General features: G+C 62.6%; 104 protein-coding genes, 1 tRNA gene and 1 pseudogene. 57 read left to right on the top strand and 49 right to left on the bottom strand.

Annotated features, from left to right (window positions below; all coding sequences use genetic code 11):
* Positions 1-9: 9 nt before the first annotated feature.
* Positions 10-375 (top strand): hypothetical protein, encoded by a 366-nt coding sequence (locus tag V1283_RS43005; RefSeq protein WP_334392630.1) that lies wholly within the window; start codon positions 10-12, stop codon positions 373-375.
* Positions 376-467: 92 nt separating this feature from the next.
* On the opposite strand, the gene V1283_RS43000 is transcribed toward V1283_RS43005, so the two are convergent.
* From V1283_RS43000 to V1283_RS42990, 3 genes are all read right to left on the bottom strand, one after another.
* Complete coding sequence (locus V1283_RS43000; RefSeq protein WP_334392629.1) at positions 468-2,111, bottom strand: serine hydrolase; 1,644 nt, start codon at positions 2,109-2,111, stop codon at positions 468-470.
* 47 nt (positions 2,112-2,158) lie between these two features.
* Positions 2,159-3,307 carry a serine hydrolase domain-containing protein gene (locus tag V1283_RS42995; RefSeq protein ID WP_334392628.1) on the bottom strand — a complete coding sequence of 383 codons (1,149 nt, stop codon included), beginning with the start codon at positions 3,305-3,307 and terminating at the stop codon, positions 2,159-2,161.
* A 101-nt stretch (positions 3,308-3,408) separates the two neighbouring features.
* Positions 3,409-3,843: an acyl-CoA thioesterase gene (locus V1283_RS42990; protein WP_334392626.1), complete on the bottom strand. Its 435-nt coding sequence runs from the start codon at positions 3,841-3,843 to the stop codon at positions 3,409-3,411.
* A 304-nt stretch (positions 3,844-4,147) separates the two neighbouring features.
* On the opposite strand from V1283_RS42990, the gene V1283_RS42985 reads away from it, so the two are divergent.
* The gene (locus tag V1283_RS42985) at positions 4,148-4,636 is read left to right on the top strand and encodes a hypothetical protein (protein WP_334392625.1); all 489 of its coding nucleotides are present in this window, start codon (positions 4,148-4,150) and stop codon (positions 4,634-4,636) included.
* Positions 4,637-4,704: 68 nt separating this feature from the next.
* On the opposite strand, the gene V1283_RS42980 is transcribed toward V1283_RS42985, so the two are convergent.
* The 3 genes from V1283_RS42980 to V1283_RS42970 are packed head-to-tail and all read right to left on the bottom strand — an operon-like array spanning position 4,705 to position 8,520.
* On the bottom strand, positions 4,705-5,793 hold the full coding sequence (locus tag V1283_RS42980; RefSeq protein ID WP_334392624.1) for a nickel/cobalt transporter: 1,089 nt from the start codon (positions 5,791-5,793) through the stop codon (positions 4,705-4,707).
* Complete coding sequence (locus tag V1283_RS42975; protein ID WP_334392623.1) at positions 5,784-6,416, bottom strand: DUF1007 family protein; 633 nt, start codon at positions 6,414-6,416, stop codon at positions 5,784-5,786. Before V1283_RS42975 ends, V1283_RS42980 begins: the two co-directional genes overlap by 10 nt.
* A gap of 13 nt (positions 6,417-6,429) precedes the next feature.
* Positions 6,430-8,520 carry a M3 family metallopeptidase gene (locus tag V1283_RS42970; protein ID WP_334392622.1) on the bottom strand — a complete coding sequence of 697 codons (2,091 nt, stop codon included), beginning with the start codon at positions 8,518-8,520 and terminating at the stop codon, positions 6,430-6,432.
* 129 nt (positions 8,521-8,649) lie between these two features.
* Between V1283_RS42970 and V1283_RS42965 the strand changes: the two genes are divergently transcribed.
* The 7 genes from V1283_RS42965 (at position 8,650) to V1283_RS42935 (ending at position 14,017) form a co-directional block, all read left to right on the top strand.
* Entirely contained in the window at positions 8,650-8,907 is a 258-nt protein-coding gene (locus V1283_RS42965; RefSeq protein WP_334392621.1) for a hypothetical protein, read from the top strand.
* Positions 8,908-9,579: 672 nt separating this feature from the next.
* Entirely contained in the window at positions 9,580-10,722 is a 1,143-nt protein-coding gene (locus V1283_RS42960; RefSeq protein ID WP_334392620.1) for a type III PLP-dependent enzyme, read from the top strand.
* Between the two features lie 120 nt (positions 10,723-10,842).
* Positions 10,843-11,442: a GNAT family N-acetyltransferase gene (locus V1283_RS42955; RefSeq protein WP_334392619.1), complete on the top strand. Its 600-nt coding sequence runs from the start codon at positions 10,843-10,845 to the stop codon at positions 11,440-11,442.
* 5 nt (positions 11,443-11,447) lie between these two features.
* A complete protein-coding gene (locus V1283_RS42950; protein ID WP_334392618.1) occupies positions 11,448-11,615 on the top strand; it encodes a hypothetical protein in 168 nt (55 codons plus the stop codon).
* An 82-nt stretch (positions 11,616-11,697) separates the two neighbouring features.
* Complete coding sequence (locus V1283_RS42945; protein ID WP_334392617.1) at positions 11,698-12,087, top strand: RidA family protein; 390 nt, start codon at positions 11,698-11,700, stop codon at positions 12,085-12,087.
* 44 nt (positions 12,088-12,131) lie between these two features.
* Entirely contained in the window at positions 12,132-13,574 is a 1,443-nt protein-coding gene (locus V1283_RS42940; RefSeq protein WP_334392616.1) for a homospermidine synthase, read from the top strand.
* Positions 13,575-13,795: 221 nt separating this feature from the next.
* Positions 13,796-14,017: a hypothetical protein gene (locus tag V1283_RS42935; protein WP_334392615.1), complete on the top strand. Its 222-nt coding sequence runs from the start codon at positions 13,796-13,798 to the stop codon at positions 14,015-14,017.
* A 22-nt stretch (positions 14,018-14,039) separates the two neighbouring features.
* On the opposite strand, the gene V1283_RS42930 is transcribed toward V1283_RS42935, so the two are convergent.
* The 19 genes from V1283_RS42930 to V1283_RS42840 all read right to left on the bottom strand — a co-directional run bounded on the left by V1283_RS42930 (position 14,040) and on the right by V1283_RS42840 (position 30,307).
* Entirely contained in the window at positions 14,040-14,780 is a 741-nt protein-coding gene (locus V1283_RS42930) for an acetoacetate decarboxylase (protein ID WP_334392614.1), read from the bottom strand.
* A gap of 121 nt (positions 14,781-14,901) precedes the next feature.
* Positions 14,902-15,639: an ABC transporter ATP-binding protein gene (locus V1283_RS42925; protein ID WP_334392613.1), complete on the bottom strand. Its 738-nt coding sequence runs from the start codon at positions 15,637-15,639 to the stop codon at positions 14,902-14,904.
* Positions 15,629-16,366 carry an ABC transporter ATP-binding protein gene (locus tag V1283_RS42920; RefSeq protein WP_334392612.1) on the bottom strand — a complete coding sequence of 246 codons (738 nt, stop codon included), beginning with the start codon at positions 16,364-16,366 and terminating at the stop codon, positions 15,629-15,631. Before V1283_RS42920 ends, V1283_RS42925 begins: the two co-directional genes overlap by 11 nt.
* Positions 16,363-17,325, bottom strand: coding sequence for a branched-chain amino acid ABC transporter permease (locus V1283_RS42915; RefSeq protein ID WP_334392611.1), 963 nt, complete (start codon positions 17,323-17,325; stop codon positions 16,363-16,365). Before V1283_RS42915 ends, V1283_RS42920 begins: the two co-directional genes overlap by 4 nt.
* The gene (locus V1283_RS42910; RefSeq protein WP_334393390.1) at positions 17,325-18,191 is read right to left on the bottom strand and encodes a branched-chain amino acid ABC transporter permease; all 867 of its coding nucleotides are present in this window, start codon (positions 18,189-18,191) and stop codon (positions 17,325-17,327) included. Before V1283_RS42910 ends, V1283_RS42915 begins: the two co-directional genes overlap by 1 nt.
* 56 nt (positions 18,192-18,247) lie before the next feature.
* A complete protein-coding gene (locus V1283_RS42905; protein WP_334392610.1) occupies positions 18,248-19,492 on the bottom strand; it encodes an amino acid ABC transporter substrate-binding protein in 1,245 nt (414 codons plus the stop codon).
* A gap of 90 nt (positions 19,493-19,582) precedes the next feature.
* Complete coding sequence (locus tag V1283_RS42900) at positions 19,583-20,524, bottom strand: dioxygenase family protein (RefSeq protein ID WP_334392609.1); 942 nt, start codon at positions 20,522-20,524, stop codon at positions 19,583-19,585.
* 232 nt (positions 20,525-20,756) lie between these two features.
* A complete protein-coding gene (locus V1283_RS42895; protein WP_334392608.1) occupies positions 20,757-21,092 on the bottom strand; it encodes a hypothetical protein in 336 nt (111 codons plus the stop codon).
* A 103-nt stretch (positions 21,093-21,195) separates the two neighbouring features.
* On the bottom strand, positions 21,196-21,912 hold the full coding sequence (locus V1283_RS42890; RefSeq protein ID WP_334392607.1) for an MgtC/SapB family protein: 717 nt from the start codon (positions 21,910-21,912) through the stop codon (positions 21,196-21,198).
* A gap of 33 nt (positions 21,913-21,945) precedes the next feature.
* Entirely contained in the window at positions 21,946-22,962 is a 1,017-nt protein-coding gene (locus tag V1283_RS42885) for a WD40 repeat domain-containing protein (RefSeq protein ID WP_334392606.1), read from the bottom strand.
* Positions 22,962-24,014 carry a CobW family GTP-binding protein gene (locus V1283_RS42880; protein ID WP_334392605.1) on the bottom strand — a complete coding sequence of 351 codons (1,053 nt, stop codon included), beginning with the start codon at positions 24,012-24,014 and terminating at the stop codon, positions 22,962-22,964. The genes V1283_RS42885 and V1283_RS42880 overlap by 1 nt, the downstream gene beginning before the upstream one ends.
* Positions 24,015-24,067: 53 nt before the next feature.
* The gene (locus V1283_RS42875; protein WP_334392604.1) at positions 24,068-24,940 is read right to left on the bottom strand and encodes a metal ABC transporter substrate-binding protein; all 873 of its coding nucleotides are present in this window, start codon (positions 24,938-24,940) and stop codon (positions 24,068-24,070) included.
* Positions 24,941-24,942: 2 nt separating this feature from the next.
* The gene (locus V1283_RS42870; protein WP_334392603.1) at positions 24,943-25,812 is read right to left on the bottom strand and encodes a metal ABC transporter permease; all 870 of its coding nucleotides are present in this window, start codon (positions 25,810-25,812) and stop codon (positions 24,943-24,945) included.
* Entirely contained in the window at positions 25,812-26,567 is a 756-nt protein-coding gene (locus V1283_RS42865) for a metal ABC transporter ATP-binding protein (RefSeq protein WP_334392602.1), read from the bottom strand. The genes V1283_RS42870 and V1283_RS42865 overlap by 1 nt, the downstream gene beginning before the upstream one ends.
* Positions 26,568-26,569: 2 nt before the next feature.
* The gene (locus V1283_RS42860; RefSeq protein WP_334392601.1) at positions 26,570-26,758 is read right to left on the bottom strand and encodes a hypothetical protein; all 189 of its coding nucleotides are present in this window, start codon (positions 26,756-26,758) and stop codon (positions 26,570-26,572) included.
* A 1,108-nt stretch (positions 26,759-27,866) separates the two neighbouring features.
* Complete coding sequence (locus tag V1283_RS42855; protein ID WP_334393389.1) at positions 27,867-28,307, bottom strand: hypothetical protein; 441 nt, start codon at positions 28,305-28,307, stop codon at positions 27,867-27,869.
* Between the two features lie 59 nt (positions 28,308-28,366).
* Entirely contained in the window at positions 28,367-28,960 is a 594-nt protein-coding gene (locus tag V1283_RS42850; protein ID WP_334392600.1) for a permease, read from the bottom strand.
* Positions 28,961-29,103: 143 nt separating this feature from the next.
* Positions 29,104-29,478 (bottom strand): fluoride efflux transporter CrcB, encoded by a 375-nt coding sequence (gene crcB, locus V1283_RS42845; RefSeq protein ID WP_334392599.1) that lies wholly within the window; start codon positions 29,476-29,478, stop codon positions 29,104-29,106.
* A gap of 229 nt (positions 29,479-29,707) precedes the next feature.
* Positions 29,708-30,307 carry a superoxide dismutase gene (locus tag V1283_RS42840; protein WP_334392598.1) on the bottom strand — a complete coding sequence of 200 codons (600 nt, stop codon included), beginning with the start codon at positions 30,305-30,307 and terminating at the stop codon, positions 29,708-29,710.
* Between the two features lie 170 nt (positions 30,308-30,477).
* Between V1283_RS42840 and V1283_RS42835 the strand changes: the two genes are divergently transcribed.
* From V1283_RS42835 to V1283_RS42825, 3 genes are all read left to right on the top strand, one after another.
* Positions 30,478-31,017, top strand: coding sequence for a GNAT family N-acetyltransferase (locus V1283_RS42835; RefSeq protein ID WP_334392596.1), 540 nt, complete (start codon positions 30,478-30,480; stop codon positions 31,015-31,017).
* An 88-nt stretch (positions 31,018-31,105) separates the two neighbouring features.
* Positions 31,106-32,488 carry an MATE family efflux transporter gene (locus tag V1283_RS42830; protein WP_334392595.1) on the top strand — a complete coding sequence of 461 codons (1,383 nt, stop codon included), beginning with the start codon at positions 31,106-31,108 and terminating at the stop codon, positions 32,486-32,488.
* 74 nt (positions 32,489-32,562) lie between these two features.
* Positions 32,563-33,006 carry a DUF2147 domain-containing protein gene (locus V1283_RS42825; RefSeq protein ID WP_334392594.1) on the top strand — a complete coding sequence of 148 codons (444 nt, stop codon included), beginning with the start codon at positions 32,563-32,565 and terminating at the stop codon, positions 33,004-33,006.
* A 142-nt stretch (positions 33,007-33,148) separates the two neighbouring features.
* On the opposite strand, the gene V1283_RS42820 is transcribed toward V1283_RS42825, so the two are convergent.
* The 4 genes from V1283_RS42820 to V1283_RS42805 all read right to left on the bottom strand — a co-directional run bounded on the left by V1283_RS42820 (position 33,149) and on the right by V1283_RS42805 (position 40,156).
* Positions 33,149-34,303 carry a DUF3095 domain-containing protein gene (locus tag V1283_RS42820; RefSeq protein ID WP_334392593.1) on the bottom strand — a complete coding sequence of 385 codons (1,155 nt, stop codon included), beginning with the start codon at positions 34,301-34,303 and terminating at the stop codon, positions 33,149-33,151.
* A gap of 177 nt (positions 34,304-34,480) precedes the next feature.
* Complete coding sequence (htpG, locus tag V1283_RS42815) at positions 34,481-36,349, bottom strand: molecular chaperone HtpG (RefSeq protein WP_334392592.1); 1,869 nt, start codon at positions 36,347-36,349, stop codon at positions 34,481-34,483.
* Between the two features lie 109 nt (positions 36,350-36,458).
* Positions 36,459-38,456 carry an HlyD family type I secretion periplasmic adaptor subunit gene (locus V1283_RS42810; protein ID WP_334392591.1) on the bottom strand — a complete coding sequence of 666 codons (1,998 nt, stop codon included), beginning with the start codon at positions 38,454-38,456 and terminating at the stop codon, positions 36,459-36,461.
* Entirely contained in the window at positions 38,453-40,156 is a 1,704-nt protein-coding gene (locus V1283_RS42805; RefSeq protein ID WP_334393388.1) for a type I secretion system permease/ATPase, read from the bottom strand. Before V1283_RS42805 ends, V1283_RS42810 begins: the two co-directional genes overlap by 4 nt.
* A 584-nt stretch (positions 40,157-40,740) precedes the next feature.
* On the opposite strand from V1283_RS42805, the gene V1283_RS42800 reads away from it, so the two are divergent.
* The 3 genes from V1283_RS42800 (at position 40,741) to V1283_RS42790 (ending at position 45,514) form a co-directional block, all read left to right on the top strand.
* Positions 40,741-42,276, top strand: a complete 1,536-nt coding sequence (locus V1283_RS42800; RefSeq protein WP_334392590.1) for a hypothetical protein — start codon at positions 40,741-40,743, stop codon at positions 42,274-42,276.
* A 262-nt stretch (positions 42,277-42,538) separates the two neighbouring features.
* A complete protein-coding gene (locus tag V1283_RS42795; protein WP_334392589.1) occupies positions 42,539-44,419 on the top strand; it encodes an ethylbenzene dehydrogenase-related protein in 1,881 nt (626 codons plus the stop codon).
* Positions 44,420-45,514, top strand: a complete 1,095-nt coding sequence (locus V1283_RS42790; RefSeq protein ID WP_334392588.1) for a 2Fe-2S iron-sulfur cluster-binding protein — start codon at positions 44,420-44,422, stop codon at positions 45,512-45,514.
* A 9-nt stretch (positions 45,515-45,523) separates the two neighbouring features.
* Here the strand turns inward: V1283_RS42790 and V1283_RS42785 are convergent, their stop codons facing one another.
* Complete coding sequence (locus tag V1283_RS42785) at positions 45,524-46,330, bottom strand: MBL fold metallo-hydrolase (protein WP_334392587.1); 807 nt, start codon at positions 46,328-46,330, stop codon at positions 45,524-45,526.
* Between the two features lie 199 nt (positions 46,331-46,529).
* Between V1283_RS42785 and V1283_RS42780 the strand changes: the two are divergent.
* A pseudogene (locus V1283_RS42780) lies at positions 46,530-47,034 on the top strand (adenylate/guanylate cyclase domain-containing protein); the annotation flags it as partial.
* Between the two features lie 522 nt (positions 47,035-47,556).
* On the opposite strand, the gene ggt reads toward V1283_RS42780, so the two are convergent.
* Genes ggt through V1283_RS42765 form a run of 3 tightly spaced genes read right to left on the bottom strand, consistent with a single transcriptional unit; the run spans position 47,557 to position 52,278 of the window.
* Positions 47,557-49,179, bottom strand: a complete 1,623-nt coding sequence (ggt, locus tag V1283_RS42775) for a gamma-glutamyltransferase (RefSeq protein WP_334392586.1) — start codon at positions 49,177-49,179, stop codon at positions 47,557-47,559.
* Between the two features lie 18 nt (positions 49,180-49,197).
* On the bottom strand, positions 49,198-50,283 hold the full coding sequence (locus tag V1283_RS42770) for a TRAP transporter substrate-binding protein (RefSeq protein WP_334392585.1): 1,086 nt from the start codon (positions 50,281-50,283) through the stop codon (positions 49,198-49,200).
* A 45-nt stretch (positions 50,284-50,328) separates the two neighbouring features.
* Positions 50,329-52,278, bottom strand: coding sequence for a primary-amine oxidase (locus V1283_RS42765; RefSeq protein WP_334393387.1), 1,950 nt, complete (start codon positions 52,276-52,278; stop codon positions 50,329-50,331).
* Between the two features lie 180 nt (positions 52,279-52,458).
* On the opposite strand from V1283_RS42765, the gene V1283_RS42760 reads away from it, so the two are divergent.
* Positions 52,459-53,421, top strand: coding sequence for a helix-turn-helix domain-containing protein (locus V1283_RS42760; protein ID WP_334392584.1), 963 nt, complete (start codon positions 52,459-52,461; stop codon positions 53,419-53,421).
* Here the strand turns inward: V1283_RS42760 and V1283_RS42755 are convergent.
* The 4 genes from V1283_RS42755 to V1283_RS42740 all read right to left on the bottom strand — a co-directional run bounded on the left by V1283_RS42755 (position 53,406) and on the right by V1283_RS42740 (position 57,550).
* Positions 53,406-54,422, bottom strand: coding sequence for an NAD-dependent epimerase (locus V1283_RS42755; RefSeq protein ID WP_334392583.1), 1,017 nt, complete (start codon positions 54,420-54,422; stop codon positions 53,406-53,408). The two genes, V1283_RS42760 and V1283_RS42755, sit on opposite strands and share 16 nt — an antisense overlap.
* Positions 54,423-54,446: 24 nt before the next feature.
* Entirely contained in the window at positions 54,447-55,766 is a 1,320-nt protein-coding gene (locus V1283_RS42750; RefSeq protein ID WP_334392582.1) for a UDP-glucose dehydrogenase family protein, read from the bottom strand.
* A 69-nt stretch (positions 55,767-55,835) separates the two neighbouring features.
* Positions 55,836-56,624, bottom strand: coding sequence for an FkbM family methyltransferase (locus V1283_RS42745; RefSeq protein ID WP_334392581.1), 789 nt, complete (start codon positions 56,622-56,624; stop codon positions 55,836-55,838).
* A gap of 161 nt (positions 56,625-56,785) precedes the next feature.
* Entirely contained in the window at positions 56,786-57,550 is a 765-nt protein-coding gene (locus V1283_RS42740) for a sugar transferase (RefSeq protein WP_334392580.1), read from the bottom strand.
* A 581-nt stretch (positions 57,551-58,131) separates the two neighbouring features.
* Between V1283_RS42740 and V1283_RS42735 the strand changes: the two genes are divergently transcribed.
* From V1283_RS42735 to V1283_RS42690, 10 genes are all read left to right on the top strand, one after another.
* Positions 58,132-58,272, top strand: a complete 141-nt coding sequence (locus tag V1283_RS42735; RefSeq protein ID WP_334392579.1) for a hypothetical protein — start codon at positions 58,132-58,134, stop codon at positions 58,270-58,272.
* A gap of 69 nt (positions 58,273-58,341) precedes the next feature.
* Entirely contained in the window at positions 58,342-59,073 is a 732-nt protein-coding gene (locus tag V1283_RS42730) for a metallophosphoesterase family protein (RefSeq protein WP_334392578.1), read from the top strand.
* A gap of 125 nt (positions 59,074-59,198) precedes the next feature.
* Positions 59,199-59,783 (top strand): polysaccharide biosynthesis/export family protein, encoded by a 585-nt coding sequence (locus V1283_RS42725; RefSeq protein ID WP_334392577.1) that lies wholly within the window; start codon positions 59,199-59,201, stop codon positions 59,781-59,783.
* Between the two features lie 398 nt (positions 59,784-60,181).
* The gene (locus tag V1283_RS42720; protein WP_334392575.1) at positions 60,182-61,510 is read left to right on the top strand and encodes an outer membrane beta-barrel protein; all 1,329 of its coding nucleotides are present in this window, start codon (positions 60,182-60,184) and stop codon (positions 61,508-61,510) included.
* On the top strand, positions 61,491-63,809 hold the full coding sequence (locus V1283_RS42715; protein ID WP_334392574.1) for an AAA family ATPase: 2,319 nt from the start codon (positions 61,491-61,493) through the stop codon (positions 63,807-63,809). Before V1283_RS42720 ends, V1283_RS42715 begins: the two co-directional genes overlap by 20 nt.
* Before the next feature lie 104 nt (positions 63,810-63,913).
* On the top strand, positions 63,914-65,206 hold the full coding sequence (locus tag V1283_RS42710) for a VpsF family polysaccharide biosynthesis protein (protein WP_334392573.1): 1,293 nt from the start codon (positions 63,914-63,916) through the stop codon (positions 65,204-65,206).
* A gap of 18 nt (positions 65,207-65,224) precedes the next feature.
* The gene (locus V1283_RS42705) at positions 65,225-66,259 is read left to right on the top strand and encodes a glycosyltransferase (protein ID WP_334392572.1); all 1,035 of its coding nucleotides are present in this window, start codon (positions 65,225-65,227) and stop codon (positions 66,257-66,259) included.
* A gap of 41 nt (positions 66,260-66,300) precedes the next feature.
* A complete protein-coding gene (locus V1283_RS42700; protein WP_334392571.1) occupies positions 66,301-67,407 on the top strand; it encodes an acyltransferase family protein in 1,107 nt (368 codons plus the stop codon).
* Positions 67,404-68,456: an acyltransferase gene (locus V1283_RS42695; RefSeq protein WP_334392570.1), complete on the top strand. Its 1,053-nt coding sequence runs from the start codon at positions 67,404-67,406 to the stop codon at positions 68,454-68,456. The genes V1283_RS42700 and V1283_RS42695 overlap by 4 nt, the downstream gene beginning before the upstream one ends.
* Positions 68,457-68,459: 3 nt before the next feature.
* Complete coding sequence (locus V1283_RS42690) at positions 68,460-69,899, top strand: lipopolysaccharide biosynthesis protein (RefSeq protein ID WP_334392569.1); 1,440 nt, start codon at positions 68,460-68,462, stop codon at positions 69,897-69,899.
* Positions 69,900-69,917: 18 nt separating this feature from the next.
* Here the strand turns inward: V1283_RS42690 and V1283_RS42685 are convergent, their stop codons facing one another.
* Complete coding sequence (locus V1283_RS42685; RefSeq protein ID WP_334392568.1) at positions 69,918-71,018, bottom strand: endo-1,4-beta-xylanase; 1,101 nt, start codon at positions 71,016-71,018, stop codon at positions 69,918-69,920.
* A 205-nt stretch (positions 71,019-71,223) separates the two neighbouring features.
* Here V1283_RS42685 and V1283_RS42680 point away from each other — a divergent pair, with 205 nt between their 5' ends.
* Genes V1283_RS42680 through V1283_RS42665 form a run of 4 tightly spaced genes read left to right on the top strand, consistent with a single transcriptional unit; the run spans position 71,224 to position 74,894 of the window.
* The gene (locus tag V1283_RS42680) at positions 71,224-72,018 is read left to right on the top strand and encodes a WecB/TagA/CpsF family glycosyltransferase (RefSeq protein ID WP_334392567.1); all 795 of its coding nucleotides are present in this window, start codon (positions 71,224-71,226) and stop codon (positions 72,016-72,018) included.
* Complete coding sequence (locus tag V1283_RS42675) at positions 72,015-73,292, top strand: glycosyltransferase (protein WP_334392566.1); 1,278 nt, start codon at positions 72,015-72,017, stop codon at positions 73,290-73,292. The genes V1283_RS42680 and V1283_RS42675 overlap by 4 nt, the downstream gene beginning before the upstream one ends.
* The gene (locus V1283_RS42670; protein ID WP_334392565.1) at positions 73,255-74,484 is read left to right on the top strand and encodes a glycosyltransferase family 4 protein; all 1,230 of its coding nucleotides are present in this window, start codon (positions 73,255-73,257) and stop codon (positions 74,482-74,484) included. Before V1283_RS42675 ends, V1283_RS42670 begins: the two co-directional genes overlap by 38 nt.
* Positions 74,481-74,894, top strand: a complete 414-nt coding sequence (locus V1283_RS42665) for a hypothetical protein (protein ID WP_334392564.1) — start codon at positions 74,481-74,483, stop codon at positions 74,892-74,894. Before V1283_RS42670 ends, V1283_RS42665 begins: the two co-directional genes overlap by 4 nt.
* A 24-nt stretch (positions 74,895-74,918) precedes the next feature.
* Here V1283_RS42665 and V1283_RS42660 read toward each other — a convergent pair whose 3' ends face one another.
* On the bottom strand, positions 74,919-75,683 hold the full coding sequence (locus V1283_RS42660) for a class I SAM-dependent methyltransferase (protein WP_334392563.1): 765 nt from the start codon (positions 75,681-75,683) through the stop codon (positions 74,919-74,921).
* Positions 75,684-76,273: 590 nt separating this feature from the next.
* On the opposite strand from V1283_RS42660, the gene V1283_RS42655 reads away from it, so the two are divergent.
* Complete coding sequence (locus V1283_RS42655) at positions 76,274-76,645, top strand: hypothetical protein (RefSeq protein ID WP_334392562.1); 372 nt, start codon at positions 76,274-76,276, stop codon at positions 76,643-76,645.
* Between the two features lie 121 nt (positions 76,646-76,766).
* On the opposite strand, the gene V1283_RS42650 is transcribed toward V1283_RS42655, so the two are convergent.
* The 3 genes from V1283_RS42650 to V1283_RS42640 are packed head-to-tail and all read right to left on the bottom strand — an operon-like array spanning position 76,767 to position 80,330.
* Entirely contained in the window at positions 76,767-78,308 is a 1,542-nt protein-coding gene (locus tag V1283_RS42650) for an AMP-binding protein (protein ID WP_334392561.1), read from the bottom strand.
* 56 nt (positions 78,309-78,364) lie between these two features.
* On the bottom strand, positions 78,365-79,486 hold the full coding sequence (locus V1283_RS42645) for a DUF5938 domain-containing protein (protein WP_334392560.1): 1,122 nt from the start codon (positions 79,484-79,486) through the stop codon (positions 78,365-78,367).
* Between the two features lie 40 nt (positions 79,487-79,526).
* The gene (locus V1283_RS42640; protein WP_334392559.1) at positions 79,527-80,330 is read right to left on the bottom strand and encodes an SDR family NAD(P)-dependent oxidoreductase; all 804 of its coding nucleotides are present in this window, start codon (positions 80,328-80,330) and stop codon (positions 79,527-79,529) included.
* A 346-nt stretch (positions 80,331-80,676) separates the two neighbouring features.
* On the opposite strand from V1283_RS42640, the gene V1283_RS42635 reads away from it, so the two are divergent.
* From V1283_RS42635 to V1283_RS42605, 7 genes are all read left to right on the top strand, one after another.
* Complete coding sequence (locus V1283_RS42635) at positions 80,677-81,342, top strand: TetR/AcrR family transcriptional regulator (protein ID WP_334393386.1); 666 nt, start codon at positions 80,677-80,679, stop codon at positions 81,340-81,342.
* A gap of 180 nt (positions 81,343-81,522) precedes the next feature.
* The gene (locus V1283_RS42630) at positions 81,523-82,320 is read left to right on the top strand and encodes a class I SAM-dependent methyltransferase (RefSeq protein WP_334392558.1); all 798 of its coding nucleotides are present in this window, start codon (positions 81,523-81,525) and stop codon (positions 82,318-82,320) included.
* A gap of 292 nt (positions 82,321-82,612) precedes the next feature.
* A complete protein-coding gene (locus V1283_RS42625) occupies positions 82,613-86,008 on the top strand; it encodes an adenylate/guanylate cyclase domain-containing protein (protein ID WP_334392557.1) in 3,396 nt (1,131 codons plus the stop codon).
* A gap of 10 nt (positions 86,009-86,018) precedes the next feature.
* A complete protein-coding gene (locus V1283_RS42620) occupies positions 86,019-86,996 on the top strand; it encodes a Bug family tripartite tricarboxylate transporter substrate binding protein (RefSeq protein WP_334392556.1) in 978 nt (325 codons plus the stop codon).
* Positions 86,997-87,214: 218 nt separating this feature from the next.
* Positions 87,215-87,421, top strand: coding sequence for a hypothetical protein (locus tag V1283_RS42615; RefSeq protein ID WP_334392555.1), 207 nt, complete (start codon positions 87,215-87,217; stop codon positions 87,419-87,421).
* 108 nt (positions 87,422-87,529) lie between these two features.
* Entirely contained in the window at positions 87,530-87,739 is a 210-nt protein-coding gene (locus V1283_RS42610) for a hypothetical protein (protein WP_334392554.1), read from the top strand.
* Positions 87,740-87,867: 128 nt separating this feature from the next.
* On the top strand, positions 87,868-88,764 hold the full coding sequence (locus V1283_RS42605) for a hypothetical protein (protein ID WP_334392553.1): 897 nt from the start codon (positions 87,868-87,870) through the stop codon (positions 88,762-88,764).
* Between the two features lie 32 nt (positions 88,765-88,796).
* Here the strand turns inward: V1283_RS42605 and V1283_RS42600 are convergent, their stop codons facing one another.
* Positions 88,797-91,118: a hypothetical protein gene (locus V1283_RS42600; protein ID WP_334392552.1), complete on the bottom strand. Its 2,322-nt coding sequence runs from the start codon at positions 91,116-91,118 to the stop codon at positions 88,797-88,799.
* A 146-nt stretch (positions 91,119-91,264) separates the two neighbouring features.
* Here V1283_RS42600 and V1283_RS42595 point away from each other — a divergent pair, with 146 nt between their 5' ends.
* Positions 91,265-91,999 (top strand): TfuA-like protein, encoded by a 735-nt coding sequence (locus tag V1283_RS42595; RefSeq protein ID WP_334392551.1) that lies wholly within the window; start codon positions 91,265-91,267, stop codon positions 91,997-91,999.
* Between the two features lie 69 nt (positions 92,000-92,068).
* Positions 92,069-93,328: a YcaO-like family protein gene (locus V1283_RS42590; protein WP_334392550.1), complete on the top strand. Its 1,260-nt coding sequence runs from the start codon at positions 92,069-92,071 to the stop codon at positions 93,326-93,328.
* 350 nt (positions 93,329-93,678) lie between these two features.
* On the opposite strand, the gene V1283_RS42585 is transcribed toward V1283_RS42590, so the two are convergent.
* Positions 93,679-93,755, bottom strand: a tRNA-Met gene (locus tag V1283_RS42585).
* 324 nt (positions 93,756-94,079) lie between these two features.
* Here V1283_RS42585 and V1283_RS42580 point away from each other — a divergent pair.
* The 10 genes from V1283_RS42580 (at position 94,080) to V1283_RS42535 (ending at position 103,885) form a co-directional block, all read left to right on the top strand.
* Positions 94,080-95,687: a GMC family oxidoreductase gene (locus V1283_RS42580; protein WP_334392549.1), complete on the top strand. Its 1,608-nt coding sequence runs from the start codon at positions 94,080-94,082 to the stop codon at positions 95,685-95,687.
* Positions 95,688-95,850: 163 nt separating this feature from the next.
* Complete coding sequence (locus tag V1283_RS42575) at positions 95,851-96,366, top strand: CvpA family protein (protein ID WP_334392548.1); 516 nt, start codon at positions 95,851-95,853, stop codon at positions 96,364-96,366.
* Positions 96,367-96,487: 121 nt separating this feature from the next.
* A complete protein-coding gene (locus V1283_RS42570; protein WP_334392547.1) occupies positions 96,488-97,270 on the top strand; it encodes an SDR family oxidoreductase in 783 nt (260 codons plus the stop codon).
* Entirely contained in the window at positions 97,267-98,256 is a 990-nt protein-coding gene (locus V1283_RS42565; RefSeq protein ID WP_334392546.1) for an NADPH:quinone reductase, read from the top strand. Before V1283_RS42570 ends, V1283_RS42565 begins: the two co-directional genes overlap by 4 nt.
* Before the next feature lie 95 nt (positions 98,257-98,351).
* Positions 98,352-99,200, top strand: coding sequence for an MBL fold metallo-hydrolase (locus V1283_RS42560; protein ID WP_334392545.1), 849 nt, complete (start codon positions 98,352-98,354; stop codon positions 99,198-99,200).
* Between the two features lie 178 nt (positions 99,201-99,378).
* Positions 99,379-100,221: a fumarylacetoacetate hydrolase family protein gene (locus V1283_RS42555; protein ID WP_334392544.1), complete on the top strand. Its 843-nt coding sequence runs from the start codon at positions 99,379-99,381 to the stop codon at positions 100,219-100,221.
* Between the two features lie 161 nt (positions 100,222-100,382).
* Positions 100,383-100,997 (top strand): glutathione S-transferase family protein, encoded by a 615-nt coding sequence (locus V1283_RS42550; protein ID WP_334392543.1) that lies wholly within the window; start codon positions 100,383-100,385, stop codon positions 100,995-100,997.
* A 23-nt stretch (positions 100,998-101,020) separates the two neighbouring features.
* Entirely contained in the window at positions 101,021-102,199 is a 1,179-nt protein-coding gene (locus tag V1283_RS42545; RefSeq protein ID WP_334392542.1) for a serine hydrolase domain-containing protein, read from the top strand.
* 16 nt (positions 102,200-102,215) lie between these two features.
* Positions 102,216-103,085 carry an MBL fold metallo-hydrolase gene (locus V1283_RS42540; protein WP_334392541.1) on the top strand — a complete coding sequence of 290 codons (870 nt, stop codon included), beginning with the start codon at positions 102,216-102,218 and terminating at the stop codon, positions 103,083-103,085.
* Positions 103,082-103,885, top strand: coding sequence for an enoyl-CoA hydratase/isomerase family protein (locus tag V1283_RS42535; protein ID WP_334392540.1), 804 nt, complete (start codon positions 103,082-103,084; stop codon positions 103,883-103,885). Before V1283_RS42540 ends, V1283_RS42535 begins: the two co-directional genes overlap by 4 nt.
* Before the next feature lie 96 nt (positions 103,886-103,981).
* Here V1283_RS42535 and V1283_RS42530 read toward each other — a convergent pair whose 3' ends face one another.
* On the bottom strand, positions 103,982-104,524 hold the full coding sequence (locus V1283_RS42530; protein WP_334392539.1) for a methylated-DNA--[protein]-cysteine S-methyltransferase: 543 nt from the start codon (positions 104,522-104,524) through the stop codon (positions 103,982-103,984).
* Positions 104,525-104,710: 186 nt separating this feature from the next.
* On the opposite strand from V1283_RS42530, the gene V1283_RS42525 reads away from it, so the two are divergent.
* The gene (locus V1283_RS42525; protein WP_334392538.1) at positions 104,711-105,532 is read left to right on the top strand and encodes an alpha/beta fold hydrolase; all 822 of its coding nucleotides are present in this window, start codon (positions 104,711-104,713) and stop codon (positions 105,530-105,532) included.
* A 14-nt stretch (positions 105,533-105,546) separates the two neighbouring features.
* Here V1283_RS42525 and V1283_RS42520 read toward each other — a convergent pair whose 3' ends face one another.
* Positions 105,547-107,280 (bottom strand): adenylate/guanylate cyclase domain-containing protein, encoded by a 1,734-nt coding sequence (locus tag V1283_RS42520; protein WP_334392537.1) that lies wholly within the window; start codon positions 107,278-107,280, stop codon positions 105,547-105,549.
* A gap of 165 nt (positions 107,281-107,445) precedes the next feature.
* Positions 107,446-107,901, bottom strand: coding sequence for a carboxymuconolactone decarboxylase family protein (locus V1283_RS42515; RefSeq protein ID WP_334393385.1), 456 nt, complete (start codon positions 107,899-107,901; stop codon positions 107,446-107,448).
* Positions 107,902-108,032: 131 nt separating this feature from the next.
* Between V1283_RS42515 and V1283_RS42510 the strand changes: the two genes are divergently transcribed.
* The 4 genes from V1283_RS42510 (at position 108,033) to V1283_RS42495 (ending at position 112,011) form a co-directional block, all read left to right on the top strand.
* Positions 108,033-108,887 carry a sigma-70 family RNA polymerase sigma factor gene (locus V1283_RS42510; protein WP_334393384.1) on the top strand — a complete coding sequence of 285 codons (855 nt, stop codon included), beginning with the start codon at positions 108,033-108,035 and terminating at the stop codon, positions 108,885-108,887.
* An 87-nt stretch (positions 108,888-108,974) separates the two neighbouring features.
* Entirely contained in the window at positions 108,975-109,649 is a 675-nt protein-coding gene (locus tag V1283_RS42505; protein WP_334393383.1) for a GntR family transcriptional regulator, read from the top strand.
* Positions 109,650-109,766: 117 nt separating this feature from the next.
* Positions 109,767-110,567 (top strand): phytanoyl-CoA dioxygenase family protein, encoded by an 801-nt coding sequence (locus tag V1283_RS42500; protein ID WP_334392536.1) that lies wholly within the window; start codon positions 109,767-109,769, stop codon positions 110,565-110,567.
* A 130-nt stretch (positions 110,568-110,697) separates the two neighbouring features.
* Complete coding sequence (locus V1283_RS42495; protein WP_334392535.1) at positions 110,698-112,011, top strand: NAD(P)H-dependent oxidoreductase; 1,314 nt, start codon at positions 110,698-110,700, stop codon at positions 112,009-112,011.
* Here V1283_RS42495 and V1283_RS42490 read toward each other — a convergent pair.
* The gene (locus V1283_RS42490) at positions 112,008-113,093 is read right to left on the bottom strand and encodes an SDR family oxidoreductase (RefSeq protein ID WP_334392534.1); all 1,086 of its coding nucleotides are present in this window, start codon (positions 113,091-113,093) and stop codon (positions 112,008-112,010) included. The two genes, V1283_RS42495 and V1283_RS42490, sit on opposite strands and share 4 nt — an antisense overlap.
* 345 nt (positions 113,094-113,438) lie before the next feature.
* Here V1283_RS42490 and V1283_RS42485 point away from each other — a divergent pair, with 345 nt between their 5' ends.
* Positions 113,439-114,527 (top strand): TRAP transporter substrate-binding protein, encoded by a 1,089-nt coding sequence (locus V1283_RS42485; protein ID WP_334392533.1) that lies wholly within the window; start codon positions 113,439-113,441, stop codon positions 114,525-114,527.
* Between the two features lie 73 nt (positions 114,528-114,600).
* Here the strand turns inward: V1283_RS42485 and V1283_RS42480 are convergent, their stop codons facing one another.
* Positions 114,601-115,209 (bottom strand): hypothetical protein, encoded by a 609-nt coding sequence (locus V1283_RS42480; RefSeq protein WP_334392532.1) that lies wholly within the window; start codon positions 115,207-115,209, stop codon positions 114,601-114,603.
* Positions 115,210-115,343: the final 134 nt, after the last annotated feature.

Below are 115,343 nucleotides of genomic sequence, written 5' to 3'. Positions count from 1 at the left end.
AGACTACGCGTGAAGTTCAGATATCTCGCTCTCGGTGTTGCCTTGCTGGCCGGCCTGCCGGCCTACGCACACGAGCCGAAATCTACCCATGGCGGGCGTCTCGCCGAAGCCGGCCCTTACCATGTGGAACTGGTCGCGAAAGACACGGCGATTGAAATCTTCCTCATCGGCGAAAACGACAAGCCGGTTGATACGAAGGGCTTCAAGGGCGTCGCGATCTTCAATCTGGGAGGGAAGGCCGAACGCATCACGCTCGCTCCTTCGGAAAAGAACAACCTGATCGGAACAGCGGCCACGGCCCTGCCGGCCAAGCCCAAGGGTGCGGTTCAGCTCACAGCCCCGGATGGCAAGTCTGCGACGGCGCGATTCGACTAGCGCCACCGGGCGGCGCCGCACAAACCTTAGGCGAGAAAGCGTTCGAATTCCGCCCGGTGGGTTGCTTCACCGCCGCCGGCCGGTCATGCGCCCTAATGTCGCTCGCCCCGCAGGACTTGTCCTCGCTGCTTGAGAGTAAGCGAAACCACCTTGTCGCCGGCATCGCGCTCGAAGTCGATTTCGGCGCTAACGGAGTCCGCAACGAAGACATCCTTTTCGACGGACACGAATTCGAGCGATCGCTGGTTGGTGCCCTGAACGAAGAGCTTGGCGCCCGTCGCGGACACGCGCAGCGCAAAGTTGGGCATCAGCGGATAGTCGCCGACGTAATCTGCGAGTTGCGCTTCCGTCGGTGTCCATTTGCTCGCGACCGCCATCGGCGGATCCAGGCGCTCGGCCTCCAGAACGGCACCACCCTGAAACCAGGTGAAGGCGTATGATCCGTCCGCCTTGCGTTTCGGCCGCAACAGCGCGTCGAACTTGAGCGGATAGAAGTCGCCCGCGCTGTCGTAGCCCATTTCAAATTCGGGCTGACCGTCTGCCTGGATGGCCAAATGGCCAACGGTATGCCGCAATTCGATGCCGAGGCCGCCCCGCAGGCGGTACTTGCCGACGAGCGCGTCGATCAGTTTGGCGTCAGCCGTCGCAACGACATGCGGCGCGCCGACGAGAATGGAAGGATCGAGCAAATGCGAGCCAAGCGATCCGAGGCCGCCACTGGCGGTCAACGCCGTATCGCTGAGCAAGACCACGGCGCGCTTCGCCGCGCGATCGAACCCGGCGAACGACGAGTAACCGCCGGTGCCGCCCTCATGCGAGATGCGCGCCTGACCGTTCCGGGTGAACAGATTCCAGTTCATGCCCATCCTGTGGCCATCGACACTGGCGACTTGCTTCTGCGTCTGCTCCAGAGCAGGCGTGATCGCGCTGTCGCGCGTGCCAAGCTGGCCTTCGAGATACCGCAACATGTCCGGCAACGTCGCACGCACGCCCCCGACGCCGGCCATGTCGGGGTGAAAGTCCCACGGCACCGCAGGCGTCCCGTTGGGGAGGTGCCCCTGAGCAAGACGGACCTGCGACGGGCGCTGGGCCACATAGGTTTCGTTCATCCCTAGCGGGAGAAGCAAGCGTTCGCGCAGCAACGTCTCGTAGTCCTTGCCGCTACGTTTGGCGAGCGCATAGGACAGCACGATGACAGCGAAATTCGAATACTCCCACTTCGAGCCAGGCTCGCGTGTCAGCCGGGTGGCGGCCAACGCGTCAAGCAAATCGCGCTCGGTCGCGCCGGCATAGGGGTTGTTGACGTCGCGCGGGCGGTACGTGGTCGGGACCGCAGGCAAGCCCGAGGTGTGGGTCACGATATCGGCGATGGTAATTTCGCGACCGTTGAACGACGGCACAGGCGTTCCCGGCGGCAGCAATTTGGCGATCGGATCGCTGAGGGCAACTTCGCCGCGCGCGATGAATTCGGCCAGCAGCGCGGCGGTCATCGTCTTGGTGACAGAGCCGATTTCGAACGCGGTGTGCTCATCATATGGGCGCGGCGAATTCGGGTCCGCACAGTAATAGGCCGTCGCAATCGTGCCGCCGTCGATCACGCCGGCCGCAATACAGGCGCCGGTACGATCGCCCTTGAAACGCTGCTCGAGTGCCGCGCGCACATCGTCACTGCTGATGGCGAAGGCGGGCGCTGCGCAAAACATGACAGCGGAAAAAAGCAGGAGCTTCGCTCTCATGGATCTCTCGCAATTCTTCTTGCGGGCCGACCGCGACGGCCTCGGGGTCAATTGGGGTTTAAATGAAGGCTCGGCAAGATTCGCTCGGTCAGCACCCGATTGGGCGGCACGCCCTGGTCGCGACGATTGTAATTGCCGGCTGTGATGACGACCTGCAAATCGAGCCGTGGAAAGACATAAAGTCTTTGGCCACCATTGCCGAAGGCGGCGATCCAACGCTCCTGGCGCGGTCCGTCCGCGCTATTGAACACCATTTCGCCGAGATACCAGTGACAGCCATGTTCGCGCCGGTCACGCATCGTCACCTGCGGCTTGAACGATTCTTCCAGCCATTCGGCGGGAACGACCTGCCGCTCGTCGGCCTTGCCGCGCGCGAGGACCATCTGTCCGATACGCGCGAGATCGCGGGGCCGCATGCCGATGCCGGAGGCGAAATTTCGTTCGCCGTTGGGGCCGATGCGCCATACGGTCGGCCCAATCCCGAGCGGGTCGAACAGAACCTCACGTGCATAGTCAGGCAATGTCTGTTTGGTGCCGTTCTCCAGAATCTTCCCGATCAGCGCCGTGGCGCCGCCACAATAAATCCACCGCGCGCCCGCCGCCGCGACAATCGGCAGCCCCAGCACATGGCGATAAGGGTCGGCCGCTTTGTCCATCGCGGTCTGCCCGTTGCGCGGATCGTCGTAGGAAAGATCCTCATTCCATTCGATGCCAAGCGTCATGCTGATCGCATGCCTGATCGTCCAGCGGCGGCGCTGCTCCAGGTCCGGAAGGTCGGCGTAATCAGGGAATTGTGCAAGCAGCGGCGCATCGAGCCCCGGCACCTTGCCCTCGCGAAGCGCGATCCCGTATAGCAGGCCAACGATGCTCTTGCTCACGGAGCGCAGCTCGTGGCTGCGCTCGGCCGAGAACGCGACACGTTCAAAATGCGCTCTGCCGTATTCGTCCCGCACCTGATCGTCGCCTTCGAAATAGTTCTCGAAGACCACCCTCCCCCGCCGCACGATGATGACGCCGTGGATGTTCGGGGCCTGCCCGCCGCGAACGAATTGATCGAGCCGCTCGCCGAAGCCGGGGACAAATCCCGCATCGGCCGGCGATATTGTCTGCCACTCGTATGGCGCCGCGGCGCGCGCCAACGCGGAATAGCCGGCGAGCGCAGTGGCTCCGACCAGAAGTTTGCGGCGATCGAGCATGGAGCCCTCCCTGCAACAGGTTCGAAACCTTCGTTACCAGTGTGACTGAGTCAAGACCGCGAGACGCTGATATTTGCCGGGACAACCTCTCCTGGTGCGCGTCAGGCCAGATGCTTCTCCCGCGCAGCAATCCGCTCCCGGATCGCCCTCGATATCGGGACCGGTCGATGGGTCTGCTGGTTGGTATTGACCCACACGATTTCACCCGTCACGAGCGCCTCGTTGCCGCCCTTCAGAAAGATCGCGAGTTCGAAGGTGAGGCTTGAGTTGCCGATCCGCGCCACGCGCGCCCCGACGTCCAGCTCCCAGTCGAACCGGACCGGCGCCTTGTATTCGATGACCGACTTGACGACGTGGAAATCCTCACCCGTCTGCTTGGCGTCGGCATACTGATCGTAGCCGAGTGCACGAAAATACTCGGTGATGGTGGTGTCGAAATAGGTCAGGTAGTGCGCGTTGAAGACAACGCCCTGGCCGTCGATTTCGGAATAGCGCACCCGGAACGGGTGAAAGAACCAGAATTGTTCGCGTGACATGGGACTCCCGGTTTCGCCGTTTCGTCGGTGCTTTGCATATCTCACCGCACCACTCTGTCAAAGCGCCGCCGCTTCCGTGAAACGCAGCAAATCGGATAACAGTCCGGCTCGCCTTTTGGGTAACCAGCAGTTCTCTATCCCGGACTCGATCCGGATGTAGCGCGCGCCCCGCGGAATCTTCTCGAAAAGCGCGGTCGGCTATCGCGATTAACCTTGTGTTAAGAGATCGTCAGCCGCCGCCGAATCAAATTGCGATTTCTGAGGTAATCTCACTTGCGAAGGATCCGGCGAGTGGGGGCTCAATGTGATCAGGACTATTTGGCTCGGCTTTACATTTTTGATTGTTATGGCGGGCGTAGGCTCATTCAGGTTTGCGTTTGGTCACTTCGATGCCGCCAACGCTTCCGGTATCGTCCATCCAGAAGTCGATCGCACCGTCGACACAAAGGCATCTCAGGAGACTACCACGAAAGCTGACCGGTTGCGCGTCGCCTCCGTTCCTCCTGCACCCGATGATACCGAATTGGCGAAGACCAATGATATCGCGGTGGAATTGTTATCTCGAATATCGCCGGCGATCGTTACACCCGATATTGTCAGCCGACACTGGCCGGAATCGGCCCCTCCCGTAATTCGGCACACGAGAATTCAAAAGGCGAAGCGCAAACAAGCGAAAAACGATCCGATTGTTGCCAGCAAACCTCCGTTGGCCGCGGAGCCGAAGGCCTGCCAACTGGAAGAGTTTGACGCATTTCGTTGGGCATTCAGCTTGCTAACAGGTTGCCACATCTAGCGGTGGTTACGCGAAGCCTGTCATCGGAAGCCTAGTCGAGCGACCCGTTGGCTCCGCCGAGGGTGCGGTCAGAGACACGTCGCGCGTTCGGCGGCGAGGTAGCCGAACAGAAGACCGAGGCCGAATAGCAGCACCAGACCTGCCGCGCCGAACTCGATGCCGCGCATGATGAGCGCGCCGCTGCCCTCGCTTCCTGCGCTGAGCCGGCGGGCGAGACCCTTGGCGGACACGGCAATCACGGCGATGGTCGCGACCGTGATCGCGGTGCCGAGCCCCATCACGAAGGTCGCGGCGATGCCGGCCCAGAACAGGCCCTGCGCCAGCGCGAACACCAGCACCAGGATGGCGCCCGAGCAGGGCCGCATGCCAACGGCGAAGATCGCGCCCAGGCCGCGCTGCCAGCCGCCGGGACCGGCCAGTTGATCCGGCGTCGGCCCATGCGAATGGCCGCAATGCTCGTCATGAACATGGTCGTGGCCGTGAGCATGATGGTGGTGATGATCATGGTCATGATCGTGATCATGGTGGTGATGGCCGTGGTCGTGATCATGATGATGGCCCGCCGCCATCGCAGGCGCCGGCTTCGCTTGCAGCGCGCGCATAAAACCGCCGCCCTTGGTCCAGACCAGCCGGGCGCCGAAGGCCGCGATCAGGGCGTAGCTGGCGATCTCGATCGCCTTTTCCGCGGAGCACATGCTCTTGGCGGTGGCATTCACGAGCCAGGCGAGAATCGCAACCAGCGCCACCGCCACCAGCGCCTGCAGCAGCGCCGAGGCGAACGACAGCACGATGCCGCGCCGCGCGGTTTCCTCGTTGGCGACGAGATAGGACGAGATCACCGCCTTGCCGTGGCCGGGGCCGGCGGCGTGAAAGATGCCGTAGGCAAAGGAAATCCCAAGCAGCGTCCAGACCGCGCTGCCGTCCGATTTCGCGGCGCGAATCGTCGACGACATCTCGCGATAGAATTCGGATTGCTTGGCCAAAATCCATCCGATAAGGCCGCCGACCTGCGGCTCGGCGGCCGGGCGCGGCCCACCGAACGGATTTTGCGCCATCAGGGCGTGCAGGGCGGCGTCGAAAACGATGACGGCCGCGAACGCCGCGGCCGTGATTGCGATGCCTCGCGCAAGACCTGCGGGCAGCAACCTCACGGGCAATCGACCATGATCTTGTTGGCGAACATCGCGCCATAGTTGGAATTGTCGCCGTTCATGAAATTCTGTTCGTTCAGGCGTTGGGCATTGGCGGTGCCGTCGTTCGGCCGCTGGAACTGCATCTTGCAGGCGTCGGGCGCACCGTTGAGCTTGACCGGATCCTTGTCGTCGAACTTGAAGTCGATGAAGTAGGACGGGTCGAAGACCTCAAGCGCGGTCTGCTTCGCCTTGAACGGCGTCTTGACCGGCAGCGTGAAATGCAGCGTCAGCTCGCTATCCCTGTATTCGAGGAAATAATCCACCGGCTCGACAAACTTCTCCTTCTTGCCGTCGGCCCGGGCGAAGGTGAAGAAGTTAAACTCCTTCAGCGATTCGACATTGGTCTGCGCCAGCGGCGCCAGCTCTTCGCGGGTGTAGACCCCCTTGGTTTTGGTCGCGAGGCCCTGCAGCGCGTAGGTCGTGAACATCTCGTCAAACGTCCAGGCGTGGCGGACGCCCGTGATCGAGCCATCGGGCGCATAGACCACCTCGCTCCTGGCGGTGATCCAGACATGCGGATGGGCCTGCGCCGCAGCGGCGCCGAACGCGACGCCGATGAGCACGAACAGACCGAGTAACCCGCGCATGGTCGATATCACCTCAGGCGGCCTCCGATGTTTCCAGCAAGCCGCGCCGGCGGAGCAGCGCATCCGGCTCCGGCTCGCGGCCGCGGAAGGCGACATAGGCGTCCTCCGGGTCGCGCGAGCCGCCCGACGAATAGATGTCGTCGTGCAGGCGTTTTGCCACGGCGGGATCGAAGATGTCACCGGCCTCCTCAAAGGCGCCGAACGCGTCGGCGTCCATCACCTCGGACCACATGTAGCTGTAATAGCCGGACGCATAGTGATCGCCGGAGAAGATATGGCCGAATTGCGTGGGCCGGTGCCGCAACGCGATTTCCGCGGGCATGCCGATCTTTTCCAGCTCCGCCTTCTCGAACGCGGCAACGTCGCGGCTGGCCTCCGTCGGCTGGGTGTGGAATTCGAGGTCGACCAGCGCCGAGGAGACGAACTCCACGGTGGCAAAGCCCTGGTTGAATTTTCGGGCGGCGAGGAAACGCTGCAGCAGGTCGTCCGGCAGCGGCTCGCCGGTCTGGTAGTGCTTTGCGAACTGCCGCAGCACCTGCGGCTGCTCCTGCCAGTGCTCGTAGAGCTGGGACGGCAGTTCGACGAAATCGGTGAAGACGGCTGTCCCCGACAGCGAAGGATAGGTCACGTTGGACAGCATGCCGTGCAGGCCGTGACCGAACTCGTGGAACAGGGTGCGGGCATCGTCCGGCGACAGCAGCGACGGCTCACCATTGGCGCCCTTGGCGAAGTTGCAGACATTAATGATCAGCGGGGCGATCTCGCCGTCGAGCTTCTGCTGGTCGCGCAGCGAGGTCATCCAGGCGCCGGAGCGTTTTGAGGACCTGGCGAAGTAATCGCCGTAGAACAGCGCCTTGTGCTGGCCGGCGGCGTCCTTGACCTCCCACACCCGGACGTCCGGATGCCAGACCGGGATGTCTTTCCGCTCCGAGAAGGTGATCCCGAACAGGCGGGTGGCGCAGTCGAAGGCGGCCTCGATCATGTGGTCGAGCACGAGATAGGGCTTGATCGCGGCGTCGTCGAAATTGGCGCGGCGCTGCCGCAGGATCTCGGCGTAGTAGCGCCAGTCCCACGGGGCGAGCGTGAAATTGCCGCCCTCCTCGGCGATCAGGGCCTGCAGCGCGTCGCGGTCGGCCAGCGCCCGCGCCCGGGCCGGCTTCCAGACCCGCTCCAGGAGGCTGCGCACGGCCTCCGGCGTCTTGGCCATGGAATCCTCCAGCCGGTAGGCGGCGTAGGTCGCAAAGCCCATGATCCTGGCGGCCTCCTCGCGGAGGCCAAGGATCTCCACGATGGTGGCGTTGTTGTCGTTGGCGTTGCCATTGTCGCCGCGCGCGGTGAAGGCCTTGAAGACCTTCTCGCGCAGGTCGCGGCGCGACGAGCTCTTCAGGAACGGCTCGACCGAGGAGCGCGACAGCGTCACGATCGCCTTGCCTTCCATGCCCCGCTCTTCGGCGGTCGCCTTTGCCGCGGCGACGAACGCCTCGGGGAGGCCGGCGCGATCGTCCTCGCCGAGCTCCATGAACCAGTCCTGCTCGTCGCCGAGCAGATGGTGGCTGAACGAGGTGCCGAGCTGGGCCAGCCGCTCGTTGATCTCGGCCCGCCGCTTCTTGGCAGCCTCGTCGAGGCCGGCGCCGGCGCGGTAGAAATTGGTATAGGTGCGCTCCAGAAGCCGCGTCTGTTCAGCCGTCAGGCCGAGCTTGGCGCGCTTCTCGTGCAGCATCGCGATACGGCCGAACAGCACCGCGTTCATCATGATCGGGTTCCAGTGCCGCGCCATCCGCAAGGAGACTTCCTTGTCGATCTCCAGAATCGCCGGATTGGAGTGCGCCGAGACCAGGTCGTAGAACACGGCTGCGACCTTGGAGAGCAGCTTGCCGGAGCGCTCCAGCGCCGTGATGGTGTTGGCGAAGTCCGGCAGGGTGGGATCATGGGTGATCGCCGCGATCTCGGCGGCATGGTCGGCAAAGGCCTGCTCGAAAGCAGGCAGGAAGTGCTCCGGCTCGATCTCGGCGAAAGGCGGCGTCTCGAACGGCGTCTGCCACGGCTGGAGCAGCGGATTTGCTCCGGCTTCCGGAGCCGCTGCCGCGTGCTGGGTTTCTGACATCACAATTCCCGTCTTTTCCTTGAAAACATGCGGCAATCTATATCACGCGATGCGGCATTTTTGGGCCTTTTACGCTTGATAGATGGAGCCTTTTCGGAGAGATTGCGCCCCTTGAACAGGACCTTTTTCATGAACCCACAGCCCGCCTCCTCCTCCCGCGCGATCGTCTGGCCGAGCGTCATCACCGTCATCTCGGCGGCGATCCTGATCGGCGCAGAGGTGTTCGGCGCGGCGTTTGCCGGCGGCTGGGCGCTCGCGATCCTGTTCGGCCTCGACGACACCGCCGCGCACATCCTCCAGGCGGTGCTGTTCGGGATCGGCGTGCTGATCATGGTGGCATTCATCCGCGCCGCCCAGCGCATCGAGCCGTTCACAAAACGCGCCTGACGCTCCCGCACAAACGCATCTGACGCACGATGCGAGAAACCGCTGCGGCACAGGCGCTCAAGCGCTCAAGCACTCCCGAGAATTCTTAACGTCCATTCATGTTTGTCGTCAGCGGCTCGCGCTGAAAACCAATTTGTAATCACGCATGGGGAAATTTGTCCCCAGCCTAAAAAAAATGTTGCGAAGCAGAATCAAAAGTCTTATTTCCAGCCTTGCCCAATTTCGCACGTGCCTGTGGTCGTGTGTCAGTCGGTAGGTATCCGGACAAGAGGCCGGACAGCCGCCAAGGGGTGGAAGAACCGAGGGTCGCTCCATAAGCGGCCAGCATCTCTCTCAAGAGATGCCGTTGAAGGTCTCTCCATCCTTTGCAACCGTGACTGGCAGCCGGAGGCGAACCGGCGCACCCCGCTCTCAACGGGGGACGCGACTTAAAGCAACGACGGATCGGGCTTTTTTGGTCTCTACCGGCATTCCAACGCCGGCGCGGGCTACTGAAAAGGCTTGTCCTTCATTGCCAGGTGTGCGGGCGGGAAATTCCCAACCAATCCACGGCAGCACAATTCGGTCTGAGTTCAAGGCCTTGTCGCGTCTCCATCGTGCGGCAACGCCGGCAAACTCACGTCCGAGATCACATTTGAACGGGTCCCGTCGCTGGGCCGTTTGGAGGGTGCTATGACCGAACGTATTCAGGAATTCCTGCGCAACCGCCGCAGCGAGGGCCAGGACACCGAGCCGTGCCTCGTGGTCGACCTCGAAGTCGTGCGCGACAACTACCAGACCTTTGCGAAGGCCTTGCCGGACAGCCGCGTGTTCTACGCGGTGAAGGCAAATCCGGCGCCCGAAGTGCTGCAGCTTTTGGCCTCGATGGGCTCGTGCTTCGACACGGCCACCGTCGCCGAAATCGAAATGGCGCTGGCCGCAGGTGCGACGCCGGACCGTGTCTCCTATGGCAATACGATCAAGAAGGAGCGCGACATCGCGCGCGCCTTCGCGCTCGGCATTCGCCTGTTCGCGGTCGACTGCGCTGCAGAGGTCGAGAAGGTCGCCCGTGCCGCCCCCGGCGCCAAAGTGTTCTGCCGCATTCTCTATGACTGCGCAGGCGCCGAGTGGCCGCTGTCGCGCAAGTTCGGCTGCGACCCGGAAATGGCGGTCGAGGTGCTCGACCTCGCCAAGCGTCTGGGCCTGGAGCCGTGCGGCATCTCGTTCCATGTCGGCTCGCAGCAGCGCAAGGTGAAGGCGTGGGACCGTGCGCTGGCGATGGCCTCGACGGTGTTCCGGGACTGCGCCGAGCGCGGGATCAGCCTGTCCATGGTCAACATGGGCGGCGGATTCCCGACCAGGTACCTCAAGGACGTTCCTCCGGTCGTGCAGTACGGCCGGTCGATCTTCCGTGCGCTGCGCAAGCATTTCGGCAACCAGATCCCGGAAACCATCATCGAGCCGGGCCGCGGCATGGTCGGAAATGCAGGCATCATCGAGACCGAAGTCGTTCTTATTTCCAAGAAGAGCGACGAGGACGAGGTGCGCTGGGTGTATCTCGACATCGGCAAATTCGGCGGTCTCGCCGAGACGATGGACGAGTCGATCCGCTACGCCATCCGCACCCCGCATGACGGTGCGGACATGACGCCGTGCGTGCTCGCAGGACCGACCTGCGATAGCGCCGACGTGCTGTACGAGAAGATGCCGTATCCGCTTCCGGTGACGCTCGAGATCGGCGACAAGCTGCTGATCGAGGGCACCGGGGCCTATACGTCGACCTACTCGTCGGTGGCGTTCAACGGCATCCCGCCGCTGCGGACCTACCACATCTAAGCAGCCTCGTTTGAGGTTCGAATAACGGGAGCCGGTGCGCCGGCTCCCTCCCCTCATTGCGAATTCCAAGACAACGCTTTGCGCGGCTTGCTGGCCGTTGCGAGCGGGGACTGACGTGCCATGACTGCTTTGCGGAAGACCACGATTGCCCTCAAATCCGATGCCGCTCCGTTCGCGATCCGTGCGGAGCGAGCCTCGGACGTCGCCGCGCGTGAAGCGCTGCTGGATGCCTGCTTTGGCGACGACCGCCATATGCGCACCTGCCAGCGCCTGCGCGACGGACGCGCGCCCGCCGAAGGCCTTGCCTTGTCGGCCGTGCGCCAGGGCCGCCCGGTCGGATCCGTGCGGTTGTGGCACGTCAGCGCCGGGGGCATCCCGGCGCTCATGCTCGGCCCGCTGGCGGTGGAGGCTTCCTCCCGCCGGCTTGGCGTCGGGGCTGCGCTGATGGACCACGCGCTCGCGGCGGCGAAGGCGCGTGGCCATCGCGCGGTAATCCTGCTGGGCGACGCGCCCTACTACGCCCGCTTCGGCTTCTCGGCCGCGAAGACCGGCGAGCTGACGCTGCCGGGCGCCTTCGAGCGCGAGCGGCTGCTCGGCCTGGAGCTGCGCGAGGGCGCGCTCGACGGGGCCTGGGGCATGATCGCGGCGACCGGCGCGCCGTTGCTTAAACCCAAGGCAGGCCGGGCCAGGAAGGCGCTGCTCGTGCCGCGCGTGGCCTAAGGCCCATGCCGGAGAGCCTTTCGCACGACGGCGCACGTTCGCGCGTCCGCAGCGTCATCACGACGGTGCTCCTGATCATGATCTCTGTCATGATCGTCAGGGACATCCTCGTGCGCCGCTGGGGCGGCCCCACGCCGCCGCCAGCCTCCGACGTCACCCGGCAATCCCGATAACCCCCGCGAGGGGTTGCGCCGATCGGGGAAAAGCCCTTAAACCGCGCCAAAACCGGCCAACTTCTTGGAAACCGAGGTCCCGATGCCCCGCCATCTCGTCTCCACCGGCTCGCCCTTTGAAAAGGCCGCCGGCTACAGCCGCGCCGTCCTCGACGGCAACATGGCCTTCGTGTCCGGCACCACCGGCTACGACTACACGACCATGACGATGCCTGCGGATGTCACGAGCCAGGCACGGAACTGCTTTAGGACGATCGAGGCCGCGCTGAGGGAAGGCGGCTTTGCCATGCACGACATCGTCCGCGCCACCTATTACATCACCAATCCTGCGGACGCGGACGCCCTGTTCGCGGTCTGCGGTGAGGTGCTGGGCCAGATCAGGCCGGCCGCCACGCTGCTGGTGGTCGCCGGCCTCTACAGACCCGAGATGAAGGTCGAGATCGAAGTCACCGCCAAACTGCGTTCCGACTGATCGGAAGCGAACGCCGCCATCCATCCAATCTTCTGGAGACCAATATGAGCCCGTCCTCGCAAATCCTTGCGAAAATTTCCGGCCCCATCGTCATGGTCGGCTTCGGCTCGATCGGCAAAGGCACGTTGCCAATGATCGAGCGGCATCTCGATTACGACAAGTCGCGCATCACCGTGATCGATCCCAAGGACGAGGGCCGCAAGGCGCATTGCGAGAAGCACAATGTACGCTTCATCCAGAAGGGCGTGACCAAGGACAATTATCGCGAGTTGCTGACCCCGCTGCTCACTGAAGGCGGCGGCCAGGGCTTTTGCGTCAATCTCTCGGTCGATACCGGCTCCACCGACATCATGGAGCTCTGCAACGAACTTGGCGCTCTCTATATCGACACCGTCAACGAGCCCTGGCTCGGCTTCTATTTCGATTCCTCGAAGGGCCCGGAAGCGCGCTCCAACTACGCCCTTCGCGAAGTGACGCTGGCCGCCAAGAAGGCGCGCCCCGCGGGCTCGACGACGGCCGTCTCGTGCTGTGGCGCCAATCCCGGCATGGTCTCCTTTTTCGTCAAGCAGGCGCTGCTCAATGTTGCCGCTGATCTGAAACTCAATGCCCCCAAGCCGAAGACCAAGGCCGAATGGGCGGACTTGATGCGGCAGGCCGGCATCAAGGGCATCCACATCGCCGAACGCGACACCCAGCGCTCCAAGTCGCCAAAAGAGCCTGATGTCTTCGTCAACACCTGGTCGGTGGAAGGCTTCCTGTCGGAAGGCGTACAGCCGTCCGAACTCGGCTGGGGCACCCATGAAAAATGGATGCCCGAGAATGCGCGTACCCACGAAGCCGGCTGCGGCGCCGCCATCTATCTGATGCAGCCCGGCGCCAACACGCGCGTGCGCACCTGGTGCCCGACGCGCGGCGCGCAGTATGGCTTCCTCGTCACCCACAACGAGTCGATCTCGATCTCCGATTACTTCACGGTGCGCGACGCATCGGGCACGGCGGTCTATCGGCCGACCTGCCACTATGCCTATCATCCGGCTGACGATGCCGTGCTGTCGCTGCATGAAATGTTCGGCCGGGCAGCGAAGATGCAGGAAAAGCACCACATCCTCGATGAGAACGAAATCGTCGATGGCATCGACGAGCTCGGCGTGCTGCTGTTCGGCCATGACAACAATGCCTACTGGTACGGCTCGCAGCTCTCCATCGAAGAGACCCGCAGACTCGCGCCCTATCAGAACGCCACCGGCCTGCAAGTGACCTCCGCCGTGCTCGGCGGCATGGTGTGGGCGCTGGAAAACCCGAACGAAGGCATCGTCGAAGCCGACGAGATGGACTTCGATCGCCTGCTGGAAATCCAGCTGCCGTATCTCGGCCCGGTGAGAGGTTTTTACACCGACTGGACGCCGCTCACCGACCGGCCGGGACTGTTCCCGGAGGATATCGATACCTCGGATCCCTGGCAGTTCAGGAACGTCCTGGTCCGGTAACGCGGCACGGCGGGGCCGCCGACGGCAACGCGGCCCCTGAGGCTCCCGCTGCAGCGCACAGCGGGCGTCTCGATCCCGGGCGTAGAACTACGCACGGGAACCCCGAGACCGCGTAACACTCGATTAATTCAATCGCGCGACCCTGAGGGGTAAATTTCTACGAGGGCTGACGGCCGTCGCCGCGGCTTTTTCGAGCGAGGGCTCCTGGTGGGAGCGACAACATGCGCGTAATCATCGCCATCGTCCTGTCGGCCGCGGCACTGGCCGCGTGCACGCCTGAAAGCAACAGCGACGTCACGGGATCGATTGAGGATTGCGCCCGCAAGCTGTACAGCGAGTACAATCCCAAGGACAAGAAACAGTGCGTCACAGTGTGCATCGCCTGCCAGCGCGGCGTGATGACGACCTGCTCGACCGCCTGCACGCTGAGGGGCGCGCAGTGAGCGTTGGCAAAAAGCCCGCGCGTCACTTCGCCATGTAATCGAACGCGACCGTCCCGAGACCCAGCGTCAGATCTGACTTGAAATGCAGCGCGGAGACCACTTCGCGCACCGGCAGCCGCGCCACGTCGGCGAGCGCATGCGGGAACAGGCCGAGCGCGGCAGGGCCGGTCCACGCCTCTTTCAGGGTGATGTCTTCGAGATAGTACCGGACCAGCTCGCAGATCCGCGGGCTGCCATCGACATGCGGGATGATCTTGAGCATGAAGTTCGGCGCCTTCATCCCCTTCAGCACCGTGTCGTGATCGACCTCTCGGTGTTTGTAGCCCATGGTGGCGCTGACGCAGAGCACTGAGCCATAGTGCAGCGTTCCGACCAGCACGTCGCTCTCGACGGCAATTTTCGGCGACGCCAGTTTCTTGGGAAATCCCCAGAGCTCGCGGCCGCCGGCGATCGGCCCTTCGTCGTCGAGATACATCGAGTGGACATAAGCGCCGTCCTCGCCCCTGAATCGGACCGGGATCACCTGGCCGGTTTCGGTGTAGTCGCCGAAGCCCGTTGAATCGGGCATGCGGATGAATTCGTATTTCACGACCGGCTCGGCAACCTCCAGCGGCTCCGGCACCACGGCGGCGAGTGCTTCCGGATCGGTGCGATAGGTGATGATGAAATATTCGCGGTTGAAGAAACGATACGGCCCCCGCGGGAATGACGGGTTGGTCAGCGGCATCGAATAGGCAGTTCGCCTGACGTCGTCGATTTTCATCGCTTGCCTCATCTGTCATCTACACGGACGCAATGAGAGATTATGGGGCAGCTGACGGCAACAGGCGAGACTGTAAAATCGGCAGAGCGCTCCAGACACCGTCACGATGCCGTCATTTCCGTCAGGCGACGCCGCCGAGATAGAGCCGCTTGACGATATCGTTGGCCTTCAACTCGTCGACCGACTGCGCTGCCACCGCGATCTCGCCGTGCACGATAATGTAGCCGCGGTCGGCGATCCGGATCGCCTGGTTGAAATTCTGCTCCGCCATCAGCACCGTCAGGCCGACGCGCTGCTTGAGTTCACCGATCTTGGTAATCGTCTGCGACACCAGTAGCGGCGACAGCCCGACCGAGGGTTCATCGATCAACAACAGGTGCGGCGAGGACATCAGCGCGCGCGCAATCGCCAGCATCTGCTGCTGTCCACCGGACATGGTGCCGGCGAGCTGGTTGCGGCGCTCCTGCAGGGCGGGAAAAGTCTCGAACGCCAGCGCGAGATTCTGCCGGATGGCGCTGCGGGCCGATTTCCGGAACGCGCCGAGCATCAGGTTTTCCGTCACCGTCAGCTTGGGAAACAACCGCCGTCCCTCGGGCACCAGCGCGACGCCGAGATCGACGATCGCCTCGGGCGAGAGTTTGGTCAGATCGTGCGCCCGCCCGTCGACCGAAAGCGACAGCCGGCCGCGATCCGGACGGACCAGGCCCATGATGCACTTCATCAGCGTGCTCTTGCCGTTGCCGTTGGTGCCGAGCAAGGCAACGGTCTCGCCGGCCTCGACATGGAGCGTGACGCCGCGCAGCGCCTTGACGGCGCCGTAGCCGGCATCGAGGCCCTCGATAGCAAGGCTAAGTGCCAAGGTAAGCCTCCTGCACCCGCTTGTTGGCCATCACCTCGGCCGGCGCGCCGATCGCAATGATTTTTCCGGCGTCGAGGCACATCACCCGCTCGGAAAAACGCATCACCGCCTGCATGATGTGCTCGATCATGATGATGGTGATGTCTTCCTCCCCGAGGCTGATCAGGAGATCCAGCACCTCATCGACCTCGGAAGAGGAAAGTCCCGCCATGGCTTCGTCCGAAATCAGGAGCTTCGGCTGTACCGCCAGCGCGCGCGCAAGCTCCATCTTGCGCAATTCCACCTGGCTCAGCGTGTCGGTCGGCGCGCCGGCTTTGGCGGCAAGGCCCATCCGCGTCAGGATCGACATCGCGACATCTTCCTCCGGCAGACTGGAGCCGACCGCAGCAAAGTCGAGCCCGACCATGAGGTTTTCGAGCACCGTCATGCTCTTGAACGGTCGCGGAATCTGGAAGCTGCGGGCGATGCCGCGGCGCGCACGCAGATGCGGCGGCAATTGGGTGATGTCTTCGCCGCAGAACACCACGCTGCCGGTCTGCGGCCGCAACGCGCCGGAAATGCAGTTGATCAGCGTCGTCTTGCCGGAGCCGTTCGGTCCGATCAGCCCGAACCGCTCGCCCTTCCGGATGTCGACGCTGATATTGTCCAACGCGGTGAAACCACCGAAGGTCTTGGTAAGGGTTCCGACTTGCAGCAAGGGCGCGTCCGGCGCGGCTGTTACCGTCATGGCTTGCCCCCCGCGCGCAGACGATAGCGCGGCCGCAACAGCCCGATAATGCCCTTCGGCGCGCCGACCACGAACAGCACCAGCATGATGCCGAGCACCAGCACGTTGACTTCCGAGGAGATGGTCACGGCGAGAAGCTGTTGCGTCGAGCCGAGCAGGATGGCGCCGAGCACCGGGCCGATCCAGTGGGCGGTTCCGCCGATCAGCGCCATCGCAAGCGCCGACACCGAGTAGCTCAAATTGAATGCCGAGGAGGGATCGGCATATTGCAGGTACATGGCGGCGGGCGCCCCGGCCGCGGAAATCAGCGCGCCCGATATCATGCAGGCGACCAGTTTCAGCTTCAGGGTCGGCACACCCGTGCACTCGGCGGCGAGTTCGTCATCCCTGAGCGCCTGCAGGCCGCGACCGATCCGGGAATTCTGGATGTAGCGTGCCGTGGAGACGGCGATAACGACCAGGACCGCTTGCACGAAGAACAGCATCTTCACGTAACTGTCGAATGGCGCCATCACCGGCGGCCGCTGGATCTGGATCCCGGCCGCACCGCCGACGAACCGCCAATTCATTACGCAAGTCTCGATGATGATCGCCAGCGCGATGGTGGCGATCGAGAAAAAGATGCCGCGCATTCGCAGCGTCAACAGGCCGACGCCAAAGCCGAGCGCCAAGCCGACCGCCGCAGCGGCGGCGATCTGCACCACGAGCGGCGCGCCTGTCGCCTTGAAAAGCGCCACCGCCGTGTAGACGCCGACGCCGAAAAAGGCGTTGGTACCGAAATTGACGTAGCCGGCGTAGCCGCCGAGGATGCTCCAGGCGACCGCGAGCGCGATGAACTGCAGGATGACGTAGCCGGCAAAAAACGGATACTCGTTGCGGACGATTTGCGTCATCGACAGCACGGCGGCGAGGAAGATGGCCACGCCGGCCCAGAATACGATGCTATGGCGATGCTTCATCATCGGCCGAGCAGACCTTGCGGCCGGACGGCGAGCACGGCGAGCAGCATTGCGAACGAGATCGCCGGCGCCCAGGAGGCGCCGAACATCGTCAGCACGATCGATTCGGCGACGCCGAGGATGATGGCCGCGATCAGCGTGCCGCTGATGCTGCCGAGCCCGGCCATGACGACGACGCAGAAGGTCCGCCCGATATAGGCGCGGTCGAGGGTCGGCTCGACCGGCGCCACGATAATCAACAGCGCACCGGCGATCCCGAGCACGGCGGTGGCGATACCGAAGGCAAATTGCTTGATGCGGACCGGATTGGCTCCCATCAGCCGCAGCGCCTCCTCGTCCTGCGCGACGGCCCGGATCGCACGGCCCATGAAGGTTTTCGACAGATACACGGCGAGCAGCACCGTCAGCCCCAGCGCCACCGCGAACGCGACGAGCTGCCGGATCGGTATCCGAAACTCGCCGAACCGCCAGGACTTGCCGATATAGGTCGCCGTGACCGAGCGCTGGTCGACGCCGAACTGCATGATGATCAGCACCTCGATGATGAAGGCGATGCCGAAGAAAAACGCGATACCGCGGACGCCTGCGTCGCTGCCGCGCCGCTCGAAGGTCTCGTAATAGACGCGGTAGGCGAGCAGGCCGAACAGGAAAAACAGCGGCGTGATCACGAGCCCTGCCAGCAGCGGATCGATGTCGTAGCTTTCGTTGAGCTGGAACACGCCGTAGGAGGCGAGCACCAGGAACGCCGGATGCGCGACATGGGGAACGTCGAGCAGTCCGAACGAGACGGACAGCCCGACGCTGACGGCCGCATAGAAGCAGCCGAGCAGCACCCCGAGCACCACCGCACCGAGCAGCAGGTCCATCGAAAACACGTCGAGATCCCCCTTGGCTTTTTTCCTGAGCCAGAAAAAGCCGAGGCCTACTTGCGGGCAGCCTCGAAGGGACTGACGAGCGTGCCGGTCTTCAACTTGTCGGGGTACAGGATCACCTGCTTGCCCGGCTTCCGGAATTGTTCGATGTCCTTGTCGACCACACCCCGGAACTGCGCCTGCACCGTTGCGCTTTCTTTCCACTCACCATCGGCCGAGAACGCGATCGGCCCGACGATGGTCTTGTGCTCGTTCTCCCGCAAATACTTTGCGAGGCCCTTCTGGTCGAGCGACTTGGTCGCGTTGACCGCCGCGTCGATCATCTGCCCCATGGCGTAACCGTACGGCGCCAGATAATAGCCGAGCGGGTCGACCTTCGCTTCGACGGCGCGCTTGGTATAGACCTCGAAAAATTCCTTGGTGCCGGCGTGGTACATGCTCGGTTCCGGCAGCCAGGTGTTGTAGTTGACGACGCCGTTGAGCAACGACCCCAGATTCCCCATCACGGCGGCAAACTGCAAACCGACCATGCCGCCGCCGAAAACCTTGACGTCGTCGCCGATTCCGATCTCGTTCACGGCACGCAGAATGCCGGCCGAATCCGGCGGATAGGACGCAACATAGACGATATCGGGCTTGGCGGCCTTGAGCCCGCGAATGATTGACGCGAACTCGACCGTGTTCGGCGGATAGGACTGATCGAAGACGACGGGCACGTTGCGCTTCTTGGCGACATCGCGAGCGGTCAGCGCCAGATTCTGGGCAAACTCCTGATCGGCCGCGAGCAACGCCATGTTCTTGCCGCCGGCTTTCTGCGCCAGATCGATGAACGAGGCGGCCCAGCTGTCGGCCGGCCCCCACGGCGCATTGTTGAACCACATGTCGTGGCCAACCTTGCTGTTCACCTGGAACGAGAAATTGCCCATCAGCAGCAGGCCGCGCTGCTTGACGAACGGCATGATCGGTGCGGTCGGCACCGTCGCGTAAGGCGCGAACAAGAGATCGACCTTGTCGACATCGACCAGCTTGGAGTAGATCGCCGGCGTCTCCGAGGCGCTCGATTTGTCGTCATAGACGACCAGTTCGACCTTGCGACCGAGCAGGCCACCTTTGGCATTGATATCGTCGCGCCAGATTTCGATCCCGAGCAGCGAAGCCTTGCCGCCGCCCGCGAGGCCGCCGGTTTGCGGCATCGACATGCCGATCTTGATCGGTGGCTGCTGCGCCAGTGCGCGCGAACCCTGTCCAACCACCGCGACGGCCATCGCGCCGCCGAGAAATGTCCTGCGTTTCATGATTTTCCCCCTCGTGTGTCGTTGTCCGTTGTCATTCGGGTTTCGCCGGATCTCTGCCCGGCTGTTGAATGGAATCTCGTCAGGCTGAGGCTAACCGGCCCCTGCCGATACGGGTTCTTTCGTGGCCGATTTTTTCATGATCGCCGATGGATCGGCGCCGACGCGGCCGCTGGTCTTGTCGGCCTCACTTTCACGCGAAACCCGCATGTCGAAGCGGATGCTGGGCATGCCCTTGATCGGGCAGTCCGGATCGCTTGCGACCACGTCGACGGCGAGATCGCCCGACGAGCCGAACACGACGTCATCGGCGAGATGCGGATCGTCGCGCAGATAGAGCGCGGTGACCAGTTCGCGATAGCCAGGCGCACCGACCAGGAAGTGAATATGCGCCGGCCGCATGCCATGCCGTGCCTGCGCCTTCACCATGGCGCCGACCGGTCCGTCCATCGGGATCGAATATCCGAGTGGTTTCACGGTGCGCAGCACGTAGAGGCCATCGGCATCGGTTGCGAACACGCCGCGATAATCGACCGATGTCGCACTGGCCTGAATGTCGTAGAGACCGTCGGCACCGGTCTGCCAGATCGAGACGGTGGCGTTGGCGACCGGCCTGCCGGCGGCATCGGTGACGCGGCCGTAAAGCACGCACTCGCTGCCCGGCTTCGGATTCCTGGCGATCGAACTGCCGGCGGTGAGTGTCGGCGTGGCCTCGCGGTAAAATGGGCCGAGCAGGCTGGTATGGGTCGCGTCCTCGAGGGCGGTGGCGTCGTGCAGGCCATTGACGAGCGCCGAGAGGCCGAGGGTGTCGGAGAGCAGGATGAATTCCTGCCGTTCCGGCGAGCACATCTTGCCGGCGGCCGTCATGAATTCGATACCCTTGATCCATTCCGCCGGCGTCAGATTGACCTCGCGGGCGAAGGCATGGAGGTGCTTGACCGCCGCCGCCATGATGGTCTTGAGGCGCGGGTCCGGCGTTGTCGCCATCTGGTCGAGCACGGCGTCCGTGATCGTTTCAGGCGTTAACTCACGCATGCGTCACTCCCTGAGCTGCCGGCGCTTATTCGACCCGCCGGCTGTTATTGCAGCAAGCCTAACCGCTTGTTGGGGATCAACACAAGGCGTTCGGAGGCGGCGCCTGCGCCCCCTCCTACCAATTGATACGAGGCGGTGGGGGCACTTGACTGCACAATGATGCGTCAGAGCGCGCCGCGGTTTCGGCGGCCCACGATTTTGCGATTGCACAATCAGGACCGCGCAAATGGCATCACTTCTCGCGGATCGGCGGCGCAACCTTCTCGGCCGGCGCCGGCGGCAGCGCAGGCTGGGCGCCCGCCTTCTGCGCGTCCGGATCGGGCCGGGCCGGTTGCGGCGGAATGTCCGACGGCCTTTGGCCGGTGGTGGCCGGCTCGGGCGGCGCGGAAGGCTTCGTTTCCCCGCCCGGCGTCGATTGCGTAGGCGGCGTCGCCTGCGCCATTTGCTGGGAATCACGGACGGTGAGCGCCGTCAGCGCCAGCGTCGAGACGGCCAGCCCGGCCGCGATCAGCATGGACGCAAGCAGCATTTCCCGTCGGTATTCGCGTTGGCGGTCTTCGGCAGGCATGTCATTCAACCCACGAAATTGTTCGCGATATCAACGATTCCTGCGATGCATGGTTCCGCGCCCGCACGCCGGGAACAGCGATATCGTCAAGATCCGCCCGGAACTAGTCCGCGGTGCTCACTTCCCAGGTGGCATGGCGCACACCGGCTTGGTGTTGCAGATCGCCCACCACCGCATTCAATTCATTCGGATCGACCGCGGTAGAGACCAGCTTTGCGACGATCTCCAGCAGATCGTCGCCGGTTTCGACGACCTCGATATCCGCCACCGGATATTTGGCGTTTTCCAGCCGCTCGACCAGTTGGTCGCGCATGGCGGGCAACGCCTCGGTCGTAACCGCGAGTTTGAAATAATAGGTCGCTTCCGAAGCCTTCTCGTCGAGCGGAATGCGGTTGATCGCGTTCACCAGCGGACGCAGCAGGGTGTTTCCGGCCAGCACGAAGACGGTCAGCACCGCAGCCTGCGCGACCATGTCGGCACCGGCGCAGGACCCGACCGCTGCCGACGCCCACAGCGTCGCCGCGGTGTTCAGGCCGCGCACGTCCATGCCCTGCTTCATGATGACGCCGGCCCCGAGGAAACCGATTCCCGACACAACATAGGCGATCACGCGCACCGCGCCATCGGTGCCGGTCAGGTGCATGGCGAGGTCGACAAAGGCCGCCGCGCCAACGGCGACCAGCACATTGGTGCGCAAGCCCGCGGTGCGCTGCCTGTATTGCCGCTCCGCACCGATCAATGTGCCGAGTACAAACGCCGCAGTCAGGCTGACCAGCGTGTCGATGAAATCGTGAATCTGGAAGGTGGTCAGAAACCGCATGGCCCCACATAACGGCTGAATACGACGGATCGATTAAAACTCCAGCATTCCGGTGTCGCCATCCTCGGTGCCGAAGGCCAGCAGCGTGCCCTTCGCGTTCCAGGCCAGCGCCGAGACCGGATCGCTGCCATTGCGGCGCACCAGAATTTCCGCGCCATCCTCGAGCCGCACGATCAGTATGGTGCCGTCGCTATAGCCCGCGGCCATGATGTCCTGCTTCGGATGACAGGCCACCATCGAGACGCGAGCCTGCAACGGGGCGAGCATGGCGGGCTCCTTGCCCATCGGCCCGTCCTTGCTGGTGAACGGCCAGATGATCACGGTATCGGCGCCCGAGGTGGCGAGCCCCTTGCCGCCCACGGTCCACGACATCGAGCGGACACGGCCGGGATAGCCGCTCATCCGCATGTGCCTGTTATCGGCAAGTCGCCAGCCGTGCAGCGCCGGCTCGTGCATGCCGGTGACCAGGAATTTGTTGTCGGGGCTGAAGGTGACGGCGAGGTGCGAGCCGGCCCATTCCAGAAACTCCGGCTTCGCCGCCATGTTGGGAAACCACAGCGTCACGCCATTGTAATGGGCGACCGCGACGCGCACGCCTTTTGGCGCGAACGCCAGTCCGCCGACGGTCGAGGGCGCATCAAAAGTCTTCTCATCGCCCTTGCCGCTGCGGACGAACGCGGTCTTGCCGGCCGACCACGCTACCGCGCCATCGGGATGCAACGCGACATTGTCGATCCAGCGCCGTTTTGCATCGGTCGCGAGCACTGTGACTTCGCCCTTGGCGTCGAACGCGACGACCTTGCCGTCGTCGCCGCCGGTGACGATACGCTTGCCGTCGGACGCCGCACACAGCACGGCGCCGCCATGGATGGCAACTTTCGAAACTTCGCCCGCTTCGTTCGCCACCGCTGCGTTTTCCTCGACGCCGACAAACACCGCGGTATCGCCGAGGAAATAGATCGACGTGACGGGCATGCCGACCGGCAGCGCCCGCACCTGGTCGGTGATGGAAGCGATGGAGGGCGCCTCGCCCGGATCAAACTCTTTCATCACGTGGTGATACAGCTTTCAAAACCGTCGCGGATCGCCTGCTCCGGCAATTCGCGGCCGATGAAGACGACGCGGCTTTCGCGCCGCTCGCCATCCTTCCACTTCCGTTGATGGTCACCCTCCAGCATCATGTGCACGCCCTGGAACACGTAGCGGTCGTCGTCGTCAGTGAAGGCGAGAATGCCCTTCGAGCGCAAAATCTTCTGGCCCTCGGTGGCGACGAGGTTTTGCAGCCACGGCATGAACCTGGTGGGGTCGAGCGGCTTGTCCGAGCGCAGCGACAGCGATTGCATGTCCTCGTCGTGATAGTGCTTCAAGCCGCCATGGCTGTGGCCGTGATGGTGGTCATGGCCGTGGTGATGATCATGGTCGTGGTGGTGATCATGGCCATCGCCGGCGTCCAGAAATTCCGGCTCGATCTCCAGAATACGATCCAGGTCGAACGCGCCGCGCTCCAGCACGTCAGACAGCGCCACCTTGCAACGCTCGGTGCGGTGCAGCTTTGCGTAAGGGTTGATGCCGCGAATGCGGGCTTCGACCTCGGCGAGCTCGGGCTTGGAGACGAGGTCGGTTTTGTTCAGCACGATGACGTCGGCAAACGCGATCTGATTCTTGGCCTCCGGGGCGTCCTTCAGGCGGTCGCTCAGCCATTTGGCGTCGGCCACCGTCACGACCGCATCGAGGCGGGCGTTCTTCTGCACGTCCTCATCGACGAAAAAAGTCTGCGCCACCGGGGCCGGATCGGCGAGGCCCGTCGTCTCGACGATGATGGCGTCGAACTTGCCCTTGCGTTTCATCAGGCCGTCCATGATGCGGACGAGGTCGCCGCGCACGGTGCAGCAGACGCAGCCATTGTTCATCTCGAACACTTCCTCGTCGGCGCCGATGATGAGGTCGTTGTCGATGCCGATTTCGCCGAATTCGTTGACGATGACGGCGTATTTCTTGCCGTGGTTTTCCGACAGGATGCGGTTGAGCAGCGTGGTCTTGCCGGCGCCGAGATAGCCCGTCAGGACGGTCACTGGAATTTTTTGGGACGAAGGTTCAGACATAACGGCTCCGGGCGGAATTACAGGGCGCGCCGGCAAGCAGGGAGGCCCCTGCCCTATCGGCTCAGCGCGCTGGTCAGTGCCTTTATATTGTGCCTGACCATCGCAATGTAAGTGGGAGAATCGCCCTTTTCGCCGGTCAGGCTGTCCGAATAGAGCGTTCCGCCGACCCTGGCGCCGGTCTCGGCCGAGATCCGGCCCATCAGGCGGGGGTCCGTGATATTTTCCAGAAACACGGCCGGTATTCTGGCGGCCCTGATCTGGGTGATGATCCCTGCGATATCGCGGGCGCTGGCTTCGGATTCGGTCGAGACGCCGAGCGGCGCGATGAATTCGATGCCATAGGCGGCGGCGAAATAACCGAAGGCATTGTGGGTTGAGATCACCTTGCGGCGGCTTTCCGGAATTTTCGCCACTGCCTCGCGCACGTCGCGCTCCAGCGCGTCGAGATCAGCCAGATAGGCGTTCGCCCTGGACTTGAAGGCTTCGGCGTCCGCAGGAGCCACTGCTGCCAGCGCATCGCGGATATTGGCGACATAAATCTTCGCATTCGCGACCGATTGCCAGGCGTGCGGATCGGCTTCGGAGCCGAGCTTGAGCGGCGCGATGCCTGATGTCGTGGTCACGATATCAGCCTTGCCGCCGGCGGACTTCACCAGCCGCGGCAGCCAGCCCTCGAATCCGAGACCGTTGACAAATACGAGCTTCGCATCCGCCACCCTCTTGGCATCCGAGGGCGTCGGCACATAGACATGTGCGTCGCTGTCGGGGCCCACCAGCGTGGTGACGTTGACGCGATCGCCACCGACATTGCGGACGAAATCGCCGAGGATCGAGAAACTGGCGACGACGTTGAGACGCTCCTGCGCCCACGCCGGATCGCTGAACACGATCAATCCCAGACAGATAAGCCAGCACAGTCGCCGCATCGTCACGCCTCGAGATGGCGGCCGGGAAACAATTGCCGCACCAGTCCGCTGACATTGCCGAACAACAGCGACGCCAGATAGAGCCCTGCCGCCACGAGGATGATCGCCGGCCCCGAAGGAATCCGGGTCTGGAACGACAGCACCAGCCCGGCATAACCAGACACAATGGCGCTTGCGACCGCGATGCAGATCATGGCGGTGATGTCGCGCGACCAGAAGCGGGCGATGCCGGCGGGCAGGATCATCAGGCCGACGCCGAGCAGCGTGCCGAGCGCGTGAAAGCCGTTGACAAGGTTGATCACAACCAGCGCCAGAAACGCCAGATGCGCGGGCGCGCCGGCGCGCGAGACGGTGCGCAGGAACATCGGATCGACGCATTCGATCACCAGCGGCCGGTAGATCACCGCCATCACCAGCAGCGTAACGGTGGCGTTGAAGGCGATGACGAGCAGCGTCTGGTCGTCCATTGCGAGAATGTTGCCGAACAGCACGTGCAGCAGGTCGATATTGGTGCCCTTGACGGAAACGATGGTGACGCCGAGCGCGAGCGACACCAGATAGAAGGTCGCGAGCGAGGCGTCTTCCTTCAACTCGGTATTGCGCGCGACAAGGCCTGCGAGGAGCGCGACCGTAAAGCCCGCGATCAATCCGCCGGTCGTCATCGCGAACAGATTGAGCCCGGAGATCAGGAAGCCGATCGCCGCGCCCGGCAAGATCGCATGCGCCATGGCGTCGCCGACAAGGCTCATCCGCCGCAGCATCAAAAATACGCCGATTGGTGCTGCGCCGAGTGACAGCGCGATCACGGCGGCGAGCGCGCGGCGCATGAACTCAAATTCGGTAAAGGGCGCGATCAGCGCGTCGTACAGCATCAGGCAGCCCGCGACGGCATGTCGTCGGCGCAGGCGGCGGCGCTGTCGTCGAACGCCTCGCACATCCGTAGCGCCACCATCAGGTTTTCGGCCGTCAGTACATCAGCGGTCGGGCCCCACGCCACCGGCCCGCGCGCGAGCAGCAGGGTTTCCGGGAAGTGATCGCGCACCAGCTCCATGTCGTGCAGCGCCGCCAGCACGGTGCGGCCCTCGCCGTGCCAGCGCTTGACCAGCGCCAGCAGGTCGGCCGAGGTTTTGGTGTCGATGGCGTTGAAAGGCTCGTCGAGCACGATCAGGCGCGCGTCCTGCAGCAGCACGCGCGCAAACAGCATGCGCTGCATCTGGCCGCCGGACAGCGTGCCAATCGAGCGGTTTTCAAAACCGTTGAGGCCGACGGCGGCGAGCGCCCGGATGATCTTGTCCCGCTCCGCCTTGCCCATGCCGCCGAACAGCCCGGTCGAGCGCCACAGGCCCGTACCGACAAGATCGAACACCGAGATCGGAAAAGTCCGGTCGATGTCGACGCTCTGCGGCAGGTAGGCGATGTCGCGGATATCGAGGCCGCCGAGATCGATCGATCCCGAAAGCGGCTTCAAAATGCCGGCGAGCCCGCGAAACAGCGTCGACTTGCCGGCGCCGTTCGGCCCGATCACGGCCACCAGCGCGCCGGAAGCGACCTCGCCATTGAGGTGATGCACCGCCGGATGGCGATCATAGCCGAGCGTAACGTTGTGGAATTTGATCTGCGCCGCCATGCTCACCTCATCGCCACCAGGACGACGGCCCACAGCGCAGCGCTGACCAGCAGCGCCGCACCGAACCGGGCTGCCACCGTCATGCGCAGGATCGACCAGGGCGCGGCTTGCGCCGGATGCGGGGTGGCCGGGCCATGCGAATGGACGTGGCCGTGATGGTGGTCGTGGGAGTGGGAATGGTCGTGAGGCATGGGAAAATGTTACATTATAACATTACGAGAGTCCACGCGGTGGCACGGCCGCAGGCCGGCCTTCTCGAACGCGCCAAGGTCGTCATACCCCGCGAAGGCGGGGTATCCAGTACGCTGCGGCTTACCGGTTCAATCGCTGCTGTCTCTGGAATACTGGGTCACCCGCCTGCGCGGGTGACGACGACCGAATATGACTGTGCGATCTCACGACGCGAATCGTCCGAGGTTTGCTTCGAATTCACCCTCTTGGAAATCAGAGAGGGCGCAGGGAAGACCGGGTGCACGCTGCACCCGCGGTCTCGTGTGCCATTTACGCACAAGAAGACGCACACGAGCATACAGGTTCAGCCGAGGCATCCGGCCTTCCCTGCGCAATGGCTTTACGGCTTACTTCGTGCTCTCCCCGGTGAACGGCTTTCTTGCCACCGTCGCCCCCAGGAAGCTTGCTTCCCAGGAACTTGACGCCAGCACCGCGGCGCCAGAATCACACGACTTCGCCGTACGCGTCATGCCAGCCTCGTCAGTCATGGCTTCCGCGTCCACCGCATCCCACCGCGCGTTTCGTGACGATCGCGAGCCGCCCCTCTTGCCGGGTGGGACGGCACATGGATGAACTGATTTGCCTGAGAACAAAAGGGGAATATTTTCGCACCGGATACTGGACCAACGCCTAGCGTGATTTGCCCGGCAGGTAGCACAGGCGTTGGTAGGTCGGCCCCGACCGCGAAGCCGGACCCGCGCTCGCGATCGGGATTTTGGCGCTGATCATATTCGTCGGGTGGCGGGCGCCGCATTTGCACCACCGAGTCCTAACGAGAACTGAGGCGGGCCTTAATTTCGAATGCCGATCGATGTGGCCGTAGCTCGGATCATCCGCATGGCCGCGTCGGTGTAACGGGCGCCGTTGAAGTTGACGTCAACGACCCACAAAACGAACAGAGCAACAAATGCCGCGGCTATGGCTTTCATAAACTATTAACGGTGAAGATACGGCACGGGTTCCCGGGCCGCAACTCCCACTGGAGGTACGAAGGCACCAAGGGTGGGGCTCAAGACGACTTGCCACCAAGGTCCCGCCAGTCCGCAAGCGCACCGCGCGAGCGTGATCTCACGGCTTCCCGATCACCATCGCGATCGCCGCCGCGAGAAACGGGAACGGCACCGAGACCGCCGCGCGAAACCAGACGAACCTGGCCGGCATGAACGGGATTTCCCAGAGGATCATGCGCTGGAAGGCGAACAGCGCCCAGGCGACGACATAGGCGACCACCTGCGGCGGGCCGCCGCCGACCTTCAACGCGACCGCGCCGATCGAAAAACCGACCACCGGGCCGCCCGGCGTGGCTGCGCCGGCGATCACCGCCGTCAGGACGCCGAGCCAGCCGCTATCAGGCCCGAGCCAGCCGGTGATGACTTCCGGCGGGATGACGGCGGCGATGTAGCCCGAGCCGATCACGCCGAGCGCGATGCGCGGCACGATGTTGATGAAATCCATGCTGCCCTCGCGCACGGACGACACCAGCACCACGCGCCCGCGCTGCCAGGCCATGAAGCCGAGGATTAAGACCGAGCCCCACAGGGTGACGTCGATGATCAACGCGGAAATATTCACGAGGGCTCGCCCTTCGGATACATCCGCACGAAAACGAAGCGGCCGAGCGCGCCTGCCAGCACCGGGATCGGCAGCGAGATCACGATCCGCCACAGCGTGAAATCCGTGCCGAGGATCGGCAATTCCCAGGCGACCGCGCGGCCGTAGCCGATCAGCGTCCAGCTCACCACCATCGCGATGGTGGCGCCGAAATCGGCGCCGACCGTGAGCAGCGCCGCCGCCACCGGATAGGCGGTGAACGGACCGCCGGGCAGGATCGCGCCGAACGCCGTTCCGATCAAAAGTCCCTTCAGCCCCGAATTCGGCCCGAGCGCTCGCGAGACTTTGTCGTGAGGCAGAATTTCCGCGATGAAGCCACCGAGCAGGCAGCCGGCCAGCACGCGCGGCATGATTTCCCCGAACAGCCAGAGATCATGCGTGAGGATCTTGAGCACGCCATCGATGCCGTCGCGCCGCCAGACCAGGCCTGCGCAAACTACGACCAGCGTGCCGATCACGATCATCGACCAGCCGACCGGCTTGCGGGCGCGCCGCAGCTTCGGCTCGGCGTCATCGGCAGGCGCCGGGTCTTTTATCTGATGTTCTGACAAGGGCGATGGGTTTTGCGGGTGATGCGATTCCACCCTGCTTAGTCCCACCATGGTGGCGACGCAACGATAGCCATGCGCATCTCAGGCATGCCCATGCGAGGACGTTACCGGGCACTCCCGCGGCGGCCCGCGGGCGTATCCGTTCAGGTGAACTGACGGACCAGCGCCAGGCCGGCAAACAGCCCGGCGATCGAGAGCACGACCGAGCCTATGACGTAAAGCGCCGCAGGGCCAAGTTCGCCGCGCTCGTAGAGCAGCGCCGCATCGAGCGAGTAGGCCGAGAACGTGGTGTAGCCGCCCAGGATGCCGGTCATCAAAAACAGCCGCCAGGGCTGCGACGCCTCGCCCTTGAAGGCGAGATAGCCCGCGATCAGCCCCATCACCGTCGAGCCCGTGATGTTGATGATGAAGGTACCCCAGGGGAATCCGGTGCCCATGCAACGGGCGCAGGTGACGTTAATCAGATGGCGCAGCGTCGCGCCAAGGCCGCCACCAACAAAGACCAGCAAATAGCTCATCGCAGCATTTTCCACGCCAGTGAAGTGACCCGGCAAACCGCTTTTGCCTGTTAGCAGCAATCTCTGCAAGGATCGGGACCGCGCCCGGCCAACGAAAAAAGGGCGGCAGCCGCGGCCACCGCCCTTCGACTTTTACTCCGCTGTCATTCCGGGGCGGCGCGAAGCGACGAACCCGGAATCTCGAGATTCCGGGTTCGATGCTGTCGCATCGCCCCGGAATGACGGAGTGTTAGGAAGTCTTGCCGAACAGCTCGTCGACATAGTCCCAGTTGATCAGATTATCGCAGAACGCCTTCAGATAGTCGGGACGGCGGTTGCGGTAATCGATGTAGTAGGAGTGCTCCCAGACGTCACAGCCGAGGATCGGGGTCGCGCCGTGGACCAGCGGGCTCTCGCCGTTCGCCGTCTTGGAGATTTCGAGCTTGCCGTTCTTGACCGACAGCCAGCACCAGCCGGAGCCGAACTGGCCGACGCCGGCAGCGGCGAAATCGGTCTTGAACTTCTCGAGCCCGCCGAGGTCCTCGGTGATCTTCTTTTCCAGACGGCCGGGCAGCTTGCTGCCGCCGCCATTCGGCTTCATCCAGTTCCAGAAGTGGAGGTGATTGTAGTGCTGGCCGGCATTGTTGAACACGGCCGGGTTCTTCCCGAACGAACCCTTGACGATCTCCTCCAGGGACTTGCCTTCGAATTCAGTCCCCTTGATCGCGTTGTTTCCGTTGGTCACGTAAGCCTGGTGATGCTTGTCGTGGTGGTATTCCAGCGTTTCCTTGGACATGTGGGGCGCAAGGGCGTCGTGGGAATAGGGCAGATTGGGCAGCGTGAAGGTCATGGGGTGATGTCCGAACTGATGGGAGACGAAGTTTAACGGGAACCCTTATAGAAGGTTCCATTGCGCATAAACACCGCAATTTGGCAAGAACGGGGAGGCTTCCGCGTAACACCGCTCCGCGCCCAGCGTATGACGGGACGGCGGCCGTATCGGCGCAACAGGGTGATGGAATGAGCATCGAAATCGACGTGCTGAACGGGGACGCATCCTGGCAAAGGACCGAGCCGCTGATGAAGGCGGTGTGGCCGCGCCATGTCGTCGAGAGGCTGCCATGGGGTCACATCGAATGGGCCCATGCCGATCTGCGCGTGCTGATCGATGCGCCCGAGGATTCGCCGAAACCGGGGCTTGCCTGCCATGTCGGCATCTATTTCCGTGACGCCATCTGGGATGGGCGCAAGGTCCATATCGGCGGCATCGGCGGCGTCGCGACCCGCGAGGATTGCCGTGGGCGCGGCTATGCAACGCTTGCGCTCAACGCCGCCGTCAGGACCCTGCGTGACCACGAAGCCGTTCGGTTTGCGATGCTGTTCTGCGAGCCGCACAATGAAGCATTTTATCAGGCGCGCGGCTGGCATGCGTTCAAAGGCGAAGTCTACGCCGAGCAGCCGGAGGGAAGAATTCGCTTCGAGGCCATGGCACCCTATGTGTTCGATTTCACCCGCAAGCCGCGCGATGGAATAATTGACCTATGCGGCCTGCCGTGGTGACCCCTGCGTGGGCCACGGGTGGCTTTGTGCCCGGCCGGCCGCATAATATGTCAGTCATAATTTATTTGATTTGGATGACCTGCGACGTATGACCATTGACGCTCCGCTCGACATGCGCCCCGCCGCGGTTCCATCCGCGCCGATCAACGGCCTGCTCGCCTCGCCGATCCTGCCGACGCTGCTGAGGCTCGCGCTGCCCAATGCGATCGCCATGGTCGGCACCACGCTGGTGGCCGTCGCCGAGACCTCCTATATCGGCCGGCTCGGCACCGAGCCGCTCGCCGGCATCGCGCTGGTGTTTCCCTTCGTGATGCTGACGCAGATGATGTCGGCCGGCGCGATGGGCGGCGGCGTTTCGTCCGCGATCAGCCGGGCGATCGGCGCGGGGAATCGCGACCGCGCGGCTGATCTGGCGTTGCATGCCGGGATGATCGGCGCCTGCGCCGGAATCTTTTTCACCGCGATGATGCTGGTATTCGGCGGCGCGTTTTACGCGCTACTCGGCGGGCGCGGCGGCGTGCTCGAACAGGCCATGCAATATTCGCACGTGCTGTTCTCCGGCGCGATCGCGATCTGGCTGGTCAACACGCTGGCCTCGGTGGTGCGCGGCACCGGCGACATGCGGATTCCATCGGTAACCCTGATCGGCACCGCGCTGGTGCAGATTGCGGTTGGCGGCGCGCTTGGCCTTGGGCTGTTCGGCCTGCCGAAATTCGGCATGGGCGGCGTCGCCGCGGGCCAGCTCACCGCCTTCACGCTCGGCGCGATATTTCTCGCCTGGTATCTCGTCAGCGGCCGCAGCCGGCTGACGCTGAACTTCAAGGGTTTTAAATTCCAGCGCGACATGTTCTTCGACATTCTGAAGGTCGGCGCGGTGTCCTGCCTGTCGCCGCTGCAGACCGTGCTGACGGTGCTGATCTTCACCAAAATCCTGGCCGGCTACGGCACCGCGACATTGGCCGGCTACGGCATGGGCTCGCGGCTGGAATTTCTGCTGACGCCGATCGCCTTTGCTTTTGGTGTCGCCTCGGTGCCGATGGTCGGCATGGCAATGGGCGCGGGGCTCGTGACGCGCGCGCGGCAGGTGGCGTGGACCGCGGGCGCGGCGGCCGCCATCACCGTGGGGGCCATCGGGCTCATCGTCGCAATGATGCCGTCGCTCTGGGTTTCGCTGTTCACCAGCGATCCCGGCGTCACCGCCGCGGCGTCTTCCTATCTGGTCTGGGCCGGCCCCGCGTTCGCCTTTTTCGGGATGGGCGCCTGCCTCTATTTCTCCTCGCAGGGGGCGGCGATGGTCGGCGGTCCCGTGATCGCCGGCACCGCGCGGTTGCTGATCGTCGGCGTCGGCGGTTGGTGGCTGGCCTCGGCGGGCGCGCCGGCATGGACATTGTTCGCGCTGGTAGGCCTCGCGATGGCCGTTTACGGCCTCGGGACGGCGTTGTCGATCCGCCTCACCCGCTGGAGCAAATGATCGCCTTCGCGCAATCCGACGTTGCACAAATCTGATTTGTTGCTATGCAGGCCTGCTTTTTTGGGGAATGATTCATGGCTTGCAGAACGGCTTTCATCATCGCGATCGCGGCGGCATTGCTGGTCGCCCCATCGGCTCGCGCGCAAGGCTCGGGCGAGCCGACCGGCGTCTGGCAGACCCAGGCCGGCGACGCGCGGGTGAAAGTCAGCAAATGCGGTGGCGGCATCTGCGGCGTGATTGTCGGCCTCAAAGAGCCGGTCGATCAGGCTACCGGCAAGCCCCCGGTCGATGACAAGAATCCAAACCCGGCGCTGAAGAAGCGGCCCATGATCGGCCTGACGCTATTCAGCGGCATGCAGCCAGTTGGCCCCGGCAAATGGTCGGGCCAGATCTACAACGCCGATGACGGCGGCACCTATGCGAGCAGCATCTCGGTGGCGGGCCCGGATACGCTGCGGGTCGAAGGCTGCGTCGGCGCGCTGTGCGGCGGCGAGACCTGGACGCGCGTGGGGCGCTGAAGCTCAGTCGCCTTGGCGTCAGATCCTGAGGAGCGGCGCCTTCGCCGCGTCTCGAAGGATGAATGGCACCAGCCGGGCCTCGTGGTTCGAGACGGCGCTTCGCGCCTCCTCACCATGAGGGATTAACAATAATCGTGACCCCCTACGCCGCCATCGCCTTTAGCGCGGTCGCCGCCGAGGCGTAGCCGCCGCGGGCGCTGTCGATGAAATGGACGTGGTCGCTGCGCATCACCGACGGCGTGAAGCAGGTCATCATCGCCGCGTCCTGCCGGTGCAGGCCGTAGCGCACGACCCGCTCTGAAGCCGCGTTCGCCAGAAGCGCCGCCAGCGCGCGTTCCAGCTCCTCGGTGCAATCGAGGATCATCCGCAGGCCGTCGTCATATTTGCGGAAGTCGGAATTCTCCACCACCTGCTGCACGTAGTTTTTCGGCACGAAATTGCCGACCTTGATGCCGAAGCGCATCACGACATAGGCCCACAGCGTCACCGCGAGCACGACCGTGCGCCGCTTCAACAGCGGCCCGCCGCGCGCGGCGCGCGCTTCATACTCGACGCCGGCCGGCGGCCAGCGCAGCGGCGGCCCGCCCGACGGCACCGGCCGCCCGGCGTCCGGAGACTGTTCGACCAGTCCGATGATGTCCTCGATCACCTTGCGGAAACGAAACGGATCGGCGCCCTTGGCCGGCACCACCAGCACCGACAGAATGAGCCCGCGCGTGGAGGGAATTTCCTCGAACCGGCACGACAGCCCGGACAGATCGGGCTGCGTGCCGGGAGCAGCCGCCGGCACCGCGAACTCGCCGCGCTTCATCTCGGCATCCGCCCACCCCAAACCCCCGCCGGAAAACATCGCATAGGAGAGATTCGCTGACGGACCGAAGCGGGCCACCCTGATATCGAAGCCCTGCGCACGGATGTCCTTGACCGGCACCAGCGCCACCCGCATCACCAGATCGAGATCTTCGCGGACCCATGAAGCCGTCGCCGCCAGCGCATCGCGGGCACGCGCGAGGTCGCCGGGCGACACCGCGAAGCTGGCGCCATCGCCGCCGAACACGAACGGAAATTCGCGCCCGTCAAGCGCGTTGGTGACGGCGGCAATCACGGCCGCGCCGGCCATGTTGACCGCCTTGTAGCGCTGGTTCGCGATCGCCTTGGTCGATTCCACGATGTCGGCGACGCCGACGGTCCAGTCGTCAGGCAACGGCGAATACATCGCCGGGTCCATCAGGCTGCCAAAGCCGCGAAAGACCGGGATCGCGCCGTAGAATATGTCGGTGCCGTCAGGCGTCGTCATGGCGATGAGAGCCCCCGGTTCTCAACCCTTCCAGAGCTAGCTGACTTCTCTTCGATTCGTCATCCAGCTCTGACTTTTTGTTTGAGCATGATCTTTTCGGAAAACCGGTGTCCACTTTTCCGGATCATGCTGTAGCAGATACGGCCGATTCTGAAATCCGGTTCGCGACAGATCGTCCTACCCCTTCACGACCCCGCGCAGCACCAGCTGATTGAGCCGGCTGGCGAACGCCGCCGGGTCTTCCGGCAGTTCGCCGTCGAGGATCTGCGCCTGCTCCAGCAGCAGGAACGACAGGTCTTTGGCCGCATCCTTGTCGCCTGTGATCGCCGCGACGAGGGGATGGCGCATGTTGATCTCCAGGATCGGCTTGGTGGTCGGCGCCTTGTTCTGCATCGCCAGGAGGCGTTCGAGCATGCGGTCATGGGCGTCGCCGCCGGCGACCAGGCATGACGCGCTCGCCGTCAGCCGCTGCGAGGCGCGCACGTCGGAGACGCGCTCGCCCAGCGCGTCCTTGATCAGCGCAATCGTCGTGGCTTCATCTGCGCTGGCCTCGTCCTTCTTGTCCTCGGCCTTGTCATCCAGGAGCGGGATCAGGGCGAAATCGATATCGCCCTGGCTCAGCGACTTCAGCGGCTTGCCGCCGAAATCGAGCGGCGCCGAGGTCCAGAATGCGTCGACCGGATCGGTCAGCAGCAGCACCTCGATGCCGCGCGCCGTTGCCGATTCCAGCTTCGGGTTGGCCTTCAGACGTTCGACGCTCTCGCCGGTGAGATAATAGATGTCGGTCTGGTTCGGCTTGAGATCTTCGACATATTGCTTGAGCGAACGCTTCTCGCCCCTGGTCGTGGTGAAGCGCGACAGGCCCAGCAATTTCTCGCGGCGCTCAAAATCTTCCCAGATGCCTTCCTTGATCACCGGGCCGAACGCGTCCCAGATTTTGGCGAACGCATCCGGTTCTTTCTCACCGAGGTTTTCCAGCTCCGATATCACACGGCCGGTGACGGCCTTGCGGATCTGGGTGAGCTGCGGATTGTTCTGCAGCATCTCTCTGGAGATGTTGAGCGGCAGATCCTCGCTGTCGATCACGCCGCGGATGAACCGCAAGTAAGCCGGCAGGACATCGGCGTCGTCGGCGATGAAGACGCGGCGGACATAGAGCTTGACCTTGCCCTTGCGCGCCTGGTCGAACAGATCGAACGGTTTTGTCGACGGCGCAAACAGCAGCACCGCATAGGACTGCCGGCCCTCGGCGCGATAATGCAGCGTCATCGCCGGTTCGTCGAACGCGCCTGCGATCTGCTGGTAGGCCTGCTTGTAGTCCTCCACCGAGAGTTCCGATTTCGGCCGCTGCCACAGCGCGCTGGCCGAATTGATCTGGCGCGGCTCACCCTCCTCCGGCACCAGTTCGATCGGAAACTGGATGTTGTCGGACCAGGCGCGGACGATGCGCTCGATCTCGTGGGTCTCGAGATACTTCGCCGCATTCTCTTTCAGATGCAGGACGATCTCGGTGCCGCGCGTGACACGCGCAGCGTCCTCCTCGCCGGCGGGTGCGATTTCAAACCCGCTGCCGCCCGAGGACGACCAGACAAAGACCTGATCGGAGCCGGCCCGGCGGCTGGTGACCACGATGCGCTCGGCAACCATGAATGCCGCATAGAAGCCGACCCCGAACTGGCCGATCAGATTGGTGCCGTCCTTGGCCTCGGTCAGGCGGGAGAGAAAGGATCTTGTGCCTGATCGTGCGATGGTGCCGAGATTGTCGATCAGCTCCTGCCGGTCCATGCCGATACCGCTGTCGACGACGGAAAGCGTATTGGCGGGCTTGTTCGGCGCGATGCGGATTTTAGGCGGCGCGCCGTCGGTGATCAGCTCGGGCGACGATATCGCCTCATAGCGCAGCTTGTCGCAGGCGTCCGACGCGTTCGAAATCAGCTCGCGCAGGAAGATATCGGTCTCCGAATAGACCGAGTGCACCATCAGGTTCAGAAGCTCGGCAACCTCGGCCTGGAACGGCTGGGATTCGGGGGCAGTAGTGGTTGTCATACGGGGCTCGCTTGGAACAGGGCAAAAGCAAAGCCCTGATATAGCGTTACCATCGTGGGTGGCAAGATTTGCCACGCCCGTTGAGACGTCTGCGCCTGTTCCCGCCCCCTTACCGCTCGACAAAAGCGCGCTGGAACTGATCCAGGATCGGTTTGAACAGGTAGCTCAGCATGGTCCGGCTACCGGTCTGCATGAACACTTCCGCGGGCATGCCCGAGGAGAGCTGCAGCCCGGCCAGCCGCCGGCGCTCTTCTTCCGGCAGCATGATCCGGACCGTGAAATAGGATGTGCTGGTCTGCTGGTCGCGGGTGGTGTCGGGCGAGACATACGACACCTGACCGATCAATTGCGGCGTCACTCGCTGATTGAAGGCCGAGAAGCGGACAAAAGCCTGCTGCCCTTTTCGCACCTGGTCGATGTCATTCGGCTGCAACCGCGCCTCGATTTGCAGATCATCGGAATCCGGCACCACCTCCATGACGGCGTCGCCGGCGCGAATCACGCCGCCGATGGTGTGCGCGTTCAGCTGATGGATTACACCCGACGTCGGCGCGCGCATCTCGATGCGTTCGAGGACGTCGCGAGCCGCGACGCTTCGTTCGCTGAGTTCGGCTTCCTTGCCCTGCGCCTCGCCGAGGTCCTTGACGACCTCGGTGCGGACATCCTGGTCGAGCCGGACCATCTGAAGCTTCGCCTCGTCGACCTTGGTTTTAGTCTCGGCGATCGTTGAGATCAACTGACCGCGTTCGCCTTCGATTCTGGCGCTCTCGCGCTGCAGGGCGGTGAGCCGCGCGATCGGCACCAGACGCTTGTCGAACAGCTCCTGTACGCCCGTGAGCTCGCCGGTGATCAACTCCAGTTGCTTGGCCTTGGACGCGACCTGCGCCTCGAGGCCCACGATCTCCTCGCCAAGCTGCGATACCTTGCTACTGAGCAGCTCCTTCTGACTCTCGCGTGCCGTCACCCGCGCCCTGAACAGCGACGCCTCCGAAGCAAGCAGCGTCTTGACATTGGGATCGTCCAGCCGGCTCGACATTTCCGGCGGGATCGCCGGTCGGGGCAGACCGTCGCGCTCGGCGGCCAGCCGCGCGCTCTTCGCCCGCACTTCGTCGAGCTGCTTGCTGACCACCTGAAGGCTGGCCTGCGCCTGCGTCGCGTCCAGCCGCAGCAGCAGATCGCCGGCGTTGACCCGCATGCCGTTATGAACCGGGATCTGCGCGACCACGCCGCCGGTCGGATGCTGGATGGTCTTGACGTTGGACTGTACCACCAGATTGCCCGGCACCACGACGGCGCCCGACAACGGCACCAGCGCCATCCAGCCGCCTGCCACCCCCCCGACGACGAGCAACGCCCGCAAGCCGGTGCGCAACTCGCCCTCAAAGGCGCGCGCCGCCCGGACTACGATGCTTTCGCCGGGCGCGCCGGCCATATCCGCCGATCCATCGCGATTGGCAAGAAATGCGACGCCAGCGGTCAGGCCATTGCGGACGACCGCCGTCACGGAACGATCGCGCGGCACCGGGCCCGCCGGGCTCGGCGGCGCCAATTGGGGAGCCTCGATGCGAGGCGGCAGCCGCATGTCGTCGATCGACAAAACCTCCGGCCGCGACCTCGGAATATTCATCAGCGACGGATCGTCGGGCGCGATGATCGGACCGCGCGCCTGTCGTTCATTCCGCCATGAATTGTGTGCGGGGGCATCGCCTGCCGGACCGCGCCTGCCGCTCGCCGGTGGCGGAGGCATGAACTGCGGATCACGCGCGCTGCGTCCGCGGCGCGGCGGCGGAGGCTCAGGTTCAAAAACCTCGGACTGGGATCCGAAGGGGCCGAGCCAATCCAGCACCCGTCCCATCTTGCCCTTTTTCTTCGACCGCTTCGGCCGGGCCTGGCGCGAACGCCGCGCGCCCGGACCCGATTCGTCATTCGCCGGGCGGCGAAGCGGCGGCCGCTGGTCCTGCCGATTGTCGTGCTCGAAAGCCTGTCGCAATCGCTGCAGTTCGAGGATCAGCGCCTGGCCTTGCGGCGCCGCGACGTCCTCATCCGTCCCGCCGATCCGGTGGCGCGCAACTCTTTCATCGGCATGCACGTGGTCAAAACCCTTCATGAAGAAACACTCTCGGCAAGTGATGCGCGCTGTTCTGCCTTGGCCTGCGGCGATCCAGGCGCCCCCTTGCTGCCAGCGTTGCGGACGCGCGCGAACACTTCTGCGCTCGGGCCGAACGCGATCGCCTTGCCTTCGTAGAGCACCATCGTCATATCAAGCGCGGAGAGCGCGCTCGGGCGATGCGAGATGACGACGACGATGGACTTGTTCTGGCGCATGATCCCGATGGCACGCGTCAGGGCGTTCTCACCGTCGGCATCCAGATTGGCGTTGGGCTCATCGAGCACGAGCAGGAAGGGGTCACCGAACACCGCCCGCGCCAGCCCAACCCGCTGCTTCTGGCCGGCCGACAGCGACATGCCGCCCTGCCCTATTCGGGTCGCATAGCCCTCCGGCAGGCGCAGGATGATGTCGTGGACACCTGCGATCTGCGCGGCCTTCAGGATGGCATCCGAGTTCGCGTTTTCGTCGAAGCGACAGATGTTCTCCGCCACGGTGCCGTCGAACAGGCCGACATCCTGCGGCAGATAGCCGATATGCCGGCCGAGATCCTCGTTGCGCCATTGATCGAGCGCCGCGCCGTCAAGCCGCACGGCGCCGCGATGCGCTGGCCAGATTCCAACCAGCGCCTTCGAGAGCGAGGTCTTGCCCGACGCGCTCGCGCCCAATAGCGCCAGCCCGGAGCCGGCCTTGAGCGAAAACGTGACACCGGACACGATCGGCATGTCGAAGCCTGGTGCTGCCACCGCGAGATTCTGCACGGACAATTCGCGGCACGGACGCGGCAACATCACCGGCGGCGCCGGAGGCTGTGCGGTCGCCTTCAAGATGTCGCGCAGGCGCGCGAGGCCCTGGCGGGCGGCGGCCAGTTGTTTCCAGGTGCCGAGCGCGATTTCGACGGGCGCGAGCGCGCGCCCCATCAAGATCGAGGACGCGATCATGATGCCGCCCGACGCCTTGTCGGCGACGACGAGATAGGCGCCCATCCCCAGCATTCCCGATTGCAGGATGTAGCGCAGCACCTTCGCGCTCGAGCCGAGATTGGCATAGACGTCGGTGGCGCGGATGTTTTCCTGCAGGTAGCGCTCGTTGGCTTGCGACCATCGCGCCGTCAGCCGGTCCGTCATGCCGAGCGCCCGAACGATTTCCGCGTTGCGCTGCGTCGCATCCGCCAGCACCTGCCGCTGCGCGTTCAGGTCCATCGCCGTCTTGGTCGCGCCGCGCGAGATCCGCTCGGTCACCAATGTCATGGCAATGATCGCCGCGGTGCCCAGCAGCGCCGTGAAGCCGATCATCGGGTGAAACAGAAACAGCCCGATCAGAAACACCGGGATCCACGGCATATCCAGGAACGCCGTCGGCCCCATGCCCGACATGAAGGTGCGCACCTGATCGAGATCGCGCAGCGGCTGCTGCATCAAGACCGGCTTCACCCCGCGCAGCGGCAGGGTGGCAAGCGCCGAATGGATCGATTCCTGCAGGCCGCCATCGAACAGCGTTGCGATCCGGGCAAGCATCCGCGACCGCATCGCATCGAAATATCCCTGCACCAGATAGGCGATCAGCACCATCAGAGACAGGCCGAACAGGGTCGCGAGGTTACGGCTCGGAATCACCCGATCGTATACCTGCAACATATAAAGGGAACCCGACAGCATCAGGATGTTGATGACGCCGCTGAAGACGGCAACCCCGATCATGCGATGCGCGCTCGCGCGCATCGCGTTCGCGACGGGATCATCGGCGGCCAGCGTCGACAACAGGCCGGAAATTGCGCTGGGCGCCGGTGTTGCCCGCGCTCGGCCTTGTGCCTGACCCTGAGCGATACTCATTGAACTGCCCTTCGACCCGCTGGAACATCGGATCTCCCTTGCAAGTCTCCTTGACGCGCGATGCAGACCATTTTTCGACAACAATGCGACGAATGCCGATTGTTCAAGTTCGCTCGTGGGTAGAACGGTGGCAAAGGCCGCTTTGTCGCCGATCCCGTGTGCACGCGGCAGCGTAAAATTCCGGCACGGGAGGACAGCGCCGCGAACTCCCGCAAGAAACACAGACAAAGGCTGCGATATCCTTGTTCCGAGCGCGTCTAACTCGCCGTTTTTCGGCGCGGCGCGCGTCATGGATTCGTCCGTCTATGACCTTGCTTCGGCGCTCAATAGTCGCCGTGTCGGCCGAATGACGCCACGAAGCTCAATGATCCTTCATCTTGCGCCCATCCTGCTCCCCGGCGGATGCGTGCGCGCACTCGTCAAGAATTCCACTGCGTAACAGGGGACGAACAATGGCTCGCATCACTCACCGCCACGTCGATCTTGACCCACCGATCGACGAGGTCCCGAGCCCGCCGGTCGCCCCCGCTCCTCCATCCACGACGCCGCTGGAGGAAACGCCTCCGCCCACCGAGACGCCCTCGTCCTCACCGTCCATAGTGCCGAGTTCCTCCGGCCTCGGCGCTATCCTCAACAATGCCACCCCGGCGCCGGTCGGCAGCCTGGGGCAAAACCCGGTCGAGGAAAGCGGCCAAGGGCTTGGCAGCATCAACCACACTACGAACGATCTCACCATGGTGCGCAACGGCCTGCTGGCGCAGGTCAATGCCGGGCAGTTTTCCGGGGCGGCGCTGGGCCATGTGCAGGCGATCCTGTCTGACATCAACACCGCGATTTCGGTGGCCAACGCCTCGGCGAACGATGGCGGCGCGTTGGGCGGCGTGGCTGCCGCAGATCAGGCGCTCCGCGCCAGCCCTCTCGACATCATCAATGCCGTCAAGACCGATCCTGCGCTGAGCAGCCTCGCGGCAAACGGGCCTGCGACCGTGCCCGGCACCCTGCCAGAGGCGACCACGGCGGCCGACGCGCCGCACGCCAATCTCGCGGAGATCGGGGTGATCTTCAACGACGCTGCCGATAAGATTCTTGGCGGCGTCAATGACGGCAACCGGCAGGAGATCACCGATGACATCAATGCCGTGATCACGGACATGGAGGCGCTGATGAGCGCCAACCCGCAACTGTTCAGTGGGTTGACCGGCGTCCATGCCGACGCGGTCGTGCGCCAGCTCCAGCTCGAACTCGCCTATATCAACGACCCCAGCATCAGCCCCGATGCGCGACAGGCCAGCACCGACAACATCCTCGACATCATCGACATCATTCAAAGCGACGCCAAGCTGGCTGATATGGCGACGCACGACGGCATCAGCGGCTTCTCACCGGTCCCGGATGCCACAAATCCGACGCCGATACACCTCGACAACGAAGCACAGACGGTCTTCCTGGCCAATTTCATCGCCTATTCAAATTCGTTTGGACAGCAGGCCGTCGACCTCGTCGGCAGCGGCGACACCAAGGCCATCGCGACGCTGATCGACAACCTCAAGGCATTCGAGAAATATATCACCGAATTCGACGCAGCCCAGGGCGGCAACGAACTGTCCGGCGCGACCGGTACGCTCGGCGCCGAGATTGCCGCGATGATCAAGGGATTGCAGACCGGCGACGCGACCCTGGTCACAGCGGCTGCGGACCAGATGCACGGCAACGCGGCCGACGCCGGCGACCACAATGTCCCCGCCACCGGAGGCGCCTACAACACGGACGGCGTGACGGTCGCCGGGGTGCTGGGGACGCCGGTCGCGGAGACGCCGCCGGCCGCCACCGTCGCAGCGGCCGACCCGGCGGCGCCACACGCCGTGGCGCCCACCGCCAGCGTCGAGCCGGTAACGCTCGCAACAGCCGATGCCACCATCGCGGTCGAGGACCATGCCCATTCGGGCATGCCCGATTTGGCGCATCATCTGCATCACACGTGGGGATAGCGGCGCGCGGCGCGGCCTCCAGCCGTCCCAGACGTTCCGGGGATGCTGGAGGCCGATACATCGAGTCAACGACGCGTTCGCCGATCCGGCTCACGCGACGGGCGCAGAGAAGAGGCATTCGCCGGCCTGCGCCGCAAGGAACGATCCTTAGACGATGGCCCCAATGACGGCGTTGGGAACCATCATTGGTACGGCAGCGACATCGGCGGTCGGTGGAATCGGCGCGGTTGCTGTTCGATAAGTGAAGTAGCGGGGCGTATGCGTGCGGCAGCGTAAGACGGACTATGGGACCATTATTCTACACTGGACATTCGTCGCGGCATTCGCCGTTGCGCTCGTCACTGGTTTGCGCATCGCGACAGAAACCCCCGATCGGACCTGGATCAACTGGTTCGATGCCGTGCTGCCGCGCGACAGCGTGTGGATCGCCCATATGCAGGCCGCCATCGTCCTGGTCGCCGTGGCGATCGGCTACGTCGTCTACATGCTCCGCTCCGGCCTCGGGCGCCGTGTTCAGGTCGACAGGGTTCGGCTGCGCGGGCTGTTCGGCCGCGGGCAGGCCAGGTTGAGCGCCGTGATCGCCCTGATGTACTGGATTTTCTTCGTCACGATGTCGGGGCTGCTGATCAGCGGCGGCCTGCTCTATTTCGGTTTCTACTCCGGCTACGACGTGGCGATGCTGCACTGGGTGGGGACCTGGGTGATCCTCGCCTTTGTCGTCCTGCATGTCCTGACCCAGTTCAAGAGCGGCGGCGCCGCGCAACTGCTGCGCATCTTTCGTCCCGCCGCGCTGCCGGCGCCGCCGCCGCGGCTCGATGCCGCCGAACTGCTGGGCCTGCTGGCCGAGCAGTCCGCGCGCTTGCCGGAATCCGAAAATGTCAACGCGCCGCCCGAGGTTTCATCCCATCCGCTGCAGCCGCGCCCGGAGGCGCGCCGCGACCGACGCGAGCCGGATCCGGCGGCGCAACCCAAGGCCGGCCCCACGCGATCGCGAAACCCGACCCTGCAGGCCAATGCGTTCGTCGTGGCGGCCGCCGCGGCGATCACCGGCGCTTCGCTGATCGTGGCAACGGACCATCTGGCGGTGGATAGCCTGCAGATTCGCCGCATCAATCCCGCCGACGCGCCGATCCTCGACGGCGACACGTCCGACCGGGGCTGGCGCGACGTCAAGCCGTTCTCGCTCCTGACCGGCGAAGGCGGAAATTTCGACGGCAAGGGCGAAACCAGAATCGAAATCCGCGCGGTGCATGACGGCACCTACGCGTATTTCCTGTTCACCTGGCAGGATTCGACGCGCTCGCTGAAGCACCTGCCGCTCGTCAAGGAAGCCGATGGATGGCACCTGCTTCATTCCGGCTTTCAGCTCGGTGACGAGCATCAGTACAACGAAGACAAGTTTTCGGTGCTGCTGACCGCGTCGGATGTCACGCTGGCCGGCGGCCGGACCTTTCATCCGGGACCGCAGCCGGTCGCCGGCGCGCCGGCCACCATGAGCGGCCGCGGACTGCATTACACGGCAACCGGCTACGCCGATGTCTGGCAGTGGAAGGCAACGAGCAGCGCGACCGGATGGATGGACGACGCCCATTTCGGACCGCCGCTCGATCCGACCCCGATGCAGGCGGCAAACGTCGTTCCCTACAAAGGCGGCTTCGCGCCGGATCCTGGAACGGCAAACTACCGGGACAATTTCACCGTCGAGGCCGACACGTCAGGAGGTCCGCGCCGCAGCCGCCTGGTCGCCCCGCTGCGCCTGCCCAAAGTCGTCGCCGCCACGACGGATGCACTGGGGGATATCGACCTCGATCCCAATCATGGCGAGAGCGACGGCGCGCGCTGGTTCATGACCGAGCAGGATTCAGTCGCCTATTCGACCGATGCCGACGCCCGCATCCCGATCGGGACCGTGATCCCGGGCGTCATCCTGGGTGGCGAATTTTCAGGCGATCGCGCCGACGTTCGATGCGCAGCCCGCTGGGCCTCCGGCCTTTGGGCGCTCGAGGTGAAACGTCGGCTCGACACAACAAGCCAGTTCGACGTGCCGATCAAGACTGGCGTCTTCATGCGGGTCGCCGCTTTCGACCACAGCCAGATCAGACATACGCGGCACGTTCGGCCGATTCGTATCGAGGTGGAATGAATGTCAAAGATTTGCAAAGTCACGATCAACGACGAGCCGTTTCTGGCGAATCGCGGCGAGTTGCTGCTCGACTGGGCGTTGATGAACGGCATCGATCTTCCGCACGATTGCCGCTCCGGAATCTGCGGCGCCTGCCGCGTGCGCCTCGTCGATGGCCAGGTATTCGGCGGCCACAGCCGCGGCGACGACATGATCCATGCCTGCCAGGCCCGAATCGTCTCCGATCTGGCGATCGCGATCGAGGCGGCTCCCGAGCCGGTGGCGCTGTCGGCGGAAGTGACGCAGACCGTTCAGCTTGCGCCCGACGTGGTGGGCGTCGACATCGAACTGCCGAAGCCGCTTAACTACCTCCCCGGCCAGTATTGCAAGCTGCAGTTTCGGGGATTCCCAGCGCGGCCCTACAGCCCGACCTTTCCGCTGGAAGGCGCTCCGCACGATCACTTGCTGCACTTTCACATCCGAATGGTCACGGACGGACTGGTATCCTCGGCGCTCGGCCACGAAATCCGACCCGGGCACCGCGTCAAGCTGACCGGACCATATGGCCGCGCCTTTTTCAGGCAAGGCCATGCCGGCCGCATTGTGCTCGTCGCCAGCGGCACCGGTTTCGCCCCGATGTGGTCGGTCGCGGTCGCCGCGATCATGGAGCAGCCGCAGCGCGAAATGGTCTTCATCGTGCAGGCCCGCAGCATCCGCTCGCTCTACATGCATGCCGCGCTGTGCCGGCTGGCGCTGTTTCCCAACGTCACCCTGATCCCGATGGTGTCGGAGCCGCAGCAGATCTCGCACGCCATTCAGAGCGGCCGGCCGACCGATCATCTGCCCAAGCTGTCGCCGGACGACGTGGTCTATACCGCAGGCGCACCGGCGATGACCGACGCCGTGGCGCGGATTGCAAAGGCGGCGGGCGCAATGTGCTACACCGACCCGTTCGTGCAGGAGCCGCGGACTGCCGAACAATCAGGGTTGATGTCGCGCCTCACCGGCTGGCTCAACGAGCCCAAAAGCGGCCCTATCGCGCCGCAGCCGGACCCGGCGCGAAAGGTAGCGCCGATGCATCGCGGCGTATCCGCGGTTGGCGCCGGCAACCGCTAGCGCGCGCTTTCAGCCGGAGATCGCCGCGACATACCGCCGGATGGACATCTCGAACGCCGCCTTTGCGTTGTCGGCGATGTTGCGGCCCCACCACGCGCCGTAGATGCGATCGAAGGCCAGCGGCTCGACCGCGGCCCAGATCCGGCGCACCATCGCGGCGTTGAGCGGAATGTAGTTCGGAAAACTGTACATGAAGCTGAGCGAACGGCGGTCCATCGCCACCATCGCGACATCGCCGGTGAGCAGCGCGCCCCGGCCTTGCGCGCCCGCGCGCCAGTGCAGGATCGTGCCGCCGGCGAAATGTCCGCCGGTTCGCACCAGCAGAATGTCGTCGGAGAGCCTGTGGCTGTCGCCGGTCCACGGCACGATAGCGGAGTGCTGCCGCGTGACGAAGGCGCGATCGTCACGGTGCAGATACACCGGCACGCCGCCGAACGCCTCGCTCCAATCAGCGACCGCGCCATAGTAATGCGGATGCGAAACGGCGATCGCCTTCAGGCCGCCGCGTGAGCGGACGTAGTCGATGGCTTCGCGAGTGGCGAGCGGGATGCAATCCCACATCACGCATCCATCGGCCTCAGGCACCAACAGCGCGCGCTGCCCGATCGCAAAATTCGGCTCGACGCCGATGCCGGGAATACCGAGATCGTCGCGCCAGACGAGCTTGTGATTTTTCGCCAGTTCCTCCCGCGTCAACCAGGTCTGCCCCTTCCAGTTCACGTACTGCCGCTCGTCCTCGCAGACCGCGCAGGCCGGCGGCGGCTCAGCGCTTTCGGGAAATTGGGCTCCACATTGTTCGCAGGTCCATAGCGGCATAGCGTTGCTCCTGTTCAAGGCGGGGTAGCACAAAACGAAAAGAACCAAGCGATTCTGGCACGTTACGGGACGTTTTGGTATTGCGGCCTGGATGGACGGCAGATAGGCTTCGTTTGACGCTAGCCGGTGGCCTCGCCGCGGCCATTCCGGTTGTCCTAATCTGGAGCACTACGACTGAATTGTTCGGGACACCATCTTCATGAGGCGGAAGATCGCCGCAATTCTGGTAGCCCACATCGCCGACTACGGCAGGTTGGTCGCCGATGACGAAGAAGAGACGCTGCGGCGAATGGCGTCCTGTCGATCCACCATTGACGACTTCATTGCGATAGCCGGCGGCCGGATTTTCAATACCGCGGGTGATGCACTTCTTGCGGAATTCCCCAGCGCGGTCGAGGCAGTACGCTGCGCCATCGATATCCAGGAAAGCCTGCGCACGCGGAACCTGGCTTATCCGGCCAGCCGGCAGATGAGCTATCGCATCGGCATCGGTATCGGCGACGTGGTTGAGCGCGAAGGCGATCTGCTCGGCGATGGCGTCAATATTGCCGCACGTCTCGAAGGCCTGGCCGAAGTTGGCGGCATCTGCATTTCACGCGCGGTGCATGAGCAGGTGACCGGCAAGCTGTCCGCGCGATTTATCGACATCGGCGCGCGGAAGGTGAAGAATATCCCGGCGCCGGTTCATGCCTATGTTGTGGCGACGTGGGATGATGGCCGTTCTAATGGGGCGCAGGCGACTGCTACCCCGGTACGCGCAAAATCGACCAATGGTCGGGTTTCGGTCGCACTCATCGGCGTCATCGCGCTATGCGCTGTGACGGCTGCTTTCTTTCTTGCAAGCCAGAGGCCCGACGGCAAGACTTCATCGAGCCCAACCGCGGCCGCAGCATTCCCGCCGGTGCCGACGCCCCCACCTTCGACGTCGTCATCGCCGCCGACATCGTCATCGCCTCCCACGTCGGCATCGCCTCCGGCATCATCAACGCCCGTCCCAGCCGTCCGTCGCACCAACTCGGCTAGAAACGAATCGGAGGTTACAAAGCGTTCCTTTCAAGCCTGCAGCCAGCTTGCGACTCAACGCGGTTGGGTTGGCGGCTATGAAACACGCGGAAAGACAGAATTTATTACCGCATGCACGAAAGGCGAAGTTGATTGAGATCGACGCCTGCCTTCGCGTTCCGCCAATGGCTGGGCCCGACCGAGCGGGCCATTGATTTAATGACCTAATACCCGATCGCCGCCCCGTCGCTGCGCGGGTCGGAGCCGCCGCTCAACATGCCGTTCCGCCCGTCGATCGTGATGCCGTGGGCGTGACCGGCCATTTCGTTCCAGGCGTCCCAGCGGTTGATCGCGTGGCCGCGTTGCGCGAGCGCGTCGATGGTAGCTTCGGGGAAGCGGCTCTCGATATGGAGCGTGTCGCGCGCCTCGCCGAGCGCAAAACGGCCGGACAGGAACCGCGGCATCTCGATCGCTTCCTGGATGTCGAGACCGAAATCGATCATCGCCGAATAGAGCTGCATCTGGATTTGCGGCTGGCCATCTGCTCCCATGCAGCCGAGCACGCTCCAGAGCTTGCCGTCGCGCTTGGCCATCGAGGCAATCAGCGTATGCAGCGGAATCTTGCCCGGCTCGAGGCGATTGGGATGATTGCGATCCAGCGAGAAATACGCACCGCGGTTTTGCAGAATGACGCCGGTGCTTCCCGCAACCACGCAGGAGCCGAATGCGCCATACAGGCTTTGAATCAGCGACGCGGCGTTACCGTCGCGATCGACGGCGGCGACATAGACCGTATCGCCGGACAGGCTGCCGAAAGACGGCACCATGTCCCATTTCAATGCCGACCTTGGGTCGATCAGCCGGCCGCGCTCGGCCGCATATTGCTTCGATATCAGCCGCCTGACCGGCACATCGGCAAACGAGGGATCGGCGAGCACCTGATCGCGGTCGTGGTAGGCGATCTGCTTGGCCTGCACCAGCAGATGGACATGGTCGGCTCCGAGGAAATGCTTTCGGTGCAGATCGTGCGGCTCGACGAGGTTGAGCATTTCGAGCACGGTAAAGCCCTGCGTCGGCGGCGGCGTGTTGAAGACCGTGACGTCGCGGTAGCGACCGACAAGCGGCTCGCCCCAGACGGCCTTTTGCCGGCTGAAGTCAGCCGACCGGAACAGGCCGCCATTGTCCTTGGAGAAGCGCGCCATCCCGGCGGCAACCGGCCCCTGGTAAAAACCCTGCCACCCGTCGTCGGCGATCGATTGAAGCGTGCGCGCCAGGTTTGCGTTGGTGAGCTTTTCGCCGGGCGACGCGGCTGCGGCCTGCGGAAAAAACAACGCGGCGGCTTCGCGATTCCGCAGGAGATCATCGCGCACCATCTCGATGAAGCTTGCCAGGCGGCCGGTGACCGGAAAGCCGTCGCGTGCGTATCCAATGGCGCTTTCCAGCACACGCTGGAGCGGCAGCCGCCCATGGACGCTGTGCGCCTCGATCCAGCTCGCCACCGCGCCCGGCACTGTCAGTGTCGCCGGCACGATGCCCCGAAGCGGAATCTCTTTCAGCCCGCGCGCTTCGAGCGCGGACAGCGTGGCGCCCTCCGCGGCCTTGCCGCCGCCATTGAGGTAGCGGATCTCGCCGCTCGCGCCGTCGTGAATGAGCCAGAACGCATCGCCGCCGAGACCGGTCATGTGCGGATAGACAACCGCGAGCACCGCGCTGGTCGCAATCGCCGCGTCGATGGCGGAGCCGCCGGCGCGAAGGACATCAAGGCCGGCGGCGGAGGCGAGCGAATGTGGCGACGTCACCATGCCATTCGAGGCAAGCGTGACGGGCCGGCCGGTACGAATATCCAATTCAAGCCCCCGAACTATTCAGCCGCGGATTCGCCTGATCATGTAATTGTCGTAGGTCGCCTCGCAGACCTGATGCCACTGGTACTGTTCGTTCCGGAACGCGATCATCGAATCGTAGAGCGCCTTGAACCTCGCGTTCTTTGCGGAGACCTCGGCAAACAGCTCGTTCGTCGCCTTGAACGACGCATCCAGTATGTCGGTTGAGAACGGTCTCAGTTGCGCGCCGGCTGCGACGAGACGCTTGATGGCCGCCGCATTCCGCGCATCGTATTTGGCCGTCAGGTCGGCGGCGACCTGCGCCGCCGCTGTTGTCACCATGTTCTGATACAGTTTTGGAAGCTCAGCCCATTTCGCGCTGTTGATATAGACAAAGCCGTTGGCGCATCCCTCCCACCAGCCGGGATAGTAGTAATAGGGCGCCACTTTCAGGAAGCCGAGCTTCTCGTCATCATAGGGACCGATCCACTCGGCGGCGTCGATCGTACCCTTTTCAAGCGCGGGATAGATATCGCCCGGCGGAATCTGCTGCGGCACCACGCCGAGCCGGCTCAGCACCTGCCCCGCCACGCCGCCGACGCGGAATTTGAGGCCTCTGAGATCATCGAGGGTCTTGATCTCCTTGCGGAACCATCCGCCCATCTGCGCCGTCGTGTTGCCGAACGGAAACGCCACGATGCCGAACGTGCCGTTGAGCTCATTGAGCATGTCGAGGCCGCCGCCATAGGCGAGCCAGGCGTTCATCTGGCGGGTGTTGAGGCCGAACGGAACGGCGGTGCCGAACGCGAACGCCAGGTCCTTGCCGATGTAATAGTAGGAGGCGCTGTTGCCCATTTCCACGGTGTTGTTCGCCACCGCATCGAAGACCTGAAACGCCGGCACGATCTCGCCCGGACCGTACACACTGATCTGGAATTTCTGGTCCGACAGATCGGCCATCGTCTTCGCAAACATTTCGCAGGCGCCGTAGAGCGTATCGAGCGTCTTCGGAAAGGATGTGGTGAGACGCCAACGCAAGACGGGCGTGGATTGGGCGATGGCGGGCGCGCTAATGACGGTCGAGGCGGCGGCGACGCCGGCGACTTTGAGGAGCTTCCTGCGGTTCATGGTCAGTCTCCTTGTTCGATGAAATGAAAAGTTGATGGCGGGCCTTCACCCGCAGCACGAATCCTTGTCCCTGTTGTCGCGGCTGGCGCTGTTTCGGTCGGGCGGCAGGTCCATCGCCGGATTCTCGGCAAAGAAGCCGTTCGGCTTCAGCGTGAAGCCGACATATTCGACCGGCATCACCGGAAAATCCTCGGGACGGCAGGCATGCGTCGCCCCAAAGCTGTGCCAGACGACGATATCCTGGTTTTCGATTCCGCGGTTCTGGGAAACATATTTCGGCAGGCCGTCGCCGCCGGCATGCTGGTTCGGAAATTCGCCGCTGGCGTAGCGTTCGTCGGGGGCGTAGCGCGTCACCCAGATGTGCTTGGTCGCAAAGCCGCCGCGCGAGGTCATGTAGCAGCCCTCCTGCGCAAGCATCACGGGCGAAGAGTGCGCCAGGAGTTTGTAGGCCGTCGGACCGCCGACGCTGTTTTTCGTGTTGGGATTGGTGATCTTCCAGTATCGCCCGGTCCGCCCATCGGCCTCGCGGACCGCATCGCGTTCGCGTGAAAGCACCCGTGACGTCGTATCGAACACGTTGCCGTACGGATTGTCCGTTCCCCATGGCCGTGGCCGAAACTCGTGCTCGGTGACGCTATTGCCCTCGCCGTCCAGCATCATGTGCAGGCGGGCATTGAAGAAATGCTGGTGGGTCGGACCTCCGAGATTTTCATCGACCATGCCGCCCCACGGATAGGGCTTGCCCGGCGCGATCGCCGCGGTCTGGATGATGCCGGTAAGCTTGACTTCGAGCTGAATGGTGCCGTCCTGGTAGAAGTACCAGAAGAAGCCGTAGTCGTAGTTTCCGACGGTGGTGAAGAAGGAGATGACGAGGCGGCGTGACCGCCGCACCTCGAAGGTCTCGTTGCGGAATTCGTAATGCTTCCAGAGGATCCCGTAATCCTCCTCGTGCAGGCAGATCGCATTTTTCATGACGGCCGGCTTGCCGTAGTCGTCGGCGACCGGCACGTCGAAGTAGTGAATGTGGCCGAGGCAGTCGCAACCGAGTTCGAGCGCGTTGGCGAGCTTGCCGAGCCCGTACTCCCCTGCATCGAACGCGCATTTCCAGAAATGGTTGGCGGTCGGATCGGCATACGGCACGATCATGTCGGTGACGCTGGCCCGGTAAATGATCGGTCGTTCGCGTCCGGCATCGCGGAAGGCGATCTGGTGCAGCACGAGACCCTCGCGCGCCGTCCAGCCGACGCGGAACGACCAGTTTTGCCAATCAACCTTCCAGCCCTCGACCGAAAAGCTCGGGCCGTCCTTCTGCACGACATCCAGCGGCTTCACGTCGTTGCGCGTTTGCGGGATCGAGGCGCGGTCGTAGTTGCGCGATTTCTTCGGGATCGGAATGATGTCGGACTCGTCGACCAGGTGGACGATCCTGTTCTCGATCAGGTCGACGAGCGCGACCACGCCTTCGATCGGATGCGCGTAGCCATTGTCCTTGAGATCCTTGCGCCAGTAGGACACGGCGCTGACCAGCCTGCGGCCCTTCTCCACCTCGCGGTCGAAATAGCCGGCCGAAAACGGGTCGACCTGAACCAGCTCGATATCCTCATCCTTCAGGCCGCGGCGCTTCATCGCATGCCGCCAGTCCGCGTCGGCCTTGACGATGTCGCCGACCTTGAACACCTCCTCGATCGTGATCGGCGGCTGGCCGTAAGGATGGGCCTTGGTCGAATACTCGCGCCACGCCGTCACGCGCTTCGAATCGAGATCTACCGTCGCGACATGCGTCGCGCCGGTCTTGCTGTCGAACAGGGTAACGGCGGCCTGCCTCGGGTGCCCGGCAGCCAGCTTCCATCCGAGGACATCGGACTTGGCCGGCTCTTCGAGTTGCACATGCGTAAATCGCGCGTGCGGGCCGAGCCTCTTTTCCTTCCGCAATATTTCGGACGCCAGCGCGACTTCCGCCTCGCTGAGCGGGTCGAGCGGATGGCCGGCATCCATGCCGGCAGACGGCTTTGTGCGTACCATATCGGACCGAATTCCCCGCAATTTGGCCGCAGGCTACGTCGGCCAGCGGCGCCGCGTCTTGAATGAGCCTGCCACCTCCGGTCGGTTCGGCCTTGCCAGAGCCACCGGTCCCGGGCGACGCTGGGGGACCACAAACCGGATCTTATTCGCACGATGCCGATCAGCGTCTCCACCGACCCGATCCGCCCCGCCGAGCGAACCGCCTATTGGACCGAGGCGATCTGCCGGTCATTCGCCAGTGTCGAGACCAAGCCGCTCGGCTCTGCGGTCGTCAGCGGGCATTTCGAATTCGTCGAAATCGGCGGCGCAAAACTGGTCCGCTTCGACAGCAGTCCGCAATGCTACACCCGCGATGCCCGGCTCGTGAACATGGCCGGTTCGGACGAATTCATGTTCGATTTCCAGCGGCGCGGCCGAAGCTCGATCGTGCAAGGTGGAAACGAAAGCACGATCGAACCGGGATACGGCGTGCTCTACGATGCGCGGCGTCCGTTCGAGGATCGGCTGTTCGGTCCCGAGCCGCGCGTGGAATTGCTGATCGCCACCGTCCCCGCCGCGTCGCTGCTGCGATCCGTCCCCGAAGCGGAGCGACTATGCGCGAAACCTATCCCCTTGTCCGGGACGGTTGCGCGCGCGATTGCCGCGCTGGTACGCGACGCGATCTGCGTGCCGGACGCGCCGGCAAGACAAAGTGAGCCTGACATCGTCGCTTATCTGTCGGCGATACTGCGCCTTGCCGCCGGCGCAAGCCATGAGCTCAGCCGCACTGGCCTGTTCAGGCTGATCGACACATATCTGAAGGCAAACATCGCCACGATCCGGCCGGCGCCGGCACTTGCCGCCGAGTTCGGCATTTCGGAACGGACCTTTCATCGTATCTTCGCCGACCGCACGACCACGTTCGAACGCCATATCCTCCGTCTGCGTGTCGAACTGTTCAAAGACCTGTTGCGGCAGCCTTCGCTGGCCGGCGTTCCGATCGCGAGACTTGCGCATCAATGCGGCTTCGCCGATGCCGCCCATGCCACGCGCACGTTCAAGGACAGATTTGGCGCGACGCCACGGGACTTTCGCGCCAGCGCGCCGGCACAGCGAACTGATCAAGCGTCGCAATAGCTGCGATACCAACTCGCGAACCTGTGGATGCCGTTCTCGATCGGGGTTGCCGGGCGGAAATCCACGTCGCGCACGAGGTCATCGATATCGGCATAGGTCGTCGGCACGTCGCCCGGCTGCATCGGCAGCAACTCCTTTTTGGCCTTGCGCCCGAGTTCCTGCTCGAGGAGATCGAGCACGTGAAGCAATTCCTGCGGCTTGTTGTTGCCGACATTGTAGATGCGCCAGGGAGCGATGCTCGATCCTGGGTCCTGCGCTCCGCGCAGCCCGTGCTGCCCACCTTGCGGCGCGCGATCGATCAGGCGGACCAGCGCTTCCGTCACGTCGTCGACATAGGTGAAGTCGCGAAGCATCCGCCCGCCGTTGAACAGCTTGACAGGATCGCCACGGACGATCGCGTCCGCAAACACGAACAGCGCCATGTCGGGGCGATACCAGGGGCCGTACACCGTGAAGAACCGCAAGCCGGTGCACGGGATGCCATAGAGATGGCTGTACGAATGGGCCATCAACTCGTTGGCCTTCTTGCTCGCCGCATACAGGCTGATCGGATGATCCACATTGTCATGCACCGAGAACGGCAGCTTCCTGTTGGCGCCATAGACGGACGACGAGGATGCGAACAGCAGATGACGGCAGCCATTGTGCCGGCATCCTTCCAGGATATTGGTGAAGCCGACCAGATTGGCGTCGACATAGGCGTGCGGGTCTAGAAGCGAGTATCGCACGCCCGCCTGCGCGGCCAGATGGATGACGACGGGAAACCGATGCCGAGCGAACAGCGCCGGCATCGCGACGCGATCCGCCACATCAAGCCTTTCGAACTGAAAGCGCGGGTCGTTGCGAAGGATATCGAGCCGGGCCGCCTTCAGCCGCGGATCATAATAGGCGTTGAGATTGTCGACCCCGACGACGCGATGGCCGGACTGCAGCAACCGCTGCACCACGTGCAATCCGATGAATCCCGCCGCCCCCGTTACCAGAATTGCCTGATCCGGCATCATGCATGCATCCTTGACCCAGTATCAGTACGCCACCGATTTCGGCTGGCCCACGCCGCAGTACAGAAAGCCGTTCCGCCGCACCTCCTCCGGAGAGTAGATGTTGCGCAGATCGACGATCACTGAACAGGCCATGATGGTGGACAGCTCCTTGAGATCCAACGCCCGAAACTGCTCCCATTCCGTGACGATAACGAGCGCGTGACACCCCTTGGCGCAACGGTAGGCGTTCTCGCAGAAGGTGACGTTCTCGAACACTCTCTTCGCCTGCTCCATGCCGACGGGATCGAATACGCGAACCTCGGCACCCATGTCCTGCAGCGCCGTGATCAGCGGAATGGACGGCGCGTCGCGCATATCGTCGGTGTCGGGCTTGAAGGTCACGCCGAGCACCGCGATGGATTTTCCGCGCAGATTGCCGCCGAACGCGTTGGCGACCTTGCGTGCCATCGCGCGCTTGCGCTGGTCGTTGACGGCGACCACCGTTTCCACGATTCGCACCGGCGATTCATTGTCCTGGCCGGTCTTGATCAGCGCCATCGCATCCTTCGGAAAACAGGAGCCGCCGAAGCCCGGACCTGCGTGCAGGAATTTTTGGCCGATCCGGTTGTCGAGACCGATGCCGCGCGCGACTTCCTGCACATTGGCGCCGACCTTTTCGGCAAGGTCCGCAATCTCGTTGATGAACGCGATCTTGGTGGCGAGAAAGGAATTCGCTGCGTACTTCGTCAGCTCCGCGGTGCGGCGATCGGTATAGAGGATCGGCGAAGCGTTGAGATGAAGCGGCCGGTACACCTCGGCCATCACGCCGCGGGCGCGGGCGTCATCCGTTCCGATGACGATCCGGTCCGGATGCTTGAAGTCGCGGATCGCCGCTCCTTCGCGCAGGAATTCGGGATTCGAAACGACCGTGACCGTCGCGGTCGGATTCTCTTCGCGAATGATGCGCTCGACCTCGTCGCCGGTCCCGACCGGAACCGTCGACTTGGTGACCACCACCGCCCGGTCGGTAAGCACACCCGCGATCTCGCGCGCCGCCGCATAGACATAGGAAAGATCGGCATGGCCGTCGCCGCGGCGCGACGGTGTGCCGACCGCGATGAACACCACCTCCGCTTCGCTTACCGCCGACCTCAAATCGCTCGCGAATGACAGTCGGCCCTGCCCGACATTGCGGGCCACCAGTTCGGCCAGCCCCGGTTCGTGAATCGGCATCTCGCCGTGGTTGAGGCTTTCAACCTTCTCGGCGTTACTGTCGATACAGACGACCTGATGCCCGAAATCGGAAAAGCACGCCCCTGACACCAGCCCGACATAGCCGGCGCCAATCATCGCTATATGCATTACGGTTCCTGCCTGAAAAGCCGCGCGCGGCCGTGGCTGCGCCGACGGGGATGGCCGGTGAACGACGAGCTAGCTGCTCAGTATCGATTCACCGTCGAGATGACGGGGAAAGAAAAAGAAGTTGTTGACATAGCACTGCCCGTCCTTGCGGCCGCCATCCGGTCGCAACGCATCGGCATCCTGGAGCCTGCGGGAATCGAACTGCTCCACCCCGATCACGTCATTGTCCTTCAGGAAAAAGCCCCGATAGGATTTATCCCGGAAGAATTCGAACACCGATCGCGTCGCCTCGGCGCGATGCCGGTCCTCCGCCTCCACCAGAAACACCGGCTGGCACCGCTCCAGAAGTTCGACGGCGCCGTTCAGAACATTCAACTCGTGGCCTTCGACGTCGATCTTCACGAACGCCACGTCCTGATTGATCACAGCATCAAGCCGCGCGATCGGCACCTGGGCCGAGACTGTTTTGGCCGACGGATCGGCACGTGCCTCCAGCGAGGCGAGGCCATAGACCAGGCCGTCATCGCCTTGCGGGATGAACAATTCGGCATCGCCGTCATGATCCGACAGCGCGATCTCGTGAACGCTCACATTCCGCGCCGAGGTTCGGCGCAACAGCCTTGCCATCTGCTGCGAGGGCTCGAAGGCGTGAACCTGCCTGGAAAGGCGCGCCAGCCGCCGCGTGTACAGGCCGCAATTGGCGCCGACATCCACCGTCACCGCGTCACCGGAAATCAGCTTGTCGAGATACGACAGTTCCCGCTCCGCCGATTTCGGTCGCTTCATGAAATGCCATTGCAGCCATATCGACGGAAACGCGTCCTTGACAAGTTCCTTGACCTGTTGCTTTGCGTTCATTCCCGCCTCCCTTGGTGTCGCACGCACAGAATTCGCCCCGGCGTGCGTCGTCTGCGATTGCGGATGCGCGAGCCGACGCCGCCTGACAGGAGAGCAAGCACGATACGTGCCGCGCGGCTCGATCATCGCCATGGCAAGGTCCTTTGATGTCTCGGCGTTGGTCAGAATCCGCTTCCCGACAGGAATTCCTTGCGGATCGTGCGGATGATGATCATGACGTCCATGCGCAGCGACCACCGCTCGATGTAATGGAGATCGTAATCGATCCGCGAGATCGCAGGCCCGAACTCGGCCGTGCTTCCCCGGCAACCGTTGACCTGCGCGAGCCCGGTAATGCCCGGCCGCGCCGTATGGCGCTGAAAATAATATGGCACGAGGTCTTCGTAGAGAAAGTCCGCGGCCAGCATTCCCGGCACGTGCGGCCGCGGTCCGACCAGCGACATATTTCCCTTGATCACGTTGAACAGTTGCGGAATTTCGTCGAGGCTGGTCTTGCGCAGAATTCGCCCCACCGGCGTCACGCGCGCGTCGCCCTGCACCGTCTGCCTTACGCCGCGCACGTCGCCGGCATCGTTACGCATGGTGCGGAACTTGTAGATCTTGAAGCGGCGGTTTCGATAGCCGTAGCGGTACTGAAAGAACAGCACCGGGCCCGGCGACGTCGCCTTGATTGCCACGGCAATCGCAATCAGGAGAGGCGCGAGGAACAGTAACGCGCCGCTTGCCGCGGCGATATCGAAGACGCGCTTTGCAATCGACGACGACGGTTCGGTCCGCGCGACACGGCGCGAACGCCGGCGGCCTCGATACGCGCCACGCGTGCTGCCGCCAGCAAACTCTACAGGGCGGACCGATATCTGGGTTCGCTCTCTCCGAATCGGCGTGACGTTATTCCGATCGAAGTTGGCTGTCACGATCGAGGCCATGACTCTCCTCTCTGCTGGAACCGGACTGTGACCGAGCCCATTCGAATGGCCCGGCACCGCGCGTGACGATTTCGCAGCAGCGAATGTCGGCACTCACTGCGAGCGCGAACGCTCGCAGGTCACAAAGACTTTCCAAAATCTTGAGCGAAATTTGGCGCGAAAGTGAAATAGGTCTCGCGCCACGTCGGAACTGAATTGCACGCGCGATTGTGCGACGCGATATTCTGGTTTGTTCGGAGGCGCTTAGTTTGGATTCGCCTGGTTAACGAGTTGCGCGTGACTCGACGCTGCCATGCATATTCGAAAATCGCGGAACAAAATCCATTGTTCGATTCTCGATATTCAATTGAACACACGCAGCGTCGCTACACGGGCAACAAATGGGCGTCACGCCGTTATTCTGAACGAGATTGTTCATCGAACGCTAAAGTGATCCGTCACAGCCCGACGACGGAGGGATTGAGGCGCACGGGCTGGCGTGATGGTCGCAACGCTTCGGAAGAAACAAGGCTTCGGAAGAAAACAGAGACGGCAGCGATTCGCGAGCCGTCCACCGGAACAACTCCGGGGAGGCGCCCATGATGGCCGAACGTCTGCACCGCCGCGCGCTGGTGCCGCACGACAGATCGCGGCCGGACCGCAGGCTCAGGAACCGAATCATCATCGGAAATGTGATGGCGTGGGTGGCCATCGTTATCCTGATCGATCTGCTCTTTTTCTAGACACTTCACCTCGGCGCATTTGCGTGATGGATTGACCGCCGCCCGGTTCCATGATCGACATCGCCCACCATGCAACAAGTGTCCGCAGCATCTTCGCGCTCCGTTAACGCTTCGGCGCCACCCGATACGCGCATCTATGCGGTCGGTGACATCCACGGCCGAGCCGATCTGTTGAGCGAGATCATTGCGCGCATCGACGACGACATCCGCCGCCGGCCGATCGCGCATACGATCGAGGTTTATCTCGGCGACTACGTTGATCGCGGTCCTCAGTCGAAAACGGTGATCGATTTGCTCACGGTTCGGCTGGTTGCCAATGGCGCGGTGTGCCTGCGTGGCAACCACGAGGCCGTGATGGAAGGGTTCCTTCAGGATCCGGCCATTCTGGAGTACTGGCTGCCATTGGGCGGCATGCAGACGCTTGCGTCTTACGGCATCGAGCTGCACGAGAACGAGACAGCCTTCAGCTTGCATCGCCGCTTTCTAGATGCATTTCCTCGCGCTCACGAATTGTTCATGCAGTGCCTGCGCAATCAGTTCAGTTGTGGCGATTTCTTGTTCGTGCATGCAGGCATTCGGCCGGGCGTTCCGCTCGATGATCAAGATCCCAACGATCTGATTTGGATTCGTGACGAGTTCCTCGACGACACGCGAAGCCATAAACGCTTCATCGTGCACGGTCATACGCCGGTCCCGCATCCGGAAATCCGCCGCAACCGAATCAACATCGACACGGGAGCATGGCGGACGGGAGCTTTAACCTGTGTGGCGATTGAAGGATCGACGAAACTCTTCTTATGACGATTCTTATCTCGTGATGTCGAGATCACGCGTTTCGAATCAGATGGAACTCTTGCCTCACATTCTTTCGCCTTGTTTGCTTCTCAATGATCGACGGCTGTACTTGCATTCACGGAGATGCAGCCATGCAGCAACGGTCGTCCAGCGCCCGCCTGACGCTTCACTTTCTTCTTTTCGCCTTTGCGATCGCCGGCATCACCAGTCTTTCGGTTCGTGCTTCAGCACAGACGCCGCCATCCGCATCATCTGCGGACAGTTACATCCTTGGCCCTAACGACCGAATCAGGCTGAAGGTCTATGGCGAGACCGACATCACCGGCGAGTATGAGATCGACAACACCGGTCAGGTTTCGATTCCACTCGCGGGCCATATAAAGGCTGCGGGCGCCACGACGCGGCAACTCGAAAAGTCGATCGCATCCGCGCTTTCAAAAGGAATCGTGCGCGATCCGCGCGTGAACGTCGAGATCGCGCAGTATCGTCCGTACTACATTCTTGGCGAAGTGAAGAAGAGCGGCGAATACCCATACCGTCATGGGTTGACGGTGATGGACGCGGTCGCAAGCGCCGGCGGATTCACATACCGGGCCAACGAGAACAAGGTCTTTCTGCGCCGCTCGGGCGCCGGCGCGGAAGAGACCTACCCTCTCGATGCGCCGGTTCCAATTTTTCCGGGTGACAACATTCGGATTCCGGAACGCTACTTCTAGCGCCGCGGAACTCCAGATGAGGTGAATGCCGCTTGCACGCGGATGACCGTGTTCGTGTTGCGTTGTCGTCACAATCGACGTTTTGCAATGCGAAATATTTTGCGACGCGAGGAAAACTTTTTCCGGCAAGGCGCGTTGCAGGCGAGCGCATCACTTCAATCCCACAATTCAAAACCCTTGCGCCCGCGTACCCGAGTATGAGGCCTGCCGTTCTGATGCGCAGTCGACGATCATTTTCTGAGCGACGGGCTTCGCCTGTCACGTGTTCGCCGCCTTCGCGTTCCCGCAAGGGATGGGGGATGGGATTCGAGTTTGCACTTGCATCACGGAACACGTCTGAAGGAAGCGGAGAGAGATTCCACTCCGTACGCCCGTCCCGCCGCGGACGCTTCAACCTGTTGCCCGCCCCAGTGGCTGCAATCCTGCTCGGTCTTGGATCGTCAGCGAATGCGCAAGCCATTCCGTGGACCAACGGAGAATTCGCCTCGCCCTGGAGCGCGCAGAAAATCTTCGAACCGTCATCGCTGCCGGACAGGACCGATCCGGACAACCGCGAAGAAGTTCCGCCCGAGGACGTGCCAGTGAAGAAGCGACAGCAACCTGGCTATGAGCCCGTCGGCATTCGCTCCGGTTCCTGGATGTTCAATCCGGCGCTGACCGCCGGCACGTTTTACGACAGCAACGTCTTTTCGTCGAACACCACGCAGCGTTCCGACATCGCGGCGGTGATCGAGCCAACGCTGCGCGCGCATTCGTTATGGGGGCGGCATGGCGTCGATCTGAAGCTGGACGCGCAGTCGACGGTCTATAACCAGTTTTCGAGCCTGAACCAGACCAATGCCAGCCTGAAGGGCAACGGCTGGCTGGACATCACCAACGACACCATGCTGCTGGGCAGCTTTCAGATCGCGCATCTGAACGAAGGCGTCGGTACGCTCAGTTCGCCCGCCAACGCCATATCGCCGACGCCGTATAACCTGATGTCCGGCGACGTCACGCTGCGCAAGGAATTCAACCGGCTGACGACATCGGTCGGCCTCCGCGCCGATTCCTACGATTTTGGGTCAACGCGTGCGCAGGACGGCACCGTCATCAACCAGGATGCCCGCGACGGGCAGATCTACGCGCTCCACAGCCGGATCGACTATGCGATCTCGTCCACCCTCGGCTGGTTCGGCGGCGTGGAAGGCAATCAGCGCGACATCCGGGGAACGCCGGGCCATACGCTGGACTCGCAAGGCTACCGTGCGCTGACCGGCATCACGGTCGGCTTGAGCAATCTGGTGACCGGCGAATTCGGCGCCGGCTATGTCCAGCAGCGCTTCGACGACCCGTCGATCGGCGATATCGAAGGCCCCTCCTACCGCGCGCGGCTGACATGGCGGCCGACGCGCCTGCTCGACGTGCACTTCAATGCCGAACAGCTCGTCACGCAGACCACTGACACCAGCGCCACCGGCGTGCTCGCCAACGCGATGCAACTCGGCCTCGACTACGAGCTGCGGCGCAACGTCATCGTCTCGCTCGCGGGCGGTTACGAGAACGACAAGTTCTTCGGTCAGCTCCGCAAGGACAACGTGCTCACGTCGGACACGCGCGTCAAATATCTCGTCAATCGTTTCGCCGCCGTTTCCGCCTACTACCGCTTCACCAAGCGCGATAGCGACATTCCCGTCTTCACCTTCGACAAACACCTGGTAGGAATGAATGTTACAGCGCAATTCTGACCTGCCCTATGTGATCCCGGACGAGCCTGCCGCCCGCCCCGCCGTGGAAAGCTGGAAGTATCCGACTGTCGATCTGCGCGAGATGGGCCGCATCCTGCGCCGCCGCTATAAGATGATGGCGCTGCCGGCCGCCACCCTGCTCGGGCTGGCGGTGATCTATCTGTTGTTCGCGACCACTCTCTATACAGCAACATCGACCGTGCTGGTCGATCCGCGCCGCGCCAACGTTGTCGAGACCAACCAGTCCGTGCTGTCGAATTTTGGCACCGACGACGCGACCATCGAAAGCCAGACGCTGCTGATCCAGTCGGTTGCGATCCTGGTGCGTGTCGTCGGCAAACTTAAGTTAACCGAAGATCCGGAGTTCATGCCAAAGCCCGGCCTCCTCGATCCAATCAAGCGGCTGTTGTTCAGCAGCAGCGGGCCAAGCGACGGGGCCAGCCCGGAAGACGCGGCGAGAGCGCGATCGGTGGAGATCCTGCAGAAGCGGATGAAGGTGATAAGGCAGGGCACTACCTTCCTCGTCGACATCGCCGTCAGTTCGGAATCGCCGCAGAAAGCCGCAACCATCGCCAACGCGATTGCGGACGCGTATTTCGAGGAGCAGGTTCGCGCCAAATACGATGCGACGCGCATTGCCGCCACCTGGCTCAACGGCCAGATCGACGAGTTGAAGTCGAGGGTCGTCGCTTCCGAAAAGGCGGTCGAGGATTATCGCTCCGCCAATAATCTGATGGTGTCGCAGGGCGTTACGCTCAACGACCAGCAGATCACTGACCTCAACAACAAGCTGATCGCCGCGCGCGTGCAAACGGCGGAGGCGCGGGCCAAGTATGAGCAGGTGCAGGACATCGCGAAGTCGGGCGGCGATCCCGGCGGCATCAACGCGGCCATTTCATCGGAAATGATCACGAAACTGCGCACCCAATATGCCGACATCGCCAAGAACGAAGCCGACCTGTCGAGCAAATATGGCGCGCGTCATCCCCTCGTCGCCAACGTCCGGGCGCAGCGGCGCGATACCCAGAGGCTGATCAACGAGGAAATCCGCCGAATACTTGACAGCACCAAGCACGACTACGACGTGGCCCGCTCCCGCGAGACCTCACTGCAACAAAGCCTCGACCAGCTCCAGGGCGTGTCCACTTCCTCGGGGCAAGCGCAGGTGCGCTTACGTGAGCTGCAGCGCGAGGCAGAGGCCAATCGCACGCAGTATGAATCCTATCTGGCACGCTCCAAGGAAACGACGGCGCAAGAGAGCCTGGAGATGCCGGATTCCCGGGTCGTGACCAAGGCCAGCATTCCGATCAGGCCGTCGTCACCCAAGACGATGCTGATCCTCGGCCTTGCCGTGATGCTCGGCCTCGGCGCCGGCACCGTGCTGGCGTTTCTCGCCGACTATCTCGACGGGCGCATCAAGACGCTCGAACAGCTCGAAGCCATTTCAGGCGTGCCCGCGCTTGCCGCGGTGCCGTTGATCGGCGCGCGCGAGCTGGCCCGTCTTGCACGGCGCGGACGCAACGAACTCGGCCGCTATGATCCGAAGAGCACGAAACTTCTGCCGGCACCGCTGCAGCCGCCGTTGACGCGCTACGCGATCGACGAGCCCGGCACGTTCTTCGCGGAAGCGATCCGCGCCGTTCGCCTTGCGCTGCAACGGACGATGCGATCGCAGCCGGTGAGAGTCGTGCAGGTCACCTCCGCGCTCGACAGCGAAGGCAAGACCACGCTTGCCATCAACCTGGCACAGTCGCTGGCCCTGCTCGGTATCCGAACGCTCCTCATTGATGGCGACCTCCGCAACCCGCAGGTGACCCGCGCCCTCTGTCCGCGCGCCGATGCCGGACTTTTGGAAGTCGCGGTCGGCCAGACCGCGCCGGAACACGCCGTGCTGGTGGATCCCAGCACCGGGCTTTCGATTCTGCCGTCCACACGGATCAAGGAGGTCGAGTTCATCACGGAGCTGATGTTCTCCGACCGGATCGTCGATGTGCTCGATTACTTCCGTCACCGCTACGAATTGATCGTGATCGATTCGCCGCCGCTGGTGCCCCTGGTCGATGGCCGCGCGCTCGCCGAACTGGCCGATCGCATCATTCTGGCGCTGGCCTGGGACCAGACCCCGGGCGAAGTGCTGTCCCATGCGATGGACCTGCTGTCCCCGGTCAGCGACCGGATCATGGGCACGGTGTTGACCCGCGTCGATCTCAGGCGTCTGCAATTCTACGACTATTATCGCAGCTCGGCCTATCTCAAGCCGTACGGCTCCGCGAGCCTCCATGCCGGAGCGGCCCGGTGAGGATGCGCGGACCGTTGAACGGACCAGCCGGCATTGCACAGGTGAGCCGCCGCTCCCTTGTGTCACCGGCAGCGCGGCCGGCGTCCCATGCACGTGGGCGCGCCGTGAATGCCGACGCGTTTATCGAACGGATCGCGGGCGGGTTGATGCTGCTGGCTGTGATCGCAACGTTCACGCTCTCGTCCTCCGTGCTGACCAACTGGAAGATCCACTATTTGACGGCGGGCGGAAATTTTTACGAAAAGCTGCACCCGGCAACCTATTTCACGCTGCTCGCTTTCTTCTTTCTGTTGCTGCGCAGCCGCGGCCCGGTCGGCGAGATCAATCGGATGTTTCCCGAATCGAAGCTGTTGCTGGCGTATCTGCTCTGCTGGCTGTTCCTGCTGATCCAGGTGATCGTGCTGGAGCGCCCGTTCACGGTCATCATAGACACGTTTCTGCTGCCGATCCTGATTGCGATGGTGATGTGGCAGTTGTCGTCGTATCAAAAACGTCCGCTGGTCCGGGCCATACACTGCACGATCCTCCTCAACGTCGTGCTCGGCTATTACGAGTACTTCTCCGGCCACCGGCTGATCCCGTTGACGCTCGGTGATGTCACGGTGATGGGAGAATGGCGCTCCGCGGCGCTGCTCGGCCATCCGCTCACGGCATCCGGCATCGTCGGCGCCTATGTGCTGGCGCTGGTGCTTCGTCCGGCGATTTGTCCACCTCTGCTGCTGCGGCTGCCGCTGATCGCATTCAGCCTCGGATCGCTGATGGCCTTTGGCGGCCGAACGTCGCTGGTCACCGTGCTGGCGATGATTGGGCTGGTCGGGCTATTCGAAGCGATTCGCCTGCTGCGCGGCAAACGAATGCCGCTTTCCGCCGCGATCCTCGCGATCTGCATGCTGTTTGCCGCTGGCGCCATCATCTTCGTCGCGCTTGACCTCGGCATTTTCGACAAGATGCTGCTGCGCTTCTCTTCCGACAAGGGCAGCACGCTGGCGCGTTACGCCACCTTCAGCCTGCTCTCGCATTTTGACTGGCATGAACTAATCCTCGGCCCCAACCCGGTTCGGGTGAATGCGTTGCAGTCGCAGCTCGGCCTCAACTACGGCATCGAAAACTTCTGGATTTCTTCCATCGTCCAGTTCGGCCTCGTCCACACCATCCTGCTGACGATCGGACTGGTCTGCTTTTTCGTCGAGTTGCTGCGCCGTTCCAACCCCGCGGCGTGGGCCATCGTGCTGCTGATCGTCATCATCGCCGCCAGTTCGGTGAGCTTCTCGTCGAAGAACATTCAGCTCGCGCAGTTCGTGATTCTCATTTCGGTCTTGCTGCCGCGCGAGCCGCGGCGCGTTGCTGCGCCAGCGCAAGTGCGCACGCCTATCAGCTACCGGTCCGTTCCGGCATAACTTCAGGATTCCCTTCGCATGACTATCTATGTCGACAACACCCATCTCGGACGTCACGTCACCGGTCTCGAACGCATCACGCTGGAGCTGTTCTCGGAGGCCGCGCTTGCGCCGCTTGATGTCGTGCCGGTGAGGGCACGGGGCGTTCGCCAGATGGTGACGACGCAGACGCTGGGGTTGCCGATGCGGCTCGCTGCTTCGTCCTCCATCCTGCTATGTCCCGGCTTTCCGCCAAGCCCGCTGCTGCGGCCATTCGCATCGCGGGTGCTGCCCTATATCCACGATGATTTTCTGATTACGCGGCGCGCCGAACTCAATATGCGGGCGCGACTTTACATGGCCGGCCCCTTCAAGCTCGCGTTGCGGCACTACCCGCGCTTTCTGGCAAATTCCGGCGATACACAGCGCAAACTTGCCGCGCATTGCCGGCCCGATGCCGAGGTGACGCTCTATCGGCCTTCGGTCCGCAATGTGTTCGGCCTCGATCCCGGGCAGCGCGGCGCACGCAGCGCGCAGCCAAAGCCGCTTCGGCTGATCGCGCTGGGCACGGTGGAGCCGCGCAAGAATTTCAGAGCGGCGGCGAAAATCCTCGACGCGTTGCGCACCCATGGATTTCCGGAAGCAACGCTGGACATCGTCGGTAGACCAGGATGGGGCGACGACTGGCAGGCGCTTGAAAGCCAACCGGGCGTTACGCTGCACGGATATCAGTCCGCCGACCGGGTCAATCAATTGCTTGACGCCGCCGATATGTTCATCTGCACCTCCCATGACGAAGGCCTGGGATTGCCGTTGCTGGAGGCGCAATACGCTGGCCTGCCGATCATCGCCCCCGATGCCGCCATCTTTCGCGAGGTACTCGGCGAGTCCGGCATCCACATCGATACCGCCGATCCTTCTTGTGCAGCCGCGCGGATTACGGCTGCGCTGGCGAACGAAGACTGGCGCGCCCGGTATGTGGCACTGGCGGTGCGGAATCTGGCGCGCTGGAACGATCTGGCGCGCGGCGACCGCGACACGGTCATCAGCCTGATCGCCCGCCTTGCCAACTGACGCGCGCACTCAAGCAAATTCGGGTCCGGAGTACCGCAGCCTTGCATGACACCTCGACCACAAGGCATCAGGACGGGTTGCGGATCATTGCGGCCGGCGCCGTGGTGGTCCTTCACTATTCCGATTACTTCAAGGACGTGGCGATCGGCCATTTCATGGTCGCGCACACCTGGCATTTCAATCTGTTCGTCGACCTGTTCTTTGTGGTCTCCGGCTTTGTCATCGCCCGGCAATATTTCGACCGCGTCAATGACGCCGCATCGATCGGCCGCTTCCTCTGGCGGCGCCTTGCCCGCATCTATCCGCTGCATCTCGCCACGCTTGCCTTCTATCTGGCGCTTGCCGGCGCGCTTCATTTCGGCGCCGCCCGGACCGACAACCCGGCGCGCTACCCGTTTTCCGACCTGCCCGCACAGTTCCTGCTGCTTCACGCCTTCGTCGGCGAGCGCCTGACGTTCAACTTCCCGAGCTGGTCGCTGTCGGCGGAGATGTTCTGCTATCTGCTTTTCCCGACCGTCGCCCTGCTCGCGCAGCGCCGCAAGGAGGCGATCATTGCGCTCGTGGTCGTCACCGCGCTCGCCAACTCCCTTTGGGCGTGGGCGGCAGCAACGACGCCGTGGGCCGACTGGATCAACCAGGGCGGCGCCTTCAGGGCGCTGCCCGCCTTCAACCTCGGCATGGCCTGCTACCTGTTCCGCGACCGGATCGCGCGTTGGCCCGCCATTCCCGGCGCGCTCGCCGCATCGCTGGCCGCGTTCATCGTGTTCGGCTCCCTGCTGCCAACGATGACCGCCCTGTTGGCGATCTATGTCATCGCAATGCTTGCCGTTCAGGAAGATTGCGCTGGCCGCGAGACGCTACTGTCGCGGCTCCGCTTCGATCGCTGGTCGCCGCTGACCTATTCCTGCTACATGCTGCATATTCCGGTTGCGACCGTCATCATCACCTTCGGATCGCGGCTGCTTTCCCTGTCGCCGCATGAGCGGCTGATTCTCGCGCCGGTGGCGATCGTCGTTCTTGCATGCGCGAGTGTCGTCTCATTGCGCACGTTCGAAACGCCGCTGCGGCGATATCTGACCGAGGCTTACGACCGCCGCGCCATCAGGCCCACGCCGTCTCCCGCAATCTCGCGGCAGGAAGGCACATGATGACGGTTGTGGAGCGCATATCGGCAAACCCACCCCTCAGCGTCGCGCAGGCGCCGGCCAGGAGCCGCGATGGCATCATCGACACCATGCGCGGCATCGCCATCCTGATGGTGATCGGAATCCATTCGCTGCCGCAGCCGCTCGATGCGATCTGGGCAAAATCCGTCGACGCGGCGCTGCGGCCCTGCGTACCGGTGTTCCTGTTCGCTTCCGGATATTTGACGGCGCTTACCGGCCGCGTGCCGCTCGCAAAGCGATTGAAAGCCGCCTTGATCCCTTACGCGATCGCGTTCACCGCCGCCTATGGCTACATGGCCCTGCACAATCCGGCGATGGACCATCGCATCGGCACGACGCTGGCGCGGTTCGCGCTCGGATATGTATTCGTCTACTATTACGTCTTCGTCTATGTCTGCTGCACGCTCGGCCTATGGCTCGTCTTTGCGGTTAGTGGTGCCGGGAAACCGGGCGCAGAAAAGCGGATCGCCCTTCTCCTTGCGCTCTCGGTCGGCTGCGGTCTGCTTGCCGGCGCGTATCTCGACCCCGCCATCTCCCGGCTCGGCGCCTCGGACACATTGCTCGACGAAGTCCGCATGCGCGACATTCCGTTCTGGTTCTCGTTTGTCGCGCTCGGCGCACTGACCGTGATGCACGCAAACCTGAGCGACCAGGGCATGCGCCGCGCGCTGCTTGGCGCAATGCTGTCGGCCTACCTGTTCTATGCAGCCGTGCGCATTCTCGGCCTTGGCGACGCCGCCACCTACGATTCGACGGCCTTCTTTCTCTACGCCGCGCTGTTCTGCGTTGCGCTGTTCGCGATCCAGCCAAGCTCGCCGCTGCTCGGGTGGCTCGGCTCGGGTAGCTACTTCATCTATCTCTGGCACATCTTCATCGTCATGATGCTGCGCGATCACACCGCGCTGCGCCAGCTCGACGGTATCGCCAGCTTTGCGGTTTGCTGCGGCTTGACCGTTCTCCTCTCGACGGCCGCGCTGCTGGCCGTCCGGCAGCTCGCCTCCCCCCGGCTCTGCCGCTGGCTGGGGGCTTGAGCGATGCTCCTGAAACACACCCTCCTCTATCTGCCGGCGCAATTCGTCGGACCGCTGTTCCAGCTTCTGGCGATGATCGTGTGGACGCATGTCGTCGACGAACACACGCTCGGCGTCATCACGCTGATCACGGCCACGCACGAGTTGCTGCAGATCGGCTTTCTTGCCTGGTGGTCGCAATATGCGCTGCGCTTCCTCGGACGCTACCAGGACGCCGACGACGCGCCGCGCTTCTACCGCACCGAAAACGCCGTTCTGCTGGCATCCATTGCGTTGCAAAGCGCGGCCATCGTCGGAATTCTGCTTCTGGTCATAGCGCCCGGCGCGAGAGCTGACCTTCTCCTCGCCGCCGTCGGCTATGTAATTACCCGGTCGCTCAACGTCTATATCGGCGAACGCGCCCGCGCGCAGCAGCAGATCCGGGTCTACACGATCCAGCAGGTATTCGGTCCATCCGTCGGATTTGTCGCCGGCCTGATGCTGATCAAATTGTTCGGCCAATCGCCGGAGTGGCCGCTTGCGGGATACGCCGCGGCGCAGCTCATCGCGGCGCTGATCGTGATACCCACGCTTCGCTGTGGCTACCGCCTCTGGCCGATCGATCGCGAGATCGTCGCACACGCGTTGCGCTACGGCATTCCGCTGATCGTCGGCGGCGCACTCGGCTGGGTCGGCCTCAACGCGTCGCGCTTTATCGTCAACCAGATGTCGGGCGTGGCCGCAGCCGGACTGTTCGCGGTGGGTTACGGCCTCGGCCAACGCGCCGCGGCAGTCGCGGCCATGCTGGTGACCGCCGCCGCGTTCCCGCTGGCGGTAAAGAGCATGGAACAGGAGGGCAGCCAGGCCGGCATGCGCCAGCTTGCCGCCAACAGCGCGCTCCTCGTCGCAATCCTGGCGCCGAGCCTCGCCGGCATCTTCATGCTGCGAACGGAGATCGTGCATCTCTTGATCGCAGCGCCATTCCAGGCGGTGACGCTCGCCATCCTGCCACTCTCTACCCTTGCCGGCGCCATCCGAAACCTGCGCGCCCATTTCGGCGATCAGGTATTTCTGTTGCAAAACCGCACGCGCTGGATGATGGCCATTGCGGCGATCGACGCGTCGACGACCGTGGTCCTGAGCGCCCTGTTCCAGCCGCGCTGGGGGCTCGCCGGCGTCGCCGGCGCCACCGTGCTGGCGGCGCTGGCCGCGGCAAGCGTCAGTTTCTCGATCGGGTTCACCCGGTTTGGCCTGCGCCTTCCGGTCGGCCATCTCGTGCGCATCGCATTGGCCACGATTGCGATGGCGGCGTTGCTGCGGATCTTCCCGGAAGCCCGCACCCTTGCTGCGCTCGCGGCACATGTCGCGGCAGGCGCCGCCGTCTATTTCGGCGCGCTCACCCTGCTCTACGCGCCATCGCTGGTGCGGATACTCCGCCCACGCCCCCAACATTCGGGAGCATGAGCGCAGTACGATCATCGTCTATGATTTCCGGGTATTCTCGAACGCGCGCGCCATCGCGAACCAGAGCGGCTTCTTCTGCATCGATGAATCGAACGGCAGAGGCCGGGGCAGCCGCTGCGCCAGGGGATCCTTCTTCTTCGCCGCATCGGTATAGAACGAATAGTTATCGGCAAGTTCCCACGCGATCACCACCTTGACGGCGGGAACGCGCAGCGCGTTGTTCAGGTACTTCTCGGCCGTCTCGGCGATCATGGCATCGCGGGCCGCGATATCATCCGGAAACGTGTCGTCGCGCACGTCGAACTCGGTCAGATAGATATCGACGCCACGATCGGCGAGCGCATGAAGGAATTCGGCAAAGCGTCCGGGGTCGTGTGGATACCGCGGCTGCAGGTGGCTTTGCAGGCCGACGGCATGCAGCGGCACGCCGGCCTGCTTCAATTCGTCTACCAGCTGCAGCAATCCCTTGCGTACCGTGAGGCCGACGTCATCGTCGCGTTCGCTCTGTGCTTCGTTGAGAACCAGCTTTGTCTTCCGGTCCACCATCGCCGCGCGCTCAAAGGCGCGGCGCACATATCCCGCGCCGAACGTGTCGTACCATGGACCAAGCCTGTAACCACCGGGCGCCTTGTGCCCTGGCCAGAACGGCTCGTTGACGACATCCCAGGAGTGCAGCTTGCCGACATAGCGGGCAGCCACTTCCTCGATATAGGAATCGAAGAACTTCTCGCGCTCAGTGCTGCTCATGTTCCTGATCCATTGCGGAACCCATTCGTTCCAGATCAGGCAATGGCCCCGCATCGGAATGTTGTTGCTTGCACAGAATTGCAGCAGACGGTCCGCGCTTTCGAACCGCTTCGGGCCTGGCTGCGGCGCGATGGTTCCCATCTTCATCGCAATGTCTGTCGTAACGATGCGCGTCTGCGTCTGATAGAGCTCGCGATAGGCATGATCCTTGTCGATGACAGGACCTGCAGCGGCGCCGAACACGAGCCCGTTGCGAGCGGCGATGGCGCCGAGACTCTGCGTAGGCTGCGCGGCGAATACTCTATTCTCGTACGATGCAACACTTGCACCTGCGATGAGAGCGAGCGCATTTCGCCTCGACCATTGCTGCATAGCTGATCTCCATCATGTGAATGATTCGTTGCTGCGTCTCAACGTTCGCGACGCGACATCGCCATCGTTGCGTCGCATTAGTTCGATTTCGTGACGATGTTGATTGAGAGAAAACTTCGACACGCAGTTCCCGTCGCGAAGCAACGGGCATGTCGATAGTTCAGCGTGAATGCATCTCGATCAAATCATCACTCAGGAGATCGACATGGCGGAACCGCCAGTATCGTTGCAGCCGAGTCTCACCGTCGACGGCGTCACCATCAATGTTCCATCGCTTCCCGCAGCAGTTTCGTCGATCGTGTCGGCCGCGCAACATGGCGACAACTTCAGCGTCTGCACGCTCAATCTCGATCACGTCGTTCAACTGCAGCAACACGCGAACTTTCGCGCCGCCTATCGCCGTGCCCGATTTGTCACAGCCGATGGGTTCCCGATCGTCGTGCTGAGCCGTCTCATGGGAACGCGCATCGAACGGACGACCGGCGCCGATCTCGTCGAACCGGTCTGCGCGGAAGCGCGGAAGAAGGGACTGTCAGTCTTTCTGTTGGGCGCCAACGACCTCACGCTGAACACGACAGCGCAGCGTCTGTCGGAACGATTCAGGGGATTGCGGATCGCCGGATGCCTGGCGCCGGGACCGGGGTTCGATCCCTATTCCAGTGAGGCCGATGCAGCGATCGACAGCATTCGCGCCTCTGGCGCCAGGCTCTGCTTCGTCGCGCTGGGCGCGCCGCGGCAGGAACTGTTTGCCGCACGATGCCTCGACGAGCTCAACGGAACCGGCGTGTTGTGCGTCGGGGCAGCGCTCGATTTCATTGCCGGCACGCAGAGCCGCGCCCCCTCCATCGCGCGCAGAACCGGCCTGGAATGGGCGTGGCGCATGCTGCGCGAGCCGCGGCGGCTCGGTCCCCGCTATGTCAAATGCATGGGCGTGGTTCCCCGCCTTGTTGCGCGAACCATTCCGCAAATCGTGAAGGCACGCATGAGGAAAGCGGCATGACTTCAACATTGACCCTGGCGCTGCGCGCGCGAAATGCCAACCGGATCAAACCACGTTACCAGATTTGCCTGATCCATCCGTTCGATCCGCGCGGCGAAAAGGTCGGCGGCCTCGAAACGTACATCCGCGACTTCATCACGTTCCATCCCGTTGACACCGACATCCTCTTCATCGGCGTCGACTCGACCGGCGAACTGGAGCTCGGCCGGCTTCACCGGCTGACGTTCCGCGGCCGCGGCTTCGACTTCCTGCCCATCCTGCATTATTCGGATCAGCAGGCGCGCGAAGCGGCCCGCAGCATCCGCACCTCGCTGACCGGCCAATTCTTCATGGCGCTGCTCCGCCACTTCGGCCCGATCGCACGGCTGATCCGCGCCAGGCGATGCTCGGTCGACCTGCGGCGGGTTGAATTTTCGTGGCTGCCGGCGATCCTGCGGCTTCCATTCGTACAGATGCTTCACGGCGAGGGCGCGCCGAAATTGCAGATGGATTCGCTGCTGCGGAAATACGCCTTCGTCCACAACACCGGCGAGCGGTTTGCCGTCGCCATGAGCGAAAAATTTCTTTGCGTCAATCCGTTCATCACCGAGCGGCTGCAGCAAGCCTATCCGCGCCGCAAGGACAAGATCGACACGCTCTGGACATGGGTCAATACGGATATCTTCAAGCCGCAGCTTTGGCCGCTGAACTCTTCGCCATTCCAGATCGTGTTCGCGGGCAGGCTCGATGAATTCAAGGATCCGCCGCTGATGTTCCGCACCATCGATCGCCTGCGGCGGCGACTGAATGGCGACGTGAGGTTTCACTATGTCGGCACCAGCGACCCGCACCGGTTCGAGGAATTCGCCGCCATAGAGGACATCACCGTGCGCCACGGCTTCAAGAATGCCGCTGGCATGGCGGAGACGCTGGCCAGCGCCCATGCCGGCATCCTGACCTCCGAGTTCGAGGGCATGCCGCGTTGCGTGCTGGAAACCCTGGCGGTCGGCCGCCCCGTCGTCGCCATGCACCTGCCGCAACTCGAATCCGTGATCTGCCCCGGCATCAGCGGCTATCTGGTGGCTCGCGACGGCAGTCGCGACGACATGGTGGACGCGCTGGTTCAACGGTTCGTCGACGTCCGCGATGCCATTGAGATGGGCGCGATGAATCCGGTCCAGGTCGCCGAGACCATCAGGGCGTTCACCCCTGGCACCCAGCTCGCGCGGGTATTCCGTTATCATCAGGAAATTCAGGATGCGCGCGGACTTGCCGCAGCGGCGCCGACCTGTTGAGGGCGCCGGGTTGAACATTCTTCTGTTGACCAGCGAGTTCGCTCCCGCGATGGGAGGCATTGGGACCTACGCCTGCGAAATCGCCGCGGCCGCCAGCCGGCTCGGCGCAAAAGTCACGGTGGTGGCGCCCGATTATGCGCGCCAGACCGGCGACGATGACCGGGCTCTGCCCTTCGAGGTCATTCGATTTCGCGGCGGTCTTCACTCCATGCGCGACCTGCCGCGAAAAATCATGCTGGCGCGCCGCGGCGTCCGCGGCGATCGATACGACGTAGTCCATGCCGCCGATTGGCCGTTCTTCATTCCGGTCGCACTTTCCAGATGGCGAACGCCGGCGCGGGTATTGATGACGGTGCATGGCACCGAGATCAACGAGACACAGACGCGGCTGAAACGAATAGCGATCCGCGGCGCCGGCGTGTTCGGGCCGCGAACGGAGGTGGTCGCCAACAGCCGCTTCACCGAGACGCTATTCCGTGAACGGTTCGCCGTCGACCCGCGCAGGATCAGCGCGATCAATCTCGGCGTATCGGAATTCTGGTTCGGTGCGCCAAGGAAACGCCGGGAGGTTCGGCTGGCCTATCGGCTGGCAGAAGACCGGCTGGTGATGATCACGGTCGCGCGGATCACACGCCGCAAGGGGCATCATCTGACGCTCGCCGCGCTGTCACAGCTTCCGGACAATCTGCGCCAGCGCATCACATGGCTCGTGATCGGCCCGGACGGCGAAGCCGATTATGTCGGCGAACTGCGACGGGCTGCCGGTCAGGCAGCGTGCGACATTCGCTTTCTCGGCCCGCAGCCGAACGAAACCATCCGCGATCTCTACGCGGCTTCGGATTTGTTCTGCCTGACGGGACTGCCCGACACCACCGGCCGGGTGGAGGGATTTGGACTGGTCTATCTCGAGGCCGGCGCCGCCGGCCTGCCGAGCGTTGCGACCGAGGTCGGCGGGGTGCCTGACGCGGTGCTCGCCGACGAGACCGGAATTCTCGTGCCGCCGTCGGTGGAGACCATATCGCAGGCGATCGCGGAGCTGACCGCGGATCGAGGCCTGCGCGCCATCCTCGCGGCAGGCGCGTCCGCCCATGCCCGCGCCCTTTCATGGGAGCGCTGCGCTGCGACAACCTATGGCCTGGCCTATACCGGCAAGCGGGCACCGGCGGACGGCGTGATCGGAATAACCGCATGAAGCTGTTGGTCGCGACCGCGATGCTGTTTGCGCTCGCGACAGGTGCGGCGCAGGCGGATAGCGAGAACTGCCGCAAGAGCCGCGAGTATCTCCTGGGCACTCCCGGGGGAGACCTGGCCCTGACGCCGCAAGCCTATAACGACCTGTTCAAGATCTGCATCGCGACAACAGCCATGCCCAACGTGAAGGACGCGTACATCCTGAGGGATGGCGGCATCGCCGTGGTCCCCAAGCAGGACAGCATAGCGGCGACGGCCGGCACGCTGGCGCAATTCTGCGACGCTTATCCTCGTGGCGTGCTGCGCTTCATTTCCCGCAAGGAAAAGCTTTCCATCCGCTCCGTGACCGACGTCGCACGGATGTCGTCGACCGCCTCGACGCCGTGCAAGAAAATCAAGGGGCTTTCGTAGGGGCCCGCGCGCCTTCTCAAAACTTTACCTTTGCCGGTTGTAGTATTCCGGCATGGCGTGCGGATCCATTGCGTGCTCGGCCCTGCGGCCGAGAAAGAAGAAGCCACTGGCGGCGTCGGCCGCGGCCCGGCCGCGGCCGAACGCATCGAGATACCTGATCCAGAAGAACGGCAGCACGATCAGGCGTGACAGCTTGTTGCCCGCGCCGAGCGCGCGCGAGAAATAGCGGATCGACCAGGCCAGCGCCACGCCGGCGCCGCCGACCGGCCCGGCGCTGATTTCGGAAAACCGCCTGAACAGCCAGCGGTGGCCGCTTTGCGTGAAACGCGAGAAGTCATAGGCCTGCTCATGCACCTGCTGCATGAATGGCGTCTCCGCATAGACCAGGCCGTCCAGCCGCAGCACGCGGTGCAGCTCGGCAACGACGGTTGCGGGCTCCAGCACGTGTTCCAGCACCGCCTGCACCCAGACACCATCGAACACGCCGTCTTCAAACGGTAATTTGTGGGCGTCCGCCACCAGCACGGTGTGCGGCGAGGCATAGACGTCGGTGCCGACGAGTTCGATGGAATCGTCCCGGTAGAGTTCGTCGGCGCCCGAACCGATTGTGCCGCCGCCGACCACCAGCACGACCGGCCGCCGCGATTCCCGCTTCAACAGATCGATGAATTTCGTGCTGTTGGAGACCGCAACCGGGTTGCCCCCGAAGGTCAGGCGATGCAGCCGCGACCCCATGGAACGGCGACTGACGTCCCGTTGCAGCGCCGAGCCGTTCTCGGCGTCGTACATTCGGCGCTCAAAAATACTGGCCGCAAAATCAATCAGCACCGGCTGGGCGCCGATCCCGGGAAACCCGGCCCTGCTGTATTCGCAGGCACGGTTGGAACAGGACGGCTGTGACCACGCGTTCCGCAGCGCCGACGAACAGCGAGGGCAGCGAAGGCGCGTTTTCCAGTGCGCGGGTTCCGTATTCGCTACCGAGTGATCGACGGCAGAAAGCTGCAATGAAGGGCCTCGTATGTCATTTCTACTGCCCTGCCCACGCCTATTCGCCATCGATGCTATTTCGAATGCACTGACGGCGCAACAATGCAGGGACCGGGAACAATTCGGATGGTCGCAATCTGGAAATCGCAGGAAGGCGCCGCCCGACGGCTATCTGGAGGGCTTGCGGGAAATGCAACGCACGAACCGGCCTCGTTGTTTCGCACAAAATTTTAGGATATGTCGAAACGGTTTCCAACCGGCCTGCCCGGCGCCGCCGACCCGGCGACATCGGCTCAGCCGGAATAACCCGGCATTCATGACGCAACGATTTTGGATTTGACAATTTCCGACCCTGAGCAAATCCTGATCTGTCGGCGCGGCTTGCCACTTGAGTGATCGAGGAGTTGTCTGGCGTGTCAGCCCACGAATCACCGCAGCGACCTGACGGATCCGGCTCGCTTCAGGTTTTTGTCCTCGATATCGACCGGAGGCCGACGCTCGCTTTTGAAGCAGACGGCCTTGCCGCCGCGCAGGAAATTTTTGGCGACGCCGACCTGCTGGCCGATCTGACCGCGCTCACATCGGACGGCGCCCCGGTGTGCGGCCCCAATTCAACACTCAGCCTGCGGCTGGCCGTACAGGAGGAGATCGCTGCGTTCCGCCATGCGGTCGAACGGGCCCCGGCATCCGACCAGCCGACCATGACGTTCCTGATCAAGATCGACGGCGTTGTGGTCGTAACCGTCGGTCCCGAACGGGACTGAGCTGGCTTCGTCGTCCCCTTTTGCGGTTGCCGGGCGCTATCATGTCCAAGCCGCGGGTAGACGCAACCAACGATACCGACATTCGATAATAATTCCGATCTGGCTATCTATACCTGCTGAGTCATCGTCGTATCCCGTTCGCCAGCATCCTGGCGCGAATCTCGGATTTCAGGACCTTGCCGACTTTGGAGCGCGGAAGGTCATCCCAGACTTCAATCTGCTTGGGCGTTTTGACGCTCCCGACCCGCTGCTTCACGAAGCTCGATACCGCGGCGATGTCGACAGTGCGTCCTACTCTCGGCTGCACCACAGCGACAACGCGTTCGCCCCACTTCTCGTCTGGCAAACCGATGACGGCACAATCCTGAATGGATTCGTGAGCCTGAAGGGCGTTCTCAACTTCGACGGAATAGACGTTGAAGCCGCCAGTAATGATCATGTCCTTTGCGCGGTCGACGATGTAAAGGAAGTTGTCCGCGTCCAGGTATCCGATATCACCCGTATGATGCCAGCCGTGCACGGAGGCCTCCGCCGTCGCTTCGGCGTTCTTGTAGTACCCGTCCATGACCAGCGATCCGCGAACTACGATTTCGCCGCGCTCTCCGACCAGCATCAGATTGCCGTCGCCATCCATGATGCCGACCCGAACCAGCGGTCCGACACGGCCCGCCGACGTCAGACGTCCAGTCGCGGTCGAGCCATCGGCATTGTAATGGTCCTCGGGCGGCATCATCGATATCATCATCGGCGCTTCGGTCTGTCCAAAGAGCTGTGCCATCGGGCCGATCTTTTCCAGCGCCTCGGCCAGCCGCGCCACCGAAATCGGGGCCGCGCCGTACCAAAAGCATTGCAGCGAGTCGAGATCGGCGCTTTCGAGCTTCGGATGATCCAGCAGCATGTAAATGACGGTTGGCGGAAGGAATGTGTGCGTGATCCGGTAGCGGGCGATCAGATCGAGGAATTCCCCGATGTCCGGATGATGCATGATCACCACCCGGCCTCCGAGCGTCATGATCGGAAAACACAGCACGCCGGCGGCGTGCGTCAGCGGCGCGAGCGCAAGGTAGCTCGGACGCCCCTTGAACGGATAGCCCATCAGCGTCAGCGCGGTCATCGTTTCGATGTTGCGACCCGAAAGCATCACGCCCTTGGGTTTTCCCGTCGTTCCGCCGGTGCCGGGTATGAGCGCCAGATCGTCCACGGGATCACGCTGAAAGGGCTGGCCATCGATATCGGCAAGCCAGTGCTCGAACGACGGCGCATGCGGGAATTCGGCGTCAAGACACACGAGCTTGCGCAGCTTCGGCAGATTCGGCCTGATCTTGTCGACCATCTGCGCGAAGCTGCTGCTAAACAGCAACAGGCTGCAGTCGAACGCGTCCAAGATGAACTGATTTTCCGCCGCCTCGTTGCGCGGATTGATCGGACACCAGACGGCTCCGGCGCGCGAAATGCCGAATACGCAGGCGAAGGCGACCGGATCGTTGCCGGACAGGATCGCGACTTTCTCTCCGGGCGCAACGCCGGAATTGGCGAGTCCGCGCGCGATCCGATAGCTAAGGCGCTGCACGTCGCCATAGCTCAGGTCGTTTCCGTCCATGGTCAGGCATGGCGCATCAGCACCAAGCGAGGCGCCCTTATCCAGATAGTCGACAAGCCGCATGAGCCACCTCCCATAAAGAAGGCGGGTGGCGCGGTCGTGCGCGCCACCCGGTTGCGTCAATTGTGAACGGTCAGAATTGGGTTCATCACCAGTCCGAAGCTTCGCAACTGGCCCAGCAACTCCCGATGCCCGAACGCCTGACAGGCGGAGGCAAAGCCAACCTTCCTGGGAGCCGTCTGCAGCAGCGAGAAGGCGACATAGGCCTGCAGCATTCCGGTCTGCTTGTAGTTGCAGTTGCCGTGGATCACGCAATGGGCTCGACCGAGCGGTCCCGATGCATAGACGGAGTCGATCGAGGTATTAATGCGCGGATTTTCACGCGGCGGCATGGTTGCTTGCACCGTTGCCGCGATGTCGGCCAGCGCCTTCTCCTGCTGGTCGGCCGGCAGCGGCTTGATTTTCTCCTTCACCATCTGCTGGGTCTGAACCACGCCCAACATGACGTCGCGCTGCATGACGCCGCCGAGCACCCTGCAATTCGACACGCGCGGATCGTTCTTGAACCAGACCGGATGCGCGGTGCCGCCCCACGGCACAGCGATGGCACCCTCGTGCTGTCCGGGAACGTTGACCTCAAAATTGGTGGTCACGTCCCATTCGACAAATTTGTTCTGGACGAGATAGTACCAGTTCGCCTTGAGGATGGTGAAAATCGTCTGCGTCGAAGCATAGGTCGGGAACCCTTTCCACAGCACCAAAATGTCGAGCGTATCGAGGCCAGGCGTTTCGAGGCATATGTTCGCTGCGATTTCGCCCGTTGTGTACATCTGCGCGATGTTGGGCGCGAGCAGCAATCCTCTTGCCGCGAATTTTTCTCCCCAGCGCTCCTGCGCCAGCAGCACCCAGTCCTGCTCGCCGGTCGTATCCGTATAATGACAGCCGGCCGCAAGACAGGCTTCGACGACTTCCGGGCCATACTTGATGAATGGGCCGACCATATTGCTGACGACCTTCGCGCCCTTGAACAGTTTGGCCAGCGCTTCGACGGTGTGCTCAACCTCGGCAACTTCGTAGTCCGCGGTTTCGATGCCGGGAATTTTTTCGACAACGGCCTTCACTTTGGCCGCGTCGCGGCCGGCGGCAATAAAGGGAATGTTGTATTCCCGCAGATATTCGCAAACCAGACGCCCCGTGTAGCCGGAGACGCCATAGACGACCACAGGCTTTTTCTCGCTCATGTTCATATCCTCCCGAATTTCTATTTTCGCATCTGGTAATTTACGTGCCCATGCCGCCGTCGACCGGCAGACCGGCGCCGGTGATGAAGCGGGCTTCATGGGAGCAAAGGAAAACAGCGGCGTCCGCCATGTCGCCGACCTCGCCTAGCCGACCAAGCGGTGTCTGCTCGACGACCGAAGCTACAGCGGCGCCGGCGTCCGGTGCGAGTCCAGCGGCAACTATGTCGTTGGCCAGTTGCATTCCCATGTCGGTGGGGACAAGCCCGGGATAGAGACAGTTGACCCGCACGCCGTAGCCGAGCTTGCCGGCTTCGACTGCGGCGATCCGCGTCATGCGATCAACGGCCGATTTGGTGCCGGAGTATCCAGCAATGGCCGGGAATGCGATCGTGGCCGCGACAGAGGCAATATTGACGATGGCGCCGCCGGTACCTGCACTTCCACCGGGCCGCATCGCACGAAACGCGTGTTTCATGCCGAGACCGGTGCCGACGATGTTGACGTCGCACATCCGGCGCAAGTCCTCAGCCTTGAGATCGACCACGAGTGAGGTGATCTCGATGCCTGCATTGTTGATCAGAATGTCGTAGCCACCGAGCGTGGCGACGGTGGCTGCGACAGCCCTTTCCCATTGCGCGTCGTCGGTGACGTTCAGTTCCACGAAGCCGGTTTTGGCGCCTGTTTCCGCAAGGCGGCCGGCGGTTTGCTTGCCGAGATCAGCGAGAATGTCGCCGATCATCACGGAAGCGCCGGCTTTCGCAAGCGCCGTTGCGATCGCAGCGCCGATGCCTCGCGCGCCGCCAGTGACCAGAGCCTTGCGGCCTGCCAGAGTGTTTTCACCCATCGTATGCTCCTCCCTTTGTGATTTCATTGTTGTGACGTGCCGCTACCTGCCGAGCACGGATGCCTGCCGCCCTACGGGCGTGCCTGTTGTTTCTCTTTCGCTGAGAAAAAGCTTTTCGGCTGACCGGAAACGAAAATGTTGGCGGTGCTGGTGCGCTGCCTGCTCTCCCCCAATCGTTCGCAGCTTTTTTCCGGCCGCGACGCCCTAAACTTGACACTTGGCCAAGAATATCTTGACGATCGTCCAAAATTTAGACACTTGTCAAGTAATTCTTGACCAAGAGGGTGGAGGATGATTTTTCAGGGCATTATTGCTGCCGGGATGACGCGGCGATTCGGAGTTGGGCGTGCGCAAACAATCTGCGGTTACGAAGCGGAAAATCGAAACGACGGGACGGTCGAACTGGCCCTCGGATCGGATCGAACGGGGGCGTGTCGACAAATTCAGTGCCCGGCGAATCGAGCTTGCCGAGGCTGCATTGGAAACCCTGGCTGAGCTCGGCTATGCGAGAACCAGCCTGCGCGAGATCGCGCAGAAATCCGAGTTTACGCACGGCGTGCTGCACTATTACTTCAGCGACAAGGTCGACCTGATCTGCTGTTGTGTTCGTCACTACAAAGCCAAATGCGTCACGCGGTACGACCAGATCACGTCGGCGGCGCAAAGCCGCGACGAACTGATGAAGGGTTTTCTGGAAAAGCTCGGCGAGACGGTGCGCGACGAGGCGCGTATGCATCGCCTCTGGTACGATCTTCGCTCGCAATCACTGTTTGAAGAGGCCTTTCGCGACGACGTCGCCGAGATCGACAAGAGCCTGGAAGATATGGTGTGGCGAATAGCGTCGCGCTTTGCCTTACTTGGTGGACGGCAGCCAGTGGTCTCCCGGGGAGCGCTCTATGCGCTGTTTGATGGGCTCTTCCAGCGATGCCTGCTGCGGCATCTCTCGGGCGACCGCAAGGCGATCGCGGACCTGCAGGAAGAAGTAAAGCGCCTCCTCCCGTCCGTTGCATAGTAGCTGTCGGCCGTTCAGAGGCGCTTAAACGTCAAAACGAAACCCGGCAATCGATAGAGATTGTCGGGGTTTTTCCTGGCTCGGTTGCGGAAAGGCGCAACGAAGCACCTCAAAGGGAGACGATCCAGGAAATTTCGAATGTGAGCTAGCTCATACGCGTGAGGTAGGAGTTCCGGCATAGTGTCCGCTGATTCCGGCCACCTCAGGCGGCGGTCTTCAACCGGGCTTAGTGAACTCTCGCGTGTGGAGGCGCTCGTGCTGAGCCGATCTTCTGTCGCACAATCTCTCGCTCTACCCCTGCCGCGACCATTGCCGTATCAGAGGCTGACATTGCCGGACACAATGCAACAATACTACCGTGCTCGTGCCGCAGAGTATGACCTGTTCTATCAGGCGCCTGAGCGACTGAGTGAACTCACGCTATTGCAGGCGTGGCTGATTGAGCGCACGCGAGGACTGAATATTTTGGAAGTTGCGGCGGGGACCGGCTACTGGACCGAAATAGCAGCGCCGTTTGCTCGGGCCGTTACCGCGACCGATTTGAATGCCGAGACCCTTGAGATTGCTGCGACGCGGCGACTTGGTCAGCATGTGAGCTTGCGCACTGCCGATGCCTATTCACTCCCCCATTCAACTACGATATTTGATGTGGGGATGGCGCACTTGTGGTGGTCTCACGTCAAGAGACAAAAGCGCAAGTCATTCCTGTCGCATTTCGCCTCACGACTACGCCCGGCAGCAACTTTGCTGATGATCGATCAATTTTACGTTGACGGGTTCACGTCTCCCATCTCCCGAGAAGACCGGTGGGGCAATCAGTATACAATCCGGAAGCTCAAAGATGGACGCACTTACGAGATAATCAAGAACTTTCCACGGCCGGGTGAACCCGAAGAGACTTTCAATGAGATATGCACGAATATCAGCGTACTCAGATTGAAGCATTTTTGGGCGCTCAGCGCTCAGGTCCGCGACTGACACGATGATATACGAAGTCTTGGCGGCGCGTCATGGTACACCGACATCCAACCGTTCCTGTCACGTCACCGGGCCGGCGAGACAACGTTTGGCGCCGTCGCGGATGTACGCATAGTCGCTCCCCAAGGGCCAATGACGGGCGCAACGATGCCCCTTTCAGGAATGGGCAGACTGAGTTAACCTCAGCCAGGTGCAGCCGGCCATATTGCGGTCGGCCAACGTGGCGCAATTCCTCTGCAGAAGGTGACGATATCGCCTGACCAACTTCGCGGCCGCGTAAGTTTCTCAAAATGTGAGCACGCTGCAAGTGACTACGGCCATCATCGAACAGGATCGCACGGCTTGCCCGCGCTGCGGGGCCGATGTCGGCAGCAGTGACAATTTTTGTGGCGATTGTGGCTCGCCACTTCCACTGACCTGCAAGGTTTGCAGCAGCAAAAATTCTCCCGGCAAGAAATTCTGCGCCGCGTGCGGAGTAGCGCTCGCGACAAGGTTGCCTGAGCAAAATGGGTCTGCCGCACCAAAGCCTCGCCAGCCTGGGGCCGAACGCCGGCAACTTACAGTGATGTTCGTCGATCTGGTCAGTTCGACGATGCTTGGTGCCCGGCTTGATCCAGAGGATCTTCGCAAAGTCATCACCACGTATCAGGAATGCATAAGGAGTGTTGTGGCTCGGCTTGACGGCTTTGTCGCCCGCTACATGGGCGATGGCGCGCTGATCTACTTCGGATTCCCGCAAGCGCATGAGGATGATGCGGAGCGCGCGGTGCTTGCCGGCTTGGCCATTGTCGAGGCGGTCGGCCGTCTCAGCACGGTAGCCGGCTCCGCCGGAACGCTTGCCTGCCGAGTTGGAATTGCGACCGGGCCTGTCGTCGTCGGCGACGTCATAGGCTCTGGGTCGTCGCTGGAGTCGCCCGTGGTCGGCAATACCCCCAATTTGGCGGCCGGTCTCATCGCCATGGCTGAACCCGGCATGGTGGTCATTGCTGAAACGACCCGACGTCTTACGGGCGGATTGTTTGAGTACAAAGTTCTTGGTCCTGCCCGGTTGAAGGGAGGTCCGACGCCGATCTACGCGTGGGCTGCGCTCGCCGAAAGTCCGACAGATAGCCGCTTTGAGGCCCTTCGCAGCGGCAAATTGCCGCTGGTGGGACGAAAGGAAGAGTTGGACTTGTTGTTGCGCCGTTGGGCGCAGGCCAAAGCGGGTGAAGGACGCGTTATCGTTCTCATTGGAGAGCCGGGCATCGGCAAGTCGCGGCTTGTCGCGGCGCTCGAGCAAGGCATTGGGCAGGAGTCGCGTGCGAGAACCCGTCTTGTATGCTCGCCCAATCACCAAGACAGCCCGCTGTATCCCGTCATTCGTCAAATAGAACGAGCCGCTCGATTTGAGCGCGGCGACGCTCCCGCAGCAAAACTGGAAAAGCTTTTGCGTCTGCTTGAAGCCGACGTGTCGCCCGACCCTGACGTTGCAATTATCGCTGACCTGCTCTCGCTCCCACTGGCGCCGAACGATTTCCCCGACATCCATAAGCAGCCGCGGGGAAAGGTCATGGCTCTGGCCGCCATCCTTCGATATTTCGAGAAAATGAGCCGACGGGGCCCGCTGCTGGTCATTATTGAGGACCTTCACTGGGCTGATCCCACGACATTGGATCTGATGGGTTTGTTGGTTGAGCAAGTGGCAACGCTGCCGATGCTGGTAGTCAACACCAGCCGGCCCGAAACACGACCGCCATGGCTAGCTCGTCCACACGTCACGGTTCAAACGCTGAGCGGACTTCACCCTCGCGATGCCGCGTCTTTGATAAATTCAGTGGCCGAGGGACGAATTCCACGACAGGAGGTGGTCGACAGGATTATCGCGCACGCCGACGGAATACCTCTTTTCATCGAGGAGCTGACCAAGACTGTTCTGTACACTGGAATCCGTCTGGCGGATGACCCGCCAAACCTGGCCGATCCGCTCACTCCAGCGATCGTGCCGACAACACTGCAAGCTTCCCTGATGGCGCGCCTTGATCGTTTGGTCGCCGCGAAAGAGGTGGCCCAGATTGGATCGGTCATCGGCCGAGAATTTTCCTTCGAACTGCTGGAGAGCGTATCGACATGGCCGCGGAAGGACTTGCAGGAGGCGCTTGGCGAGCTCGTGCAGGCTGGACTGGCGACCACGTACGGCCAGCCCCCTCATTCGACCTACGCTTTCAAGCACGCCCTGGTACAGGATGCTGCCTACGCCTCTTTGTTACGCGAGCGACGCCGGTCGATTCATTTGCGTGTGGCCGAGCTGCTCGAAGAAGAAGTCATTCGCCCCGAAAGCCGTTTGCCTGAGATCATTGCGTGGCATTTTGGAGAAGCGGAGGCGGCCGACAGGTCGATCGATTATTACCTGAAGGCGGCGCAGCGGACGAACGGCCGATTTGCGCTGACGGAACGAGTAAGCCATCTACGCAAGGGCCTCCGGCAGATCGAACATCTTCCAGATTCGAAGGAGAAAGAGCGTCGCGAGCTTGCCCTCCAAGTTGCGCTGTACCAATCGCTTGTCGACGAACAAGGCTCGGGAAGTGAGGAGGTGCGCTCAGCGGTCGAGCGGGCAAGAGCGCTGTGCCTCAAGCTCGGCAATACACACGAGCTCATTCGAGCCCACGACGGCTTGTTCAATTACTATTTTTCTCACTCCCAACCTGAGACGTTGCTTCGCTATGCCGCTGAGATGTCCGATGTCGGCCAAAGGACCGAGAACCCTCAGGCCTTCATCATGGCACGGAAAATGTCGGGATTTGCCAATCTGCTGCTGGGGCGTTTCGAGACGGCATGCGAGGACATGCGGCTTCTCGTTGATACGTATAGTGAGGTCCGGGATGGGCAAGCTGCGCTGGCCGTGCGCGATCCCAAGATGGGGGCATGTACTGTACTCGGCATTTGTCTCACGGCGCTCGGCTACCCCGATTCCGGCGCTGCCAAGAGCCTGGAAGCAGTTCGATATGCCGACAGCTTGAACCACGCCGTGAGTCAAATCGTCGCTTTGCGGCGTGCATGTGTGCAACACATCATGCAGCGCGACACCCAAACCGTGCTGGAGCTTTCGCAACGACTTCTCGGTCTAGCGGCCGAATTCGAGACGTTTAAGGGAGTTCGCGATGGTGCCATCTTTAACTGTTGGGCGCAGCTGCAGATGCGCCGCGATCCAGCTCTCATGGAGCGCATGCGCGATTGCATTGAACAGTTCGACACCACGCAAAATTGGGCTCTGCTGCCGTTCTTCATGACGGCTACCGCCGAAATCGTGGGCATGTATGGCGATACGGACGGCGCAGTGGCATTGCTCAACCGGGCGGCTGAGCTTGTACACTCAACGGGCGAGCGATGGTGTGAATCGGAGATCATCCGCTTGCAGGCTCAGTTTTCCGCGCGAGACGCCGAGCACGCGCTGCACCTGCTCACAACCGGTCTGAATTTGGCAAGGCAACAACGGGCGAAGCTTTGGGAGCTCCGCGCGGCGACCAGCCTGGCTAATGTCCGGCTCGAGCAGGGAAATCGACAGGCAGGATGCGAAGTGCTCGCGCCTGTTCATGCGTGGTTTACCGAGGGTTTGACCACTCCCGACCTTGTTGCGGCGCGGGCCTTGCTAGATCGGCTGGAGGGCGATCTCGAAGCGCGGCCAACGCGTATCCTGCGGAGTGTGACGTAAGGAAGATACAATGAAGGAGTGCCGTCGGCGATTTCTGAATCTAGCTGCGGGTTCAGTCTTTCTGGTTGGCGAGCCCTGGAAGGCTTGGGCGCAAACATATCCAGCGCGCCCAGTCATCATCAGCGTCGGACTGGCGGCAGGCGGAGGGACTGACCTTGTTGCCCGACTTGTGGCCGACTGGCTGTCGCGGCGCTTCGGCCAACCCTTTATTGTTGAGAACCGTACGGGCATGGGCGGAAATTTGAGCACCGAGAGAGTGCTCAAGTCGGCGCCGGATGGCTATACCCTGCTGTTTGCTGCACCCAATACCACCATCGGCGCGTCGCTCTACAGGAAGCTGCCGTTTGATTTCCGGCGCGACGCCGTGCCGGTGGCATTTGTGATGCGTTTTCCGAACGTCATGGTGGTGCCTTCGTCGTTGCCGGTGCAGTCGGTGCAGGAGTTCATCGACTACGCCAGGCGTTATCCAGGCAAGCTTTCATATGCGTCATCGGGACACGGGACATCCCTGCACCTCTCCGGCGCCATGTTCAGTCTGATGACCAAAATCGACATGATCCACGTCCCATACCGCGGCTCGCACGCGGCCTATCCGGACCTGATCGAGGGCCGGGTCCATGTGATGTTCGACAATATTACGATCGCATTGCAGATGGCACGGGCGGGCAAAGTGCGGGCTCTTGGCGTGACCTCGGCAGTGCGCTGGACCTCGGCGCCGGAGATTCCGGCGATCGCCGAGACCGTGCCGGGCTTTGAGGCAATGGTCTGGTACGGCATTGTCGCACCCAGGGGGACCCCGTCCGACGTTGTTCTGACGCTCAACAAGGCGGTGACGGAAGCATTCAGTGACCCTGATTTTCTGGCACGCCTCGCGGATACCGGCGGGATGGCGATGTCCATGACTCCGGAGCAGTTCGAGAAATTCATCGATGAGGACATTGAAAGGTGGCGCAAGGTGGTCGATTTCGCCGGAGCCTGGATTGATTAATGCGTGTTCGTGCCGTGTTCGGGCTGCTACAATCAGGACGGGTGTCTGATTCATTTCTTGACGGGGTCGACGCCACGACCGGCCGATCTGTCGCAAAGTTGTCGTGTTCGAATTCGATGGCCGGACACTTGGACCCGGGAGGCGGGTCGTGTATTTTGGCGCTGCAAGCGGCCGTTTTCAGCGTTGTTTTTTAGCGTTGCAGAAGATGGAGATATCCAATGGGCGGCATTGTTACTGCGCACTATATTCTTGGTGCCAACAGTCACTTGAGCAGAGATCAGGTAGATAAGATCATTGAGGTCCTCGACATCAGGGATGAGAGCGGGCACCTGCTCAAGCCCCCTGTCGGCCCAAACTGCAATTACTTTCTGATCCTGGAAAAAGCCGATCAAGACGTGCCGATCGAAAACGGCAATTCGTCTTGACGATTATCGAATTCAAGCGCGCTGAAGAAGGCATCGTCGCTTACGAATTCATTCTCTTGATGCGGCGTTGCGGAAGTTTTCAGCGCGCAGAAAATGGAGCGATATTCGATGGGCGCCATCGTTAGGGCACAGTACACTATCGGTGCCCACAGTCACTTGACCAGAGAGCAGGTGGACAAGATCATCGAGGTACTCAACATCACGGATGAGTACGGGCACCTGATCAAGCCACCTGTCGGCCCAAACTGCACGTACTTGCTGGTCCTGGAAAAAGCCGTTCAAGACGTGCCCATGGAAGATGGTAACAATTCATCTTGACGATTATTGAATTCGAGAGCGCTTTCGGATCGAAACCGGTGCACAAGAAGGCGTCGGCGCTTAGACGAATTCCTTCTCTTGATGCGGCTCGGTGCATCGAGACGGCTGGTCTCGAAGGATCTGTTTGCGTGTTTGAACTGACCGAGCAGGCCGCGCCGATTATTTTGGAATCGGTGTCCGGGCGAGCCATGACATTGGTGCCGGGGGATCTTTTTCTTGGTACGCCGGGACACAGGGAATCCACTCGTTGGGTGGTGGGTCGCGTGCCCCCTGGCGGACTCCGCCCCGGAGCTAGCTATTGGGTGCTCGCCGATTCCGGAGTCGTTGGCGAGCTTATCGGTGACTCGCCGCTTGCGAAGGCGCATCTCGCGCAAGTAACGTATCGCGGGGCCATCCTGAACAACGAGGGCGAGATCCTGGACCTCGGGCGGTTTGCCTTGGTTGGCGATGGCAAAGCCGACCACGGAGCGCCCATTTTCCTGATCGTCGGCACGTCGGCCGAGGTCGGCAAGACGACGGCGGGAACCGCTGTGTTGAGAACGTTGCTAGGAAAAGGACACGTTGCCGTCACCGCCTTAAAGGCGACGGGCACGTCCTCATTGACCGAGATATTGCGGTATCGGGATTTCGGAGCCGCCCGGACTTTCGACTGCGTCGATTTTGGATTACCGACAACTTATCCGTCCGGGCGCCACGGCGCCGACGCCATTTTCAATCGCGCGCTCGATGTCACCTTGTCGAACGTATCCGACGGGGTGCTGATCGAGTGCGGTGGCGACATTCTTGGAGGCAATGTACCGATTTTCCTCGAATGCCTCAAACGCAGACGTGCCGAGGTCAAGATTATCCTGGCGGCAGCGGATGCGCTTGGTGCGCTTGGCGCCAAGCAGCTGCTCGGAGAGATGGGGCTTTCGATCAGCATGATCACCGGGCCTTGTACCGATACACCGACATTGCGGGAGCGAACACAGGCGCTGTGCGGGATCCCTGCACTTAACATGTCGAGGGGCGCCGCTCCGATCTAACGAGATTAAGTTTGTCGGTACAGACGCGATCACTAGACCTTTCGCATTCCGATGTTGTTGTCATGCGGTACCAGTCGCGAATCGGAGATCGACTTGCCGTCGCTGAATTTGGCGAGATTGCTGGCATCGCCGTTTGCCGAGACCGCCATAAGTATCGCATTGTCGGATGACGATGGTGTCCATCTGAAAGGACCGACCGTCGTTTCGGCGGCGCCGCGCAGCAGGTCGTTCGCGGCAAGCCAAGGTGTTTCCATCGGTTGCCAATCGTCGGGATAGACCAGTTGGCCTTGGGGCTTGTTCTGGAACGCGTTCACAACGACCGATGCTGCGGTCTTGCTGCCGCGATTTGTTATTTTGACGTATGCAAAATTGGCGACGCCAGGCGCTGGAGTCTGGTGGCCTTCAAGACCGTCGCCCGCAAGCCGGTTCCAAATGGAAAGGCAATTGGTGTGGTCAGCCTGGTATTGGTACTCACCTTGACGTCCGTCGTTGATGTAAACGTCAACATCAGGAGCAGCAAAATTGAACAGGCCCTGCTTCTGGAATGCCCAGTAGATGACCTTCTCGTAGGCGCCACCGCTATGTCCCCTGCAGGTCCAGTCGCAGGCGTCGGCGACGATCAGATTGCATAGCCAATCCGACGCGTGCTGCGGGTTGGTCGGATGCGTCAGTGTTTGGATAGCGCGCAACATGAGGTAGGTGGTGAATTCGGCTGCGAAGCGACGCTTGCGAACGTCGCTCCCGTCGGCTCCGCCGATCGCCTTGTAGAGATTGAAGTGGGTCGTGGAAAGGATCTGCTCCCGCTTAAGCTGCTTGGGTCCGTCATTCAGGTCCATTGGTCCATCCCAAGCCCAGCCATCATGAGGATCGCGATCATGTCTGCGGCCGTATTCGGTCCATGGAAATGTCAGGTTTTGGTCGTCGGCTTTTGACTCCGGATCGTTGAGAATCGCCGCCATACTGTCGCCGATACTGTGGGAGAACAGGAATTTCGTTGAACCCACGTGATTGAGCAAAGTGCCATGTCCCCCAAGCTCGTGCAGCACCACGCGCCAGTCGTCTGCGTTACCAATCGGCGGCACCGCGTCTGCTTCCGCGAGAGCAAAAACGACAGCCCGAATTCCCATCTTTATTTCGGTCCCGTCGGGCTGAGGAAATGGCGTTCCTCTCGTTTGAGCATCGGTGCTGGTTACGCCCTCCGTGGGAGCCCCGCGATGATCGACCTCAATGGGAAATGTAGTGCACGAAAAATACTCGTCGCGCTTGAACCCCAACGCCTCCACAAATGAAAAAAAGCGGTCACAGTTGTGATAGGCGTTGACGGCGGAAAATTCATCCGTGCGTACATTAAACTCAAATCCGGTGCCGGGGACGGGGTGGACGGGTGGTCTGATCGGGCCGTCGATATCGACGATCTTGACGTTGGTCCCGCAAAGCAACTGAGGATTGCTCGCGACCAAATTCGGCAGACTTACCTGCACGCGAAGAGGGTTCAGCGCATTGTTGTCGGCATCTGGCAACGGTCCGCCGTGTGACGTCACGGGGTCGGCGAGAAATACCTTTCCATCCATGTCGTTGGCAGACTCTTCAAGGTGCAGGACCGCCCGCGTTCTGGCCTCGAGCAGGGCAACCCAATGCGTTGGCCCGCGGCGCCCGTGCCGAAGGAGATCGAAGTGAACCGCCACAACCGCATTGTAGCTTCCATCGACGATGTCGGCTGGAACCGGCAATAACGGCATCTCTGGTTGATCGGCCTCGGGCAGCGGTGTGCGTTGCGCCGCGTCATAGCGATAGATCATCGGGTTCTGCTGCGTGATGCGCAGGGACGGGACGTCAAATCGCGAGGCGTTGTCGTCTATTCCCAGTTGGCGCGCTAAAGTCTGCTCATCAATCCTCGGAATCATCCTCGCGATTTTATCGAGAAAGTCTCGGTTGAGCGCCTCTTGTCGCGGTATATGCGCTGCAATGACCTGGAAAGACTCCGACAAGCGCTTAAGGTGGACCGCGATAGCCGACCGCCACACCGGCCAGCCATTCCAGGCCTGTTGGAAGGTGACAGTCGTGACGTCGAATTGCGTCTTTTCGCTCAAGAAGCGGTAGTCCAAATCCGGGCTGGTCGGTTCGATCGGACGATCAAGGTCCGTCAACTGGACGGGCTCGAGATTCAATAATTCTGCGTGTGCTTGAAGGTAGCTCTTCGCGGCCTCAAGGGCCGCGGCTGCACGGATAACGACCGGTTTCTGAATGTGCAGGACGGCGCGTACAATCGACCCTTTATCGCGGATAATGTATGCGTTTGAGAGTTCGTTGAACTCGATCGTTCTTTGCGGGTTGATGCCTGCGACTTCGGGCATTTGATCGATCCCTTCAATCCGGCCGGCGCTCTGAAGTAGAACCACTAGGCTGATAATCGAACTGATTGCGTTGCGCAGCCTATCATCATCCGTTATCGTTTCCAGTAGCCTAGGGGATTGTATCTTTCGAGATAGGGCGACAGAGTTTGTCTGACATTTGCGTGTTTGTTGGTCCGACAAGGCTGGAAAAGGGTCAGGACCGCGCCCATTTTTTTGCGCCTGCGGCGCTCGGCTCCGTATTTCAGGCCGTTCTGGCCGGCTACAAAGTGATCTGCATCATCGACGGTTATTTCGGCAACGTCCCGTCGGTGTGGCACAAGGAGATACTGTTTGCCTTGAAGAGTGGCGCAGCGGTTTGTGGCGCTTCCAGCACGGGGGCACTGAGGGCCGCTGAACTGCACACATACGGCATGGTCGGATTTGGTTGGGTCTATCGGGCATTTCGCCGCGGCGTGTTACAAGACGATGACGAGGTGTGTGTGATCCACGCCGTTTCGGAGCTGAATTTTGAATCGCTTTCGGAGGCAATGGTGAACATCAGGCGCTCCCTTCGAAACATGAGAAGCCGCGGGCATATCAATTCCGAGCATGAAGTTCGTATTGCATCGTCGCTGAAGGAGATTCACTTTTCCGGACGCACCTTGTCAGCGATCCGGGGCGCGTTCGAAGACGAGTTTGGCAGCCGGGGGGCTGCCATGTTCGACCTCTATGAAACCTGCAAGATCGACATCAAAGCTTTGGATGCAGAAATGATGTTGAACGCCGTGCTGTCATCGTCCCCCACGTGCAAGAATGGTGGATGGGAATTGCCGGCGACAGATTATTGGACAAAGCAGTTTTTGATCGAGACCGGTGACATTCCTCCGATCAGCAGATGGTAGTCGGCATCCAAGCCTGAGTAGCCGACACTTTTTGACTGCATTCGGCTTCTCGTCCGGGGCGCGGCACAAATGAGTCTGGGCAACGATCTAGGCGGCACCATTCGCGAACGGGCGGCACGGGAAACTCTTGCTCGGTTGAAGCCGTTGCTGGCTGGTTTTGGAATCGCTCGTCTCGCCAACATCACGGGGCTCGATACCATCGGGATCCCGGTTTGGACGGTCGTTCGACCCTTGGGCCTCTCCCTGTCCGTCTCGCAAGGAAAGGGCATAACCCACGAACTGGCGACCGTGTCGGGCATCATGGAAAGCATCGAAGTCTTTCATGCCGAACAGCGCCGGCCGCCTCCCGCCGTTCGGGATCTCTTCGAATGCAACCGTGATCCATCCTTCATCTCTCCGCATCGGCTGGCAATTCGCTCGGACGCCGAGGTGTCCGAAAGTAGACAGGTACCATGGCTGAAGGGCGAGGATTTGCTGGACGGCGGCCAGAAGTGGATTCCTTCCGAACTGCTGGATTTGGATTTCTCCAAGCGCAAAGCGAGACCCGTATTCCTGACGTCGTCAAATGGACTCGCGTCAGGAAATACGCGGACGGAAGCGATCGTCCACGGGCTTTGCGAGGTCATCGAGCGAGACCAGGTATCTTTCTGGTCTGTTGAACAGGACAATTTGAACGTGGGCGGAAGGCGCCGTGTGATCGTGCAATCGATCAGGGATCCGGTCTGCCAGCCGCTCGTTGAGAAGTGCCTGTCGGCAGGGCTGGAGATCTTTATTTGGCACGCGACGGTCAATATCGAGATTCCTGTTTTCACTTGCACGATCATCGATCGCCGAAACGCGACACCTTATCCGCAGCAGGCATCGGGTTACGGGTGCCATCCGATTGCGACGATCGCGCTCGCTCGCGCCATTACTGAAGCGGCGCAAAGCCGGGCGACCCACATTTCCGGCCTGCGTGAGGACCTCACCTGGTCGCGCTATCGCGAAGAATTCCCCTGCGAAACGCCCGGGAATCGCGCCGCACTGGCGAAAATGGCGTCCCAGCCTGCAACGGTCGACTTTGGCAAGCTATGCGCGGAATCCGAGGGCATGTCGTTGGACTTGCCGGCGCTGCTGCAGGAAATCTTGAAACGACTGGGCAAGGCAAACCTGCGCAACGCAATCGTGGTGGATCTGGCGGAGAACGAAGTATTTTCAGTCGTGTTCGTGTGTGTCCCGGATCTGGAATACAAAACGCCCAAGGCGGGCGCGCTGTACAGGCCCGGCTGGAGAATGTGTGAATTTCTAAAACAACAAGGGCTGGGGCGTGAAGACTTGCAACCAGCCTAGCAGCAAGCCCATCGCCCAATACGCCCGGCAAGGCGATTAAAGTGCAAGAATACCTTCGGTTCACGAGCGGGCTCGTTGCAAGGCGTTCCGACTTCGATCAAGAATATCTTCACCGTCGCGGGTTTTCCGACCTAAGCAGGCTCGCCCAAGCGCATGCCGCCGAAATTCGAGCGGATATTGCGGACGCGCCTGTCATTGGGCCGATTGACACGATAGGGTCGCCGCATCGCGCGCAACTCCGTCGAATTCACGCTGCGACTTTCCTACGGGCGCTTCCACGAGCGACATTGCCGGTCAATGTTGCGACAGCAAAAAGCCCTTGAAAACGATGTGTTTTCAAGGGCTTTATTTGGTTGCGGGGATAGGATTTGAACCTATGACCTTCAGGTTATGAGCCTGACGAGCTACCGGGCTGCTCCACCCCGCGTTAAACCGTTGCGCTGCCTTCGAAAAGCCGGTGTCGAAACGATCCCGGCGAACGCCAGACGACGCCGACCGATCCCGTTCCGAGGCTTCCTGAGAAGGCGACCCGGGCCGAAGCCATCGGGCGCGAGGCGTATGTATCAACGTCGCCCCGCTTTGGAAAGGGGAAAGGCTCGGCTTTTGAGGATTTTATGACAGCAAAAACGAGGGTTTGAGGGGACAAAACCGCCTCCTGGAACCGCTCTTGCCATAAACGCCGCAAAAGCGGAGTTTTGGCCCCCAAAGCGTGGTCAGGCCGGCCTGCCACAACAAAAGCGGGGGGATGGGTGTGACCGATACATTCGACTTCGTGGTGGTGGGCGGTGGCTCCGGCGGCTGCACGGTGGCTGGGCGGCTGTCGGAGGACCCGAACATTTCGGTGGCGGTGCTGGACGCCGGCGGCAAGAACGACAATTGGGTGGTCACGACCCCGTTCGCACTCGTGCTGATGGTCGCCGGCAACGTCAACAACTGGGCCTTCAACACCGTGCCGCAGAAGGGCCTCAACGGCCGCATCGGCTATCAGCCGCGCGGCAAGGGGCTCGGCGGCTCTTCCGCCATCAACGCGATGGTCTATATCCGCGGCCACCGCGCCGACTACGATCAATGGGCCTCGCTCGGCAATGCCGGGTGGTCGTTCGCCGAAGTGCTGCCCTACTTCAAACGCGCCGAAGACAATTCCGACTTTGACGGCGAATATCACGGCAAGGGCGGCCCGCTCGCCGTCAACAAGTCGCGCACCGGCAATCCGGTACAGCAGATCTTCCTGCAGGCGGCGCAGGAAGCGCAGTTCCGCCTGCGCGAGGATTTTAACGCCGATGAGCACGAGGGGCTCGGCATCTATCAATTGACGCAGAAGAATGGCGAACGCTGCAGCGCCGCGCGCGCCTATATTCACCCGCATATGGCAAACCGCGCCAATCTGCGCGTCGAGACCCATGCCCATACCACCCGCATCCTGTTCGAAGGCAAGCGCGCGGTCGGCGTCGAATACCGCCAGGCCAAGGAGTTGAAGCAGATCCGCGCCCGGCGCGAGGTGATCGTGTCCTCCGGTGCGTTCCAGACCCCGCAATTGCTGATGCTCTCCGGCGTCGGCGACAGTGCCGAGCTTGGCAAGCACGGCATTGCCACCGTGCATCATCTGCCCGGCGTCGGACAGAACCTGCAGGACCATCCGGACTTCGTGTTCGGCTACATGTCCGACAATCCCAACTTCAACGGCATTTCGCTTAAAGCGTTGCCGCGGCTGCTGCGCGCTATCGGCCAATACCGGCGCGAACGAAGGGGGCCGATGACGTCGAACTTCGCCGAGTGCGGCGGCTTCCTGAAAACCCGGCCGGACCTCGACGTGCCCGATATCCAGCTTCATTTCGGCATGGCGCTGGCCGACGACCACGGCCGCAAGCGCCATCGCGGCACCGGCTTCACCTGCCACGTCTGCCTGCTGCGGCCAAAAAGCCGCGGCAGCGTTTCGCTCGGCAGCGCCGATCCGCTTGCAGCACCGCTGATCGACCCGAACTTCTTCGGCGAGGCGGACGATCTGGAAACCATGGTAGCGGGCTTCAAGACCACGCGGCGGCTGATGGAGACGCCGGCGCTGCGCGCGTTGCAGAAGAAGGAGATGTTCACGGAAGGCGTGCATAGCGATGACGACATCCGCAACCTCCTGCGCGCGCGTGTCGACACCGTCTATCACCCGGTCGGGTCAGCCAAGATGGGCGTCAACGATCCGATGGCCGTGGTCGATCCGAAGCTGAAAGTGTACGGCATCGAAGGATTGCGAGTGGTCGACGCCTCGATCATGCCGACCCTGATCGGCGGCAACACCAACGCACCGACCATCATGATCGGCGAGAAGGCCGCCGACATGATCAAAGCGGAGATACGGGCGAATTGATCGCCCCGCTATCGCGAGAAGTGCAATAGCCCGTGACCCGGTCGTTCAGACGGGACGAAGTCCTCGCGGGCACGCTTTGGCTTGTCGATGCAGACGATTTTAGCGATCGCCAGTCCGATTCATTGACGAAGCATCGGTATCGAAACCGGGTGGAATATTCCCCATGAACAGTTTCGATGCCGTCGTCTATCTCGGACTGACTATTGCCGTGGTCACCGGTTTCAATACCGGGCTATTGCGCAGCGCAATTGCGATTCTGGCCTATATCGCCGCGATGCCGATCGCGATGGGGCTGGTGCCGCTGGTGACGCCGCCGCTCGATGGCCAGCATGCCCTGCCGTTCGCGCAGAATTCGGGGCTGTTCTTCGGAGTTTTTCTGGTCACCGGCATGGTGCTCGGAAAGCTGGCGTGCATCGTCCTCGACGACTTCATTGGACCGCAAGCCGGCATCGGAGACCGCCTTGCCGGCGCCACCCTTGGCGCAGTGCGCGTCGGCCTGATTGCGATCACGGTTGTGCTGATCTTCGATCAGCTTGTGCCGGCAAACCGGCAGCCGGCATTCATGACCGGGTCGCAGTTGCGGCCTCTGCTATCGGCCGCCGCGCAAATGGGCGTCAAGTCTCTTCCGCCGGATCTCGTGGCGGCGATCGACCGCCTGAAGAAAGACCGGCACATATAATCGGCGTGGTCTCCCTGATATGCGTTTCGGCGGTAGCCGCTCCCTTATCAGGGCCGCTCGACTTGGTTAGAGTAGTTCATCCGACTTTCAGAAAATCACCTGACACAACGGGAGAGAAACCGTGGATCTTGAGATCAAAGGCCGCCGCGCCATCGTCTGCGCATCGAGCAAGGGCCTGGGGCGCGCCTGCGCCATGGCGCTGGCCAATGAAGGCGTGCATGTCACGCTGACCGCACGCGGCGCGGAGGCGCTGAAAAAGACCGCCGATGAAATCCGCAAAGCCTATCCGACCGTCACCGTCACGGAAGTCGCCGGCGACATTACGACGCCGGCCGGGCGCGAAGCCGCGCTGAAAGCCTGTCCCGATCCGGACATCCTGATCAACAATGCCGGCGGCCCGCCGCCCGGCGATTTCCGCAACTGGACCCGCGACGACTGGATCAAGGCGATCGACGCCAACATGCTGACGCCGATCGAACTGATCAAGGCGACGGTGGACGGCATGATGGCGCGGAAATTCGGCCGCATCGTCAATATCACCTCGGCCGCGGTGAAGGCGCCGATCGATATTCTCGGCCTTTCCAATGGCGCGCGTGCCGGCCTCACCGGCTTCGTCGCCGGGCTGTCGCGCAAGACCGTGATCAGCAACGTCACCATCAACGCGCTGCTGCCGGGACCGTTCGACACCGACCGCCTGCGCGGTGTGGGCAAAGCGGAGGCCGAGAAGCGCGGCATCACGCCGGACCAGGTGTTTGCCGAGCGCGCCAAGCAAAATCCGGCCGGACGGTTCGGCGAGCCCGATGAGTTCGGCTATGCCTGCGCCTTCCTGTGCGGCGCCAGGGCCGGCTACATCACCGGGCAGAACATCCTGCTCGACGGCGGCGCATTTCCGGGTACGCTGTGAAAGCGGTCTGGTACGAGCGAACGGGCCCCGCGCCCGATGTGCTGACCTATAGCGAGATGCCGACGCCCACAGCCGGCCCGGGCGAAGTCCGGGTGCGGCTGGAGGCGTCCGGCATCAATCCCGCCGATGTCGGCCGCCGCGGCGGCAGCTATCGCGCGATGGAATATCCGCGCGTCATTCCGAACAGCGACGGTGCTGGCATCATCGACCAGGTCGGCGACGGCGTCACGCGGCTCAAGCCCGGCCAGCGCGTCTGGCTGTTCAACGGCCAGCGCAACGGCCGCGCCTTCGGCACGGCGGCTGAATATATTGCGCTCGCCGAACATCTGGTGACGCCACTGCCGGACAATCTCTCGTTTGCCGAAGGCGCCACCCTCGGCATCCCCGCCATGACGGCGTGGACCTGCCTCTATTGCGACGGCCCGATCGTGGGACAGACGGTGCTGGTCACCGGTGGTGCGGGCGCCGTCGGTCACTATGCCGTGCAACTCGCCAAATGGGGCGGCGCCAAGGTGATCGCGACCGTCAGCTCGGCGGCCAAGGCCGAACAGGCGCGGCTTGCGGGCGCCGACCTCGTTGTCAATTACAGGACCGAAGACGTCGTCGCCAAAGCGATGGCCTTCACCGGGCAGCGCGGCGTCGACCGCGTCGTCGATGTCGATTTCGGCGGCAATATCGATACCACGCTGAAGCTGATGGGCATGAATTCCACGATCGCGGTCTACGCCACCAACGGCAATCGCACGCCGGTCGTGCCGATGCGCGAATTGATGGAAAAATGCATCGCGCTGCGCGCGCTGGTGCTGTTCGCGCTGCCACAGCCTTTATTGGCGGCAGCGCAGGCGGACGTTTCAAAATGGCTGGCAGCCGGTCCGCGCATTCACAACGTCGCTGCGCAGTTTGCGCTCTCCGATACCGCGCAGGCACATCTGGCGGTGGAGAAAGGCGACAAGCTGGGAACCGTCATCGTCGATTGCGCGCGGTAACTGCTGGATCGGTTTCGCGCGCCGGATGATGCATTGCGTCGGGCGATGGAAACCAGCATCCTCGCCTCAACAACAGAAACGTGAGGAAGTGCCGGATGAGCTGGACCGTGGGCAGTATCAAAATCACCAGGATCATCGAAACGGAGACCGTCGGCAGCACCCGTTTCATCCTGCCGCTCGCGACCAATGAGGAAATCCAGAAACTGCCCTGGCTGATCCCTGATTTCGCGACCGCCGAAGGCCGGCTCAAAATGTCGATCCACTCGCTGCTGGTCGAAACCCCGTCGCGCCGGATCATCGTCGATACCGGGCTCGGCAACGACAAGCAGGGCCGCAACGTGCCGACCTGGAACAATCGCCAGGATCCGTTCCTCGACAAATTGACCGCGGCTGGCTTCCCCCCTGATAGCATCGACACCGTGCTGTGCACGCATTTGCACGTCGACCATGTCGGATGGAATACGAAGCTCGTCGACGGCAAATGGGTGCCGACTTTCGCCAATGCGCGCTACGCATTCGGCAAGACCGAGTTTGAGTATTGGCGCGACCACAGCGACGCGCCGGACAGGATCGCCGTATTCAACGATTCCGTGAAGCCGATTGCCGACGCCAGCAAGGCCGATCTGGTCGCCAGCGATGCCAGACTGACCGACGAAATCACCCTGATCCCGACACCCGGCCACAGCCCCGGCCATATGAGCATCCACGTCCATTCGGACGGCGCGGAGGCCCTGCTGACGGGGGACGTTGCCCATCATCCCTGTCAGATGGCCCATCTCGACTGGTCGTCGACGGCCGATTCCGATCCCCGGCAGTCGGCCGAAACCCGGCGCGAGCTGTTTTCGCGCTTTGCCGACACGCCAACGCTGGTCATTGGCGGCCACTTCGGGGCCGGCCACATCACGCGCGATGGGGCCGCCTTCAAGTTCATCGCCTTGGGGTGACGGACGCTTTCTCCCCTCATGGTTGGGAGGCCTCGACGCGGCCTCCGCAGGATGAGGATCAGGTATGTGGCGAGCCGAAGCCAGTCGGCAGTTGAATTTCCGCGCCCACTGTTCCAAGAAGCGTCTGAAGGGCAAAAATCCCTACAAATCCCCAAAGAACCCCGCAGGGAGAGACAAAATGAAGCTTGTTCGTTACGGCGCCAAGGGTGCGGAAAAGCCCGGCCTGATCGATAAATCCGGCCAGTTGCGCGATCTTTCGGCCCACGTAAAGGACCTCGACGGCGAGGCCTATTCGCCGGCCGGGCTCGCCAAGCTCGCCGCGCTGGATACGTCAAAACTCCCCGCCGTGGACGGCAAGCAGCGCTTCGGCGCCCCGGTCACCGGCATCTCGAAATTCGTTGCCATCGGCCTGAACTATGTGGACCATGCCAAGGAAACCGGCTCGCCGATCCCGACCGAGCCGATCTTTTTCATCAAGGCCAACACGGCATTGAGCGGCCCCAATGACGCGGTCGAAAAGCCGCGCGGCTCGACCAAGCTCGACTGGGAAGTCGAAATCGCCGCCATCATCGGCACCCGCGCCAAGTATGTCAGCGAGGCCGACGCGCTCAACCATATCGCCGGCTACTGCGTCTGCAACGACGTCTCCGAGCGCAATTTCCAGATCGAACGTCTCGGCCAGTGGACCAAGGGCAAATCGCACGACACCTTCGGACCGGTAGGCCCGTGGCTCGTGACCAAGGATGAGATTCCCGACGTGCAAAAACTGTCGATGTGGCTCGACGTCAACGGCCAGCGCCGCCAGACCGGATCGACCTCGACCATGATCTTCTCGATGGCGAAGTGCATTTCCTATGTCTCGCAGTTCATGACGCTGCTGCCCGGCGACATCGTCACGACGGGCACGCCGCCCGGTGTCGGCACCGGCATGAAGCCGCCGCAATTCCTCAACGTCGGCGACGTCGTCACGCTCCGCATCGAGGGGCTCGGCGAGCAGCGCCAGGAAATCATCGCGGCCTAGCCGTCATACCCCGCGAAGGCGGGGTATCCAGTACGCCGCGGCGTTGGCGAGCAAACCGAACCGCCGCGGAGTACTGGATCATCCGCCTTCGCGGATGATGACATCGCGTGGTCGTCAATGACCGGCACAACAAGAAGAAACCTTCCAGGGAAACTCCCAACATGAAACTCACCTTCTCCCCTGCCTCGCCGTTCGCCCGAAAAGTCCGCATCGCCGCGATCGAGACCGGCCTGATCGACAAGATCGAGTTCACCCCCGCCACCGTCGCGCCGGGTCAGCCCAACGAGGAATATTCGAAGATCACGCCGCTGAAGAAGCTGCCGGTGCTGATCCTCGACAGTGGCGACGTCATCCTCGATTCCTATGTCATCGTCGAATACCTCGATGAGCTCGCCGGCGGCGGCAAGCTGATCCCCGCCTCCGGTCCCGACCGCTGGAAGGTCAAGAGCGATCATTCGCTGCTGCAGGGCATGCTCGATTCGATGCTGCTGTGCCGCTACGAAGCCATGGTGCGGCCCGAGCCGTTGCGCTGGCAGGCGTGGTCCGACGACCACTGGAAGCGGGCCTGGGCCGGCATGGCGCGGTTCGAGAACAAGCCCGAGGTCCTGTCGCGGCCGCTCGATATCGTACAGATCGGCCTCGTCTGTGTGCTCGGCTATGCCGATTTCCGCTTTGCCGACTGCGGCTGGCGCAAGGCCTATCCGAAGCTGGACGCCTTCCATCAGAAGATGCTGGAGCGGCCTTCGGTAAAAACCTCGGTCCCGCCGCCGGCGTAACGACGAGAGCAGGAGACGGCAGCATGCGCGAGGGTGGCAAGCAGTTGCGGCGCCTCGGCCTCGCCGCCGTCCTCGTGCTCGCGGCGTCGGCAACGCAGGCGCTGGGCCAGACAAATCCGGCTTGTGGTGTTCCCGCCGCCCTTGGCGACGGCTGGACCATCGATTCCCCTGATAGCGTCGGCCTCGACGGCGCGCGGCTGTGCCGCATCGCCGACCGGTTGAAGGAAACCGACGCCAACGTTCACGCCGTGGTGGTCGTCCGTCATGGCCGGCTCGTGTTCGAGCAATATTTCCCCGGCTATGACGAGCCCTGGGGTCTGGACGATGGACAGCACGATTTCGATGCGACGACCAGGCACGATATGCGCTCGGTCTCGAAGAGCGTGGTCTCCCTGCTGGTCGGCATCGCCATCGATCGCAAGCTGATCAAGAGCGCCGACGAATCCGTCGTCAAATTCTTTCCCGATTACTCCGCACAGAAGTCGACGGGCTGGGACAACATCAACCTGCGCCATCTCCTGACCATGTCGTCGGGCATGCAATGGGACGAGAACCGCGGCTGGAAGGATCCCAAAAACGACGAACCGCATCTGAGCAACGAAGCCGATCCGATACGTTATGTCCTGTCGAAGCCAATCGCGGCGCCGCCGGACACGGTGTGGACCTATAATGGCGGCGGGACGGACTTGCTCGGCAACATCATCGAGCGCGTATCGGGCAAATCGTTCGAGGCGTTCGCGCGCGAAATGCTGTTCGCCCCGCTCGGCATCACCGACTGGCAATGGATGAAATACCGGAACGAAAAGATTGCCCCGGCCGCCGGTCTTCGGCTTCGCCCGCGCGATGCCGCGAAAATCGGCCAGCTCGTGCTGAACAAGGGCGACTGGAACGGCAGGCAGATCGTCTCGGCCAAATGGATCGAGCAATCGGTCACGCCGCGCTTTCAGGCGCTCGGCTATTTTGGCGGGCTGTTCTTTTACGGACAGCAATGGTGGATGGGCCGCACCCTGTCCGGCAACAAGGACGTGAAATGGATCGCCGCCCAGGGCCTCGGCGGCCAGCGCATTTTCATTGTTCCTGAGCTCGACCTTGTGGTGATGACCACATCCGGGCTCTATGGCAGCGGGCGTCAAGGCCAGGCGGCGCTCGACATTTTGGCCAACTTCATCATTCCCTACGTCAGGGACAACAATACGCGCTAATCAATCCGGGAAAATCATGGGCCTGAAATTCACCGTCGGCGATCTCACCATCCACCGTATCATCGAACAGGAAACCACCTTCCTGCCGGCGCTGGAAATGCTGCCGGGCCTGACGCCGGAGGTGCTGGCGGAGAACCGGGCGTGGATGCAAAAGGCCGGCGCGCTCGACGACAAGGACGTGCTGATCCTCTGCTTCCAGTCCTATGTCGTGAAGACGCCGCATCATACCATCCTGATCGATAGCTGCATCGGCAACGACAAGCCGCGGCCGCAGCGGCCGAAATGGAACATGAAGACCGACGACACCTATGCGCGCGCGCTGGCCGCCGCCGGGATTTCCGTCGCCGACATCGACTATGTCATGTGCACGCATCTGCATGTCGACCATGTCGGCTGGAACACGCGGCTCGACAATGGCCGCTGGGTGCCGACTTTTCCGAAGGCCCGCTACGTGTTCGACAAGACCGAGTTCGACTACTGGACCGAGACCCACGCGAAAACGCCGGTGCCGCCATTTGCCGACAGCGTGCTTCCGGTCGTCGAGGTCAGACAGGCCGAAATCGTCGGCAGCGATTACCAGATCGGCGACCACACCCGCATCCTGCCGACGCCGGGTCACACGCCCGGCCATGTCGCCCTCACCTTCGGCCGCGGCAAGGATGATGCGGCATTCTCCGGCGACCTGATGCATTCGCCACTGCATACGCGTTATCCGGAATTGTCCGTCAAGTTCGACGTCGATCAGGCGCAGGCAGCAACGACGCGGCGCAATTTCATGGAGCGCTACTGCGACACCGATACGCTGTGCTGCACCGCGCATTTCCCCTCCCCTTCGGTCGGAAAGATCCGGCGCAAGGGCAACGGATTTTCCTGCGAGGCGACATGAGTTCGAACCCTTCCGCTTTCGAGACGCTTTCAATCGAACCGGTCGACGAGCATGTGACAATCGTCAGGCTCAATCGGCCGGAGGCCTCCAACGCGCTCAACACGCAGATGGGACGCGATCTCGTGCGCTGTTTCGAGGATGCGGCGCTCGATCCGAAGAGCCTGCGTTGCATCGTTCTCACAGGCGCGGGCGACAAGGCGTTCTGCGCCGGCGGCGACCTGAAGGAGCGCCGCGGCATGACGGACGAGGCGTGGACGCGCCAGCACGTCATCTTCGAGCGGATGGTGCGGGCGCTGATCGACTGCCCGGTCCCGATCATCGGCGCCGTCAACGGCGCGGCCTATGGCGGCGGCTGCGAGATCGCAGGCTGCTGCGATTTCCTCCATGCGGCCGAGACCGCGCGTTTTGCGCTGACCGAGGTGACGCTCGGCATCATGCCGGGCGGCGGCGGCACGCAGACCCTGCCGCGTGCCGTCGGCGAGCGCCGCGCCAAGGAGCTGATCCTGACCGGCAAGCCGTTTACCGCGGCCGAAGCTCATGCTTGGGGTCTAGTGAACGAAGTCTTTCCACCATCCGAACTATTGCCGGCGGCGCTGGCAACCGCCTCGCGCATCGCCCGCAACGCGCCAATCTCCGTCCGCCAGGCAAAACTGTCGATCCACCGGGGCCTGCAACTGTCCTTGCGGGACGGCCTCGCGCTGGAGATCGAGGCCTATAACCGCATGGTCCCGACCGAGGACCGCCGCGAGGGCGTGCTGGCCTTCAACGAGAAGCGGACGCCGAACTTCAAGGGGCGGTGACCCATAGCGTTTTCAAGCGAAGTGGGTACCGGTTGGCGTGAAGAAAACGCGTCAAAACATAGACCTTCGGTTCTGATTCAATCAGAACCGAACCGCTCAATCGAACAAGTTCGGCGTGTGGTTCACGACCGCGCCTTCGATCGTCAGCATCTTCAATTTCGTCACCACTCCGCCATTGGCGGAGAAGCCGCCGGGCTTGTTGCCCGCCGCCAGCACGCGGTGGCACGGCACCACGATCGGACAGGGGTTGCGGCCCAGCGCCTGGCCGACGTCGCGCGACAGCTCGACGCCGCCGAGTTTCTTGGCGATATCGCCATAGGTCATGGTCTTGCCCGGCGGAATGGTACGCGCGATGTCATAGACGCCGCGGTTGAATTCGGGAACGCCGTCGAGGTCGAGCACGACATCGGCAAGGTCGTTCGGCTTGCCTTCGAGCAGCTCGACGATCCCCTCGATCGCGGCCTGCACCTTCGCAGGCGGCTCCGCCTCGACGAGGTCGCCATGGCGCTGCTGCAGGCGGGCGCGGGTCTTCTTTTCATCGCCCATCGGCAATTGCACCGAGGTGATTCCGCGCTCGCCCCACACAATGCCACAGCGGCCGATCGCGGTGTCGAATATCGTAAAATGGTGCCCGGTCATGGCTGGCTCCATATTCTCCTGTTCAATGCCACCCAGCTTCGCATCTGGCCCAAATCTAGGCTTGGAGATTGTTGCTATCCACCCGAAACCTGAGGGAACTTGACGGCATGAACAACTTCCGATGATCTGGGGTTCTCGCCAGCGCCCTTCAATGGCCCTCGGTCCCATCCACCCTCACGAGATCTCATGCAAACCATAAACGTCAACGGCTATGACATGGCCTATCTCGATATCGGCCAAGGCGCTGGCGATGGCCCGCCGCTGGTTTGCATCCACGGCTCGCTGTGCGATTTCCGGATCTGGTCGTCGGTGCTGGGACCGCTGACGCGCCGACACCGCGTGATCGCACCGTCGTTGCGGCATTTCTTTCCCGACCATTGGGATGGCGTCGGTGACACCTATTCGATCGCGCAGCATGTCGACGACGTCATCGGTTTCATCGAGAAGCTCAATACCAAACCGGTCGACCTGATGGGCCATTCCCGCGGCGGGCATATCTGCTTTCGCGTTGCGCAGCGCCGGCCGGACCTGTTGCGCAAGCTGATCCTGGCCGAGCCCGGCGGCGAACTCGACGCCACGCTCGATCCCGCCTACAAGCCCGGCCCCTCACCGCTCGCCGGAATGATCGCGGCTTCCGCCGAGGTGATCGCCAAAGGCGACATCGATGGCGGCCTGCAGATTTTCATGGATGCGCTGGAAGGGCCCGGCGCCTGGAGGCGCCTGCCGGCGACGCCCAAGCAGCTCCTGCGCGACAACGCCACCACGCTGATCGGCCAGATGCGCGACCAGCGTCCGCCGTTCTCCAAAGCGGATGCGGAGGCGATCAGGGCGCCGACATTGTTCATCGGCGGCGCCAACACCAAGGGCACGCTGCCGAAGGTGCTGCATGCGCTGGCCACCAACGTGAAGGGCTCGCGCACCGCGATGATCCCGGGCACCACGCACCCGATGTTCGAGCAGGCGCCGCAGAAATTTTGCGAAATGGTGCTGGAGTTTCTCACGGCGTAAACGCGCCGGCCGGTTTACTTCTGATCCAGCCGCCACGCGCCATCCCAATCGGCGGCCGGCGGGTTGGCCTGAAAGTTCTCGACACGTTGGGCCATCGCCGTGGATGGCCCGTCGCCGGGGACGGCGCCGAGCGCCGCCTGGAAAGCCCGGCGCGCATCATCCCAGCGGCGCGCCCGATACGCAGCCAGCCCCTCGGCGTACCGCGCCAGCAGTTCAAGCTGCTTCTCGGTCAACTCGCCCGCGCGCCCGATGATCTCGAACACCGCTTCGGGATGGGTTTGGCCGACGACGACCAGCCGATCGATCTCGCGCGATGCAACCGCGTCACCGGCCGCCAGGATCGCGGCTTCCGAAGCCAGCGAATGACTGCCGTAGAACTTGTTGGCGTTCTCCAGGCGCGACGCCAGATTAACCGCATCGCCCATCACGGTGTAGCTCATCATGAATTCCGAGCCGATGCTGCCGACAAGAACCTCGCCGGTTGCAATGCCGATGCGCACGTCGCAGTCGCTTGGCACGGTGCGCACGCCGAGCAGCTCGGGCAGTTCCGTGCGCAACGCCGTGCCGCGGTCCGCCATCTCGACGGCGGCAAGGCAGGCCAGCCGCGCCTGTTCGCCATGCTCGGTAAACGGAGGCCCCCAATAGGCCATGATCGCGTCGCCGATATATTTGTCGATGATGCCGCGATGGCTGCGGATCGGTCCCGACATCGTCGACAAATAATGGTTCATCACCTTGACGAGGCCCTGCGGCGTCATGCCTTCGCTGAGGCTGGTAAAGCCCTTCATGTCGCAGAACAGCACCGTCATCACCCGCCGCTCGCCGTCGCTCGCAGTCTGCGACTGCCGCTCGATCAGGCCTTCGACGACGCGCGGGTCGACATAGCGGCCGAAGGTTTCACGCAGGCGTTCCTTGTGGCGCAACTGTTCGACCATGTTGTTGAAGGCGGCGGTCAACTGGCCGATTTCGTCGCGCGTGGTGACGTCGATCGATCCGTCAAGCCGGCCGGCTTCGACGGCGCGGGTGCCCTCCAGCAACCGCCGCACCGGCCGGGTAATGCCGGTACTGATGAAAAGCGAAAACATCAGTCCGAGGATGCCCGCAAGCAAGGTCAGGATAACGGAGATGACGATGGCGGTCTTTTGGTCGCGCATCGTCATCACGGCATCGCTGCGAACCTGCGCCAGCATGTCCGTACGGATGTCTTCGATCCTCTGGTTGAGTTCGTCACGCAGCGTGTCGGTCCGGGCCAGGCTTGCCCTGGCCTCCGTGATATTTCCGGCATCGAGCAGGGATAACAGCCGTTTGTATTCTTCGCCCAGATAACGACGGAGATCGCTTGTCACGCGCTCGATTCGATCGTCGATGCGGCCGAGCCGGGCGTTATCGGAGTCAGTGGAGACATCGTCGATGATTGCATTGATCAGGGCGCGCGCCGCTTGCGCTTCCTGTTCGATTTCCGCTCCCTTCGCCTCATAGACTTTCCGCTGCTCCGCGGAGAACGCCATGTCGGGCGGCGACTGCATCCTGCCGATCACGATCCGGCGCAGCGCCAGCGCCTGTTCCAGCGAGCGGATGTTCATCCGCGCCAGATGCCCGTAAGCCTCAACGTATTTGCCGCTGAACTCGTCGAGCTGATGAGCAATCTTGCGTGTCATCACCGTCGACAGCGCCGACGTGATCGCCATCAGGACGATCAAGCCAATGGCGATGCCGAGGATCCGCTTTCGGATGGTCGGGCGCAGCATCGACGTTTGTTCTGACGGGACGGCCATGATCGGGAAACGGGTTGAAAGCAACAAAAGCGAAAGCCCGGCCAGATCGGGCCGGGCTTGTTGTTTAGCGCGCGCCGGTGAATTAAGCACGGTCCGGCGCGTTAAAATTGATGATAGTTTGGGGAGATATCGTCGCGGCTACCCCTTCCAGACGCCCGCCGGCTGGCGTACGGCGACGTTGAGCCTGTTCCAGACATTGATATTGGCAATCGCCAGAACGAGCGCCGCCAGCTCCTGCTCGTCGAAGTGCTTGTCGGCCTCACCCCAGACCTGATCCGGCACCGGATCGGCGCGGTCGCTGATCCGAGTCAGCGCTTCCGTCAAGGCCAGGGCTGCGCGCTCGCATTCCGTGAAATAGGGCGTATCGCGCCATGCGGCGACCGAGAACAGGCGTTCATCGGTCTCCCCGGCCCGCTTGGCGATTTTGGGGTGCATGTCGACGCAGGCGCTGCAGCCATTGATCTGGCTGGCGCGCAGATGCACCAGTTCGAGCAGTTTTTCCGGCAGCGCGTTCTTGGTCAATGCACCCAGCGCCTGCAGCGCCTTCATGGCGTCGGGGACGACCATGACCGGGTGATTCATTCGTGCGTGCATCATTTCCACTCTCCATGAGTTTGTTCCGTTCTGACGCCGCCGCGCCGATTTGCTGTCACATCGGCGCGCTTTCGTTCGTCATAGCCAAGACGGAACGCGACATGGGAATGTGACCGATGGATGAGAAAAAGTTGGACCAGAGTAAATTTCTTGCCGAACAATTCGAGGGCAATCGGGCCCGCCTGAGGGCGGTGGCCTACCGCATGCTGGGCTCGACCAGCGAGGTCGACGATGCCGTGCAGGAGACCTGGCTGCGGCTGAGCCGTTCCGACACAAGTGCGGTCGAAAACCTCGGCGGCTGGCTGACCACGGTCGTCGCCCGCGTCTGCCTCGACATGCTGCGCTCGCGCAAATCGCGGCGCGAGGAGCCGATGGGGCCACATGTTCCGGAACCTGTCGCCGATGATGCGCATGGGCGCGACGCCGAGATGGCCGATTCCGTCGGCGCGGCATTATTGGTGGTGCTGGAAACGCTGGCGCCAGCCGAGCGGCTTGCCTTCGTGCTGCATGACATGTTCGCCGTGCCCTTTGAGGAGATCGCCCCGATCGTCGGCCGCACACCTGCTGCGGCGAGGCAATTGGCGAGCCGTGCCCGCCGCCGGGTGCAGGGCACGCCGCCGCCGGACGCAGATTTCAACCGGCAGAAAAACATCGTTGACGCCTTCCTCAAGGCCTCGCGCGAGGGCGATTTCGAGGGGCTGCTCGCGGTGCTGGACCCCGACGTGGTGTTGCGCGCCGACCATGCCGCCCAGCGGCTCGGCTCGGTCGCGGAAATCCGCGGCGCTGCGGCGGTGGCCGAAACCTTCAAGGGACGCGCGCAAGCGGCCAAACCGGCGCTGGTCGACGGCGCCCTGGCGCTCGCCGTTATCCTCGGCGGGCAGTTGCGCATCGTGCTGCGCTTGACCATGGCCGGTGACCGGATTGCTACGGTCGAGGCCGTGGCCGATGCCGAACGGATCGCCACGTTCGATGTGGAGGTTTTGTAGCCCGATTAGACAACCCCCTTGACCGGCGGTCCCGTCGGCGGTATCGATATCGAATACGGAATTCCGTATTCCAAATCGGACCGCGACATGATCCCGTTAGACCCGCTCCCCAACCTGATCGACCAGGTCTATGCCCGGATCCTCGAGGCAATCACCGACCGTTCGCTGCCGCCCGGGCATCGCATCCGGCAGAACGAGTTGGCAGAAAAGCTCGGCGTCTCCCGCCAGCCGGTGTCCCATGCGCTGCATCTGCTGCACCGGCAGGGGCTCGTCGCCGAAAGCGGCCGCCGCGGTTTTGAAGTCACCCGGCTCGACCCGGAGCGCATCCGCCAGCTCTACGAAGTGCGCGGCGCCATCGATGCGCTGGCAGCAAAGCTCGCCGCCGGACGGGCCAGGTCCGACACTTCGGGTCGCGCCCAGCTCGAGGCCGCGCTGCGCGCGGGGCGCGCCATCAGCAAGGACACGCCGCTTTCGCGGCTGATCGCGCTCGACGTCGATTTTCACAGCGCGATCTATCGTCTCGCGGGCAATCCTGCGATCGAGGAAATGATCGCGCCGCAATGGCCGCACATGCGCCGCTCGATGGCGACCGTGCTGGCCGAACTCGATTACCGCGAAAGCGCCTGGACCGAGCACGAGGCTATCGCCGCGCAGATTTTTGCAGGAAACGCCAAGGCGGCGGAAGCCGCAGCGCTGGCGCACGCGCAAACCGCCGGACGAATGACTGAGGAGAGACTGAGAGCGACGGATAAAGCTGCATGATTGAACGCCGTCGTTCCGGGGCACGCGAAGCGTGAACCCGGAACCTCGAGATTCCGGGTTCGGTGCTTCGCACCGCCCCGGAATGACAATCAAAAACAAACCACAGGAGAGAACGCCATGAAACTCACGCCACAGCAGATCGAATTCTTCAACCGCGAAGGCTGGTTGTTTCTGCCGGAGCTGTTCAGCCAGGAGGAAGTGGATTATCTCGCGCGCGAGGCGGTCAGCATCTACGACGCCGACCGGCCCGAGGTTTGGCGCGAGAAGAGCGGTGCGCCGCGCACCGCCTTTGCCGCGCATCTCTATAACGAGGCGTTCGGCGCGCTCGGCGCACATCCGCGCATGATCGACCCGATCGAGCAGATTTTTGGCGAAAAACTCTACATGCACCAGTTCAAGATCAACGCCAAAGCCGCCTTCACCGGCGACGTCTGGCAATGGCACCAGGATTACGGCACCTGGAAGCGCGACGACGGCATGCCCGAGCCGCGCGCGATGAACATCGCGATCTTCCTCGACGAGGTGATGCCGATCAACGGCCCCTTGATGCTGGTGCCGAAGAGCCAGCACGCCGGCGACCTCAAGGCCTCGCATGACCTGGAGACCACCTCCTATCCGCTGTGGACGCTCGACGAGGCGACCGTCACCCGGCTGGTGAAGGAAGGCGGCATCGTCGCCCCAACCGGCAAGGCCGGCGGGATGCTGATGTTTCACGGCAACCTCGTGCACGGATCAAGCGGCAACATCACGCCCTACCCGCGCAAGATCGTCTATCTGACGCTGAATGCGGTTTCGAACTACATCCGCACCCCGACGCGACCGGAATACATTGCGCACCGCGACTTCACGCCGATCCAGACGGTCGAGGACGATACGCTGCTGCGGCTTGCACGTGCCCATCGCCAGGCGGCGGAGTAGGTTTCACACCGTCATTCCGGGGCGACGCGATAGCGTCGAACCCGGAATCTCGATATTGCCTTTCACCTCTGGATTCCGGGTCTGCGCCAAGCGGCGCATCCCGGAATGACGGCTCGATCGGATTCCTCTCATGAACCTTCACCACCTCCTCAACGCCCGCGGTGCGGCCGGCAAGCCGGTTCGCGTCGCGCTGATCGGCGCCGGCAAGTTCGGCTCGATGTTTTTGTCGCAGGTGCCGCACACGCCGGGGCTTGAAGTGCCCATCATCATCGACATCGATCGCGACCGCGCCCGCGAAGCGTGCCGCACCGTCGGCTGGGATGCAGAGCGGATCGCCCGAACCGCCTTCACTGATGACGGCGCGCGCGCGATTGCCGGCGGCGCGATGGATGTCGTGGTGGAAGCGACCGGCAATCCTGCGGTGGGCATCAGGCATGCCCGCGCGGCAATTGCGGCGGGCAAGCATGTCGTGATGGTCAATGTCGAGGCTGACGTGCTGGCCGGACCGCTGCTCGCGCAAGAAGCGCGCAAGGCCGGCGTGGTCTATTCGCTGGCCTATGGCGATCAGCCGGCGCTGACCGCCGAGATGGTGGATTGGGCGCGCGCGACGGGCTTTCGCGTCGTCGCCGCCGGTAAGGGCACCAAATATCTGCCGGCCTATCACGACGTGACGCCGGACGGCGTCTGGAGCCATTACGGACTGACGGCCGGCGAAGCGCAATCGGCCGGCATGAACCCGCAGATGTTCAACTCGTTCCTGGACGGCACCAAATCGGCGATCGAAATGGCGGCGATCGCGAACGCCTGCGGGCTCGACGTGCCGTCGGACGGGTTGCTGTTTCCGCCCTGCGGCGTGGACGATTTGCCGCACGTGATGCGGCCGCGCGACAAAGGCGGCGTGCTGGAGAAGGCCGGCATTGCGGAAGTCGTGTCGTCGCTCGAACGCGACGGCCGTCCTGTGTTCAGGGATCTGCGTTGGGGCGTCTACGTCGTACTGGAAGCGCCGAACGACTACGCCGCCGATTGCTTCAGGCAATATGGGCTGAAGACCGACGCCTCGGGCCGGTATGCGGCGATGTACAAGCCATATCATCTGATCGGACTCGAACTGAACATTTCGATCCTGTCGGCTGCGTTACGCAACGAGCCGACCGGGCAGCCGCATGATTTCCGCGGCGATGTTGCCGCGGTGGCAAAGCGCGATCTGCGCGCCGGCGAAATGCTCGACGGCGAAGGCGGCTACACGGTATGGGGCAAACTGATGCCGGCACGAAAAAGTCTCTCGGCCGGCGCGCTGCCGATCGGACTTGCCCATCGCGTCAAGCTGAAGAGCGACGTCGCCCATGGCGCGGTGGTGCGCTGGAGCGATGTCGAGGTCGACGAAAACAACGATGCCATCAGGACGCGAAAGGCGATGGAGGCGGCGTTCGGCGGCGCGCGCTAAGGCAGCAGCCGGCTCGCGCGGGCGTGCCCAAACCATTTGCGAAACATCGCCTCGGTATCCATCATCTCGGTGAAACCGGCCTGGTTGATCTTCACGGTCGATACGATCGACGGCGGCCCCGGCTGCGTCTGGCCAAAACGCATGCTGTAATCGGCATACTGGAACGACAGGCCGACGAACGCTTCCAGCTCCGGCGAAACCAGATCGTGCTTGCGGCGCAGCTCGTTCCACGGCGCGATCCATTTCGGATATTCCTGCGCCAGCGATAGTGACACCGCCTGGCCTGGCTTCATTTCAAGCGCATCAGCAATCGCCGGCCAAACATTCTCCCAGGTAAAGACGTCGCCGTTGATGACGTTGAAGGCCTCGTTCCGCGCCGCGCGTGCTTCGCCCGACCACGCGATGGCACGCGCGAGCAAGTCGACGTCGACCGCCTGCGACACTCGCGCTGCGCCGCCGGGATAATGAAGCGGGCCACCCTGCTCGCGCAGCAACGCCGCATAGACGCCGAGCGGCGGGATCAGATCCATCGCACCGCCCATCGCTTCTCCGACGATCAGGACCGGACGAAGGATGCTCCAGTGCCAGGCCTTGCCCTGCTGCCGTTCGCGCAGAAAATTCTCCTGAGCCCAGTAGAAGTTCGGCTGCTCGTACATTTCCGAGCGGGCTTCGCGCGCGGGCACGTTAAGCGGGCGAACGTGGACGCCATACGCCTTCGTACCCTGCAGCAACACGACATGGCGGAGCGTCGGTGCAACCGGTTCGAGCGCCGCCATCAGATTGCGCAGCATCAAATCGTTGGTTCGTATCTGGTCCGGATCGCGCCAGCCGTCGATCAGGTTCGGCGCTTCATAGAGCGCGGCATAGACGAGATGGGTTGTATTCTGCAACGCTGTTGCGGCCTGCGTGCATTGCGCCGGATCGGTCAGGTCGGTCGATACGTGGCGGGCGCCGTAAAGCCCGCGCGGCTTGCGGCGCGACAGCGCCACAACGTCGCAGCCGCCGGCCCGGCCGAAGTGCCGCAATGCGGCATTTCCCACCAGCCCCGTCGCGCCTGCGATCACCACTTTCTTGTCAGCCATTGGCGAACTCCAGCGAGGGAATTGCAGCTTTCACTAGCAGACGACAGCAAGCGACGTCAGCGGCGATCTTAGCCTTTCGTTGTGTAAGGCTGCTCAAACGCTTAGTATTCAGGCAGTCCTTCGCGACTGCGGCGAAACCAGAACCCTTGATTATCGATCACCAATTCGTCATCCTGCCCGCAGGTCCATAGATCCGGGAAATTGATTGCATCGAACAGCAAGAGCCTAGGTTTCAGGGCCCACATTCCTAAACAACAGTCCAGCACCGGCCATCGGCAAACCAGAAGACGACAGCAGATCGTTGTCCCTTGGTCGGTATCGGCAAGAACATAGAGGGGAAGCAAAATGAAACGTCGTGATTTCCTAAAGGTGGGCGGCGTCGGTCTCGCCGCCAGCGCGGTTGCAGCACCTGCGATTGCGCAATCGAATCCAGAAATAAAGTGGCGGCTTACGGCGAGCTGGCCGAAGTCGCTCGATACGCTCTACGGCGGCTGCGAATATTTCGTCAAACGCGTTGCCGAAATCACCGACAACAAATTCCAGATTCAGTCATTTGCTGCGGGCGAAATCGTCCCGGGCCTGCAGGTGCTCGACGCCGTCTCGAACGGCACCGTCGAGATGGGCAATACTGCGCTTTACTACTACTGGGGCAAGGATCCTGCCTTCACCTTCGGCACCTCGTTGCCGTTCGGTCTTAACACGCGCTCGCATATCTCCTGGCTGAGGTTCGGCGGCGGCATGGACATGCTCAATGACCTGCTGAAAGAATACAAGTGCGTCGGCATTCCGACCGGAAGCACAGGCGCCCAAATGGGCGGCTGGTTCCGGAAGGAGATCAAGTCGATGGACGACTTCAAGGGCCTCAAATTCCGCATCGGCGGATTCGCAGGCACCATCATCGCCAAGGTCGGCGGCGTGCCGCAGCAGATCGCGGGCGGCGACATCTATCCGGCGCTGGAGAAGGGCACCATCGATGCCGCCGAGTGGGTCGGACCGTATGACGACGAGAAGCTCGGCTTCGTGAAGGTCGCGAAGTATTATTACTATCCGGGCTGGTGGGAAGGCACCGGCCAGGGACACAACATCATGAACCTCGAGAAGTTCAACGCCCTGCCGAAGCACTATCAGGCCGCGATCGAGACCGCTTCCTACGACACGTTCACTTGGGTCACCGGCAAATACGATTACGTGAATCCGGCGGCGCTGAAGCGGTTGCTGGCGGCGGGCGCGATCCTGAAGCCGTTCCCGCAGGAAGTTCTGGAGGCCTGCTACAGTGCCGCCAACGGCATCTATGCAGATCTGTCCAAGACCAATCCGCACTTCAACAAGATGTATACGAGCCTGGCGGCGTTCCGCAACGAATCGCTGGCGTGGAATCAGGTGGCTGAATTGAGCTACGACAGCTTCATGATGCGGATGCGCACCCGCACCTGAGGCACACGCTCGCGGACAAAAAGAAGCCCCGGAGATTTCTCCGGGGCTTCTTCGTTGAGCGGGTAGCTTGTAACTATTCCTCGCTCTCGCCGAGGATCTCGGCAAGCTTGTCGTAATATTTCGCGACGAGATCGATGTTTCCCTTGTTCTCGATCGCCGGCGGCGGTGACTTCAGCGCCTCGTTGAGATCGGCAAGCGCTTCCTTCTTGTCCTTGGCCGGCATCTTCTTGTCGGCCTGGATCTGGGCGATCTGCGCCTTGAGCACGGTCTCGGCGCCGACAAACTTTTTGGTCGCGGGATCGAAGCCGCCGAGTACCAGGCTGATGTTGTCGACCACGGAATTGTATTCGTCGTAGCTGGCAAAACCGTTCTTCTTGGCGACGGCGTCGAGCTGCGCATCGACCTTCGGGTCCGGCTTGGCATCGTCAGGAATCTTGTCGGTGATCGTGTCGACGTCCTTGCTGGCCGCGAGCACGCCCTGGATCTGCTTCTCGGTCAGCGCGATCTGCTTGACCGCGGGAGCCTCGGCTGCCGCCGGCGGCGCGGCCTGGGCGGGCGCGGACTGTTTTGGCGGCGCCTGCTTGGCCTGCGCCAGCACCTCGCCGCTGGAAATGGCTGACATCGCGAGCGCGAGACAGGCAACGCTCAAGGCACAGGCGGCGGGGCGGAAAATCTCACGCATGGGAGGGCTCCTTAGGCGGGGTTTAGAGGCTGGTGCCTGGATGGGTCAGACGTGATCCGCAGGCGGTTCAATCGGGATGGCCGAATCTGGCGGCAAAACATGGCAGAAGAAGATCGGCGGGACGGTCGTTGCTG

It is taken from the genome of Bradyrhizobium sp. AZCC 2262 (genome assembly GCF_036924535.1).
Lineage (GTDB): Bacteria > Pseudomonadota > Alphaproteobacteria > Rhizobiales > Xanthobacteraceae > Bradyrhizobium.
This window is presented reverse-complemented; position numbering and strand designations above follow the sequence as displayed.

Coding starts and splice junctions, on each gene's coding strand:
- V1283_RS43000 (WP_334392629.1), bottom strand. CDS start 2,111: ATGAGAGCGAAGCTCCTGCTTTTTTCCGCTGTCATGTTTTGCGCAGCG.
- V1283_RS42995 (WP_334392628.1), bottom strand. CDS start 3,307: ATGCTCGATCGCCGCAAACTTCTGGTCGGAGCCACTGCGCTCGCCGGC.
- V1283_RS42990 (WP_334392626.1), bottom strand. CDS start 3,843: ATGTCACGCGAACAATTCTGGTTCTTTCACCCGTTCCGGGTGCGCTAT.
- V1283_RS42975 (WP_334392623.1), bottom strand. CDS start 6,416: ATGCGCGGGTTACTCGGTCTGTTCGTGCTCATCGGCGTCGCGTTCGGC.
- V1283_RS42970 (WP_334392622.1), bottom strand. CDS start 8,520: ATGTCAGAAACCCAGCACGCGGCAGCGGCTCCGGAAGCCGGAGCAAAT.
- V1283_RS42965 (WP_334392621.1), top strand. CDS start 8,650: ATGAACCCACAGCCCGCCTCCTCCTCCCGCGCGATCGTCTGGCCGAGC.
- V1283_RS42960 (WP_334392620.1), top strand. CDS start 9,580: ATGACCGAACGTATTCAGGAATTCCTGCGCAACCGCCGCAGCGAGGGC.
- V1283_RS42955 (WP_334392619.1), top strand. CDS start 10,843: ATGACTGCTTTGCGGAAGACCACGATTGCCCTCAAATCCGATGCCGCT.
- V1283_RS42950 (WP_334392618.1), top strand. CDS start 11,448: ATGCCGGAGAGCCTTTCGCACGACGGCGCACGTTCGCGCGTCCGCAGC.
- V1283_RS42945 (WP_334392617.1), top strand. CDS start 11,698: ATGCCCCGCCATCTCGTCTCCACCGGCTCGCCCTTTGAAAAGGCCGCC.
- V1283_RS42940 (WP_334392616.1), top strand. CDS start 12,132: ATGAGCCCGTCCTCGCAAATCCTTGCGAAAATTTCCGGCCCCATCGTC.
- V1283_RS42935 (WP_334392615.1), top strand. CDS start 13,796: ATGCGCGTAATCATCGCCATCGTCCTGTCGGCCGCGGCACTGGCCGCG.
- V1283_RS42930 (WP_334392614.1), bottom strand. CDS start 14,780: ATGAAAATCGACGACGTCAGGCGAACTGCCTATTCGATGCCGCTGACC.
- V1283_RS42920 (WP_334392612.1), bottom strand. CDS start 16,366: ATGACGGTAACAGCCGCGCCGGACGCGCCCTTGCTGCAAGTCGGAACC.
- V1283_RS42915 (WP_334392611.1), bottom strand. CDS start 17,325: ATGAAGCATCGCCATAGCATCGTATTCTGGGCCGGCGTGGCCATCTTC.
- V1283_RS42910 (WP_334393390.1), bottom strand. CDS start 18,191: ATGGACCTGCTGCTCGGTGCGGTGGTGCTCGGGGTGCTGCTCGGCTGC.
- V1283_RS42905 (WP_334392610.1), bottom strand. CDS start 19,492: ATGAAACGCAGGACATTTCTCGGCGGCGCGATGGCCGTCGCGGTGGTT.
- V1283_RS42900 (WP_334392609.1), bottom strand. CDS start 20,524: ATGCGTGAGTTAACGCCTGAAACGATCACGGACGCCGTGCTCGACCAG.
- V1283_RS42895 (WP_334392608.1), bottom strand. CDS start 21,092: ATGCCTGCCGAAGACCGCCAACGCGAATACCGACGGGAAATGCTGCTT.
- V1283_RS42890 (WP_334392607.1), bottom strand. CDS start 21,912: ATGCGGTTTCTGACCACCTTCCAGATTCACGATTTCATCGACACGCTG.
- V1283_RS42885 (WP_334392606.1), bottom strand. CDS start 22,962: ATGAAAGAGTTTGATCCGGGCGAGGCGCCCTCCATCGCTTCCATCACC.
- V1283_RS42880 (WP_334392605.1), bottom strand. CDS start 24,014: ATGTCTGAACCTTCGTCCCAAAAAATTCCAGTGACCGTCCTGACGGGC.
- V1283_RS42875 (WP_334392604.1), bottom strand. CDS start 24,940: ATGCGGCGACTGTGCTGGCTTATCTGTCTGGGATTGATCGTGTTCAGC.
- V1283_RS42870 (WP_334392603.1), bottom strand. CDS start 25,812: ATGCTGTACGACGCGCTGATCGCGCCCTTTACCGAATTTGAGTTCATG.
- V1283_RS42865 (WP_334392602.1), bottom strand. CDS start 26,567: ATGGCGGCGCAGATCAAATTCCACAACGTTACGCTCGGCTATGATCGC.
- V1283_RS42860 (WP_334392601.1), bottom strand. CDS start 26,758: ATGCCTCACGACCATTCCCACTCCCACGACCACCATCACGGCCACGTC.
- V1283_RS42855 (WP_334393389.1), bottom strand. CDS start 28,307: ATGGCCTGGCAGCGCGGGCGCGTGGTGCTGGTGTCGTCCGTGCGCGAG.
- crcB (WP_334392599.1), bottom strand. CDS start 29,478: ATGAGCTATTTGCTGGTCTTTGTTGGTGGCGGCCTTGGCGCGACGCTG.
- V1283_RS42840 (WP_334392598.1), bottom strand. CDS start 30,307: ATGACCTTCACGCTGCCCAATCTGCCCTATTCCCACGACGCCCTTGCG.
- V1283_RS42835 (WP_334392596.1), top strand. CDS start 30,478: ATGAGCATCGAAATCGACGTGCTGAACGGGGACGCATCCTGGCAAAGG.
- V1283_RS42830 (WP_334392595.1), top strand. CDS start 31,106: ATGACCATTGACGCTCCGCTCGACATGCGCCCCGCCGCGGTTCCATCC.
- V1283_RS42825 (WP_334392594.1), top strand. CDS start 32,563: ATGGCTTGCAGAACGGCTTTCATCATCGCGATCGCGGCGGCATTGCTG.
- V1283_RS42820 (WP_334392593.1), bottom strand. CDS start 34,303: ATGACGACGCCTGACGGCACCGACATATTCTACGGCGCGATCCCGGTC.
- htpG (WP_334392592.1), bottom strand. CDS start 36,349: ATGACAACCACTACTGCCCCCGAATCCCAGCCGTTCCAGGCCGAGGTT.
- V1283_RS42810 (WP_334392591.1), bottom strand. CDS start 38,456: ATGAAGGGTTTTGACCACGTGCATGCCGATGAAAGAGTTGCGCGCCAC.
- V1283_RS42805 (WP_334393388.1), bottom strand. CDS start 40,156: ATGATCGGGGTTGCCGTCTTCAGCGGCGTCATCAACATCCTGATGCTG.
- V1283_RS42800 (WP_334392590.1), top strand. CDS start 40,741: ATGGCTCGCATCACTCACCGCCACGTCGATCTTGACCCACCGATCGAC.
- V1283_RS42790 (WP_334392588.1), top strand. CDS start 44,420: ATGTCAAAGATTTGCAAAGTCACGATCAACGACGAGCCGTTTCTGGCG.
- V1283_RS42785 (WP_334392587.1), bottom strand. CDS start 46,330: ATGCCGCTATGGACCTGCGAACAATGTGGAGCCCAATTTCCCGAAAGC.
- V1283_RS42770 (WP_334392585.1), bottom strand. CDS start 50,283: ATGAACCGCAGGAAGCTCCTCAAAGTCGCCGGCGTCGCCGCCGCCTCG.
- V1283_RS42765 (WP_334393387.1), bottom strand. CDS start 52,278: ATGGATGCCGGCCATCCGCTCGACCCGCTCAGCGAGGCGGAAGTCGCG.
- V1283_RS42760 (WP_334392584.1), top strand. CDS start 52,459: ATGCCGATCAGCGTCTCCACCGACCCGATCCGCCCCGCCGAGCGAACC.
- V1283_RS42755 (WP_334392583.1), bottom strand. CDS start 54,422: ATGCCGGATCAGGCAATTCTGGTAACGGGGGCGGCGGGATTCATCGGA.
- V1283_RS42750 (WP_334392582.1), bottom strand. CDS start 55,766: ATGCATATAGCGATGATTGGCGCCGGCTATGTCGGGCTGGTGTCAGGG.
- V1283_RS42745 (WP_334392581.1), bottom strand. CDS start 56,624: ATGAACGCAAAGCAACAGGTCAAGGAACTTGTCAAGGACGCGTTTCCG.
- V1283_RS42740 (WP_334392580.1), bottom strand. CDS start 57,550: ATGGCCTCGATCGTGACAGCCAACTTCGATCGGAATAACGTCACGCCG.
- V1283_RS42735 (WP_334392579.1), top strand. CDS start 58,132: ATGGCCGAACGTCTGCACCGCCGCGCGCTGGTGCCGCACGACAGATCG.
- V1283_RS42730 (WP_334392578.1), top strand. CDS start 58,342: ATGCAACAAGTGTCCGCAGCATCTTCGCGCTCCGTTAACGCTTCGGCG.
- V1283_RS42725 (WP_334392577.1), top strand. CDS start 59,199: ATGCAGCAACGGTCGTCCAGCGCCCGCCTGACGCTTCACTTTCTTCTT.
- V1283_RS42715 (WP_334392574.1), top strand. CDS start 61,491: ATGTTACAGCGCAATTCTGACCTGCCCTATGTGATCCCGGACGAGCCT.
- V1283_RS42705 (WP_334392572.1), top strand. CDS start 65,225: ATGACTATCTATGTCGACAACACCCATCTCGGACGTCACGTCACCGGT.
- V1283_RS42695 (WP_334392570.1), top strand. CDS start 67,404: ATGATGACGGTTGTGGAGCGCATATCGGCAAACCCACCCCTCAGCGTC.
- V1283_RS42690 (WP_334392569.1), top strand. CDS start 68,460: ATGCTCCTGAAACACACCCTCCTCTATCTGCCGGCGCAATTCGTCGGA.
- V1283_RS42685 (WP_334392568.1), bottom strand. CDS start 71,018: ATGCAGCAATGGTCGAGGCGAAATGCGCTCGCTCTCATCGCAGGTGCA.
- V1283_RS42680 (WP_334392567.1), top strand. CDS start 71,224: ATGGCGGAACCGCCAGTATCGTTGCAGCCGAGTCTCACCGTCGACGGC.
- V1283_RS42675 (WP_334392566.1), top strand. CDS start 72,015: ATGACTTCAACATTGACCCTGGCGCTGCGCGCGCGAAATGCCAACCGG.
- V1283_RS42670 (WP_334392565.1), top strand. CDS start 73,255: ATGCGCGCGGACTTGCCGCAGCGGCGCCGACCTGTTGAGGGCGCCGGG.
- V1283_RS42665 (WP_334392564.1), top strand. CDS start 74,481: ATGAAGCTGTTGGTCGCGACCGCGATGCTGTTTGCGCTCGCGACAGGT.
- V1283_RS42660 (WP_334392563.1), bottom strand. CDS start 75,683: ATGTACGACGCCGAGAACGGCTCGGCGCTGCAACGGGACGTCAGTCGC.
- V1283_RS42650 (WP_334392561.1), bottom strand. CDS start 78,308: ATGCGGCTTGTCGACTATCTGGATAAGGGCGCCTCGCTTGGTGCTGAT.
- V1283_RS42645 (WP_334392560.1), bottom strand. CDS start 79,486: ATGAGCGAGAAAAAGCCTGTGGTCGTCTATGGCGTCTCCGGCTACACG.
- V1283_RS42640 (WP_334392559.1), bottom strand. CDS start 80,330: ATGGGTGAAAACACTCTGGCAGGCCGCAAGGCTCTGGTCACTGGCGGC.
- V1283_RS42620 (WP_334392556.1), top strand. CDS start 86,019: ATGAAGGAGTGCCGTCGGCGATTTCTGAATCTAGCTGCGGGTTCAGTC.
- V1283_RS42615 (WP_334392555.1), top strand. CDS start 87,215: ATGGGCGGCATTGTTACTGCGCACTATATTCTTGGTGCCAACAGTCAC.
- V1283_RS42610 (WP_334392554.1), top strand. CDS start 87,530: ATGGGCGCCATCGTTAGGGCACAGTACACTATCGGTGCCCACAGTCAC.
- V1283_RS42600 (WP_334392552.1), bottom strand. CDS start 91,118: ATGCCCGAAGTCGCAGGCATCAACCCGCAAAGAACGATCGAGTTCAAC.
- V1283_RS42590 (WP_334392550.1), top strand. CDS start 92,069: ATGAGTCTGGGCAACGATCTAGGCGGCACCATTCGCGAACGGGCGGCA.
- V1283_RS42575 (WP_334392548.1), top strand. CDS start 95,851: ATGAACAGTTTCGATGCCGTCGTCTATCTCGGACTGACTATTGCCGTG.
- V1283_RS42560 (WP_334392545.1), top strand. CDS start 98,352: ATGAGCTGGACCGTGGGCAGTATCAAAATCACCAGGATCATCGAAACG.
- V1283_RS42555 (WP_334392544.1), top strand. CDS start 99,379: ATGAAGCTTGTTCGTTACGGCGCCAAGGGTGCGGAAAAGCCCGGCCTG.
- V1283_RS42550 (WP_334392543.1), top strand. CDS start 100,383: ATGAAACTCACCTTCTCCCCTGCCTCGCCGTTCGCCCGAAAAGTCCGC.
- V1283_RS42545 (WP_334392542.1), top strand. CDS start 101,021: ATGCGCGAGGGTGGCAAGCAGTTGCGGCGCCTCGGCCTCGCCGCCGTC.
- V1283_RS42540 (WP_334392541.1), top strand. CDS start 102,216: ATGGGCCTGAAATTCACCGTCGGCGATCTCACCATCCACCGTATCATC.
- V1283_RS42535 (WP_334392540.1), top strand. CDS start 103,082: ATGAGTTCGAACCCTTCCGCTTTCGAGACGCTTTCAATCGAACCGGTC.
- V1283_RS42530 (WP_334392539.1), bottom strand. CDS start 104,524: ATGACCGGGCACCATTTTACGATATTCGACACCGCGATCGGCCGCTGT.
- V1283_RS42525 (WP_334392538.1), top strand. CDS start 104,711: ATGCAAACCATAAACGTCAACGGCTATGACATGGCCTATCTCGATATC.
- V1283_RS42520 (WP_334392537.1), bottom strand. CDS start 107,280: ATGCTGCGCCCGACCATCCGAAAGCGGATCCTCGGCATCGCCATTGGC.
- V1283_RS42515 (WP_334393385.1), bottom strand. CDS start 107,901: ATGCACGCACGAATGAATCACCCGGTCATGGTCGTCCCCGACGCCATG.
- V1283_RS42505 (WP_334393383.1), top strand. CDS start 108,975: ATGATCCCGTTAGACCCGCTCCCCAACCTGATCGACCAGGTCTATGCC.
- V1283_RS42500 (WP_334392536.1), top strand. CDS start 109,767: ATGAAACTCACGCCACAGCAGATCGAATTCTTCAACCGCGAAGGCTGG.
- V1283_RS42495 (WP_334392535.1), top strand. CDS start 110,698: ATGAACCTTCACCACCTCCTCAACGCCCGCGGTGCGGCCGGCAAGCCG.
- V1283_RS42490 (WP_334392534.1), bottom strand. CDS start 113,093: ATGGCTGACAAGAAAGTGGTGATCGCAGGCGCGACGGGGCTGGTGGGA.
- V1283_RS42485 (WP_334392533.1), top strand. CDS start 113,439: ATGAAACGTCGTGATTTCCTAAAGGTGGGCGGCGTCGGTCTCGCCGCC.
- V1283_RS42480 (WP_334392532.1), bottom strand. CDS start 115,209: ATGCGTGAGATTTTCCGCCCCGCCGCCTGTGCCTTGAGCGTTGCCTGT.